Origin of the sequence: Vibrio sp. MMG023 (genome assembly GCF_021654215.1) — a bacterium.
GTDB lineage: Bacteria > Pseudomonadota > Gammaproteobacteria > Enterobacterales > Vibrionaceae > Vibrio > Vibrio jasicida.
Genome location: NZ_JAKFZP010000001.1, coordinates 230,685 through 346,027 on the forward strand (window position 1 = coordinate 230,685; position 115,343 = coordinate 346,027).

General features: G+C 44.0%; 101 protein-coding genes (1 of these 101 only partly in view). 48 read left to right on the top strand and 53 right to left on the bottom strand.

All coding sequences use genetic code 11. The features are described from left to right. The first annotated feature begins 363 nt into the window (after window positions 1-363). Window positions 364-1,083 (top strand): hypothetical protein, encoded by a 720-nt coding sequence (locus L1076_RS01000; RefSeq protein WP_237302946.1) that lies wholly within the window; start codon window positions 364-366, stop codon window positions 1,081-1,083. 742 nt (window positions 1,084-1,825) lie between these two features. Here L1076_RS01000 and yciH read toward each other — a convergent pair. The 4 genes from yciH to L1076_RS01020 all read right to left on the bottom strand — a co-directional run bounded on the left by yciH (window position 1,826) and on the right by L1076_RS01020 (window position 4,364). Continuing rightward, the gene (yciH, locus tag L1076_RS01005) at window positions 1,826-2,137 is read right to left on the bottom strand and encodes a stress response translation initiation inhibitor YciH (RefSeq protein ID WP_104036506.1); all 312 of its coding nucleotides are present in this window, start codon (window positions 2,135-2,137) and stop codon (window positions 1,826-1,828) included. A gap of 4 nt (window positions 2,138-2,141) precedes the next feature. Continuing rightward, complete coding sequence (locus L1076_RS01010; RefSeq protein WP_038870724.1) at window positions 2,142-2,525, bottom strand: DUF3319 domain-containing protein; 384 nt, start codon at window positions 2,523-2,525, stop codon at window positions 2,142-2,144. Window positions 2,526-2,653: 128 nt separating this feature from the next. Continuing rightward, entirely contained in the window at window positions 2,654-3,643 is a 990-nt protein-coding gene (locus L1076_RS01015; protein ID WP_237302947.1) for a D-alanine--D-alanine ligase, read from the bottom strand. A 151-nt stretch (window positions 3,644-3,794) separates the two neighbouring features. Further along, window positions 3,795-4,364, bottom strand: coding sequence for an SPOR domain-containing protein (locus tag L1076_RS01020; RefSeq protein WP_038870728.1), 570 nt, complete (start codon window positions 4,362-4,364; stop codon window positions 3,795-3,797). 236 nt (window positions 4,365-4,600) lie between these two features. Between L1076_RS01020 and L1076_RS01025 the strand changes: the two genes are divergently transcribed. Continuing rightward, a complete protein-coding gene (locus tag L1076_RS01025; RefSeq protein ID WP_237302948.1) occupies window positions 4,601-7,234 on the top strand; it encodes a bifunctional acetate--CoA ligase family protein/GNAT family N-acetyltransferase in 2,634 nt (877 codons plus the stop codon). 161 nt (window positions 7,235-7,395) lie between these two features. Here the strand turns inward: L1076_RS01025 and L1076_RS01030 are convergent, their stop codons facing one another. Next, window positions 7,396-8,283 (bottom strand): LysR substrate-binding domain-containing protein, encoded by an 888-nt coding sequence (locus L1076_RS01030; RefSeq protein WP_045405336.1) that lies wholly within the window; start codon window positions 8,281-8,283, stop codon window positions 7,396-7,398. Window positions 8,284-8,518: 235 nt separating this feature from the next. Between L1076_RS01030 and L1076_RS01035 the strand changes: the two genes are divergently transcribed. Next, the gene (locus L1076_RS01035; RefSeq protein ID WP_237302949.1) at window positions 8,519-10,690 is read left to right on the top strand and encodes a TonB-dependent hemoglobin/transferrin/lactoferrin family receptor; all 2,172 of its coding nucleotides are present in this window, start codon (window positions 8,519-8,521) and stop codon (window positions 10,688-10,690) included. Window positions 10,691-11,166: 476 nt separating this feature from the next. Here L1076_RS01035 and galE read toward each other — a convergent pair whose 3' ends face one another. Beyond that, window positions 11,167-12,183: a UDP-glucose 4-epimerase GalE gene (gene galE, locus L1076_RS01040; protein WP_038870736.1), complete on the bottom strand. Its 1,017-nt coding sequence runs from the start codon at window positions 12,181-12,183 to the stop codon at window positions 11,167-11,169. A 54-nt stretch (window positions 12,184-12,237) separates the two neighbouring features. After that, entirely contained in the window at window positions 12,238-14,196 is a 1,959-nt protein-coding gene (locus tag L1076_RS01045; RefSeq protein ID WP_039977823.1) for a diguanylate cyclase, read from the bottom strand. A 289-nt stretch (window positions 14,197-14,485) separates the two neighbouring features. Here L1076_RS01045 and L1076_RS01050 point away from each other — a divergent pair, with 289 nt between their 5' ends. The 3 genes from L1076_RS01050 to L1076_RS01060 are packed head-to-tail and all read left to right on the top strand — an operon-like array spanning window position 14,486 to window position 16,856. Continuing rightward, a complete protein-coding gene (locus tag L1076_RS01050) occupies window positions 14,486-15,241 on the top strand; it encodes a 5-oxoprolinase subunit PxpA (RefSeq protein ID WP_039977825.1) in 756 nt (251 codons plus the stop codon). Further along, window positions 15,241-15,924: a carboxyltransferase domain-containing protein gene (locus tag L1076_RS01055; RefSeq protein ID WP_038877894.1), complete on the top strand. Its 684-nt coding sequence runs from the start codon at window positions 15,241-15,243 to the stop codon at window positions 15,922-15,924. Before L1076_RS01050 ends, L1076_RS01055 begins: the two co-directional genes overlap by 1 nt. Further along, window positions 15,921-16,856: a biotin-dependent carboxyltransferase family protein gene (locus tag L1076_RS01060; RefSeq protein WP_038870740.1), complete on the top strand. Its 936-nt coding sequence runs from the start codon at window positions 15,921-15,923 to the stop codon at window positions 16,854-16,856. Before L1076_RS01055 ends, L1076_RS01060 begins: the two co-directional genes overlap by 4 nt. A gap of 52 nt (window positions 16,857-16,908) precedes the next feature. Here the strand turns inward: L1076_RS01060 and L1076_RS01065 are convergent, their stop codons facing one another. From L1076_RS01065 to L1076_RS01075, 3 genes are all read right to left on the bottom strand, one after another. Then, window positions 16,909-18,342, bottom strand: coding sequence for an FAD-dependent oxidoreductase (locus L1076_RS01065; protein ID WP_039977828.1), 1,434 nt, complete (start codon window positions 18,340-18,342; stop codon window positions 16,909-16,911). Between the two features lie 354 nt (window positions 18,343-18,696). Then, on the bottom strand, window positions 18,697-21,153 hold the full coding sequence (locus L1076_RS01070) for an FtsX-like permease family protein (RefSeq protein WP_045405333.1): 2,457 nt from the start codon (window positions 21,151-21,153) through the stop codon (window positions 18,697-18,699). Further along, window positions 21,144-21,845, bottom strand: a complete 702-nt coding sequence (locus L1076_RS01075; protein ID WP_045405332.1) for an ABC transporter ATP-binding protein — start codon at window positions 21,843-21,845, stop codon at window positions 21,144-21,146. The genes L1076_RS01070 and L1076_RS01075 overlap by 10 nt, the downstream gene beginning before the upstream one ends. On the opposite strand from L1076_RS01075, the gene tesA reads away from it, so the two are divergent. From tesA to L1076_RS01095, 4 genes are all read left to right on the top strand, one after another. Beyond that, window positions 21,844-22,446: a multifunctional acyl-CoA thioesterase I/protease I/lysophospholipase L1 gene (gene tesA / locus L1076_RS01080; RefSeq protein WP_237302950.1), complete on the top strand. Its 603-nt coding sequence runs from the start codon at window positions 21,844-21,846 to the stop codon at window positions 22,444-22,446. The genes L1076_RS01075 and tesA overlap by 2 nt on opposite strands. A gap of 83 nt (window positions 22,447-22,529) precedes the next feature. Next, a complete protein-coding gene (gene fabV / locus L1076_RS01085) occupies window positions 22,530-23,729 on the top strand; it encodes an enoyl-ACP reductase FabV (RefSeq protein WP_038877904.1) in 1,200 nt (399 codons plus the stop codon). A 190-nt stretch (window positions 23,730-23,919) separates the two neighbouring features. Next, a complete protein-coding gene (locus L1076_RS01090) occupies window positions 23,920-25,830 on the top strand; it encodes an EAL domain-containing protein (RefSeq protein ID WP_039977836.1) in 1,911 nt (636 codons plus the stop codon). A gap of 72 nt (window positions 25,831-25,902) precedes the next feature. Then, a complete protein-coding gene (locus tag L1076_RS01095; protein ID WP_054755304.1) occupies window positions 25,903-27,558 on the top strand; it encodes an ABC-ATPase domain-containing protein in 1,656 nt (551 codons plus the stop codon). A gap of 84 nt (window positions 27,559-27,642) precedes the next feature. Here the strand turns inward: L1076_RS01095 and L1076_RS01100 are convergent, their stop codons facing one another. Beyond that, window positions 27,643-28,263 carry a DNA-J related domain-containing protein gene (locus L1076_RS01100; RefSeq protein ID WP_038877910.1) on the bottom strand — a complete coding sequence of 207 codons (621 nt, stop codon included), beginning with the start codon at window positions 28,261-28,263 and terminating at the stop codon, window positions 27,643-27,645. A 112-nt stretch (window positions 28,264-28,375) separates the two neighbouring features. Beyond that, complete coding sequence (locus tag L1076_RS01105) at window positions 28,376-29,215, bottom strand: 2OG-Fe(II) oxygenase family protein (RefSeq protein ID WP_038870749.1); 840 nt, start codon at window positions 29,213-29,215, stop codon at window positions 28,376-28,378. A gap of 222 nt (window positions 29,216-29,437) precedes the next feature. Between L1076_RS01105 and L1076_RS01110 the strand changes: the two genes are divergently transcribed. Then, entirely contained in the window at window positions 29,438-30,034 is a 597-nt protein-coding gene (locus L1076_RS01110) for a DUF2238 domain-containing protein (RefSeq protein ID WP_038870750.1), read from the top strand. Here the strand turns inward: L1076_RS01110 and cutA are convergent. The 5 genes from cutA to L1076_RS01135 form a co-directional block, all read right to left on the bottom strand. Next, the gene (gene cutA, locus L1076_RS01115) at window positions 29,996-30,328 is read right to left on the bottom strand and encodes a divalent-cation tolerance protein CutA (protein ID WP_038877912.1); all 333 of its coding nucleotides are present in this window, start codon (window positions 30,326-30,328) and stop codon (window positions 29,996-29,998) included. The two genes, L1076_RS01110 and cutA, sit on opposite strands and share 39 nt — an antisense overlap. A gap of 9 nt (window positions 30,329-30,337) precedes the next feature. Further along, window positions 30,338-30,589 (bottom strand): hypothetical protein, encoded by a 252-nt coding sequence (locus L1076_RS01120; RefSeq protein ID WP_038870753.1) that lies wholly within the window; start codon window positions 30,587-30,589, stop codon window positions 30,338-30,340. Next, window positions 30,573-32,279: an SgrR family transcriptional regulator gene (locus L1076_RS01125; RefSeq protein ID WP_038870755.1), complete on the bottom strand. Its 1,707-nt coding sequence runs from the start codon at window positions 32,277-32,279 to the stop codon at window positions 30,573-30,575. The genes L1076_RS01120 and L1076_RS01125 overlap by 17 nt, the downstream gene beginning before the upstream one ends. 79 nt (window positions 32,280-32,358) lie before the next feature. Then, the gene (locus tag L1076_RS01130) at window positions 32,359-32,592 is read right to left on the bottom strand and encodes a DUF3389 domain-containing protein (protein WP_038870757.1); all 234 of its coding nucleotides are present in this window, start codon (window positions 32,590-32,592) and stop codon (window positions 32,359-32,361) included. A 17-nt stretch (window positions 32,593-32,609) separates the two neighbouring features. Then, window positions 32,610-33,044, bottom strand: a complete 435-nt coding sequence (locus tag L1076_RS01135; protein ID WP_038870760.1) for a hotdog fold thioesterase — start codon at window positions 33,042-33,044, stop codon at window positions 32,610-32,612. A 192-nt stretch (window positions 33,045-33,236) separates the two neighbouring features. On the opposite strand from L1076_RS01135, the gene L1076_RS01140 reads away from it, so the two are divergent. Then, window positions 33,237-34,022 (top strand): M48 family metallopeptidase, encoded by a 786-nt coding sequence (locus tag L1076_RS01140; protein WP_045465676.1) that lies wholly within the window; start codon window positions 33,237-33,239, stop codon window positions 34,020-34,022. A 156-nt stretch (window positions 34,023-34,178) separates the two neighbouring features. On the opposite strand, the gene L1076_RS01145 is transcribed toward L1076_RS01140, so the two are convergent. Continuing rightward, a complete protein-coding gene (locus tag L1076_RS01145) occupies window positions 34,179-35,207 on the bottom strand; it encodes a site-2 protease family protein (protein ID WP_050568835.1) in 1,029 nt (342 codons plus the stop codon). 411 nt (window positions 35,208-35,618) lie between these two features. Here L1076_RS01145 and L1076_RS01150 point away from each other — a divergent pair, with 411 nt between their 5' ends. From L1076_RS01150 to L1076_RS01170, 5 genes are all read left to right on the top strand, one after another. Next, window positions 35,619-36,860: an outer membrane protein transport protein gene (locus L1076_RS01150; RefSeq protein WP_038870765.1), complete on the top strand. Its 1,242-nt coding sequence runs from the start codon at window positions 35,619-35,621 to the stop codon at window positions 36,858-36,860. Between the two features lie 22 nt (window positions 36,861-36,882). Further along, window positions 36,883-39,291, top strand: a complete 2,409-nt coding sequence (locus tag L1076_RS01155; protein WP_237302951.1) for a VolA/Pla-1 family phospholipase — start codon at window positions 36,883-36,885, stop codon at window positions 39,289-39,291. A 135-nt stretch (window positions 39,292-39,426) separates the two neighbouring features. Next, window positions 39,427-39,636: a YgdI/YgdR family lipoprotein gene (locus tag L1076_RS01160; RefSeq protein ID WP_005435119.1), complete on the top strand. Its 210-nt coding sequence runs from the start codon at window positions 39,427-39,429 to the stop codon at window positions 39,634-39,636. 280 nt (window positions 39,637-39,916) lie between these two features. Continuing rightward, window positions 39,917-40,474: an alkylphosphonate utilization protein gene (locus L1076_RS01165; RefSeq protein ID WP_038870769.1), complete on the top strand. Its 558-nt coding sequence runs from the start codon at window positions 39,917-39,919 to the stop codon at window positions 40,472-40,474. Between the two features lie 167 nt (window positions 40,475-40,641). Then, entirely contained in the window at window positions 40,642-41,544 is a 903-nt protein-coding gene (locus tag L1076_RS01170) for a homocysteine S-methyltransferase family protein (RefSeq protein WP_237302952.1), read from the top strand. A gap of 5 nt (window positions 41,545-41,549) precedes the next feature. Here the strand turns inward: L1076_RS01170 and L1076_RS01175 are convergent, their stop codons facing one another. The 4 genes from L1076_RS01175 to L1076_RS01190 form a co-directional block, all read right to left on the bottom strand. Then, complete coding sequence (locus L1076_RS01175) at window positions 41,550-42,248, bottom strand: DUF1223 domain-containing protein (protein ID WP_237302953.1); 699 nt, start codon at window positions 42,246-42,248, stop codon at window positions 41,550-41,552. Between the two features lie 138 nt (window positions 42,249-42,386). Beyond that, window positions 42,387-42,578, bottom strand: a complete 192-nt coding sequence (locus L1076_RS01180) for a hypothetical protein (RefSeq protein WP_005424996.1) — start codon at window positions 42,576-42,578, stop codon at window positions 42,387-42,389. 279 nt (window positions 42,579-42,857) lie between these two features. After that, window positions 42,858-43,877, bottom strand: coding sequence for a TerC family protein (locus L1076_RS01185; protein WP_237302954.1), 1,020 nt, complete (start codon window positions 43,875-43,877; stop codon window positions 42,858-42,860). 527 nt (window positions 43,878-44,404) lie between these two features. Next, a complete protein-coding gene (locus L1076_RS01190) occupies window positions 44,405-46,147 on the bottom strand; it encodes a bifunctional UDP-sugar hydrolase/5'-nucleotidase (protein WP_042602284.1) in 1,743 nt (580 codons plus the stop codon). 273 nt (window positions 46,148-46,420) lie between these two features. Between L1076_RS01190 and L1076_RS01195 the strand changes: the two genes are divergently transcribed. Next, a complete protein-coding gene (locus L1076_RS01195; RefSeq protein ID WP_237302955.1) occupies window positions 46,421-48,052 on the top strand; it encodes an ATP-dependent endonuclease in 1,632 nt (543 codons plus the stop codon). A gap of 161 nt (window positions 48,053-48,213) precedes the next feature. Here the strand turns inward: L1076_RS01195 and L1076_RS01200 are convergent, their stop codons facing one another. Together L1076_RS01200 and L1076_RS01205 are read right to left on the bottom strand one after the other, a co-directional pair. Continuing rightward, window positions 48,214-48,693: a DUF1097 domain-containing protein gene (locus L1076_RS01200; RefSeq protein ID WP_038877926.1), complete on the bottom strand. Its 480-nt coding sequence runs from the start codon at window positions 48,691-48,693 to the stop codon at window positions 48,214-48,216. 285 nt (window positions 48,694-48,978) lie between these two features. Beyond that, on the bottom strand, window positions 48,979-49,884 hold the full coding sequence (locus L1076_RS01205) for a LysR substrate-binding domain-containing protein (protein WP_038870783.1): 906 nt from the start codon (window positions 49,882-49,884) through the stop codon (window positions 48,979-48,981). A gap of 287 nt (window positions 49,885-50,171) precedes the next feature. On the opposite strand from L1076_RS01205, the gene focA reads away from it, so the two are divergent. Continuing rightward, on the top strand, window positions 50,172-51,623 hold the full coding sequence (focA, locus tag L1076_RS01210; RefSeq protein ID WP_237302956.1) for a formate transporter FocA: 1,452 nt from the start codon (window positions 50,172-50,174) through the stop codon (window positions 51,621-51,623). Window positions 51,624-51,722: 99 nt separating this feature from the next. Here the strand turns inward: focA and L1076_RS01215 are convergent, their stop codons facing one another. From L1076_RS01215 to L1076_RS01225, 3 genes are all read right to left on the bottom strand, one after another. Continuing rightward, the gene (locus tag L1076_RS01215) at window positions 51,723-52,292 is read right to left on the bottom strand and encodes a YceI family protein (RefSeq protein WP_045405317.1); all 570 of its coding nucleotides are present in this window, start codon (window positions 52,290-52,292) and stop codon (window positions 51,723-51,725) included. Then, a complete protein-coding gene (locus tag L1076_RS01220) occupies window positions 52,289-52,828 on the bottom strand; it encodes a cytochrome b (RefSeq protein WP_038870791.1) in 540 nt (179 codons plus the stop codon). The genes L1076_RS01215 and L1076_RS01220 overlap by 4 nt, the downstream gene beginning before the upstream one ends. 173 nt (window positions 52,829-53,001) lie before the next feature. Beyond that, complete coding sequence (locus L1076_RS01225; RefSeq protein ID WP_104028567.1) at window positions 53,002-53,244, bottom strand: DUF2164 domain-containing protein; 243 nt, start codon at window positions 53,242-53,244, stop codon at window positions 53,002-53,004. A gap of 130 nt (window positions 53,245-53,374) precedes the next feature. Here L1076_RS01225 and L1076_RS01230 point away from each other — a divergent pair, with 130 nt between their 5' ends. Both L1076_RS01230 and L1076_RS01235 read left to right on the top strand, forming a co-directional pair. Further along, window positions 53,375-54,007 carry a hypothetical protein gene (locus L1076_RS01230; RefSeq protein ID WP_038870794.1) on the top strand — a complete coding sequence of 211 codons (633 nt, stop codon included), beginning with the start codon at window positions 53,375-53,377 and terminating at the stop codon, window positions 54,005-54,007. A 194-nt stretch (window positions 54,008-54,201) separates the two neighbouring features. Then, complete coding sequence (locus tag L1076_RS01235) at window positions 54,202-54,990, top strand: EAL domain-containing protein (RefSeq protein WP_039976770.1); 789 nt, start codon at window positions 54,202-54,204, stop codon at window positions 54,988-54,990. 31 nt (window positions 54,991-55,021) lie between these two features. Here L1076_RS01235 and L1076_RS01240 read toward each other — a convergent pair whose 3' ends face one another. Together L1076_RS01240 and L1076_RS01245 are read right to left on the bottom strand one after the other, a co-directional pair. Then, window positions 55,022-56,278 (bottom strand): DEAD/DEAH box helicase, encoded by a 1,257-nt coding sequence (locus L1076_RS01240; RefSeq protein ID WP_038870796.1) that lies wholly within the window; start codon window positions 56,276-56,278, stop codon window positions 55,022-55,024. Between the two features lie 75 nt (window positions 56,279-56,353). After that, on the bottom strand, window positions 56,354-56,950 hold the full coding sequence (locus L1076_RS01245; protein WP_237302957.1) for an ACP phosphodiesterase: 597 nt from the start codon (window positions 56,948-56,950) through the stop codon (window positions 56,354-56,356). 605 nt (window positions 56,951-57,555) lie between these two features. On the opposite strand from L1076_RS01245, the gene L1076_RS01250 reads away from it, so the two are divergent. Beyond that, window positions 57,556-58,986, top strand: a complete 1,431-nt coding sequence (locus tag L1076_RS01250) for a methyl-accepting chemotaxis protein (RefSeq protein WP_237302958.1) — start codon at window positions 57,556-57,558, stop codon at window positions 58,984-58,986. Between the two features lie 270 nt (window positions 58,987-59,256). Then, window positions 59,257-59,472 carry a hypothetical protein gene (locus tag L1076_RS27040; protein WP_095760689.1) on the top strand — a complete coding sequence of 72 codons (216 nt, stop codon included), beginning with the start codon at window positions 59,257-59,259 and terminating at the stop codon, window positions 59,470-59,472. Here the strand turns inward: L1076_RS27040 and L1076_RS01255 are convergent. The 3 genes from L1076_RS01255 to L1076_RS01265 form a co-directional block, all read right to left on the bottom strand. Further along, on the bottom strand, window positions 59,469-60,137 hold the full coding sequence (locus L1076_RS01255) for an HAD-IA family hydrolase (protein ID WP_039976773.1): 669 nt from the start codon (window positions 60,135-60,137) through the stop codon (window positions 59,469-59,471). The two genes, L1076_RS27040 and L1076_RS01255, sit on opposite strands and share 4 nt — an antisense overlap. A 238-nt stretch (window positions 60,138-60,375) precedes the next feature. Further along, complete coding sequence (locus tag L1076_RS01260; protein ID WP_237302959.1) at window positions 60,376-62,130, bottom strand: HD domain-containing phosphohydrolase; 1,755 nt, start codon at window positions 62,128-62,130, stop codon at window positions 60,376-60,378. Window positions 62,131-62,201: 71 nt separating this feature from the next. Further along, entirely contained in the window at window positions 62,202-62,711 is a 510-nt protein-coding gene (locus tag L1076_RS01265) for a hypothetical protein (protein WP_054755298.1), read from the bottom strand. A gap of 212 nt (window positions 62,712-62,923) precedes the next feature. Here L1076_RS01265 and L1076_RS01270 point away from each other — a divergent pair, with 212 nt between their 5' ends. From L1076_RS01270 to glgC, 4 genes are all read left to right on the top strand, one after another. Continuing rightward, window positions 62,924-63,397 carry a CreA family protein gene (locus L1076_RS01270; protein WP_038870808.1) on the top strand — a complete coding sequence of 158 codons (474 nt, stop codon included), beginning with the start codon at window positions 62,924-62,926 and terminating at the stop codon, window positions 63,395-63,397. 130 nt (window positions 63,398-63,527) lie between these two features. Continuing rightward, window positions 63,528-64,832: an inosine/guanosine kinase gene (locus L1076_RS01275; protein WP_038870810.1), complete on the top strand. Its 1,305-nt coding sequence runs from the start codon at window positions 63,528-63,530 to the stop codon at window positions 64,830-64,832. Between the two features lie 237 nt (window positions 64,833-65,069). Beyond that, window positions 65,070-66,818: a formate--tetrahydrofolate ligase gene (locus L1076_RS01280; RefSeq protein WP_038877944.1), complete on the top strand. Its 1,749-nt coding sequence runs from the start codon at window positions 65,070-65,072 to the stop codon at window positions 66,816-66,818. Window positions 66,819-67,140: 322 nt separating this feature from the next. Further along, window positions 67,141-68,397: a glucose-1-phosphate adenylyltransferase gene (gene glgC / locus L1076_RS01285; protein ID WP_343231839.1), complete on the top strand. Its 1,257-nt coding sequence runs from the start codon at window positions 67,141-67,143 to the stop codon at window positions 68,395-68,397. Between the two features lie 89 nt (window positions 68,398-68,486). Here the strand turns inward: glgC and L1076_RS01290 are convergent, their stop codons facing one another. After that, a complete protein-coding gene (locus L1076_RS01290; RefSeq protein WP_237302961.1) occupies window positions 68,487-71,645 on the bottom strand; it encodes a glycosyl hydrolase family 18 protein in 3,159 nt (1,052 codons plus the stop codon). A 278-nt stretch (window positions 71,646-71,923) separates the two neighbouring features. After that, window positions 71,924-72,805, bottom strand: coding sequence for an AraC family transcriptional regulator (locus L1076_RS01295; RefSeq protein WP_038877948.1), 882 nt, complete (start codon window positions 72,803-72,805; stop codon window positions 71,924-71,926). Window positions 72,806-72,986: 181 nt separating this feature from the next. Here L1076_RS01295 and L1076_RS01300 point away from each other — a divergent pair, with 181 nt between their 5' ends. The 7 genes from L1076_RS01300 (at window position 72,987) to L1076_RS01330 (ending at window position 79,448) form a co-directional block, all read left to right on the top strand. Continuing rightward, entirely contained in the window at window positions 72,987-74,135 is a 1,149-nt protein-coding gene (locus L1076_RS01300; protein WP_038870824.1) for an iron-containing alcohol dehydrogenase, read from the top strand. Between the two features lie 265 nt (window positions 74,136-74,400). Next, window positions 74,401-75,039 carry a lysoplasmalogenase gene (locus L1076_RS01305; RefSeq protein ID WP_038877952.1) on the top strand — a complete coding sequence of 213 codons (639 nt, stop codon included), beginning with the start codon at window positions 74,401-74,403 and terminating at the stop codon, window positions 75,037-75,039. A 135-nt stretch (window positions 75,040-75,174) separates the two neighbouring features. After that, entirely contained in the window at window positions 75,175-75,909 is a 735-nt protein-coding gene (locus L1076_RS01310) for an amino acid ABC transporter ATP-binding protein (protein ID WP_038870914.1), read from the top strand. 4 nt (window positions 75,910-75,913) lie between these two features. Next, window positions 75,914-76,711 (top strand): amino acid ABC transporter permease, encoded by a 798-nt coding sequence (locus L1076_RS01315; RefSeq protein WP_038877954.1) that lies wholly within the window; start codon window positions 75,914-75,916, stop codon window positions 76,709-76,711. A 9-nt stretch (window positions 76,712-76,720) separates the two neighbouring features. Next, window positions 76,721-77,539, top strand: coding sequence for a transporter substrate-binding domain-containing protein (locus L1076_RS01320; RefSeq protein ID WP_237302962.1), 819 nt, complete (start codon window positions 76,721-76,723; stop codon window positions 77,537-77,539). Between the two features lie 76 nt (window positions 77,540-77,615). Beyond that, window positions 77,616-78,536 carry an amino acid ABC transporter permease gene (locus L1076_RS01325; RefSeq protein ID WP_039976780.1) on the top strand — a complete coding sequence of 307 codons (921 nt, stop codon included), beginning with the start codon at window positions 77,616-77,618 and terminating at the stop codon, window positions 78,534-78,536. Window positions 78,537-78,629: 93 nt separating this feature from the next. Beyond that, window positions 78,630-79,448 carry an EAL domain-containing protein gene (locus tag L1076_RS01330; RefSeq protein ID WP_237302963.1) on the top strand — a complete coding sequence of 273 codons (819 nt, stop codon included), beginning with the start codon at window positions 78,630-78,632 and terminating at the stop codon, window positions 79,446-79,448. Window positions 79,449-79,555: 107 nt separating this feature from the next. Here the strand turns inward: L1076_RS01330 and L1076_RS01335 are convergent, their stop codons facing one another. Continuing rightward, window positions 79,556-80,095, bottom strand: a complete 540-nt coding sequence (locus L1076_RS01335) for an RNA-binding S4 domain-containing protein (RefSeq protein ID WP_038870841.1) — start codon at window positions 80,093-80,095, stop codon at window positions 79,556-79,558. Window positions 80,096-80,221: 126 nt separating this feature from the next. On the opposite strand from L1076_RS01335, the gene L1076_RS01340 reads away from it, so the two are divergent. Further along, window positions 80,222-81,175, top strand: coding sequence for an endonuclease/exonuclease/phosphatase family protein (locus L1076_RS01340; protein WP_237302964.1), 954 nt, complete (start codon window positions 80,222-80,224; stop codon window positions 81,173-81,175). Here L1076_RS01340 and cra read toward each other — a convergent pair. Next, window positions 81,165-82,160, bottom strand: coding sequence for a catabolite repressor/activator (gene cra / locus L1076_RS01345; protein ID WP_237302965.1), 996 nt, complete (start codon window positions 82,158-82,160; stop codon window positions 81,165-81,167). The two genes, L1076_RS01340 and cra, sit on opposite strands and share 11 nt — an antisense overlap. A 364-nt stretch (window positions 82,161-82,524) precedes the next feature. Here cra and fruB point away from each other — a divergent pair, with 364 nt between their 5' ends. The 3 genes from fruB to fruA are packed head-to-tail and all read left to right on the top strand — an operon-like array spanning window position 82,525 to window position 86,409. After that, window positions 82,525-83,658 (top strand): fused PTS fructose transporter subunit IIA/HPr protein, encoded by a 1,134-nt coding sequence (fruB, locus tag L1076_RS01350; RefSeq protein WP_237302966.1) that lies wholly within the window; start codon window positions 82,525-82,527, stop codon window positions 83,656-83,658. Between the two features lie 11 nt (window positions 83,659-83,669). Next, window positions 83,670-84,644, top strand: a complete 975-nt coding sequence (pfkB, locus tag L1076_RS01355) for a 1-phosphofructokinase (protein WP_237302967.1) — start codon at window positions 83,670-83,672, stop codon at window positions 84,642-84,644. Window positions 84,645-84,663: 19 nt separating this feature from the next. After that, entirely contained in the window at window positions 84,664-86,409 is a 1,746-nt protein-coding gene (fruA, locus tag L1076_RS01360) for a PTS fructose transporter subunit IIBC (protein ID WP_237302968.1), read from the top strand. A gap of 125 nt (window positions 86,410-86,534) precedes the next feature. Here fruA and L1076_RS01365 read toward each other — a convergent pair whose 3' ends face one another. Further along, window positions 86,535-87,029: a hypothetical protein gene (locus L1076_RS01365; RefSeq protein WP_104040498.1), complete on the bottom strand. Its 495-nt coding sequence runs from the start codon at window positions 87,027-87,029 to the stop codon at window positions 86,535-86,537. Next, complete coding sequence (locus L1076_RS01370) at window positions 87,020-87,853, bottom strand: winged helix-turn-helix domain-containing protein (RefSeq protein ID WP_237302969.1); 834 nt, start codon at window positions 87,851-87,853, stop codon at window positions 87,020-87,022. The genes L1076_RS01365 and L1076_RS01370 overlap by 10 nt, the downstream gene beginning before the upstream one ends. Before the next feature lie 306 nt (window positions 87,854-88,159). Between L1076_RS01370 and L1076_RS01375 the strand changes: the two genes are divergently transcribed. After that, complete coding sequence (locus L1076_RS01375; RefSeq protein WP_039976789.1) at window positions 88,160-88,723, top strand: porin family protein; 564 nt, start codon at window positions 88,160-88,162, stop codon at window positions 88,721-88,723. An 85-nt stretch (window positions 88,724-88,808) separates the two neighbouring features. Here the strand turns inward: L1076_RS01375 and L1076_RS01380 are convergent, their stop codons facing one another. The 4 genes from L1076_RS01380 to L1076_RS01395 all read right to left on the bottom strand — a co-directional run bounded on the left by L1076_RS01380 (window position 88,809) and on the right by L1076_RS01395 (window position 94,991). Continuing rightward, complete coding sequence (locus L1076_RS01380) at window positions 88,809-89,522, bottom strand: hypothetical protein (protein ID WP_038870862.1); 714 nt, start codon at window positions 89,520-89,522, stop codon at window positions 88,809-88,811. Between the two features lie 275 nt (window positions 89,523-89,797). Continuing rightward, window positions 89,798-92,857 carry an efflux RND transporter permease subunit gene (locus L1076_RS01385; RefSeq protein ID WP_237302970.1) on the bottom strand — a complete coding sequence of 1,020 codons (3,060 nt, stop codon included), beginning with the start codon at window positions 92,855-92,857 and terminating at the stop codon, window positions 89,798-89,800. Beyond that, window positions 92,857-93,918, bottom strand: a complete 1,062-nt coding sequence (locus L1076_RS01390) for an efflux RND transporter periplasmic adaptor subunit (protein ID WP_104028585.1) — start codon at window positions 93,916-93,918, stop codon at window positions 92,857-92,859. The genes L1076_RS01385 and L1076_RS01390 overlap by 1 nt, the downstream gene beginning before the upstream one ends. Then, window positions 93,918-94,991 carry an efflux RND transporter periplasmic adaptor subunit gene (locus L1076_RS01395; RefSeq protein ID WP_237302971.1) on the bottom strand — a complete coding sequence of 358 codons (1,074 nt, stop codon included), beginning with the start codon at window positions 94,989-94,991 and terminating at the stop codon, window positions 93,918-93,920. Before L1076_RS01395 ends, L1076_RS01390 begins: the two co-directional genes overlap by 1 nt. A 163-nt stretch (window positions 94,992-95,154) precedes the next feature. On the opposite strand from L1076_RS01395, the gene L1076_RS01400 reads away from it, so the two are divergent. Beyond that, window positions 95,155-95,880, top strand: a complete 726-nt coding sequence (locus tag L1076_RS01400; protein WP_104040503.1) for a TetR/AcrR family transcriptional regulator — start codon at window positions 95,155-95,157, stop codon at window positions 95,878-95,880. 245 nt (window positions 95,881-96,125) lie between these two features. Here the strand turns inward: L1076_RS01400 and gcvT are convergent, their stop codons facing one another. Further along, complete coding sequence (gene gcvT / locus L1076_RS01405) at window positions 96,126-97,244, bottom strand: glycine cleavage system aminomethyltransferase GcvT (RefSeq protein ID WP_038870869.1); 1,119 nt, start codon at window positions 97,242-97,244, stop codon at window positions 96,126-96,128. Window positions 97,245-97,511: 267 nt separating this feature from the next. Beyond that, entirely contained in the window at window positions 97,512-98,135 is a 624-nt protein-coding gene (locus L1076_RS01410) for an XRE family transcriptional regulator (RefSeq protein WP_005431308.1), read from the bottom strand. A 379-nt stretch (window positions 98,136-98,514) separates the two neighbouring features. Between L1076_RS01410 and L1076_RS01415 the strand changes: the two genes are divergently transcribed. The 3 genes from L1076_RS01415 (at window position 98,515) to gcvP (ending at window position 103,232) form a co-directional block, all read left to right on the top strand. Then, window positions 98,515-99,810, top strand: coding sequence for a serine hydroxymethyltransferase (locus L1076_RS01415; protein ID WP_237302972.1), 1,296 nt, complete (start codon window positions 98,515-98,517; stop codon window positions 99,808-99,810). Between the two features lie 51 nt (window positions 99,811-99,861). Further along, window positions 99,862-100,242, top strand: a complete 381-nt coding sequence (gene gcvH / locus L1076_RS01420; RefSeq protein WP_038870875.1) for a glycine cleavage system protein GcvH — start codon at window positions 99,862-99,864, stop codon at window positions 100,240-100,242. 125 nt (window positions 100,243-100,367) lie between these two features. Continuing rightward, complete coding sequence (gene gcvP / locus L1076_RS01425; RefSeq protein ID WP_237302973.1) at window positions 100,368-103,232, top strand: aminomethyl-transferring glycine dehydrogenase; 2,865 nt, start codon at window positions 100,368-100,370, stop codon at window positions 103,230-103,232. Window positions 103,233-103,442: 210 nt separating this feature from the next. Here gcvP and L1076_RS01430 read toward each other — a convergent pair whose 3' ends face one another. Together L1076_RS01430 and L1076_RS01435 are read right to left on the bottom strand one after the other, a co-directional pair. After that, a complete protein-coding gene (locus L1076_RS01430) occupies window positions 103,443-106,082 on the bottom strand; it encodes an SIR2 family protein (protein ID WP_199455416.1) in 2,640 nt (879 codons plus the stop codon). Window positions 106,083-106,497: 415 nt separating this feature from the next. Continuing rightward, a complete protein-coding gene (locus tag L1076_RS01435; protein ID WP_237302974.1) occupies window positions 106,498-106,755 on the bottom strand; it encodes a hypothetical protein in 258 nt (85 codons plus the stop codon). Window positions 106,756-107,066: 311 nt separating this feature from the next. Between L1076_RS01435 and ampC the strand changes: the two genes are divergently transcribed. Beyond that, window positions 107,067-108,206: a class C beta-lactamase gene (gene ampC, locus L1076_RS01440; RefSeq protein ID WP_237302975.1), complete on the top strand. Its 1,140-nt coding sequence runs from the start codon at window positions 107,067-107,069 to the stop codon at window positions 108,204-108,206. A gap of 82 nt (window positions 108,207-108,288) precedes the next feature. On the opposite strand, the gene L1076_RS01445 is transcribed toward ampC, so the two are convergent. Together L1076_RS01445 and L1076_RS01450 are read right to left on the bottom strand one after the other, a co-directional pair. Further along, window positions 108,289-108,783 carry a YcxB family protein gene (locus tag L1076_RS01445; protein ID WP_237302976.1) on the bottom strand — a complete coding sequence of 165 codons (495 nt, stop codon included), beginning with the start codon at window positions 108,781-108,783 and terminating at the stop codon, window positions 108,289-108,291. Window positions 108,784-108,936: 153 nt separating this feature from the next. Next, complete coding sequence (locus tag L1076_RS01450) at window positions 108,937-109,275, bottom strand: helix-turn-helix domain-containing protein (protein WP_237302977.1); 339 nt, start codon at window positions 109,273-109,275, stop codon at window positions 108,937-108,939. A 189-nt stretch (window positions 109,276-109,464) separates the two neighbouring features. On the opposite strand from L1076_RS01450, the gene L1076_RS01455 reads away from it, so the two are divergent. Further along, on the top strand, window positions 109,465-109,890 hold the full coding sequence (locus L1076_RS01455; protein WP_237302978.1) for a nuclear transport factor 2 family protein: 426 nt from the start codon (window positions 109,465-109,467) through the stop codon (window positions 109,888-109,890). A gap of 73 nt (window positions 109,891-109,963) precedes the next feature. On the opposite strand, the gene L1076_RS01460 is transcribed toward L1076_RS01455, so the two are convergent. The 3 genes from L1076_RS01460 to accD form a co-directional block, all read right to left on the bottom strand. Then, window positions 109,964-110,224 carry a DUF5062 family protein gene (locus L1076_RS01460; protein ID WP_038870892.1) on the bottom strand — a complete coding sequence of 87 codons (261 nt, stop codon included), beginning with the start codon at window positions 110,222-110,224 and terminating at the stop codon, window positions 109,964-109,966. A gap of 83 nt (window positions 110,225-110,307) precedes the next feature. Next, a complete protein-coding gene (locus tag L1076_RS01465; RefSeq protein ID WP_237302979.1) occupies window positions 110,308-111,384 on the bottom strand; it encodes a beta-eliminating lyase-related protein in 1,077 nt (358 codons plus the stop codon). A gap of 246 nt (window positions 111,385-111,630) precedes the next feature. Next, window positions 111,631-112,500, bottom strand: coding sequence for an acetyl-CoA carboxylase, carboxyltransferase subunit beta (accD, locus tag L1076_RS01470; RefSeq protein WP_237302980.1), 870 nt, complete (start codon window positions 112,498-112,500; stop codon window positions 111,631-111,633). Window positions 112,501-112,610: 110 nt separating this feature from the next. On the opposite strand from accD, the gene L1076_RS01475 reads away from it, so the two are divergent. Continuing rightward, window positions 112,611-113,507, top strand: a complete 897-nt coding sequence (locus L1076_RS01475; protein WP_237302981.1) for a LysR family transcriptional regulator — start codon at window positions 112,611-112,613, stop codon at window positions 113,505-113,507. 66 nt (window positions 113,508-113,573) lie between these two features. On the opposite strand, the gene L1076_RS26955 is transcribed toward L1076_RS01475, so the two are convergent. Beyond that, a complete protein-coding gene (locus L1076_RS26955) occupies window positions 113,574-113,702 on the bottom strand; it encodes a hypothetical protein (protein ID WP_275424150.1) in 129 nt (42 codons plus the stop codon). 181 nt (window positions 113,703-113,883) lie between these two features. Here L1076_RS26955 and L1076_RS01480 point away from each other — a divergent pair, with 181 nt between their 5' ends. After that, window positions 113,884-114,060 (top strand): DUF6435 family protein, encoded by a 177-nt coding sequence (locus tag L1076_RS01480; RefSeq protein WP_237302982.1) that lies wholly within the window; start codon window positions 113,884-113,886, stop codon window positions 114,058-114,060. Window positions 114,061-114,350: 290 nt separating this feature from the next. Further along, on the top strand, window positions 114,351-114,989 hold the full coding sequence (locus L1076_RS01485; RefSeq protein WP_042602829.1) for a hypothetical protein: 639 nt from the start codon (window positions 114,351-114,353) through the stop codon (window positions 114,987-114,989). Between the two features lie 152 nt (window positions 114,990-115,141). Here L1076_RS01485 and L1076_RS01490 read toward each other — a convergent pair whose 3' ends face one another. After that, window positions 115,142-115,343 carry the 3' end of a PaaI family thioesterase gene (locus L1076_RS01490; RefSeq protein WP_186174801.1) on the bottom strand. It continues 212 nt past the right edge of the window, so the window shows 202 of its 414 coding nt (coding positions 213-414); its start codon lies beyond the right edge, outside the window — the gene reads right to left on this strand; it ends in the stop codon at window positions 115,142-115,144.

The following is a 115,343-nucleotide window of genomic DNA, read 5'->3' on the forward strand; positions in this document are numbered from 1 at the left end:
GATACTTAGTTCGTTAGTGTTGAGGGCCAGATAAAAGCGGCAGGAGAGACGAGTTATGTATAGTGTGTCTAAACAATATGTAAGTAGAATCTAATAAGCGCTTAAACCTTTCGACCTAGTTCAGACCTGCACTAATGATGATTTACACAACGTGCGCTGAACCGATACCTTAGGCACGTCTATTGACCTAGACGGCTTCGAAAATGTTACTACATACGTTTCCATGATCAGTGAGAAGCCAACTAAAAAGCCGAACCCTTGGCGATGGGGTTCGGCTTTTTTAACTCTATGGTATCGAGAACCGAGTAAAACTAGTTACTACGGGCGCAGACACAACCAGTAACCCAAAAAAGGAAAGTGACAGTGAAGTTTCCCGAAATCGATTATCAATTCTGGTACACGACCTGGTATGAGACCGTAGGAAAAAAGACAACTTATTCCAACGTTAACTCTAGAAAATACATGCATTTCAATGGTGACTTAAATGCCTGTATGGACGAAATTTTTTCCATGATCAGTAAAAAGCAATTCGACAAATCAACGATACTTAGAATCGTTGATCTCATTTATTGCTGGGGTGGTCCATCTGGAAGGTTGTTTTATGTACCAATGAAAGGGAAAGATGCCCCGCGACAAGTGCTAGAAGATGATGTAAGAGCATTTGAACAGTACATGCTTGGGGTCCAACTCGCAGTCGATGGCAATATCAAGTGCATAGATGAGTTCTGTAAGCTCGACGGAATTGGCAAATCGTTCGCAACTAAGCATGCCTATTTTTGGAGCCACGACAGTGCGTTCCCTTTAATGATCGTAGATTCCAAGATTTCCGGTGCCCTTGGATTTACAACAACGCAGCAACTCGAAAAAGCATACACCAATCCGCAGTTAGTGACCGCATTTAGAAAGAAGGCAATGGAAGAGTTCGGAGAGAATACTCCTTCAATGGTAGAACGTGCTCTATTCGCGTTCCATAACAACTATTTCTTGAATGACAATTCGAACTGGAAAAACAAAACCTCGCATCGTGATAGTCATGTCGCCACCAGTTTGGCAAAAACATTGTTTGATACTGAAAACAGCTAAACCTTTTAGTTTTTAAGGCAAGTCACTCTAGGATGAATAGCTTATATTGGTAATTCACTATCCGTAGTAAATCGCCAAAACCATATGTTACGTGAAAGTAATCAGCGCCTTGCTTAATAGATTTAAACTCACGCCAAAAGAGTGTGCGGAATGATTCGTGAAACATGACAACGCTCACATATTGGATAACTGACTAAAAATTTTTTTCTTGTTGTTTTCGCCGTAACCGAACGCATCATAATGTGGCGGTCGGGAATTTAGGCGTTTTTAATGGACTGTGCAAAACAATCGTCAGCAATAGTACAAATGACTTAAACGTTTAAAACTAGCAAAATTAAAAATTACGGCTTGGTTATCAGACACTTATGAAAGGCTTAATCAAAGAATTAGCAATTGTTAAAACCCAACCCCTTGGTGCGCATTATATGTGTTATGTTAAATGCAGTATAGGCGTACGCCAAATCTTCTCTACATTGGTCTCCTATCCCTCTCAGATTTCAAATTCAGACATCGTTTGTTAGGTTCATTAAACATAATGGTGATTTACCATAAAATAGCTAATATGGATCTATCAATCTACGATTGCTCGCTCTGCTATTAGCTCGTTTTTCTTTTAGCTCACTCATCGTTGGTTGTTCTTTGGTATGTTTCTATACGCATTACAACTCTTACGAACTGAAACCACAGATACAAAAAGAGCGTCTGTTTGAGACGCTCTTTAAAATCTTTTTCTTAGTTTAAATTAACCGCCGGCCAACTTAACTGTCATGCCTTTCTTTTCAAGATGAGCTTTGATTTTATCACGAGCATCACCTTGAATTTCAATGGTTCCATCTTTTACTGAACCACCGCAACCACACACTTTTTTCAGTTCTGCGGCTAACAACTTTAGCGGAGCGTCATCTAAATCCAAACCTGTGATGATACAAACGCCTTTTCCTTTACGACCTTTAGTTTGTCGTTGAATACGAACAACACCGTCGCCTTTAGGACGTTCGACTTTTTCTTCTTCAGGTTTGATTCGACCAGTTTCTGTTGAATATACGAGAGACATACTCTTATTTCTTTTGCTGTTGTGCTTGCATCGCTTTTTGCTTTGCAACTAAATACGCTTCGATATGACGTTGAATTGCGGCTTTCGCACCTTTTATCAACTTGCCATTGAACATACAGTACCAAGCATTTGGCTCTCCTGTATCGTTCTTTATCGTGTAGCCATTAAATACTTCAGATTGAGGGTTGCCGGTGCTTTGCGTTCGTTGACCTAAAGAAGAAAACTCTTTGGGATCGATAATAGACGCGGTATCACACCACCAATCAATGCTCTTTTTTACCGCCGTTAAACTGCCTTGTAAAACGTGGTTTTTGATTTTAACCTTCCAAACGCTACCATCGGATCCGCCTGATTGCAGGTTAAAACCTCTATAATTTGAAATTGCCATACCACTGAGCCATTTATCTAATGCTTTGATACAATCATAATTATAACCGAACAATATTCAAACACTAATGCCTTACAAAAGTTCGGTTATTCTTATTTCTACCACAAAACGAATGACGGTAACGTTAGTTAGCTTGCAGTATTAATACAATCAGCTAAAAAGTCGTGGAACTGATGACCATTATTTTGCAGCATTTTAGGGAACATCGAGATCGGCGTCATACCTGGGAAAGTATTTACCTCATTCAAATAGATTTCGTTGTCTTCCGTTAAGAAGAAATCGATACGCGATAAATGACGAAGATTCATTTGCTTAAAGACTGTCTGTGAAGCTTCAAGAATCGCATCCACCTGCTCTTCTGTTAAGTTCTTTGCTTCAACTTCTGTCAGCGAATGACTCGCACTGCTGTACTTCTCATCGTAAGAATAGAAGGCACCATCAGGCGCGATTACCTCACCGGGTTTGGTAATGTACAGTTGACCACCCATCTCATAAGCTGCGACTTCAAGCTCACGTGGTTTCACTGACTTTTCAATCAACACCTGCTCAGAAAAACCGAAGGCATCATTGACTGCTTGTCGCAATTCTGACTTTTCGGTGACACTGTAACACCCAACAGAAGAACCTTGACGAGCGGCTTTGACAAACACTTTTTCCCATTTATCAAATGCTTGTTGCGCTTGCTCGTGGGCGTATTCATCATTACGAGTCAGAAATAAGTATGGAGTGTTTGGGATACCAATTGCATCGTACCAAAGCTTAGATGTGATCTTATTGAAGCTGTTGCTGCTCGCCTCAGGACCGCAACCAAGGTATGGAATGCCTGCGATTTCAAACATGGACTGAATATCGCCAGTTTCACCAGGGAAACCATGAATACAAGGAACGATAAAATCGACGGCTAAACTCGAAGTATCTGAACAAAGTTGTTTTGTGTTCAAGTCTAGGTAAACCAACTCATTTTGGTTTGTTACCCAACCTTCATTTTTGATTTCTACGCGCGTTACTTTAACGTTTTCAATCAAATTTAATTGCTGCTCGACGAAGTTTGCAGACAATAATGAGATCTCGTGTTCCGATGAACAACCACCGCATAGAAGAAGAATATTTTTAATCATGAATCAATCTTTCCGTGATTTTAAAAAGATACTATTCAGTATGATAAACTTTTGGTTAGCAACGTACAGTAATTTTACTGTGAAGAATGCTGTTCGAATAGGATTTAACCAAAGAAAGAAGGGAGCAATTTGCTCCCTTCTTTTTGTGTTATTAGTTGAGTTTATTAAGTGTTGGGTATGCCGAGTTTTTAATGGCATCGATACTCTTAACAAACGGCTTCAACTGCTGAAAATGCCCAGGAAGCGTCGATATTGCTTGTTGTGCTTCAGCGCTAGTTGCGTAATCGCCGTAAAGCACTGAGAACCACTTAGTGCCATTGACTACTTTGTAGTTTTCCCAAATAGGTTGGCTGTTTTGTGGAAGCTTACTCGCGAATTGGTCTACTTTCGCTTGGCTGCCGACGGCAACAACTTGGATGGTGTAACCAAAACGTTGAATGCTCGCTTGCTTTTTACTTGGTGGAATGATCTTAACTGGCTTCGCTTGATCTTTAGGGGTTAATTTAACCACCTTCTTCTCTTCTGGCTTCGCAGTCATTTTGACAACGGTAGGCTCTACGTCTTTTTCTACCACTGCGTTTTCAGAAGACATAATTGGCTTAGAGACAGCCTGAGATTGGTAGTCTTCTTGGTAACTTTCTGATGTCACGTCAGTGATGTAAGTTTCCGAGGCACAAGCAGAAAGTAGTACTGACAAGCCGATGATTGCGATTTTTTTCATGAAGTAACAAACGCTCTGAACAAATATTACGATAAATCATGCCGATAGCAGGCTATTTTATCAAGCACCAAACACAATAATCTTTGAATTTGATGTGATGAGTGACACAAACTCTACAAGCATGGTTTAGATTTCCACCAATGTCTGGCTTATTCATATTTAAACAGAAAGTTATTCGTTTATGATTGTATAAGGACTAACCACTCGCTTTCGACGTCTATGGCCAAGGAGTAACAATGAACAAATTACAAAAACTCTTCAAACCGAATTCTGTTGCAGTGGTCGGCGCATCACAAAAAGAGCTGCGAGCTGGGCAAATTGTGATGCGTAATTTACTCCAAAGTGGTTTTGGCGGTGCAATAATGCCAGTCACACCAAAATACAAGTCGGTATCTGGTGTCATTGCTTATCCGAACGTAGCTTCCCTACCCTATACACCTGATATCGCGATCCTCTGTACAAACGTTTCTCGTAATAAACAGCTTTTAAAAGATCTTGATGCTCGTGGTACTGCATTCGCTATTGTTATTTCTGACGACGCTGAAAGCATCGATATTTCAGAGCTGAATATTCGTGTTTTAGGTCCAAATAGTCTTGGCATTATTCTGCCTTGGCATAACTTCAATTGCTCTTTTTCTCCCGTTGCTGCACGACTAGGAAAGATAGCTTTTATTTCACAGTCGGCAGCAGTATGTACAACCGTTCTTGATTGGGCCAACGACAAGAACATCGGTTTTTCTTCCTTCATTTCTATTGGACAAGGTCAAGACATCGATTTTGCGGAACTTCTCGACTATTTAAGTATGGATGGAAAAACCGAGGCAATCTTGCTCTACGTTGATTCAATTAAAGATGCTCGACGTTTCATGTCCGCTGCTCGAGCTGCCTCACGTAACCGAAGAATTTTGGTCTTAAAAGCTGGCCGCTCTAAACAAGCTCGCTCTTTAGATGAAGAAAGCATCGATGCGTTAGATATCATTTATGATTCTGCGATACGTAGAACTGGTATGTTGCGCGTTGGCAATACACATGAATTGTTTGCAGCTGTAGAGACGCTCACTCATTCGGTGCCACTTCGCGGAGAGCGCCTCGCCATTGTGACGAATGGTGGCGGGCCCGCAGTGATGGCCGTTGACACGTTACTAGAACTTGGGGGAAAACTCGCCTCTCTTGATGAAGAGTCAATCAACCAATTACAAGCCGCTTTGCCCAGTAATTGGCGAGGAATCAACCCTATCGACTTAGCTGGAGACGCGACGAAAAAGCGTTATGTCGATACGATCAATGCCATCATGAATAATGATTGTACTGATGCAATCTTGATCATGCACAGCCCTTCAGCGGTATCAGATTCATTGGATACCGCGAATGCCGTTATTGAAGCGATTCAAGCACACCCAAGGCACAAGCATTTCAATATCCTGACAAATTGGTCTGGCGAACAAACCTCTAGAGAAGCACGTTTGGCGTTTACTGAGGCCGGTATTCCCACCTACCGTACACCTGAGAGTGCGGTCGTCGCATACATGCACTTAGTCGAGTACAGACGCAACCAAAAACAGCTGATGGAAACTCCAACGACGGCAGAACCACTGCACTCAGGCAGCGTCAACCTTGCCCGTGATTGGGTTAATGACCAACTACTGTATAAAACATCAGTGGTTCTCGATACGCACCAGACAAGTCCATTATTCGAACAGTTTGGCTTTAAGATGCTACCGACTTGGATTGCCTCTGATGTAACAGAAGCGCTTCATATGGCAGAAAATATTGGGTATCCAGTAGCAGTAAAACTGCGTTCTCCCGACATTCCTCATAAATCTGATGTTCATGGCGTTGCGTTGAACCTAAGGAACAGCCAAGAAGTATCAAGTGCAGCACAAGCAATCCTTGATACAGCGAAACTGAGTTATCCATCTGCAAACCTTCAGGGTCTTCTCGTACAAGGCATGGCTAAGCTTGGTAGTGCGGAAGAACTACGGGTAAGTATTGTAGTAGACAGCGTATTTGGGCCCGTAATTCTGCTTGGTCAAGGCGGTTCAGATTGGAATATCACCCAAGATGCTGTTGCCGCTTTGCCTCCTCTAAATATGAATTTGGCGCGTTACTTAATCGTGATAGCACTCAAATCTGGCAAAATACGATTACAAAAACACAAAGATGCCATCGACATTACCGAGTTGTCTAAATTCCTAGTTCGAATCTCACAAATGGCGGTTGAGCTACCTGAAATAGAAAGACTGGATATTCATCCAGTACTTGCATCAGGTAGTGATTTTACCATCATTGATGCCGACTTAACGCTCAGGAAGTACCAAGGGGATGCTCAAGAACGTTTGGCTATCCGCCCTTTCCCTGCTGAGTTTGTGGAAACCGTCACGTTAAGAGATGGGCAACCAATCTTACTTCGCCCAATCTTGCCAGAAGATGAACCCATCCATGCACAGTTTATTAATAGTGTGTCAAAGGAAGACTTGTACAATCGCTTCTTCTCGGACGTTGGCGAGTTTAATCATGAAGCGCTTGCGAATCTAACTCAGATTGATTACGACCGTGAAATGGCGTTTGTTGCTGTTGCTTTTGATGAGAATGGACCTTCTATCATCGGTGTAGCAAGAGCGTTGATTACACCTGACAATAGCGATGCTGAGTTTGCAATATTGGTTCGGTCTGACTTGAAAGGTAAAGGGCTCGGTAAAGTTCTGATGCAGAAAATCATTAGTTATTGTCAAGTCAAAGGGACCAAACAGATGTCCGGAATGACAATGCCGACTAACCGAGGCATGCTTTCTCTAGCACAAAGTTTAGGCTTCGAACTTGATGTTCAGTTTGCTGATGGCACCGCAGATATGGTTTTGCCGTTAAATTAGCCTTGCTATGCCAATGTGGTTTAAGAGCTCAAAGTTGTCACAGCGGATAGAGTATAGTATATGCACAGCAACCCTCGAACCCGACAGAAAAAACAAGGGACGTTGTGCGCGTCCCTATTGATTTCTAAGCGTCTGCGTTATTAGCCACAAGCGTGACAAGGTCACTTTAATTTCCAGTTTTTCTTCAAATACTGAACGCACCATGACTTCGCTTCTCCCATGGCGTTTCTGCGCCAAGCAAGGATTATCTCGATGGGTTGCTCTTCAGTACCTTCGATACGTTTTAGTTGCCCACTCTCAATCATACTCTGTGCGACTTGACTGGGAAGCGTCCCTATACCCAGTCCAGAAGCCAATGCTTCTACTTTTGCAGGAAAGTTTGTCACTGTCAGTCTGGGCTGCTTTTGCATAACATTGATAGACAGCGCTGGTTGCTCTCTTGCCGTATCGGCGATTGCTATCACTCGGTACTTTTCTCTCGCCGCATCATCGAAATCGCCATTGCGCTTATGTACGTAATGATCAGCCGCGGCAACCCAAACCATGCTCATTTTGCCGATCTTTTCCGCTTTCACATCATGAGGAAGTGTATCAAGTGCTGGGCACACTAATAGATCAGCTCTGCCTGTATTTAATGATTCCCAACTACCCGCAAGTATCTCTTCTTGCAAGCGCACTCTCGTACTACTCACATTGGCCAAAGCATCCACCATCGGGAAAAAATTGGAAATGGGAATGATGCCATCAAAAGCGACAGTAATGTCCAACTCCCACCCGTTAGCCAGCAAGGTCGCATCATTTACTAACTTTTCACTTGCTTGAAGAATTGCTCTACCACTTTCAAGGATCAGTTTCCCGGCTTCTGTAAAATGTGCTTTGTGCCCTGAACGATCGAAGATGATGATATCAAGGTCTTGTTCAAGCTTTTGGATCTGGTAACTGAGAGAAGAAGGAGCTCGTTCCAGCTCGTTCGCAGCGGCAGCAAAACTCCCCCTTCTATCAATCGCATCGAGGATATGAAGTGCTTCTAAAGTGATTGGGCTTTGCACATGAACTTCCTTTTATGTGATTTTAATCACAGTAGTGGCATTTGAAATACCATGTTAAAAAATGACTTTAAACAATATAACAGATTGATAATTAAAGACTACCTTTGGCGTAGCACAAATTACTTTTGACAAAAATAACATTAAATAGCAATGGTAATGATAGTAATTACCATTTAGATAAACTAAGATACCGCACGTTGTTATTGCCTATTATGGATTTAAGGTATTGAAGCCAATGTATAAAAAATCAATTTTGTCAGCCTCTATTCTAGTTGCCCTTTCTCAAGGTGCTTACGCAGATGATACTTCAACATTTAATGAAGTGGTTGTATCCGCTACCCGTACAGAGCAAAACATCAATGATGTTTCAGCTTCTGTTGAATCGGTATCTTCTCAAGATATCGAGCGCTCTGTTTCTAAAGATCTGTATGATGCAGTTCAATACACTCCGGGCGTTGAAGCTACCACTTCAGGTCGCTTTGGCATCTCTGGCTTTAACATTCGAGGCATGGAAGGCGATCGAGTTAAAATCGTTGTTGATGGTGTTCAGCAAGCCACTCCATTCAACCCAGGTGGTGGCGCTGTACAAGCTATTTATCCAAACGCGATTGAGCTTGATACACTCACAAGTATCGAGATCAACAAAGGCCCATCTTCAACCCTTTACGGTTCAGATGCAATGGGTGGCGTGGTTGTTCTAAAGACGAAAGATCCATCAGACGTTTTGAAAACAGACGGTGATGAAAACCGTTTTGGTATTAAATCAAGCTACTACTCTGTTGATGAGCAATTCAAGAACACATTAACTTGGGCAATGCGCCAAGGTAACCTTGAAACGCTATTAATGGGTACATACGCTACCGGTAGCGAGCGACAAACTTACGGTGACGGTTCTGATATTGATGGTAGTGATCGCGGATTAGAAAACCCTGCAGACAAAGACCTAAACAACATTCTTGCTAAAGCCTACTACACACTAAATGATACGAACAAAATTGGTGTCGTCTTTGAGCGTTACAATTATCAGTACGATGAAAACAATCGCAGTGGTAACTACACACTAAACTTTGGCCCTATGCCTGGTGTCACTTATGCTGATGCAAAAAGCAGTGATGAGACGACACGTACGCGCTACGGCATTAACTACGAGTTAACGAAAGCTAACCCAGCCTTCGACGGAATGAAGCTAGACTTGAACTATCAGGTTACAGAAAGCGAAAACTCTAACTTCTCTAACGTGACTGATCATTTAGGCTACATTGGTTACGAAGGTGACCGAACTCGCCTGCGCCAAGCTGAAGATAAATCGCTCCAGTTTGATGCACAGTTCGATAAAGTGATTACCACGGACAATGCTATTCATGAGCTAACCTACGGTTTGAACTCTGTACACACTGATTTTCAGCTGACTAACGTTGATATCTTCCATGACAATGGCACAACAAAACCTGGTTCAACCACTATCCCAGACGCAACAGTAACTGAATGGGGCGTTTTCCTTCAAAACAACGCATTCTTACTAGAAGATACGCTTGTTCTTAACGCTGGTATTCGTTATGACTCATTTGAAGCTGACCCTTCTTCAGATGAAGGCTTCACAACTGAACGTAAGAAAAACAGCAACGATGCTTGGACGGGTAAACTTGGTGCGGTATATCACATTAACGATAAGCTAAGTACATTTGCTCAAATCAGCCAAGGCTTTAAAGCGCCAACGGTCGAGCAGCTTTACTACGAATACGACACGGGTGCTGAATTCGTTCCAAACCCAGATCTAGAAGCGGAAAAGAGCCTTTCATACGAGATCGGTTTCCGAGGTCAAAACGACTTTGCTCAGTTTGAATTGACCGGCTTTATCACGCAATACAAAGACTTTATTGACGCTGAAGACCTGCCAAGCATCGATCCAAACAAAGATCGTATCACTATCGTAAACCGTGACGAGGTGGATATTTCTGGTGTGGAATTTAGTTCAACTCTACTGCTAGATGAAAGCTTCTCAGCACCTAAAGGTATGTACACTAAACTGTCTGTGACTTACCTAGACAGCGAAGACAAGTCGACAGGTAAACCTCTTGATTCTGTAGCACCGCTTTCATCAGTCATTGGCTTAGGCTACGACAATGTTGAGCACAACTTTGGTGCACTAGCCTCACTAAAACTTGCGGCGAAGAAAGACGACTGGTCTGATGAAGACCAAATCGATTCATCAGGTTACGGTGTAATGGACATTACCGCTTACTACATGCCAGTGAAAGACCTGACAGTATCGGCTGGTTTGTTCAATGCGTTCGACAAGAAATATTGGACATACCAAGACGTTCGCGGCCTTGATAACACCGACAACACCGATTTTTACAGCCAACCTGGCCGTAACTGGGGTGTATCTGTAGACTACCAATTCTAATTTACTTTTTAGCGATATAATGAAAAGCGCCTGACAGTGTCAGGCGCTTTTTTATTCTATGTAAACTCTAAAAAGCTGTAGGTTTAACGCATTTTTGATGCTTTACAGACTTTTCTAAGTAAAACATTTCTTCCGCACTACAAAAACAAAAAAGCCAGCATTATGCTGACTTTTTACCAGTACTTTCATTTCTAAAATGTTAAGAAAAGAATGAAAAATGAAAGATTATTGTTTTGCCATCTCTTTCTTCACCATAACTGCTGCTGCAACGATGAATGCGATGATTAAACCAAGTTCCATGAACTACCCCGAATAGTTTAAAGAAAATTTACGACCTAAATTAAGAGTCGGGCATAGTTTAGCACTTCTATAATTACGTGCTACCTTTTAACCACAAATTTACGATTTTTTCCGATTTAGATCAAAAAAGGTGCGATAACGCACCTTTTTGTTACTATTTTGTAAAACGGTCACTTTTAGGCGTCTGGGTAACCTTGTGGGTTATTTGACTGCCAACGCCACGTATCACCTGTCATTTCTTCAAGTGTTCGCCCTGCCTTCCAACCCAGCTCATTCGCTGCTTTTGAAGGGTCAGCCCAACACTCAGCAATATCACCAGGACGACGATCCACCAGCTTAAATGGAACCGGTTTACCAGAAGCAGCTTCAAACGCTTTCACCATTTCCAGTACGCTATAACCATTACCTGTACCTAGGTTGTAGATATGAAGGCCTGCTTTGTTACCTACTTTGTCTAATGCCGCAACGTGACCGTCAGACAAGTCCATAACATGGATGTAGTCACGAACACCCGTACCATCTTTTGTTGGGTAATCGCTACCAAATACCGACAAAAATTCACGACGACCTACAGCAACTTGAGAGACGAAAGGCATCAAGTTATTTGGAATGCCTTGTGGGTCTTCACCAAGCTCACCTGTTGGGTGCGAACCTACTGGGTTGAAGTAACGCAGCAACGTGATACTCCAGTCAGGGTTCGCTTTTTGGAAGTCAGTTAAACATTCCTCGACCATCAGCTTACTGCGACCATAAGGATTAGTTGCACTTGTTGGGAAATCTTCTGTAATTGGCACTGTTGCAGGATCGCCATATACCGTTGCAGATGAACTAAACACGATAGATTTCACACCAGCGTCACGCATGGCATCGACCAATACGAGCGTACCGTTAACATTGTTATCGTAGTATTCTAATGGTTTCTCTACAGATTCACCCACCGCTTTGAGACCGGCAAAGTGAATCACTGCTTCAATGTTATGCGTCTTCATCGCATCGACTAATGAGGCTTTGTCGCGAATATCCGCTTCAATAAATACAGGTGTCACACCGCAAACTTTCTTTATACGTTCTAGTACTGTCGGTTTGCTGTTGTAAAGGTTATCGAGAATCACTGGCGTCATACCAGCTTCGATCATTTGAATACAAGTGTGGCTGCCAATGTAGCCCATTCCACCCGTAACAAGTACTTTCATTTTATCATTCCTTCTGACGCGAATCGGGCTAGTTTAAAGGTTTCTAGCCCGTTTTTAAACAGTCTCTGGGGATTCGCAACCCATTAAAATCGCTTGGCCTTTACCCGCTTTCTTTGCTTGGTACATGGCCGTATCGGCGCTTTTCAATATTCTTGTGGCATCGCGTTCATTCACACCGACCAACTTAACACCGATACTGACACCGACTTTCAGTAAGGAGCCTCTGTATTCAATCGGCGCACAAATACTCTCGAGTAAGTGTTCAGCGATGCGTGTCACTGCTTTTTGATTTGCAGGATTCACTAACATCACAAATTCATCACCAGACAATCGCGCAATGAGATCGCTGTGTCGCGTGGTGGACGTCATACGCTCAGCAACTTGCTTAAGCACTTCATCCCCGGCATCATGCCCGTAAGTATCGTTGATGGCTTTAAAACCGTCCAAGTCGAGATAAAGTACCGCAAATTCATCTCGTAAGTAGCCTGATCTTTGTACCAATTCTTCCAGCTCCAAATGAAATTTGGAACGATTAGCAAGGCCGGTAAGTGCGTCATGATGAGCAAGGTATTCAAGCCTTTCCATTTCCTTTGCGCTCGAAAGATCAGTCAAGATGATCACCATATCATACGCATTATTATCTTCACTTTTCACAATGCGATTTACTTTTGCAAACAGAGGAATGAGTTGCCCGTTGTGATTTTTTTCAATGACTTCCCCCTGCCACATGCCGTAGTTTTCGATCGACTCTAAAATGCTTGGCATCATCGCTTGTAACTTGCGCCAACGAATCGATTTGATAAACGGCTTTCCAATCAACTGTTCCATCTCAAGGCCGGTCAGTTTCGTAACGGCGGGGTTTACCATCGTAATAATGCCTAAGTGATTAAGAACCACCAAACCATCCTGACTGCTCTCAAACACACGTCCTGCAACTTTTTGACGATTCATCGCCTCTTCGATGGCGGTTATATCTTGAATCGCAAACAACAAATATCCGTGTTTAGATAGGCGTCGACTCGTAAGGCTCAATTGTTGCTCGTTCAAATCACTTTGTAGATGTATATCATCACACTCTAATCCGCGGCTCAGAATCTGACTAAGTTCGTTGGGGGTTTTGGTTTTAATCAAGTCGCAGATGTTCGCCGTTTCCAAATTATGGAACGTTTCTTTAAATATATGGTGAGTCATCTTGTTGCAATGAATGACCCTTCCTAAGTTATCCGTCACAATGAGCGCGTATTGAATCGAGTCAATCACTTCTTCTGAAAACGACTTACGGCGCTCAAGTATATCTAATGTGTGTTTACGCTGTTTCTCACGTTTTTGTAGCTTATCGACCATGAGGTTGAATGAAGCAACGAGATCCCCCACTTCATCTTTTGCTCGATGATTAATACGTCCGCTCAAATGGTGACCGTTAGCAAAATCCTGTAATGCTCTGTTCACTTCAATCAGTGGACGAAGAACTCGTCGTTCGACACCAAAGTAAAAAGTCACACCACCAGCGAAGAGAATAACCAAGAACAATAAGCCATCTTGTAACAGCGCGTCTCTTACTTGCATCATCGGCAATTGAGATAACGTTACACGAATACTACCGATAACTTGCCCTTCATGAATAATTGGCTCTAATACATAAAGGAAATGAGCCGATAACGCATACCCTAAGGAATGCAAGCGGCTGCGCTCTTTAACTGAGGGGCTCGGTGCAGAAAAGCCATCAAGCGCAAAAACGGCAAACGGCTGATTGTTTTTGTCATACAACTTGACGAGTGATACGTTTGGCTCCATCAAAAAATCAGCCAAAATGGTTTGTGCTTTTTGCTTGTTCTTTGTAGCGAGCGCATCTTTAATGGAATGAGAGACATCATTAATAAGAACTTTCGTCTGCTCAACGAGCTCATGTTTGGCGGACTGGTACGTGATGTATGACGTGTAACTCTGAGATGTAACAAAGATGACCGTGATGAAAGCGAGTATCGGCCATATTAGCTTTGCTCGTATTGACATATATATTCCTGTCGCAAAAGACAACCCAAAAGACACAATGGTTGCTATGCAAGCTATCACACAAAAAGAAGAGTCAAGACTAACACGACAATCGATGAAATGAACCTGTAATTCTCAGATATTAGACTGATAAAACATGATTTTCTTGAAACTTCGGATCATTTCAAATTACTAAACGATCTTTATCGATTATCATCTGCTAGTCTTCTACCTGAAAAATGAAGTTAGTCACTGAACTTAAACGTATTTTCCTGCATTTTACATGCATAGTTCGGATTTATAGAAACGTATGACATTGAATAAACAGCAACTGACACTTAACTGCGACATGGGCGAAAGCTTTGGATCGTGGAAAATGGGCGCCGATGAAACGGTTATGCCACATATTGATATGGCGAACATCGCGTGCGGATTCCACGCCTCCGACCCAAATGTCATGCATGATACGATTACCCTAGCCAACCAGCACGACGTAGAAATTGGAGCTCACCCTGGCTATCCCGACATTCAGGGCTTTGGTCGTCGTAGTTTGGCTATGAACAACGATGACATTACCAACATGGTGATTTATCAAGTTGGCGCGCTGCAGGCACTGTGCAAAGCGCAATACACCGACATTGGTTACATCAAACCTCATGGTGCGTTATACAACGATATGATGGCAAATGACGGTGTTTTCTTGGCCTTAGTCAAAGCAGCCGCATTGTTCAAAGTCCCTTTAATGATCCTTGCTTCACAAGAGAATGAAAAATACCTTGAGATTGCTGATGATTTCGATGTTCCTTTGCTCTTTGAAGCGTTTGCAGATCGACGTTATCAAGACGACGGTTTACTCACTCCTAGAACCCACCCTAACGCAGTATTAAACACAGAACACGCCATTCTTGAGCAAGTTAAAATGCTGGCAGAATCAGGCAGAGTAAAAACGGCTTCAGGCCAATACATTCTCTTAGAGGCCGATACCATTTGCGTACATGGAGACAATGAAGAATCGATCACGTTGATACAAAAAATACGTCAGAGTCTCTACACTGGAGGAAATTAATGAATCAAGGGCAGTTTTCTATCTCACCGATATCAGAGTGCAGTATTCTTATTCGCTTCGAAGAACCTATTACCGTTGAGCACATTGGCGAACTCGCACATCAGATTGTTGACAAGTTAAATATGATCGTCATGAACGTGGTCCCATCTTACCGCACCATCTTGATAGATTATTTGCCCTTTCGAATTCAAGAAGCGTCGATTTTAAATGAGCTTCAACATCTCATCTCTCGTTTCGACGTTCAGTCCATGGACAACAAACAGCCAAATTACATTTCTATCCCAGTCTACTATTCTGAAGAAACCGCTCTTGATCTTAAGCGGTTTGAACTCAAAGGTTTAACGCTGACAGAGCTTATCGAACAGCACACGCAAGTGGTTTATACTGTCTCTGCAATTGGGTTTGCCCCTGGCTTTGCATTCCTTTCTGACGTAGCAGAACGCATTCAAATACCAAGGCATCAAACCCCAAGAACGCACGTTCCTGCCGGAAGTGTCGCAATCGCTGACTCTAAAACAGCGGTGTATCCTTCTGATAGCCCTGGAGGTTGGAACGTCATCGGCAGAACCCCTATTTCCCTCTTTGTCGATACCCCTCCCTTTATCCCTTTCGAAGTAGGAGACAAGGTCACATTTGGTGCAATATCAAAACAAGAATTCCTCAACTTAGGAGGTATTCTATGAGTCGAATAGGATTATATGTAGAAAAACCAGGGGCGCTCTCTCTGATTCAAGATTTTGGACGCTTTGGCTTAGCTCATATCGGAATCACTCAAGGTGGGCCAGTGGATGATTACGCATACAGTTGGTCTAATCATTTACTCAATAACCCTGTCAATTGCTCAGTCATCGAAGTTACTCTCGGTAACGCGAGCTTTAAAGCATTATCCGATTGTCACCTAGCAATTTGTGGTGGGGATTTAAATGCTTCTGTTGAAGGTTCACCTATAGCCAATTGGTCTGATTTCACCTTAAAAAAAGGTCAAACACTTCGATTTGGTATGGCAAAAAATGGACTGCGCGCTTATCTAGCAGTCAAAGGTGGTTTTAGCGTCAGTACGCATCTTGGTAGCAGTTCAACGGTCGTTCGTGAGGCGCTCGGAGGTTTGCAAGGTAACGGTGAAGCGCTTCAAGTTGGTGATATCGTTGAATGTCACCCTCATTCACTGCCAAATACTAAACCTAAGCAGATGACGTTCCGATTCAAACCTGATTACAACCTACCGATTAAACTAAGAGTGATCGAAGGCTATCAACACGAAGATTTCTCCCAACAATCTGTCAACGATTTCTATTCCAGTCGTTTTTCGATTTCAACGAATTCAAACCGTATGGGCTATAGATTGGAAGGCAAAACGATCATGCCGCCATATGACGGTATTTTATCTGAGGGCATTGCACTAGGCTCAATTCAAATCCCAAATGATGGTAATCCCATCGTGTTGCTGAATGATCACCAAACAATTGGGGGGTATCCAAAATTTGGCTGCGTTGCGAGAATTGATTTACCTCGCTTAGCACAAGCAAAGCCAGGTCAAGCAGTGAGTTTTGTTAAGGGAGATAGAAAAGGCTTGCAGGATGTTTGGTGTCAGTGGGCTCAGTTTTTCGGGTACTGAGCCCTAACTTCGTTAAACATTATCCATGAGGATATTTGCAGTAAAGTCAAATTTACATGCCGTAGCGCTCAGCTAATGCTTGTGGGTAACCACGTTGTTGAGTGAGCTTGATAGCAAACTGTTCGACTTCTTCTGCGGTCCACTTGACCGCATCAGGATGTTGACTCTCAACATGGCTACTTGGCTCGATATCAAACCAGTATTGCGCCATTTTTTGCGCTGCTAGTAAGGTCGATGAGGCTTTAACCACCTCAACACGTGCATAATGGTTATCTTCAAACGTAACATCAGCAGCACGAAGCACAGGATCAGTGCCCGGTATCTGCTGAGCACCAAATAAAGCTTTACCACCTTTTATCGCGGTATTGTAATCTGGAATAAATTGCGCCATATGCTGAATCGCATTGTCAGTGCGCTCTTCAAGAACCTCTTGCCTCCAACCGTTGCGTATCTTAGAAAGTAAGCGTGTTGGTAACACCGGTTGCGCAGACTCAGCACTACTCTCGACCAAACCATCATCAAACAATGTGATGCCTTTCGTCATACCATGCAATTGAAAGTAGCCGTTACCGTAAGGCGTCAGTTGCGCCATACCCTTGTCTGTTCCCCGAGGGCCATGGAAGATAACTTCAGGCCACTGCTGATGACACGCTTCCCAACGAGTCACATAAGCCGCTTTAAATTCAACAAGTCGATCTCGTTTTACGCCGATGGAGTCATCAACTTCACCGGTTTCGAAGCCGCAAGCATTGATGAGATAGTCGCAATACAATTGCTTATCTATTCCGTCTTGTTGGAAGCATAACGACCATGTATCACCATTCCATGACGCATCTTTCAGCTCAGCTTGTGTATATACCTGAACATTCGGAAGCTGTGCCAGCGTCATGTTGGCAACAGCTGCTAATCGGAAAACACTCCAACCATACTCTTGTACTGCGACTACTGGGTACTTCAACGTGTCTAGATCGGCATGTTGTGCAAATGGAATACACCACTCATCGATCGTTTGAGGGTTCTCTGGTTGAATACCTTCAGCTAAAGCTAATAACGCTTCTTTTGAATAGAGCTTGTAATACGCTTCTGGATCTCCCAAAACTTGATTTCGGGCGTCTTGCTTAACAAGAGATTGATAGGCGCTTTTGATAGTCTCTAAACGAGGGATGAGCGTAGTAGGGTCTCCACCATCGGAGTGAGGTACTGCAATGACGGTTGGTCGAATATTCAATGAGTGAGGATACAAACGAATTGTATCAATAGACTGCGTTAAAAGATCTAGGCACTGTTGCTCAGAAATTTCCCGATATAGGTTACCACCAGCATGTAAATGACAGATGGGTGGGCCATTAACGAGCGAAACACCCTTCTCGATCACTGATACCTGAAAACCTAGCTCTGCAAAATGGATAGCAGCGGTTGCCCCTGCAACGCCACCACCGATTACTGCGATATGTTTATCTTTACGATTTGGAAACTCAGACTTCATTGCTTCACTGAAATTTTTATAAGGAGAAATCTTTACTTAATGTTGATTCTACTCGCCTTTGAGCATGATTAAAATCACAAAAAGTTCATGGGTTTGCATTTGTTATCGGTATACGTCAAAAGTTACTTTTAAGAGCAAAAAATTTCGAAAAAAAATGCTTGACGAGGTTGTTGAGAAAGCGAATTTTTAGGGGCATGTGCATAATAATTTTGCTCCAACACCCATGGTGTAAAGCCTGCGGAAACACCCTACTTTTCGACCACTTCAGTTATCCAAAAAGTTATCCACTGTTTTTGTGGATAACTAAAATAAAACTGTCATAGAGCGCTTCCGCTGTGACTAACTCACGTTGCATTAAGTGTTTACAGGGGTTAACAATCTTTTCAATAAACTCATCACCACTAAGGCTAGAACAGCAAACGTACCCAGAGGCAAAGCTATCCACAATTCTGGGTGGATCTGCGGGTTCAGATCAAAGCCATATTTCATCACAGCAGCGACGCAAAGCTCTGCAGCTATGACAGCTACACCACTCGCAACAACGGCCATGATCCCATACTCCGCCCACAACGTGGTATTGATCCGTTTTTTACTTGTTCCTAAGGTACGATACAAGCGAATTTCTTGCTGTCGTTGAGAGAGGCTCAGCCTTAACAGCGTAAAGATCAGTAATAAACCAGCAACAACACCCAACAGAGCAAGAATAGTAATAGCAGAGACGATTTGTTGTACGAGTTCTTGTATCTTGTCTCCCATCGTACGAATATCAAGAACCGAAACCGTTGGATGAGCGCGAGACATTGAAGTTAGTAACGAATCATCATCTTCACTAATACGATAACTGATCAAATAGGAGCCAGGTAAGCTAGCCATGACATCCGAAGAAAAAATGAAGTAGAAATTGGGCTTCATATCTCGCCATTCTACATGTCGGATACTATCAACCGTTGCATCGAAATTCTGGCTGTTAATCACAAAGCGAAGTGTATCACCCAGCCCTATCCCTAAGTCCTCTGCAACTTTAGCTTCGACTGAGACGCTGTCCTTATTCGTCCACTCACCAGAAAGCACTTCGTTGTATTCAGGTAACACATCGCCCCATGTCAGGTTTAGTTCACGACGAATCGCATCAGACCCTTCGCCTTGATACTCGATTTCCTTAACGTTCTCACCATTAATTTCGGTCAATCTACCACGAATAATTGGGAACGCTTGTGACCGTGTCACTTGGTTTTTATCTAACGTTTCCAGATAGCTATCTAACTCATAGTCCGCAATATTTAAAGCAAATACATTCGGGGCATCAGCTGGAAGAGTCCTCGCCCAGTCAGCCAGAATATCGCTACGCACCAACCAGATAATAGAAAGCAACATTAGAGATAACGATAACGCACCAAACTGAAGTCCACTCGTAAGAGGCGTTCTGTTGATACGACTTAAAGCCAGTTTCATTGCAGGGCGTGTTGATAGACGTGCAAATAATTTGGTGAGTCCAACGCTCACCGCCGCCAACACAATAAATAATGTCGCAATACCAGCTAAGACTATCCACACCAACGTGTTATTGGCATAAATAACCAATAGAGGAACCACTGGGACCAAAACTAACAACATACGCTTCCATGAACGTTTTGCAGTCCCTTGCTGGAGCACTTCTAAGGCGGGAGTTTTGATAAGGCCAAGTAGTGGAATCCCAAGTGCAGGCACCGTGATCAATATGGCAGAGGCGACAGACACAAGTATTGGTGTGACGCCGTAACTAGGTAATGGATTTGGCAGCAAGTCTTTCAGTGGGATTCGTAATAGGTACTCTAACCCACTGCCAAGCAAGATGCCGACGACACTTGCACTCACCAACAGAATCGTAACTTGTATTAAAAGCCATTTTTCAATCCAGCGACGACTTGCCCCTAAGCTCTTTAACATCGCTATGGTTTGCGTGCGGCTGTTCACGTAACTTTGACACGTTAATACTAATGTAGTTGCCGCCATTATGATGACAATAGCAACGGTAAGAGATAAGTATTGAGTCGTGCGGTCGAATACTTCATTACTGCGACTTGCGGTTTCTTGTGTTCGCCAACGGTCACTGGGTGAAAGCTGGGTGCTGTCTTGCAATTTAGTAAGAGTCGCGTCGTCACCTTTCAGAAACAATCGGTATTGTACTCGACTACCAACTTGTATTGCGCCCGTTTTGACCACGTCTGACGAACTTATGTAGGCGGAAGGCATTTGTTGGAAAGGATTAAAACTCAGCCCCGGTTCCATTAATACAGCGCCTGAAACCGTAAAATCAGCATCGCCTATCGTGACAATGTCACCTTTACTCACTTCTAGCTGGGCCATAATACGTTCATCAAGCCACAGTTGGTTCTGCGTTACATGACCTGACTCATTACTATCCAGTACTAGGTCCCCCATAAGTGGGTAGTTTTCATCAACCGCCCTTACGGTAATCAACTGCATCCCATTCTCACTAAAAGCCATGGTCGCAAACCGCGTCATAGTTGAACGTTCTAGCGCTTGTGTGCTCGCTAGAAGCGGTTCTGGGATCGGATTAGCAGAGACAAAAACAGCGTCAGCAGTTAACGCATCCTTACCTTGTTTAATGATCACCTGCTCCATTCGCTCCGCCAGTGCTGATAATGCGAAAATGCTAGCGATCACCAATACCAATGCCACACTGATGGGCCATAAGTTACCTTGACGTATTTCACCTAAACTCCAGCGGATAAGACTCTTATTTGGTGATTGTTTAGGGTTAACGTGCCCTTGGTCGGAACCTTGTTCGCTTGAAGAAATTACGGACATGTCACCTCCTCTATCATTTCACCCGCTTCCATTCGATAAACACGGTCACAACGGCTTGCTAAATGACTGTCGTGGGTGACAAGAATCAGGGTCGTTCCATGTTGCTCGTTGAGGTCGAATAACAGCTCGATGACTTTCTCTGCGGTTTGATGGTCTAGGTTACCAGTTGGTTCGTCAGCAAATAACAACTCCGGCTGGGTCATAAACGCTCTTGCAAGGGCGACGCGTTGTTGCTCACCCCCTGATAGTTGGCTCGGTAAGTGGTCAAGTCGCTTTTCCAAACCAACCGCGGTTAACAATTCAGTCGCTCTTGCATCATTCTCAGCCTCACCACGTAAGAGACAAGGAAGAGTGACATTACGTAACGCACTGAGACTTGGGATAAGAAGAAAGCTTTGAAATACGAACCCCAACGAATCTGCTCGGATTTTAGCGCGAGCTTCATCGTCCAATTTGGAAAGCTCATGCCCTAATAATGTAATTTCACCCGATGTTGGAGTATCTAGGCCAGCAAGCAGTGTCATCAGCGTCGATTTACCCGCTCCCGACGTACCCACGATGGCGATTTTTTCTCCCTTTCTAATGTCGACGTTTACATTTTTAAGGATTGTTAATTGTTCTTGATTAGTAGAAACTTGTTTAGAAACCAAATTCGCTTGAACAATAGGTGCTTTAAGTACAGGTGTTTGCATGATTCGTATACTTTCCTTAGTTCTCTTTCTTAGTCTTTCCGCGACCGCTATGGCGAGCGAAAAGCTTCTTGTATTGGGCGACAGTCTGAGCGCTGGCTATCAAATGCCGATCGAGGAGAGTTGGCCTAGCTTACTCCCAGACGCGTTATTAGAACATGGCCAAGATGTAAAAGTTGTTAACGGCAGTATCTCTGGTGACACCACGGGAAACGGCTTGGCCCGCTTACCCCAGTTATTGAAGCAACACTCTCCTGACGTTGTACTCATCGAGCTAGGCGCTAATGACGGACTTCGAGGGTTCCCACCTAAGCTTATTACGTCGAACCTATCGAAAATGATTACCATGATCAAAGATTCTGGTGCGAATGTGATCATGATGCAAATCCGTGTACCGCCTAATTACGGTAAACGCTACAGTGACATGTTCTACGATATCTACCCTAAGCTCGCAGAACATCAACAAGTTGAGTTGATGCCTTTCTTCCTAGAGCACGTAATCATCAAACCAGGATGGATGATGTCCGACGGCCTACACCCCAAACCAGAGGCTCAGCCTTTTATTGCCGACTTTGTCGCGGAAGAATTGGTTAAACATCTCTAATTTTACTGGTCTAGCTCAATAAGTTTTACCTAACTTTACGTTAGTCTTATCTGAATCTTATTCACCAAGGTCACATAATAAAAATGCAAATAGAACCGTTAATTCAAGGTGTTGTAGCTCGTTCGTCGCATCCATATGGTTGCCGTGCTTCCATCAAAGAGCAAATTGATTTCGTAAAACAAGCGCCACAAATCAAAAAAGGCCCAAAGCGGGTTTTGATCATTGGTGCTTCCTCCGGCTTTGGATTGGCCGCTCGTATCGCCCTAACCTTTGGTGGCGCAGAAGCTGACACAATTGGCGTATCTTTTGAACGCGGCCCGTCAGACAAAGGGGTTGGTAGCGCAGGTTGGTACAACAATATCTTTTTTAAAGAAGAAGCAATACATCATGGCCGTACAGCCATCAACATCGTTGGCGATGCCTTTTCGGATACAGTCCGTAATCAAGTGATTGAAGCGATTGAAACCTACTTTGAAGGTGAAGTTGACTTAGTTATTTACAGCTTGGCTACGGGTGTTCGCCCTATGCCGAATTCAGAAGAGTTTTGGCGCAGTGTCATCAAACCTATCGGCGAGTCAGTCACTGGCGCTTCAATTATGCTAGAGAACGATCAATGGGTTGAATCGTCGCTTGAACCAGCAACCGAAGAAGAAGCGGCAGCGACCATCAAAGTCATGGGCGGTGATGACTGGGAAAGTTGGATTGATGCTTTAATCAACTCAGAATCGGTTGCTGACGGCTGTAAAACCATTGCTTTCTCTTACATGGGCCCAGAAGTAACTCACCCTATCTACCTTGACGGTACGTTGGGCCGAGCAAAGGTAGACTTACACCAAACCAGCCATTCGTTGAATTTGAAAATGGCTAACTTCGGCGGTAGCGCTCACGCGACGGTGTGTAAAGCTTTAGTCACCAAAGCGAGTGTATTCATACCGGCGTTGAGCCCTTATCTACTAGCGCTTTATCGCGTGATGAAAGAGAAAGGCACACACGAACGATGTATTGAGCAAATGCAACGTTTATTCACAACTAAGCTGTATGACCAAGAAAAAGTACCCGTCGATGGTGAACGCTTGATCCGTATTGATGATCTTGAGTTAGATCCACAAGTTCAACAAGAGGTCTCTGCCATCCTTGAACAAATGAACGCAGACAATTTTAAAGAGCTTGGCGATTATGAAGGCTTCAAAGATGAGTTCATGAAGCTGAACGGGTTTAACTTTGAAGGCGTGGATTACTCACAAGACATCTCTTTAAAAACATTAAAAGCACTCAAGCCGTAGCCAACAGCTTGTCTCATAGGTGAGATAGTGCCAAGTAATTCAAAGTCCTGAACGGTTTTCAGGACTTTTTTTTGTTTCGAAATCTCCCACCCCTATACTTAATCTTAACGAGTGGTTAAATAGCAGCCTCAACACAAGAATAAAAACAAACCTCCATTCACAGGAAGTGAACGTTCGGGAAGGATACCTTATGGGAACATTGCAAACTTTAGATTATAAGATCCCGGAATCCATGCAGAAAAGTTGGCAAAACATCGTCAACCTTCTCGCACAAATTGCTAATGTTCCGACCACGCTCATCATGCGCATCCACCCTAACCATATCGAAGTCAACACCACCAGCGAGACACAAAATAACCCTTACAAAGTCGGTGATAAAGAAGGACTTGGACACGGCCTCTATTGCGAACATGTCATTGAACACAAAAGGGAGCTCATGGTACCCAACGCTTTGCTCGATGACGAATGGAAAAATAATCCTGATATTAAGCTTGGTATGATTTCTTACTGCGGCTTGCCCCTTTACTGGCCAAATGGGGAAACATTTGGAACGATCTGCATGCTCGACTCCAAAGAAAATCAATACAACGCAACTTATCGGCAGCTTTTAAATACTTTCAAAGAGTCCATCGAAGCGCAGCTTGCGGTGGTTTTTCAACAACACAAGCTGATGAGACTAAACAGTGAACTTAAAAACCGAGTCGAAACTCGGACCACTGACCTAGCACAACTCAGCTATTCCTTAACCAAAGAAATCGACCGCCGTAAAGCCGCAGAAAAGCAAGTTAGTTACCAAAAAACACACGACCAAGGTACAGGCTTTTTAAACCGTTCCGCATTAGAGAAAGTCCTCGATAGCACGTTAGAAACATTGAATCATGAACACGAAGCGCTTGCCGTGATTAACGTAGGATTCAGCAACGCACGAAGCATACAGACAAAATTTGGCTTTGAAGGTTTTGATGAGGTACTCAAAGAATTTCGCTTTCGCTTGGGCCATAACGAAACCAGTTATTTTGTCACGGGTCGACCAAGCTCCAATGACCTTGTGATTGTCGTATCGGGAGAAGATGTCGAAAACAAAGTCCAGAAACTGCTAGAAGATATCACACATGTAAGTGTTGGTAATTTCTACATCGAAGATACCGAGGTCCATTTACACTCTTACATTGGGGTTGTTCAAGCGCACAGAAACAGCCATTCCAAACAACTGCTACAAAACGCTTGCTACGCGATGCTGCTCTGTAAAGAATCAGGTGAACCCTACAGTTACTTCTGCGAAAGCCATACACAAGAACTCAATAACCATAACCAACTAGAAAGCTACCTACTCCAAGCAGTTAGAAACGACGACTTAATGCTTTATTTTCAACCCAAAGTACTGCCCCATACTCACAAGTGGATCGGTGCAGAAGCCCTACTGCGCTGGCGTCATCCAGTATTAGGCGATGTTTCGAATGAGGCTCTCATTCATATGGCAGAACAAAATGGTTTGATATTTGAAGTCGGTTCGTTTGTACTACGCACCGCCATCGATAAAGCTAAGCAATGGTCTGAGTTAGTGGATAACTTTAAGATTGCCGTTAACGTATCACCCATCCAATTGCAGAACGTCAACTTTGCGGAACAAATTGAACACCTACTTGAAACTTTCCATCTGCCCGCTCACTTTCTAGAACTTGAAGTCACCGAAAGCGCTCTCATTGCTGATGAGGTTGTTGCTCGTAATACATTGAATAAACTCCACAACCTAGGCGTGACACTGTCACTTGATGATTTTGGAACAGGATACGCGTCGTTCAGTTACCTAAAGAAATACCCGTTTGATGCGATTAAAATCGATAAAAGCTTTGTTCAGCAAATGGATAAGTCCGATGATGACCGTGCCATTATTTGTTCTATCATACACATCGCTAAAAAGTTGGAGTTACAAGTCGTCATAGAAGGCATTGAGTCCGCCCAGCAAGAACAATTTTTAATTGGCGAGGGCTGCGACATTGGGCAAGGGTTTCTTTATGGCAAGCCTATGCCTTGTAACGAATTTGAGCAAAGTTTGTTTAATCAAAACCTCTTGGGCGGTCAATACACCTATTCTTCCTAAGCATTTGCTTTACTCTGCTTGCGGTGGTTTCTATAATCGCCGCCCGCTTCCAATAAAAAGGCCAATATCTTCATGGATCAGTTGACTGCCACGCTAAAAAAAATCGAAAAGCAGAACTACCGCGCTTACCAGCAAATCAAGGGTCAATACGACTTCGATGATTTCAATCTGTACATTGATCATGTACAAGGCGACCCATACGCTTCTGCTTCTCGCTTGCGTGCAACTCGTGCTTGGTCACTCACTGGCCTTGAATGGCTAAAAGATGAATCTCCAGCTTTCCAACGTGCAGCGCGTGATTTCATTGCACGCAGCTTTGAGCAATTTGCGAAACAAGAGAATACGGTAACTATCTCGCTAAGCGGCCAGACCGTGCTAGACAACACGGCAGTCCTTTTTACTGAAGATGGTATTGAATTACGTTTCCGCGTGAACCTTCCTGCGGAAGGACGTCAAGTGCTTGGTAAAAAAGCCAATAACATTCTGACTTTCCATCTACCAAAATTCATCCGCCGTGCAACGCTGGAACGTGAGCTAGACAAAGAAGCCTTGTTAGAGCACTGCCAAGTGGTGGAAGATCAAGCGGCGCTGCGTGAACAGTTGGAAGTGAACAATCTCGTAGCTTTCGTTGCTAATGGAAGCATTCTTCCTCGTATCGCAGGTAACTGCGATCTACCAATGAAAGAAGCGGTCGAATTCAAAGCCCCTGAAGACCTTCAAGTTACACTCCACGCCCCTAACAAAGGCTACGTAACAGGCCTAGGTATTCCAAAAGGAATTACATTGATCGTTGGTGGTGGCTTCCATGGTAAATCAACGTTATTGAATGCAATTGAGCGTTCTATTTACGACCACATTCCAGGTGATGGCCGTGAGTACATTGTTACCGATGCAAACGCGATGAAGATTCGTGCAGAAGACGGCCGTTGTGTTCATCACTTGAACTTGTCGAACTACATCAACCACTTACCAATGAGCAAAGATACCGCCGACTTTTCTACTCAAGATGCATCTGGCTCAACCTCTCAAGCCGCTTGGTTACAAGAGTCAATTGAAGCCGGTGCAAGCTCACTGCTTATTGATGAAGATACGTCAGCGACTAACTTTATGATCCGTGATGAGCGTATGCAGGCATTGGTTGCAAAAGGTGATGAGCCAATTACTCCCCTTGTGGATCGCATTGGCCAATTACGTAATGAGCTGCAGATATCAACCATTATTGTTATGGGGGGGTCTGGTGATTACTTAGACGTTGCAGACACCGTCATTCAAATGCACGATTACCAAGCGGTTAACGTGACAGAAAAAGCCAAACAAGTGATAGCTCAGCACCCTACTCAGCGTCATAACGAATCTGAAGAGCCTCTGCAAACGTTCCGTCCGCGTGCACTTAATCGTGTCGCGTTAATGAACATTTTGATGGATGGCAAATTCCGCGTAAATGCAAAAGGCAAAGATTCACTTCGCTTCGGTAAAGAGTTCGCTGATTTAAGTGCTTTGGAGCAACTAGAATCCGCGGATGAAGTGAACACCATTGGCTGGCTGTGGTTCCAGTTAGCGCAACTTCCAGGTTGGTGTAACAACCCTGCGAAAGAGATTGATGACATGCTAGTTGGCGAATGGCACGCAAACTTACCTAAGCAAGGCGATCTAGCTAAGCCACGTACGCTTGACGTAATGGCAGCGTTAAACCGTATGCGTAAATCTCAGTTTAAGCCAACCAACTGATTCTATCGTTCAAGAACCTAAAGAAGAATTAAATAAGGCAGCGTTTCACCGCTGCCTTTTTATGTTCAACTGTTTTCTAGTTAACTATCCGTTTCTTAATACGTTCCACGCATCACACAGCACACGAAAGCGTTCTGCGCTGCCGTTTTCTCTATCTGGATGCCAACGCAACGCTAATTTTCGCCATTGCTTACGGATCTCCACTCTTGTCGCGTCGCGCCCTAACTCAAACAGACTCAACGCTTTGGACCTATCAATACAAGAACTGGATGAGCCACCAATGAAGTGTTGATAGCGATTCCAAAAGTCATTCAGCAATCGGCGTACCTCTCCTTCGTTGGCTTCATAATTACTCCAGTCGAGGTAGTATTCTCGTAACGGATTCGTCGTATCGACAGTATGGCGCGTAGCTTCTAATGAGGACATTAACACGATGTCCATGGCTTCAACTTGCAGCCAACCTTCTGGATATAACGTTTCTTGTAATTGATAGAGCGCATTCATCAACAAGAAGTTACGTTTAAAGAGATCTTTATCTGGAGATGAGTCTAATTGGGCAATGTAACCATGCTCACTCAATTCATGAGCTAGAGTATGCACTTTCCAGCCTGAAGGTTTCTTTTTGAGGATTTCGAGGATCGGCCATAACAATGGGTTTTCCATATCATGATGACCACGTTGGCAAACGTCATGTTGTTCGTCCATGTATCCTCTTTGTTTTCACGGTGTATTCTCTAAAGCTAGTCAATTTGTACCATAAACACAAAAAGGCAGACAGTAAGAAACGGTCGGCCTTTTGAACGAAGATCTCATTGATTTAAATAACGCCGAGTTCTCGTAGTCGTTCCATCAGGTAACTATGTGCTGTGTAACGTTCCGAAAGCACTGTATCAGGCTTTGGATGGAGGAATAACGGCAAAGAAATGCGGGAGTTCTCTTGACGACCACCCGTTGGGTTGATGACTCGGTGTGTCGTTGATGGGAAGTAACCCCCTGATGCTTCTTGTAGCATGTCACCAATGTTGATGATCATATTACCAAAGTCACAAGGCACATCTAACCAATCACCTTCTTTGCTCTTAACTTGCAAGCCCGGCTCATTTGCCGCAGGCAGCACCGTGAGTAAGTTGATGTCTTCATGAGCCGCAGCGCGAATTGCTCCCGGTTCTTCTTCACCCGTCATTGGTGGGTAATGCAAAACGCGTAGCAATGTTTTGTCGCTATTGTTGATCATTTCAGACAGCGCAATAGAAAACTTCTCTTGAACCTCTTTCGGTGCGTACTCTTCTACCCAGCCAAGTAATTCTTGAGCAAATGCGTTCGCACGTTCGTAATACTCTAAGATTTCTTTTTCTAGCTGCACAGGGATCTGACCCCACGGGTATACATGGAAGTACTCTTTGATGTCTTTTACGCTGTGGCCTTTCGCAACTTCAGAAACGGAAGGTGGAAAATAACCGTCTTGTGTTTCAACATTAAATTGGAAATCGTTTTTTTGCGCTGAGCTGAAAAACTCGTACCAGTTTTTGTAAATTGACTCGACCAGCTCTTGTGGGATTGGGTGGTTTTTTAATACACCGAACCCAGTTTCACGTAGTGAGGTGACGAACTGTTGAGCAGCATCGTCAGCAAGATAATCGACAGTTTCCAGTTTCATGACTTTACTTCTTTTTTATTAGACTGAGTCGTGAATTCTATGGATGGGCATGTTGTAAATCAAACTTTAATGAAATGTTTCCGCGCAAACGTTTTATTGTTGAGCAGTTTGCCAATATATCAACAAAAACAGTAATCATTATTTTGATAAAACAAACAATTGCACAGCGTTCAATTAAGTGTAATCATAACGTCAGTATTTAATTGAAGGATCAATTTCTCTATGAAGAATACTTCTACCTTATTGGGTTTAACCATTTTCTATGCCGTCGTATTTCTGTTTTCAGCGTTAGAGCCGAGCTCTCGAGCGGTGTGGTTTGCCGAAATCGTACCAGCCATTGGTATTCTCATCGCGATTTGGGCACTGTCTATTCGTTACCAATTCAGTAACACCGCTTACGTATTGATGTTCATTTGGCTTTGCTTACATACCATTGGCGCAAAATACACGTTCGCAGAAGTCCCCTTTGACTGGTTTAACAATTTGATTGGATCTGAGCGCAACAACTTCGACCGAGTCGCGCACTTTTCTATTGGCTTATACGCATACCCAATCGCTGAATATCTGATTAATAAAAAGAAAATCAGCGCAAGCTTCGCTTCTTGGTTTGCTTTGTTTGCAATCATGTCGTTAGCGGCTGGCTACGAGATCATTGAATGGTGGTACGCCGCGATTGCAGGTGGAGATGAAGGCATTGCCTTTCTGGGATCACAGGGCGATATTTGGGATGCCCAGAAAGACATGTTGTGCGACACCATGGGTGCGATAGTTTCTTTGTTATTACTGACAACTCAACGTCGATTGGCGAAGCCATTCTAAATACGGATTAAACCCTTCGACAATTGGGACCTGTACGATTTGAGCAACTTCATATTCGTGCAGGTCTTTTATTTTGTCTTCCACTAATGCATACAAATCACGCCGCGTCTTAATCACCATGAGCCATTCGTTATCGCTGCAAATTTCCCCTTTCCACACATAATGACTTTCTATTGGCATAGTTTGAATGCACGCAGCGAGTTTAGCCTCTAGTAGACCTTTGATAATTTCATCTCGGTTTTGTTGTGTACCCGCTGTACTCAATACCATGCAGTAATCGTGTTGTTCGCTCATAACTGACTCTTATTTCATCGTGACCTTACCGCCAATCATCTTGAAGGCGGGCGTTCCTCTTACCAACGTATCTCGTGCAAACTCTTGCTCGCAACCCGGACAAACACAAGGCACTTTAGTGAAGTCTTCGACAATACGTTCTTTAAAACATTTGACCAAAGCACCCTTTCCTCCTTTACGGTATTTAAACAGCTGAGCTTTGCATTTTGCGCAGTATATTTCGACGGTTTTTGTCGGTTGTTTTTTATTCGGTTTCGCCATTTTTCTCTATTTCTGGTTTTACCCATACATTGCTAAAGTCGAACCAACCTAGTGCGTTGCATTTGGCGTTTTGTAATGCGCCACTGTGGTCTTTGTTTACGCCAAGCCAGCAGTGGAACATCGGGATGACTTGGCAACTTTTCACTAATTGTCGACCAAGCTCTCGTGCAGGAAAATCATTGTGTTGCCCTGCTCGCCACTGATCCACCAGCGTTGCCCACCCAGAAAAGTCGTACCCTGCGCTAAATTTATCGATATCACTGTAGTCTAGTAGCCAACCTGCTAGTGCGTCATTGCGATTTGTGGCAATGCCCATGGCTTTAATCCAAATATCCACTTCTTCTGGGGAAGGCGGCTGAGTATCATAGCGAATGAAATCTACATCGATACCATGCGGCTTTAACAGTGTTTTAATGGCCTTCCCGATGACCGGAAACATTGGGTGTTTTTTCTGATAAGCAACACAAATCGTTTTCTCTTTTTGAGGCGCATCACCTCCCATTGTCGGCTTAAGATCTATCCAACCAGGTTTCAATCCAAATGCTTGTAGCACTCCGAGTTCGATGACCTTATCTTGTGGCACAAGAGAGTAAATTTGATAGCTGTTCAATACCTGACTTAGGAACTCTGCCCAACGTGGATCTTTCGCTATCCCTTTGTTTTTATTGAGTAGTAAAAAGGTACAGCCTGGGTCCAGTTCGACTTCGTCGGTGGAGGCTTGTTTGTCCATTTGTGGTTTTGACAAGCTTGGGTAAACCATCGAAGAGTACGCTTCATCAATCACCCAGACTTCGACTTGGTCAAGTAGCGGACGTAGTCCAAAATAACCGTCAAACGCGGTTAATATTAGTCGTTTGTCATCGTTTACTTTGACTTGAAATGGCCCTGTACCGACGGGTTTTCGATCAAACTCTTCTGAGCGAAGCGTCTTGGGAAGCAGGACTTTCGCCTGAGACTCACTCAACGCGAGGGGCAAATACTTATCAGGACGTACAAGATGGATGTCCACCGTCCACGGTTCTGGTGAAATCACTTTTTCTATATGAGAAAACAGATTCAAGCCACTCAATGCAGAAATGCTTTCAATAACACAGTCCGTCGTGAGCAACTCTCCATTATGAAAACGAACACCTCGGCGCAAATAAAAGCGCCAATGGGTATCGGATAGCGCTTCCCAATAGTGCGCCAAATCCGGCTGCAGTTGTTCGTTGTCGTCGAGCTTAGTCAAACCGCTGAATACTTGTCGGGCAATATGTTGCTCAGACCGACGCATCGGTTTCTGAGGATTCAACATGGCTAATGGCCGATAGTAAGGCAAACGGACGACTTGCTCACCCTGACGGTGCTGCAAACCAAGGTAGCCTTGGATTACCTGAGTCAGTTTGGCGGCATCATTGTCTAACGCTTCTAAAGCTTGCCCAATTTTTCCTTCATCAAGATAACGACGAGCCAAGTTTTCACTCACGTCACTGCGATTACGTTTAAAGACAAGTTTAGAGAGTTTTCCTCGACCAGCGGCAGGATGCCACTCAATCCACCCTTCTTCCTCTAATTTATTGAGAACGATTCGGGCATTACGTCGAGTACAAAAGAGCGCTTCGGTAATGTCTTCGAGTTGAACTTCCGTGTCATTACCAGAAAATTTTTCAAACAGTGTTTCGAATTGAACACGTAAACGAGGACTGCTCATAAAGAGGAAATTTTAGTTTTCATTGCGATAAACTAAGTTTCCTCATTTTTTGCAAAAAGTGCAAACCTCGGAAGTGAAATTATTGAATGTCGATACCAATTTCTTGCGCTACTTGGCGTAATTGATCTTCATCGTCGAGTTTGATCGACCATTTTGTTTCTGCGCCATGTGCTAACACCACATTCGCACCACGACCAAGCAATTGAATTGCATCAGTTTGGGCTTGCATCGTAACCATACCCGAACCGGTTAACTTGATGACAATTTCACGTTGGGTTGCGATGATCTTACCCAGAGAAAATTCGATAACCATGCCTTACCTTCGTTGAATTACGCTGTCTTTTCTTTTTGATGTTTGACTGCAATGGTCAAACGACTGGTGCAAACCAAACGTTCTCGTTCGTCGGTAATATTGATCTGCCAAACTTGTGTAGATACACCTAAATGCACTGGTGTAGCCGTCCCAATAACGTAACCGCTTCTCATCGCACGCACATGGTTGGCATTAATGTCTAAGCCAACGCAGTAACTGCCTTCGCCCACACAGAAATTAGCGGCAAGTGAGCCTAACGTTTCTGCTAACACAACCGATGCACCACCATGAAGCATCCCTAATGGCTGATGAGTAAAGCTGCACACAGGCATGGTCGCGGTAAGCGAGTCGTCAGTGAAGTCGGTATAGACGATTTGCAGATGTTCCATCATGGTGTTCTTAGACGTAGCGTTAAGAACCTCCAAGCTCATTGGCTTTTTCCAAATACTCATGTTTTCGCTCTTATTCTAACCAGTTACAACCACTGGCAATCTCGATTTGAAGTGCCTCTAGGATAGTCCCGATCGTAACATCACTTCAAGACGAAACACATCGTTCAACGTGATCAACATTATGGCTTAAAGTTTCTTTACTAAGCGTTATACTATTGGTACAAAACAGAAAATATTTATATGGACCCCACTATGAGAACATGGATTAAAGCATCAGTGCTTTTCACTATAGCTGGCTTAACAGCGTGCAGTTCTTCCCCTACTGGCCGCAATCAGATTTTAATGTTTTCTGATCAAGAAATGTCTTCACTTGGTGCAAAATCGTTTGATCAAATGAAGAAAGAGATCCCGATCAGCAAAGACAAGAAAACCAATGCATACGTTCAATGTGTTGCAAAACAAATCACTGATACCATTCCACCACAAGCTGGGTTTAAAGATTGGGAAGTGGTTGTCTTTGATAGTGACCAAGTGAACGCCTTTGCGTTACCCGGTGGCAAAATTGGCGTATACACTGGACTGTTGAAAGTCGCTAAAAACCAAGACCAACTAGCAACCGTTATTGGCCACGAGGTTGCTCACGTCCTAGCGGATCACAGTAACGAACGCCTCTCTCAAAGCCAACTCGCCAACGCAGGGTTGTCCCTTGCTAATGTTGCAATCGGCGCCTCTGAATACAAGCAATACCAGCAAATGACCATGGCGGCATTAGGTGTTGGTGTTCAGTATGGTGTGATTCTTCCTTATGGTAGAACTCAAGAGTCGGAAGCGGATATTGTTGGCCTTGGCTTTATGGCAAAGGCGGGATTCGACCCGAATCAGAGCGTCGATCTTTGGCAAAATATGGGCAAAGCCGGTGGTGCGCAACCACCTGAATTCTTCTCAACTCACCCATCGCATAACACTCGTATCAGAGATTTGCAGGCCACCATTAAAACCTTGCCAGCTTCTACCGTGAAAGCTCCGAAGTGCGGGTAATTTAATATTTTAGGTTGTATTACGTAAAAATACATAATTAATCTAACACCAAAAACACGAAAGCTCCGTTAGGCTAAAACCTACCGGAGCTTTCTTTTTAGTTCTTGTCTTTATGGTCCCTGCATCAGATGAGATTGGTCAGCTCGAGAGCAAAAATTAGGTGCCCAGAATTTGCAATGGCAAACTGAGTAAGCTATCTCCTAACCCAGCAAAGTACCAAATGATCGCCACAAAGCCACCGACGGATACTAAGTACCATGCAAACGAGAACAGTTGGCCATAACGAGTTAACGGCAATAAGTGGCTATGATGTCGCGTTCGCCATTCCATTACCACTTCTAGCATGCCCATCATTAATAGAAACCCTAATAACGTTAAACCAAACGTGTAACTGATATAGATTCCAAACAATGCTGCGAGAATACTACCGACAAGCCCGACCCAAGTATTCATTGAAAAGGTAATGCTTTTTAAGACGTGACCACCATCTAAAGGTAGAATCGGCAATAGGTTGAAAAGGTTTAACAGTGCATTAAACACTGCCAACCCTGCGAAGATCATTTCTCCAGTCATCCAGTAAAGAACGGTGAAAATGATACTAAGCACCAAGCCAAAGAACGGCCCCATTATAGAAATAACCACGTCTTGCCATCGAGTATTTATCTTTTCATCACTCAGCGCTAAACCACCAAGAAACGGGATGAGATAAATTCCTTTGGTCTTCATGCCGAAGTACTTCATCGCCTTAATGTGCCCGTATTCGTGAAAAACAAGACACGCCAACAATGCCAAAGCAAACTCAATGGAAAATAACCAGGAGTACGCTGCTAAACTTGCCGACGCAAGCGCAACCTTGATGACTTTCGCACTCTTCAGCGCTTTCATCCCCAGTGACACCATACCGATTAAACTAAAACGCTTTTCGGTTGGCGGCGCTTCAACCGGTATCTGACGCTCAATGTCTTTTTCGTTTCTTGTCCCTTCGGTAACCAAAACATCGTCGATAAACGCTTGATATTTGAAATCAAACGGTTGCCAATTTAGCTCACAGTCGAGTTGGCAAGATAAGATCTCTTCCGCTGAAGAAAGCTTAAATTGATGTGAGGTTTTGCCTGAATCATCCTCACTGGCATCAATTTGCGATACCAAAGTGTTATCCCAAAACAACTGCTGCCATCCAGCCATTGACCCTTCTAATCTCAATGGTCTCCCAAGAAATTCAATGTGTAGTAATTCCACGCTATTCCCAATGCGATAAACACGAAGTGCGGATTATGCCTGTAAAGGAATCGAACGAAAAGCATGTTAACAACTAGTGTTTGACTATCATTTAACCATCAGATTTACAAAAAAACTCTGGTCGTACCATTTGTTATAAAAATATCACCATAATACATGGCCTTACTAAATGCCATTTGACCTATGCATCAAATTTAAAACGTAATATAGGTATGATCTTTGACAAGTTAATAAACATACAATTAACATTATCGTTACATCGCAGTTGTAATTCGAACCGACAACAGCTGGTGTAATCGCTACACAACAATTACAAAGACTTCGGTCTAACATAATGACACCCTAGGAGGGTCAAGGATGAACAAGAAGCACTGCTCTCTGCTTACAATTTCAATATTGTTTGCGTGTAATGCCCAATCGGCGGGCTTTCAGGTTGCTGAGCACTCGGCATCTGGTCTTGGTAGAGCATTTTCAGGTGAAGGCGCGGTTGCGGATAATGCAAGCGTATTAGCGCGTAACCCAGCTGCGATGACACTTTTTAAAGAAGCTCAATTTTCAGGTGCACTGTCTATTGTCGACCCTGAAGTTAACGTCTACGACACTTACCATAAAGAGCACGCTGACGACGTGGCACCGCTACAAATCGTTCCAGCGGGTTACTACATCAGCCCAATCAATGATCAATGGGCTTGGGGTATTGGTATGTTCACTACCTATGGTGTTGCGACTGATTACCCAGATGATATCTCTGCCGGTGATATGGCGGGTGATACCTCCCTACTTTCCGTCAACCTAAACCCTAATATCGCTTATCGCATTAACGAGCAATTCAGCGTCGGTGGTGGTATTAACTTGGTATACGCACACGCAGAGTTGACTCGCCACAAAGGTGCACTTGCTCCGCTATTTGGTCCTGACAGCAAAAAATCCGACAACCTCATTGGTATGGAAGGCGACACGTTTGCTTGGGGTTGGAACATTGGCGCTTTATACGAGCTGAATGAAAACAACCGCTTTGGCTTTGGTTACCGCTCTAAAGTGGACCTTGACTTTGATGAAGGTGAATTCAGCAGCTATGACTCTGGTGTCGCCAACGCTGCAAAAGTAGATGGCCGTCTGCAAATTTCTCTTCCGTCTATTATCGAACTTTCTGCATTCCATCAGTTAAACGAAACGTGGGCGATCCACTACGGATGGCAACAAACGGACTGGAGCACATTTAAAGAATTAAAAGCAACCAGTAAAGATTGTGCTGGTGGTGTGTGCTTCTTCAAACCTGAAAAATACGAAGACAACAACCGTTACTCCTTCGGTGGTACATACACTCTGAACAACCAATGGACACTTCGCGCGGGTATCGCCTATGACGAGCAAGCCGGTGAAGCCACATTGAGTATCCCTGATAGCGACCGTTTTTGGTACAGCGCAGGCGTGACTTATGCAATGAAAGAAAACCTAACCTTCGATGCAGGTTTTGCTTTCGTCAAGAGTAAGTCTGGCTCGTTTACTGAAACCAACGCCGCGGATCAAGAGATCACATTTGATTCAGAAGGTACGGCCTACATCAGTGCTGTACAAATGAACTACACGTTCAAGTAATTAGGATTAACGGAGTAAACCAATGAAACATACGTTTAAACTATCACTGCTTTGTTCTGCAATCCTACTTGCAGGTTGTGGTGACAATACATCGAGCTCTGGTACATCAGATACACCGACGTTTGAGCCCGAAGTACAAGCGCTACTTGACCGCAACACATCGATTAGCTTTACATTGCAAGGTGCAGATGCAGACGTTCCTGCGCCATCTTACTTATTGATGGATAGCACAGACGGAACGCTTGGCCTTCCAACAGGCGGGGACGATGCATTAACTAATCCCCTAGCTGCCATGAACACAATGGATGGTTGGTCAACGTCTATGCCAATCGTTCTTAACTTCAATGGCGATGGTTTTGCTGACGGCCTTGTTACTTCTGGTATCAGCGTTATTAAAATAAACCAACGTCTTACCGATTGGGATGGCGCTTCAAACCCAATCGAAAAAGTACTTACGCTGGGTACTGACTACGTTGTACAAGCGAGCGGCAATTCTCTGTACATTCAGTTTATGAACTCTTTGGACGAATCTGGCGAATACATCTTCGCGGTAACTCAAGCGATTCAAGACGTAAACGGAAATCCAATTGGTACGTCAGGAAGCTATGCGACAGGTAAAACGAAAGAGATCGTTTATGAAACTGGTGACTTAGCTTCAGTACAGGCAGCCACGACAGCAGTAGAGGGTATTTTCGGACTCGCAAGTGTCAACCCTGCTGATATTGTTTACTCATCATGGTTTAGCACACAATCTGTAGGCGATACGCTTGCTGCTGTGAAAGGCGTCACGGCAACCGGTTTTGCTACTGGTGCTAATACGTTAAATACTGTGTACAAAAACGACGCAAATGAAGGTGCCATTGACCTTTCTACCGCATACACTCTGACAATGGGGACGACACAAGACTTTATTACAGCACTTGACGCTGATGAAGACTTTAACAAGTACGTTAGTGACCTGGATGCAGCTAAAACAGCAATCAAAGGTTTATATGCTGGCGCTAACGTGGCGGTCAATGTGACACAAGGTGTTGCAAAACTGCCTCATTATCTAGAGAAAGGCGCTGACTGGAACATGCAACCAATGGTTTCTGCAATGCCTAGCCTTGCTAAAGTCAGTGCTGCACTAGCGGATGAAAGCGAACAAGCGAATATGGTTCAACAGCTTTCTACAGGTGTATTTGCCGATGATCCTGTAGATGTCACTAAGTTAGCTACGGACCCGACAGAGCAGCTAAAGCTTGTTGGTTCGACTCTGTATCTAACGGACGGAACACAATTGGATAGCGACCGTATTATCACTCGTTATTCACCTGTACCAGTGGTTAAATCACTCGAAGACGTCGAATTCTTGTTGTTTACACCGCAAACTGGCACACCTACAGATGTCGTAATTTACCAACACGGTATTACATCAGCTAAAGAAAATGCGTACTCTTTTGCGTTTAATATGGTAAAAGCAGGTGTTGCTGTTATTGCAATCGATCTACCAATCCATGGTACTCGTAGTTTAGATGACCAACGCTCTGCCAACGCGGATGTACTGGCTTACCTGAACCTTTCTAACCTAGCAGTGGCGCGTGATAACCTTCGCCAAAGCGTGCTCGATGTGCTGGGTTTACGTGCAAGCTTAGTTGTTTCAGCGCAAGCTGGCCTTCTGGCAAGCAGCCCGCTTCAAGGCTTTAACCCGATGACGGGTTCAAAAGTGAAGATGCTTGGTCACTCATTGGGTGGTATCGTCGGTACTTCTGCAGTAGCAGCGGCGAACAACACATTGGGTAGCCCAACGGCAGACGCGTTGTACACATTCAGCGGCGCATCAATTCAAAACGCAGGTGGCCAAATTGGTAACCTACTGCTTGGTTCGTCTAACTTTGGTCCACAGATCAAGCATAACCTAGCGTACGCAGCTTCAACAGATTACGCGAGCTATGCAGATGCATCATGTGCAGACTTGTCTGACAAAGCGTGTTACGAGGCATTTGAACAAGTAGCAAGCGACGCACAACTAGCGGCACTTAATGCTGGTTTCTCTAGCTTTATCTATGCGGCACAAACTACGCTGGATACAGTTGATCCATTTACCAATGCAAGTGATCTTGTCTCAAGTGGCTCACTATCAACACCATTCTTCATGACAGAGGTAGATGGTGACGATACCGTACCAAACAATGTTGCAAACGCACCATTCGCGGGTACTGAACCTCTTGCGGCTAAACTTGGGCTAACAACTGTGAACAGTGCAAATACTGCGGTATCTCCTTCTGCTAGCTTTGTTCAATTTAATGCGACAGCAACACACAGTACGTTTGCATCCCCAGGCGGAACACTGGCTGACTTAGACCATCATGTAGAAATGCAGATGGAAAATGCTGACTTCCTAATGGATGATATGTTAACTGGTGTCACCAACACCTCTGTACTTAAGTAAGTATCTTTAGCAATACCAAAGCCCAGTTTCGACTGGGCTTTTTCGTTTCAGTGCTATTCAAACCCACTCATATTTCCTCTGCTATAGTTAAGTCGATGTCTTTGTCTAACTCACTTGTTTAAAAAGGAAAACTCTATGCGCGTATTGACCGTGATTGCCACTGCACTACTTCTTGCCGCTTGCGGTAGCAGCCAATATCTTATGTCAACGAATGAAGGGAAAATCATTACCTCTTACGGCAAGCCTGATCTCAATGAAGATACTGGTATGTACGAATATGAGGACGTAGATGGAAAAGAAATGAGCATTTCTAAAGACCAAGTTGTACAGATCATTGAACGATAAAACACCGTGCCTTCTGGAAAACAGAGGGCACTTCTCATTCACTCTGAATAACTCAACTTGAAACTAATAGCCTTTATCAATGCAACTAATTCATCATTCAAAACAATCAACACCCTTATTTATATTCTCACTATTATTTGGTTAGCGAATATTTTACATCTTCACTCCTTTCAGGTTGGAATATTGTAAAATCTCGCCTTTAATTCTCTAACACCCTTTTATTTCTCAGGATAAAGTGGATAATACCGCCACCAAAAAAACATTACTAAGGTGAGTCCTTATGTCTATCGAAGCTACTTTGCTTGCTCGCTGCGAGTCAAAATGTGAACTGTGTTCTTCTGAATCTCAACTAACAGCATTTGCTGTTCCACCACACGGTAACGTGACTGTTGATACTGCTATCATGGTTTGTGATAAGTGTCATGGTGAGATCGAAGATCCTAAAGACATTAACCACTGGCGCTGCCTAAACGACAGCATGTGGAGCCAAGTACCTGCGGTACAAGTCACTGCATGGCGCCAACTTACTCGCCTAAACTCTGAAAGCTGGGCTCAAGATGCTCTTGACATGATGTACATGGAAGAAGAGCAAATGAACTGGGCAATGAAAGGCATGTCTGCTGACGACAAAACGGTTGACTGCAACGGCACTGAACTTAAAAAAGGTGACGACGTAACCGTAATCAAAGACCTACCAGTTAAAGGTACAAACCAAGTAATCAAACAAGGTACTGTTATTCGTGGTATCAGCCTTGGTGATGATCCTAAACTTGTTTCAGGTAAGGCAAATGGCGGTCAGTCAATGTACGTGATCGCTGAGTACTGCCGTAAGAAGTAATCTCGATATTACTTTCGAAGTTTAACGGGGTTCCAATTGGGACCCCGTTTTCGTTTCTAACTTCCGCTTTCTTCTACTTATCTATTTTATCGCTGTCATTCCTCGCTTTCGCTCTCAAGCATTTTCGATTATGGTTCGAGAAGGAACAAATTAAGATGGATTGTTGTATGAAGAAGTTAACCATTCTTGATGGTGGTATGGGCCGTGAACTCAAACGCATTGGGGCACCTTTCTCGCAGCCACAATGGAGCGCTCAAGCTCTGATTGAATCTCCCGAGTACGTCTATCAGGCGCATCAAAGCTTTATCAATGCTGGGGCGGAGATCATTATCGCCAATAGTTATGCTTGTGTACCGTTTCATCTTGGTGAAACACTCTACGAACAACGTGGTAGTGAACTTGCTCGTCAAGCGGCTCAGATTGCACAAGAATGCGCAAATCAATCACCAAACGACATTATCGTCGCAGGCTGTATTCCCCCCGCATTTGGTAGCTATCGCCCTGACCTATTTGAAAAAGAGCAAGGCGAACAGATCTTCGAAACGTTACTGAAAGCACAAGATGACTATGTCGCGATCTGGATTGCGGAAACGATCTGCAGCCTAGAGGAGCTCACTTGTTTGCAAAACGTCTTTAATAGCTGCAATAAACCGGTCGTTTATGCCTTTTCTCTCAACGACAACGTGTCAAGCACCGCACTCCTTCGTTCCGGGGAAACCGTAACGCAAGCCATTGAACAAGTGGTGGCCAATGCTTCGGTTAATACACGTGGTATATACTTCAACTGTTCGGTACCAGAGGTAATGGCAAAAGCGGTCAGCGACACCAACGCTATCTTAAACAAACACAAGAGCAATATTGATATTGGCGTTTATGCAAATAACTTTACTGCAATTAAATCTGATCATGAAGCAAATAGCGCACTTCAATCCATGCGCGAACTTACTCCAAAAGAATACGTCGAATTTGCGAAAGAATGGTATGCAAAAGGAGCAACCGTCATTGGTGGATGCTGCGGCATCGGCCCAGAACACATCAAAGCGTTGGTCGATTGGAAAAACGCAGTGTAAACTTTCTAATCAATGTCTCCTGCAACCGTCTGTACACGGTTAAAGGTACCAGGCTCAGTCACCCACGCCGCAACAGCATCAATATTATCTAATGGTTGACTGAGCTTAAACGTCCACTGTCCATTCTCTGAACGACTTTGTTGTTTCTCTAATAACACAAAATTATGCTCAAGGACTTTACCTTTATTCTCACCCCTTTTAACTGGTGTGGTTTCATTATTTGAGAGAAACACAATCGTCGCATCATACATACCCAACTCTTCAAATCGCAGGGTGAATTGGTTGCCAGATCGCTCTAGAACCAAAGATTGGGCTCTATCATTGTGGTTGCTTGGTAACACACGCTCACGCCAGTTGAAGAAGCCACGCCATTCTTTACCATCAACGACAAATGTCGGAGTATAAACACTCCCTACCGCGCCATAAGCACGATACAAACGTTGCAGCTGAGAGAATTCAGGCTTTGCAAATTTGTCTTTCCAGCCAAGATAGTCCCAATAGTCAACGTGGTAGGCAACGGGAATGTACTTTCCCCACAAATCAGGGTTGGATTCGAACGTGGAAAGGTATTTGTCTGCAGGTGGACAACTAGAGCAACCTTCTGAAGTAAACAGTTCGATGACTTGGGCAGGCCGCCCCTCATGAGACCATATTTGAGAAGCAGAAAGGCTCGCTAGAATAGACAAAGTTGATATAGCAATCATAGACAGTTCCTTCTTGTAACTACTGACTATGACCGTGCTACCTAAAGATAGCTTTCAATACTGTTTTAGAAGTGTAGATTTCAGATACAAAAATGCCGGCAAATTAAGCCGGCATTTCGAATTCGCTTTCCATTCAGATTAACGATACATACCGATATCTTTCTGAATATGTGCTGACAAATCTTCTGCGTAGTAGCTGCGAGGTGCAGAATTGTCTACAAAAAGAATGTCTAGTAGGTGAGCAATCAATCCTTTGAAGTTAACCGAGTAGGTTTTCTTATCCATAGAGGTTGGTAAAGCTACATTTGTCATTTGCATTGCTTGTGCCATGATTGCCTCTCTTTAAAAGCAGTAATTTGTTTCGTTGGTTGTATATTAGTCATTTTTTCATTGAGCAAAAAATGACAAAATTTGCTCATTCAAATTAGTTTTTCTAATGAAACAAGGTGTTTACAAACACCCAGAATACAAAAGCCACCAAAATGAATAGTTATTCGCAAATTAAAATCTTTAGTTGAATAACTTGGATTTACGTAGGTAAATCCAAGTTTAAATGCAACATTTTTTTAACTGAAATCGTTTTCCAGTGTTTTTGAATTTACAAAATCATCAAGAGTTCTGATTAGTAATATTAACGCTAGAATTATCGTTAGATTTGTTCTTATAAATAGACGCAATAACCGCCGCCGTCATGACCGTAACCAAGAACGTTAATGACCAAACCGTCGGGATTTCATATTGAGTTCCAACTAGCAGCATCTTGATACCGATAAAGATCATGATGACTGACAACGCTGGTTTTAGGTAAACAAACTTATCCAACATCGCTTGAAGTACAAAGTACAATGAACGTAAGCCAAGTAGAGCAAATACGTTTGCCGCTAAAACTAGGAACGGTTCGCGTGTGACAGCGAAGATCGCAGGGATAGAATCCAGAGCGAACATAACGTCCATCACCGCAATCACACCAACAACGATCAACATTGGCGTTGCAACCCACTTACCTGCTTGTTTTAAGATCAAGTGGTTGCCTTGATACTCGTCTGTCACTGGCAAGAACTTGCGAATGAATTGCTCAGGATAAGGGTTCACCTCTTCTTCTTCGCCTTTATCTCGCGCTAACTTGATACCAGTCCAAATTAGGAATGCCGCGAATAGGTAAAGCACCCAGTGGTATTGAGCCAACAACTGCGCACCAACAGCAATCATGATTGCACGTAGCACTAACGCACCAATGACACCCCACAGTAAAGCACGAGGACGTAAATGTTCTGGCACCTTGTATTGCGCAAAGATAATCGCAAAAACAAACAAGTTGTCGACACTTAACGATTTCTCAAGCAAATAACCCGTTAAGAATGATATGGTCGCCTTTTCGTGAGTATAAACGCTATGAGGCGCGTAATAATCCCAAAAGAAATAGATAGAACCTGCAAAGACAAACGCTAATAAGAACCAGAATACGCTCCAACCAATCGCTTTTTTCATGGTAATCACGCCGCCACGAGTCTGATAGATATCGAGAGCGACTAGAACCAAAGTAAATAGGCCGAATACACCGTACATTGTCAGTGATTCTTGCAGTGGAACAGACTGGTATAATTGGGTGGTATTTTCGATAAGAGACATGCTTCCTCCCGTGCGGAAGGACATTATTCGGGCTGACCTTCCGCAAACAATACAAACCAGCAGTCACATTACCCATGTGTCTGCTAATCAATGAATGCGTTGGTCTCGTTGAAGTGACGACTTGATGAATCAAGTATCACCTTTATTTACCGGATAAGCTGATGCTTAACGAGATGACGATAAATAAACTTGCGCTAACTACTCCCCAAACGCCGCCATCATACCCCTGCCTGCAGCGATCTCCAACAAAAATTACTTATCGATAAAAACAAAGTATTTTGTGAAGAACAGTTATCAGCAGCACCTATCAACTGGATGATAAATACAAAAAAGGAGCACGGCTGTGCTCCTTTTTGATGACTTATCGGGTTTACAAACCAGTTAATGGTACAAAATAAACCAGTGTTGACCAAACCGCGACCCACGCAACGACGACCGCTGCATCAGCCCAATCTTTTTTCCACATACTCTCTTCCCTCTTAATCGCATGTGCAACAGAAAGAGAGCAAAAAGGATACCAATAAGCTTTACTGGTTCTTTTGGGAATAAACTTTGTGATTTTCGTTCAAACAGTTTGGTTCATCGGTCAGTAATTCAATGAAACAATCGGCCATAGAAAGGTTACTCACAAACCCTTCACCTTTCATGTTTAACAAGGCTTCATAGCCTTCTTTACCTTTCATTGTGTAGGCCGAGGATGCCCCGCGATACCACTCTTCTTCTTGAATCAGTGACCAACGATCCCCATCAAAAATTTCTAACTTTTTAATGCGTTGTCCTTTGGCCGCACCCGCATCGTATTCAAAGCTCAAGTTATGCGTATATGGGTAGCTACCAGAACCAGTGCCTTCAACGCCATTGTTGAGTGCATTATTGATTGCGCCTTCCAATGCTAGACGAATCGCTTTACCTTGCACATCATAACAGCCGATTGGCACGGCAAATGGCAACAATCGTCCGGCAACATCTGCCACGGTGATCTTTCCCGGATTGAGAGAAGTGCGCACCCCACCCGCATTATGAATTGCAAATTGAACCTGATGACCACGTTTGTTCAAACTATAAAGAAAGGAGTGTGCAACGGATGGCGCAAGCTCGCTACCACCGAATTCATCGGGCACTCGAACATGACGCTTTTTCTGCACTACGTTTGCAATGACTTGTGCTTGCAACTTGCGCACTCGCGGAATGTATTTATCACTCAAAATTGCCTGTGTTTCAGGGTGCTTCTTACACACCACCACATTTGGCTGACCATGAATAAAGTCACACGCTTCCTCAAACACACCTTGATCGAGCTGCTCGTTTAACGTTGAGTCCCAAAAGATTCGACGTCCAAGCAACAACTCATTTTGGCCATTTAGCATGGTCGGTTTGCCGCTTTCATCAAACTCAAGCACACAATGCCCCATCGTCAGCGCATGATAACCTGCTTGCACAACGTAAGTGTCATTAACTTTAATGCCATAAGGGTCGTCTTGACCTAGACCAATAGCGGTAAAGTCACCCTGTAACCTATGGCTGTGACCGCCGACAATAATGCCAATACCTTCTACTTTGGATGCTAATTCAAGATCGCCTTCGTAACCTAAGTGGCTTAAAAGAATGATATTTTTGATACCCGCTTGGTTAATCTGTTCAACCGTATGCTTTGCGGTTTCAATTGCAGATATGAATGGTGTATCCGCATCTGGGTTTGCGATGTCGCTCATCTTATCAATAGACAAACCGAAAATGGCCACTCTCTCGCCATCAAATTCCTTGATCAAATATTGCGCACTTTGAGTTGCAGTATCGAAGCTCAGTACATTGTCACAATCACTCATACGGTGATCTTTGCTCGATAACTCATTCGACAAATCCCAATTGCCCGCAAGCAGTGGAAAGTGAGTACGTTGACAAAACAACGCGACTGGCTCATTCCCCATATCTAATTCATGATTGCCTAAAGCCATGGCATCGATGTTTAGAGCATTTAACAGATCAGCGTTTGCTTTGCCTTTAAATAGGGAAAAATACAACGTGCCTTGAAAACAGTCACCAGCATGAAGGAACAACATGCCCTGACCTTGGCGTTGAGCATCATCGCGAAGCTGTTCTACGCGCGTTGCAATACGCGAAAAACCACCAGCGCTCACGTAAGGCTCCAGTGTACGTTCGTTATCGATATTGAGTTTTAGCTGTAATGACGTTGGTTCAAAGTAGGAATGTGTGTCATTGATGTGCGCCAGTTTGATTCTGACTGGCTTATGATTTTTATTCATTGTCATCTTCTCTCTTTTCATTCCTTTTAATTATTAGAATTGAATCATGACAGAATCATGAATTTTATGAAACAGAGAAATTGTCATTTCATTTTAACGTGATCAAGATTCATCTTGCGTACAATTATGAAAGCGACTTTACGCCTAAACGGTCTGCATTCCTAGGGTGAATGCTCTTAATTTTGTGAACTGAGCTTAACTCGATTAGACCAATTTCATATATGCTTAGGAGAAGCAAAAGAACTCTCTATAATTCAAATAATTGCAAGGAGGAGTGAGATGAGACTAGAACGCATCGAAATCTCTGGGTTTAGAGGCATCAAACGCCTTTCACTCTCTTTTGACGAACTCACCACCTTGATTGGTGAAAATACTTGGGGCAAATCATCATTACTTGATGCGCTTTCGCTTGCCCTTCCTGCTGACGGTTCTCTTTATCAGTTTGAGATGACTGATTTCCACGTTGACTACGCCATCGCCCATCCGCAATCGCAGCATTTACAAATTATCCTGTGTTTTAAGGCGCAAGATAAACAAGAAGTGAATGCTGGTCGTTACCGTCGTATAAAGCCGACATGGTGTATCAATGCAGACAATGAGCACGTCATTTATTACCGTATAAGTGCCACGCGAGACGGCCATAACACGACGACAAAGTACGCCTTTCTAGATTGCGACGGCGAACCAAAACAACTGCACCATTCAGAAAAGCTCGCGGTTGAACTCATGACGCTGCATCCAGTGATTCGTTTACGCGACTCACGTCGTTTCCCTGCTCCTCCCACCAATGGAGACAGCAAAAATGCACGTATTGAAAAGCGGATTAACAACACTTGTCGTCGTTTAGTTGCCATGCCCGGCCACGTCAACAAAGGTGAGGTACGAAGTAGTCTAGGCTCCATGCAAACTTTGGTTGAACACTACTTTGCTTTCCGAAGTGTTAAAAAAGGCAACCCAAGAAAGCCACGCGACGGATTGTTCTATGCGAGCCCCTCCTCTGAAAAAGGCCTTGCGCAGTTTCTTAAAGAAACCAACAACAAACAAAGTCGATTGCTTTTAATGGGCTTACTAAACGCGTATTTGCAAGCAAAAGGTCCAACCGACTTGAGGCGCTGCGCTCGCCCTATTTTGATCATTGAAGATCCAGAAGGTCGTTTACACCCTACCCACTTATCGCGTGCTTGGAGTTTGTTGCAGCTATTACCAATGCAGAAGATTCTTACCACCAACAGTGCCCGTTTGCTCGGTTCTGTTCCATTGGCCTCTATCCGACGTTTAGTTCGTTTATCAGACAAGACCGTTGCAAAGTCACTCAATACTAACCGATTTAGTGTCGATCAATTGAGACGGATTGGCTTCCACATTCGCTTCCACCGGGCAGGTGCACTCTTTGCTCGCTGTTGGTTATTGGTTGAGGGAGAAACTGAAGTATGGCTATTTAACGAACTCGCCCGCCAATGCGGATATGATTTAGCGGCGGAGGGTGTTCAAATTGTTGAGTTTGCACAGTCTGGTTTGAAGTCACTCATCAAAGTGGCCAAAGAGTTTGGGATTGATTGGCACGTTGTTACCGATGGAGACCCTGCGGGGAAAAAATACGCACATACGGTTCGAGCGCACTTAGATAATGATCAGGAACGCCATCGCTTAACCGAATTGCCAGATCGAGACATTGAACACTTCTTGTATAACAACGGGTTCGAATTGTTCTTTAAAGACATTGTTAAGATCCCTCATGACCACCCGATCCCTGCGAAAAAAGTGGTTAATCGTGTTTTGAAGAAACAAGCGAAGCCAGATTTAGCCCTTGCTATCGTTGCCCATTGCGAAGAACGAGGTGTCGAATACATCCCTGTCTTGCTTCGTTGGACCCTAAAACGAGTAGTAACGATGGCGAACGGCAACACCTGATCGTGCCCATGACTTGTGCTGCAGATAAGCGGACGGAAATACAAACATAAAAAAAGCACACCAATTTGGTGTGCTCGTATCAAGAATCAATAATTTTGATTAACTGTATTGAGCGGGATAAGTCTCAATACACAGCGGATACAAATAAGATCGGGGGTTCACTACTGTACTTGCTCAGCAAGCGAAGAAGTAGCGGCTGATTTCGCATGTAACCAAAGTCCCGTCGCTTTCATCAGGTAACCAAACACACCACCTAAGATCAGTGATGGAACGACAAGTTGCCAGTTGCCATCAGCAGCGAAAGTCGCGCATGATCCAATGAAAGTACCAGGAATGTACGCTAGCCAAGCTTGCTTGGCTTGAATACACATGAAAAACGCAACAACAGCAGTAATTACGTAGCCAAGAATCTCTAGCCCAGCGTAAGTAGAACCATAGATGATCACCATTGCCCAAAAAACACCACTCAAGTTGGTAATTAAGCTAATTCCTAAGCCTTTTAAGCCACTTGTCGGGGATGCAAAGTAACTTGTACAGCCAAGAAAGCCAGCCCAAGATAACAGGCCTAGGGAGATCGCGATCCAGCCCCACACGCCAGAGAGAATGCCAGTAGTAATAGAGATTGCTAAAAGTGTTGTCATGGTATTCTTACCCGCTTGCTAGTTCGTACCGAATTGGTTTGAGAACTGCCTTCATACATTGAAATCAGGCAGTCAATACTAGGCATATAGCCCTATCACTTCGGTGATTAAGATCACATTAAACTTCATATCGTTTCATTTTTTACACGTTAAATTTGACGCAACCGATAAATCAACAGATTTCGAAAATAACAAAATCATAATGAATTGATCAAAAATCACAAAAAAGGCCCTGCCTAATGCAGAGCCTTTTGAAAAATTCGGTCAATTTATATCAGATATCGTTTAAAGCACCGAAGGTTTACCTTTCATCATTCGTAGACCTTCACGCTTGATGCAATCAACCAATGGGTTTTCCGCCATATCCGCACGCCAGATAAACGACAACGTTCGATCCATTTTTAGTTCAGGTACGTTTAGTGCCACCAGTTCACCCGCTTCAATGTATCGCTCTACATCAAGGTAAGGTAAACAAGTAAGATATTGACCGTTCGCTACTAAGCTGCGTAGCACTGGGACGTGTTCATATTCACGCCAAACATCGAGATCTTCAATGAGATGGTGAATAGAGCTATCAAAAATCTTGCGAGTACCAGAACCATGCTCACGTAAAACCCATTTTGCATGTTCTAACTGAGCAAGACTAACCGAATCGTTACGAGCAAACGGATGGTGAGACGCTGCGACTACAGTAAGATGATCACGACACCAGATTTCTTGGTGCAAACGGTTATCGTCACAACGCCCTTCAATCACGCCCAAATCGTATTTGTAATCCAACACTCCATCAATAACGGCTTGCGTACTTTGTACTCCAAGTGAGATTCGCATCTCTGGAAAGTCGTTATCAATGATACTGATAAGGTCAGGAACCAAGTGTTCTGCCGGAGTTTGACTGGCACCTAATCGAATGTGCCCACTCAGCAAATGCTGCTCATAAAATCCCATTTCTATTTGCAGCGCGTCTTGTAATAAACGCTTAGCTTTTGGCCTTAACCACATCCCCCAATGCGTTAGGGCCATTTGCTTGCCTTGCCTTTCAAACAAAGGCCTGCCAAGCATTTTTTCTAATTGCGCAAGCGACATGCTTGTCGCTGATTGTGTTAAAGCCAGTTTATCTGCGGCCTGGCTTACACTGCCGGTGTCTGCAACTGCGTCAAAAACCGCTAATTGCTTAAGTGAGTAGCGCAAAGTTGTCTCCCTAATTGGCGAGTATTCCTCATACCCTCGCGACCCCAAAATCCATGCGTAAATACGCAATGAGGTTCATTTTACCTACCCTACAGAACTTATCAAATAATTTGATGAGGATTCTAAATATTATCAATTTTACCTGTACGTCCTGAGTGCTTAATCTGGATATGCGGTTCGGGAACACCGCAACAAAACACAATTAACACCTTCATTTTCGAGCGCATTAAATACCTCGATTTCATTAACTAAGGAGTTTCTATGGAACCACAAACTAAGGAGTCAACATGGCGGTGAGCAGCTCTGAAAATCATCAATACTTTTCTCCAAAAGAAATGATGGCTGAAGCTGAGAAGTTTGCGCTAAGTAAGGCAAATAAAACCAGCGGCATGACACTGGGTTTGGCCATCATGGCAGGCGCATTTATCGGATTGGCTTTCCTGTTCTACATCACAGTAACAACAGGCAGTGCTGACGCTGGTTGGGGTCTTAGTCGTCTTGCTGGTGGTTTAGCGTTCAGTATGGGCTTAATTCTCATCGTGATTTGCGGCGGTGAGTTGTTTACCAGTTCTGTGCTTTCGAGCATCTCTTGGGCAAACAGACAAATTTCATTCGGCAAAATGCTTTCGATTTGGGGCAAAGTTTACGTTGGTAACTTTATTGGTGCCATGTTCTTACTGGCTCTCGTTAGTGCGGCAGGCTTGTACACAATGGACGCGGGTCAGTGGGGCTTAAATGCACTGAACATCGCACAACATAAATTGCACCACACCTTAGTACAAGCATTCGCACTGGGCATTCTTTGTAACTTACTTGTTTGTTTAGCTATTTGGCTGACATTCAGCTCTGCAAATGCAATGACTAAAGCCGCAATGACCATCATGCCAGTTGCCATGTTCGTCAGCAGTGGTTTTGAGCACTGTGTTGCAAACATGTTCATGGTACCGCTGGGTATCGTTATCGCAAACTTCGCACCGGAATCGTTCTGGACTGCAGTTGGCGTACCAGCTTCTCAATACGCAGATTTAAATGTCGGTCACTTTATTACTGCAAACTTAATTCCAGTGACACTTGGCAACATCGTCGGTGGTGCCGTCTTAGTTGGCTTGGCTAACTGGTGTATTTACCGTCGCCCAGAATTAAAAGCAGCAAAAGTTGCATCAATTACAAACACTACAACACTCACGTCAGTTAAGGAAAGCACTATGAAAAATGCATCTATCGTTAAAGAAATCATGAACCCAACGCCAGTTACGCTAAGCGTAGAAATGCCAGTAGCAACTGCACTTGATACCCTATTGGATAACAATCTAATCAGTGCACCTGTTGTTGATGTTCAAAACCGTCTAGTTGGCTTCCTTTCTGCTCATGATGTGATGGTTGAATTGTGGTGCCAAGACTACATTCCTGCTAACGAACAGAAAGTCGTAGATTTGATGAGTCGTAATGTCGTGGCAATTGATGCCAATGACCGCCTAGTTGATGTCGTTGAATTCCTTTGCATTGACAAAGAACAACTATACCCGACAACAAGTATGGGGATGGCTACACGCTTAACGTCTCTTTCTCTAGAAGAGCGAGCAAAAAGCATTAAAGTAAGCAAACCTCAGGTACTCCCTGTTCTAGAAAATGGGTTGATGGCTGGCGTTGTAACACGTAATGAAGTGCTTAAAGCTCTGCGCCCAGTTTACGGCGAACGCTTAAACCTTGTTGAAGATAACGTTCTAGAAACCGCATAAACAATATAAATACTGACAATATACGGTTGGCACCAATAAAAAAGCGCTCTAATTAAGAGCGCTTTCATCATTTGGAAACTCTGTTGTACTGCAAGAAGGTTACTTTTTGATACCTTCTACGTGCAGTTCCATATCCACGTAGCTAGAAGACCCCATTACTGGGATTTCGAAGTCAGCAAGTTCCAGACGAGTTTGACCAATAAAGCCCGCACGCTCACCACCCCATGGGTCGTTACCTGCACCAACAAATTCAGCAGTAATCGAAATTGGTTTAGTAACACCATGTAGCGTTAGGTCACCTATTACATCTAACTTACCGTCGCCTTTGTCGACAACTTTGGTGCTCTTAAATGTGGCTTCGCCAAACTTACCGGCATCAATAAAATCACCGCTACGGATGTGTTTGTCGCGCTCTGCATGGTTTGAATCAAGGCTTGTCGTATCAACCACTACATTTACTTTCGAATCTGCGATGTTGTTTTCATCAAAAGAAAAGTCACCAGAAAATGTATTAAAACGACCTTTGATGAAACTGTAACCTAAGTGGCTAACTTTAAAGTTAACTGATGCGTGAGCACCTTTCGTATCGATAACGTAATCTGCAGCGTTAGCACCAAAAGGTAGTGCCATAGCGATTGCTAATCCTGTAGCGAAAAGTGACTTTTTCATTTTGAAGCTCCTAACATTTTTCTTAATGTGTTGTCTTTATCGATAAAGTGATGTTTGAGTGCAGCAGCTGCGTGTAAACCTGCCATTAGGATTACTGCCCAAGCTGCATAGAAGTGAATTTCACCTGCAATATCCGACTGACCGGGAAACAATTCCCCCGCCCCTGGCACCGTAAACCAATTAAATACTTCGATACCGCGACCATCAGATGTTGAGATGAGGTAACCTGAAATAAAGATGGTGATGAGCAATAGATACATCACACCGTGTGCGGCTTTCGCTGCAACTACTTCATAAGGTTTCCCTTCCACTTTTGGTGACGCCGTCACATGCTTCCATACGATGCGTACCAAAGTGAGGGTTGCTAATAAAATGCCCACAGAGCGGTGATAATGTGGTGCAGTGCGATACCATTCGCTGTAGTAGCTAAGGTCGACCATCCACAAACCCACAGCAAATAAACCGATTATGCAAAGCGCAGATAGCCAATGCATAAATCGTGCAGTTAGGTTGTAATTCTTTACCAGTGTATCCATCTCACGTCCTAGATATATTCCTAAGTTGATGTTGAGCAAGAAACACAACATTAACTTATTTACCTTGTATGCAACAGATTATTTACCATCCTTTACATCTAACCAATAACACCTTTTTAAACAAGTTGTTCGAAAAATTAGAAGGAACTTCAAATCATTTAAAAAACTGACACTTAGATATCAACTTCTTGCTCAATTTCATACAACTCATCGGTCATTTCTAGCATGCGTCTTTCAATCACTAACTTCGCATCCTCAATTCCTTTGTTGTAATAAATCGGAGCAAGCTTTTCTGTTACGAAGTCGATTAAAAACTCACTGTCGAATTGGCCGATTTCCACATTCAATTCATCCTGCATATAATCTTGAATTGCGCGAGCTAACGCTTCTTTTTGTGCTCTTTCTAGTTTGATCATGTTCTACCTATACTGTTCCATTCTCAAAATTGATGTTTAGATCAAGAAGTTGCCTCTCCAAATTAGTCTATCCTAAAAGGACTATGCTAACCTTTCGCCGTTCATTTTGTTAACCGTTAAGGGATATTCTTTGCTACTCGACTTAGTCATCCAAAGTGTCAATGATTTTCAGGACGATTGTCTCAAACTCTGTGAGAAGCATTATCCTGCGGTGCATAACCAAGGCATGAGTGAACATCACCTTGGACTCGCGTTTGCAAGGCGTATGGAACACACCTTCCGCCATTTTGGCTACAGCAGTGTCATTAAACCAATCGAAGTGCTCGATGCACCAGATTTACCTCATCATTATCGTATTTCTTCTGAAATGGGTACGGTTTGGGTACTAAGCCACCATATGGTGAGCGCAGGAAATTCTTGCCGAGAGAACCTGCTCTCCTCTATTACCGAATGGCAAAGTGAATATGGGTATGCGCTACAACCCAATGATTTGTTGTTTTTGGTCAGTGACCATTGGATTAGCCGCAGTAAAACCAGTCGAGAACTTTTACACTGGTGGATGGGTGAACTTCCTGAGCCTATTAATGAATATACCGAGCAAGGAATCACGCTCTTTACGAGTGAATCGCAGTTGAGCAATTCTTTGGATGGTAGGTTTGGGATTAGCCCTTGCTACATTAAATTTGGCCACCCTTTGCGTCGTTCAAACAAACAACAATTGGTCAGAAAATACCTCCAACTTTATGCGGTATTACAGTGGTAGTATCAAATTGCAACGGGTAGATTATCAGCCTGTTCATCCATTTGTTTGATGCTGGTCGATATTTCTGTTTATCGAGTGCTAACTCTCTTGCCTTGGAGCAAGCCCCCGCTTAGATTCAAACTACTGAAGTAAAACTAGATGCACAACAATCAGTTAAGCATCAGTAAAGAGCATTGGTCTAGGTTACAACAATAATGATGAGTATTTCGCAGCTGCTTGGCTGCATATCGAAGCAACCCGATGGGCAGTACATAGCACAATACAATCAACTCACGTTGCGTAGTGTGTTTCAGCCTATCTATAAACAAGATCTTTCCATCATCGGTCTCGAAGCATTGGTTAGAATTAGTAACCAAGAAGGCTTAATGATCAGACCTGATCAGTTCTTCCATTCAAACACTATCCCCGTCCATGACCAAATCAATGTTGAACGTCTCAGCCGTCTCATTCACATCAGTAACTTTGGTCAATCAAAGTTTAGTAATAAGAAGCTGTTTTTGAATGTCCTGCCTAAAGCCGCGGAAATGTTGGCAAAAGATGTTTCGTACAGCAATCTACTCAAACAAGCGATTATTGAAGCTGATTTAAGGCGGGAGCAGATCGTCATGGAATTGGTGGAATTAGACGCCAGTGATGAAGCTTTCTTATATAAAGCCACGAAGGAGTTGAGCAACAATGGTTATCTTCTGGCGATTGATGATTACGGAATTGACGCTTCTACCATTGAGCGAGTTCGATGCGTAAAACCGAATATTATTAAAATTGACCGGTCACTTTTACTCAGATATGAAAATGGGGATTTTTCTTGCTTGATGGAAGCACTCAATCTCGCAAAAGATATTCGTTCAAAAACCGTTATTGAAGGAATTGAAACCGAGCATCAACTTAACTTAATGAAAAAACTCGGTTTCGATATGTATCAAGGTTACTTATTGGCGATGCCTCAACCCCTCGAAGCCTACCAAGAAGCTAAGACGGCGTAATCAGAGTTACTGATAGACGCCATCACCTTTTCTATCGGCGGTTTTTACCACGATTTTTATGAATCGCTAATTTCGCTTTTAGTTTACGTTTTTCTGATGAACGGCTCTTACGTCGGCCACCACCATTATTGTTTTCAGGTTCCACTTCTTCAACTAGACTCGGCTCGAAACCTTCTAACCATTCTTGTGGTAAACGTTGATCGAGCAAATTCTCAATAGCGTGTAACAAATACTCTTCATCTCGGCTCATCAAAGACACAGCTAAACCAGATTTACCAGCTCGGCCAGTACGGCCAATTCGGTGAACATAATCTTCAGCTTTGAAAGGCATATCAAAGTTCACTACTTGTTCTAGTTGCTGGATATCCAAGCCACGCGCGGCGACGTCAGTTGCAATCAAAGCGCGAACTTTACCCGATTTAAACTCATCAAGTGCACGCTGACGAGCACCTTGCGACTTGTCACCATTAATCGACACAGCTTTGATACCATCCAACTTAAGCTCTTTCGCCAGTTCGTCACTACCTTGTTTGGTTTTAGTGAATACCAACACTTGTTGCCAGTTACGAGATCCAATCAAATACGCCAATAGTTCACGCTTGCGCTTCTTATCAACTGGGTACACCATTTGCTTTACCGTTTCGGCTGTCGTATTTGGTGGAGACACTTCGACTTCAACGGGTTCATCCATCAATTTATAAGCAATGGTTTTAATGCGTTTTTCAAATGTCGCAGAGAATAGCATGAACTGTTTGCTCTCAGGTAAGCGACGAAGAATACGTTGAAGATCTGGCCAGAAGCCCATGTCTAGCATACGGTCGGCTTCATCAAGGACAAGTATTCCCGTTTTTGAAATGTTTACATTGCCGTTAAACAAGTGGTCAAGTAAGCGTCCAGGAGTCGCGATAAGAATATCAGCTCCTTCTTCAAGCTTATTCTTTTGTACGCCAATGCTTGTGCCACCATAGACACAAACGATACGAAGCTCAGTGTTGGTAGCGTATTGCGTTAGATTATCGAAAACCTGTTGAGCAAGTTCACGCGTCGGCACCAAAATCAGAGCTTGAGGTGTTCCGTTCAGTTTCTTTTGCTGCACGGCTTGGATAATTGGCAAACCAAATGCGGCGGTTTTACCTGTGCCTGTTTGAGCTGCAGCAAGTAGATCTTTTCCGGCCAAGACATGCGGGATAGATTTTTCCTGCACAGGTGTTGGAGTAACGATATTTAAACCAGTTAACGTCTCCACCAAATGTTGTTCAATGCCAAGATCAGCGAAATTAACGGACATGATAAACCTCATAATTTTTGGAGCGCAGAGTTTACCAGAGCCTTGATAGTCCGACTACCTTTAGACTCTGCCAATCTATGAATTGATCAGTTGTTGGTAGAATTCTCGTGATTCACCCAGAACATCTTGATAAAGCGCAGGAAACTTTGCTTCTAACGTTGAATACTCTTTATCCAATACTTCAAACGTTGTGGTGAGATCCGCCATACGAGGCGTACGTTGAGACATTCGATGTAACGCAAACTCTATGTTTTCCAATTGGCGATAAGATTGTAACCACCCACCACTCCACATTCGGTTATGTATCAGTAAAAACCTTGATGGCAATGAATCTGTGATTTGGTCATCGACTTGTTTGAAAGCTTTGTGGACAAACGAATCTAACGATTCAGAAGAAAAACTGTCCCAATGTTTGGCCAAACAATGATCCCAAAACATATCAAGCGCAATAGGCGCAAAACGACGGGCGACACCAGTAAAGTGCGGCTTACATTCTTCTACTATGGGGTGATGATCTGTGATGCGGTCAACAAAGCGATGGAGTTTAATGCCATTGGAAATGTCAGTTTGATACTGCTTGCTTGGATCTCCCTTTACGAAATCTCCAAGCAAGTTTCCCATTAAATGGCTATTACAATGTTGTGCAATATGCAGGTGGGCTAGAAAGTTCATTAGACGCTGTGAGTGGCCTTTTGGCTCGTCTTACATGAACTTATTATAACGTCTGTTGTGACGCGGTGAGAGTACTAATTGTACTTATTCGGCTTCGTCTTCTGAGCCTACGTATTCCGACAAGTTAATACCGATTTCAAGTGCATCTAGCAACTCTAGGCATTCGTCGTTTTGGTATTGGTCGCTCATTGTGACCTCCTTTGTTTTACATCTCCTGAAGCAACCCGCTTCAATCTTCACTGTCATTTCTTTTCTTCATCGATGACAGCAACTCCTTTTTATACACTTTATATGACACATTCATGACAGCGAGAAGTAAAGATTTAGAAAGCTATGACAGGAATCATAAGTAAACGTTTGCATCGATTCTTCTCTTCTATAACCCCCTCCGCCCAACTAACACCACAAACACAAAGGCCCATTGTCATGGTTAATCAATATTTCTGTCATTAAAAGATACGACAAACCGTTTATTGTGAATTTAGATCTCATATTTTGAAATACATCAACTGACTGTTACATATTTTGCTGATTCCTATCGCATATTTTGTTTCGATAGTCGCATAACTTGTACACCATCCTTTTCATCTCAAATGGAGTAACAAATGAGAGAAGTAGAGTTTAGAACGATAGATAAGCTATTCATTAAAATGTCTATCAACGACAAAATGTGGGCCATTTTCCTCCTATTTCTGGGAGCTCTAACTTCAGTGGCAGGAAGCCGATATTTCAATGACATACAGGCATTTGAGCAACGCTCGATTGCTTCTGCACAAGCGACAATTTCTGGTGTGGTGCAAGCCCAACCCGAAAATTTGCGTAATATAGACGGGTTGGTAAACGTCAGCGCTCAAAACAACCCAAAATTCAATAATGGTACGGTAACGGTATACTCTCAACTCGAATCCGGACAAGCGATTCAGTTAACGCAAAACTTATCTAACCAATATAAACAAGCTAAAACAGACGCTTTAACAACTTTCCTTCTTAGCATGTTATGGATTGTCCCATTTGGTTTGTTTTCGTATTGGGTCGCAACCTTTATCGGCGGCGCACTGTGGGTACTGTATACGACGACTGAGAAAATCGGCGATGGCGACCTAACTTCACGTCTTGGTTTTCATCCTGGCCGAGACGAGTTTGGCACAATCGGCTGCGCACTCGATAAATCGATGGATACGTTGACTGACCTAGTCAACAACGTAAAAAACAACGCACACACATTGAGCGAGACTTCAACGGCCTTCGAAAAAGACATGCGTCGGAGTGAGACACAGATTACGCACCAATATCAAACGCTTGATTCTGTTGCGACGGCAATGGAAGAAATGACAGCATCCGCAAAAGAAGTATCGAATATCTCTCAACAAGCGATGATGCAGTCCGATCAAGATACACAACAAATTGAGACGAGCCGTATCCGTGTTCAGAGTGTCATATCTGAAATTGACACATTATCGAACTATATTGAGCAGGCGTCTGCTTCAGTTGGAAGCCTCAATGAAAACACCACTCAAATTAACGAAGTGATTACCACAATCAATGCCATTTCTGAACAAACCAACCTACTCGCTTTAAACGCTGCAATTGAAGCTGCTCGTGCTGGCGAACAAGGCCGTGGTTTTGCAGTGGTAGCCGATGAAGTACGTACGCTTGCAAGTCGAACACAACAAGCCACCGTTGAGATTCAATCGATGATTGAAAAACTACAAACGGAAAGCCAAAACATTGCCTCGATCACCAACCGTACCGTTCAACAAGCACAAACAAGCAGTCATTTGATTGATGAGATAGGTGGCGATGTAGCTTCGATTGCGAGTTCGGCCCGCTCATTAATGGACATGAGTATTCAAATATCGACTTCAGCGGAAGAGCAAAGTGCTGTCGCAAATGACATTGCCTCCGAGCTGGCCGATATCCGCTCCCAATCAAACACCATCAGAGAAGTCGCCGAGCAATCAACATCGGGAGTCACCAATCTGACCAAAGCATCAAACTCTTTAGGTGAAATACTAAAGCGTTATCGTACCGCTTAGAGCAAACCGCTTCCTACGACAAGGGCTTCCAATTGGAAGCCCTTTTTCTTGTTTATTACGTTATCTATTCATTATTACCACTAAGTTTCGTCATTTCTTTTTCGTATCAAAAGTGGGAGAACTTAATTAAATTGAGTTTAAAGAAAGCACCGATATAATTTAGTTTGAAGTGAATCGAAATAATCTTCTGTATTTGATGAAAGAATGTTCAAAGGATAGGCGTTCAGCTATTCTAGATCTTGCCAATCAATTTTGCTGCTGGTGAATAATATGAATAATTACAACAAAGCTCACAACGCTGAAGATCTTCAGTGTCCGCTCTGCCAATGCGATGAATATATGATTTCATCAGATGGTGAGAAATTCACATGTGCTTCTTGCGGGTTTCACACTAAAAACTTCTCTTCCATCCAATGCTTACATCAAACACCACTATTACAAACTAAATTCAAGCATATCCACAGTTTGAGTAACGTATGTCACTAAACGGAGCAGCCTAAGAGCTGCTCTTTTAGTTCATCAAGGTGCTGAATACGAATGACTCGCTCATCGTCGACGAGATTTACAGCAGCACCGTTATACAGCTGAACGGTCTTGATACCCGCATTCAATCCGGCTTCAACGCCTTTTGGTGTGTCGTCGATGTACAGGCAATCACTTGGTAAAAATCCCATGCTCATTGCGCTGTACATGATCAAATCAGGTTCAGGCTTCCAACTGTTTGCATCAAAAGCGGAAAAGACTTTCCCCTTAAATGCCCCCAACAACCCTGTGAGCTCTAAGGCGTACTCAATCTTATCTTTCGGGCCATTTGAAGCAACGCAATACTCAATATTGTGCTCATCGAGAAACTGAATCAGTTTTTTAGCGCCATCCATTGGTTGTAGGTGACGAACAAACAGTTTCTGCAACTCAGCGCGATATTGTGGCTCTAACACATCAATCGATACGTTAATATTCATCAGAACCTTAGCATCGCGTAGAATATCGGCCAGTTTACCGCCCTTAAAATGTTCAACACACTCATCAAAAGTCATCTCTGCCCCATACTGGCTAAAAACATTAACCAAGGCTTGGCAACACAGACGCTCACTGTCCACGAGCGTGCCATCGCAATCAAAAATGACACACTTAATATTGTTAATAGCCATGACTTCCCCCGACGCTAAATAATAAAAAAACACTAATAACCAATTTATTTGATCTTATTGACTTATTTATTGGTACTAAATATGTTTCTTCATGATAGATAAGTTTAAAAATGTTTAAACGACTGAGTTGGCATTTCGTGGAAATGAGAAAGAGGAATTAACGATTTTCTAAGCAAGATCACCGAATGAAGCGCCAAATTGAAGAAATATGAAACTTCACTCGGTAGGTATGGCTTGCTTACACCTCGTTATCTGGGAATAAGTAACGAACCTCTATAAAGTCGTCAAGATTATCGAGAACTAACTGACACAACGCGGGGTCAAAATGCTTACCTTGCTCACGTTTAAATAACTCTACCACCTCATCGATTGTCCAAGCGCGCTTGTAACAACGTTCACTCAGCAATGCATCGAACACATCTGCGATAGCAACGATACGTGCAAATAGATGGATGTCCTCACCTTTCAATCCATTTGGGTAGCCAGTACCATCCCACCGTTCATGGTGCTCATAGGCGATGATAGCGGCAAGTTTAGTCAGTTCACCTTCGCGGTTATTTAGCAGCTCATAACCTTTCACAGTATGTCGCTTCATCACCTCCCATTCTTGGGGGGATAATTTGCCCTGTTTATCTAAAATAGATTCAGGCACCGCAATCTTACCCACATCGTGCATTGGGCTTATAATTTCAATCATCTCGACTTCACGATGACTCAAACCGCAGAATTCAGCCAATGTCGCGGATAACCTCGCGACACGTTTAACATGCTGCCCCGTCTCACCCGAGCGGGATTCAATCGCTTCACCAAGCACGTGGATCATTTCTTTTTGAACGCTTAAGGTACGTTTTTGCAACGTCACTATCTTACGATTTTTGCGATCAATTTCTTTACGTTGGCGTATCGTCATAAACTGACTGACAATCACCATAAACAACAAAATAATGAGGGCGCAGGCGAACAGCAATAGCTTTACGTTGACTTGAATTGCTGGTGGTGGCACGTTAATGATGTGGGCCGTTCTCGGTATATCGAAGCGGCTGATGCCGTATTTTTGAATAGCAACGAAATCGAGCACTGCTTCAGAGATAAGCTCATCATCCACCTTTGTTATCGACAAACCAAGTTTACCTGACATCAATTCTGCGGCTTCATATCCATATTGCTTAGAGCGATTGACAAAGCCACCTAATATTCCGGGTTCTTCCAAGTACATTTCCCACAACACAAATACTGGCGCTCCACTTTTTGAGCCAATAACATGCGCGACTTCTTGATATGAGTGGTAATGTCCGTGTTCTGCTTCGGTATTATAGTGCGTCAATAAAACTGCATCATTTGGGCTTACCTTTGCCAACATGTTTGAAGCTTCAGCGAGTGTTTCATCACGCAGCTCAATCAGATTTATCTGTGGGTACTTCTGCATTTCTTCAACAACACGTTGGTGAATTAATTCAGAGGTCATGCTTCGATCAGCTAAGTAATACAAGTTTTTGATTTGTGGGCGTACTTGATTGATTAACTTAATGTTCTCGACAACACGGTCTTGCTCATAGAGCACACTTCCGGCAGAACTCAAGGTATCTAAGTTTGCCGAAGTATCGTTGATACCGACCGCCACTAAAGGCGTCGAACGTTCAGCGTTAGGTAAATATTTCTTGGCGAATTGCAAGGCAGCGTCATCAGAGATAATGACACCATCAAATTCGTACTCTTGATATTTCAGCTGTAGGTAGTTGGCCATCCTTTGAAAATAGCCATCGGAGTGAATACGCTTAGCATCAAGATATTCAATAGACAGTTTAACTTCGCTGTTGGTCTGTTCGAAACCTTCTTCGATACCATTTTGAATATCACTCGTCCATTGATAGGACGGTTCATAAGAATGTAAAACCAGTACTCGTTTGATTTCCCAATCAGTTTCGTCAGCATTGACTGCAGCCGTCCCTAGGCACAATAAAAGAGCCAATAAACGCGTCAAACGCTTAACCATGTGATACCCAGCCGAGAAGAAATGATGTTGCACATACTAAATGTCGAACTCTTAACTGAGCACGACATTGATCAATTTTCTACTATTATTGTTTCATACAGCTTTTGATCGTCGTTCAATTTTTTTGCTAAATCCGCGATAAAGTCTGATTTATCTAACTTTTGAGAAACAGCGATGTCAGAGATGAGGGTATTTTCCTCATGTTGGCTAACAATCGCCGCTCCCACAGCTTCACCCTCTTTGAAGCCAACATACAGTTCAAAATCCGGGGTCAGAATGATTTGAGTCAGGTACTCAATGATCATTTCTTGGTCGTGCTTATCCGCCCAACGTTGTGACTGAAGAATAGAAAACATCACAGTAAGTCGATGAAAATCAACAAGGAAAATATCGTCTTTGACTAACGCGTTATCACTATCGAGTAACTCTGATTTACCCATGACTCGGTATTCTTGCGTCTCAAGAGCACGAAAGTAAGTCGCTCGTCCTTCTAAGCTTTCCTTAGTTGGAAACTCGACCTCGACCAAGTCATGTAGCCATGCATTTTTACGTTGAATACTTTCTAACTGTTGTTCGTTCATTTTATTACCTTCAGAGCTACACGCTATTCATTGGCAGCGAGTAAAGACGGGACTTTGATTAGAAATATAGGCGTCACCCGTTATGGAGCGGTACATTAGCATGAAGCCTCTTACAAACCTAGCTAAACTCCTGAGGTAACGCCAAATTTTGTTTTAACTGCGTACGTCTGATAAATTGATTCGATAAATTTGCCTATTTAAGGGATGAAAAAATGAAAAAGAGCTTGCTTGCTTTGGGTTTGGTGACGGTATTAGCTGGATGTAGCGATAACGAAGTTGGGGATGTTTCACTGGGCATGTTCACAATGAAAGACATCAAGATTGGTCATCTTCAAGATGAGGTCGTTACCGGTGTGACTTGTCATATTGCCTCTATTGAAGCAAACCTAAGCTTGTCTGATCCAAGTGACAGCTCCATCTCATGTCGTCAAACAGGCGATATCACACCAGAGATGATTGCAAAAATTGACAAGAGCAAATCGGGTGAGGTGGTCTTTAAAAAGTCAAAGAGTATCTTCTTCAAAACCATGAAAGTACGTCGTATCTACGATCCAGAAAACCAAACATTGCTTTACTTGTCTTACACGACCAAAGAAACAGAAGGCAGCTTCAAACACAGCCTGTCTACTGTCCCTCTTTATGGAACAAAAGCGTATGTAGAACCGACGGTAAATCCGACAAATTAAGTCTAAATTGTTTGTAAAAACAGCAGCCCGTTGAATTTTTCAGCGGGCAAATTTCTTTGCAATAAAACGGAACGATTTTCAAAATTTTGTGATACAATCCCGCCTCTTTTTTTCTCACTCAAGAACAAGCATGAAGTTTCCTGGTCAGCGAAAATCTAAACACTACTTCCCAACTCACGCTCGAGATCCATTAGTAAACCAAATTCGACAAGCACCTAAATTGTACCGTCCAACGGTTGTCGGTGTTGGTCAAACCATCGTAGATATCGAAGCGCGTGTAGATGATGCGTTTTTAGAAAAATATAACCTAAGTAAAGGTCACTCTCTCGTTCTTGAAGAGAGTAAAGCTGATGCACTGTACGAAGAGCTCGTTGAACAAGGCCTGATTACGCACCAATACCCTGGTGACACAATCGGCAACACGCTTCACAACTACTCGGTACTTGCAGACAGTAAATCCGTACTTCTTGGTGTGATGTCTAAAAACATCCAAGTAGGTTCATTCGCATACCGCTACTTATGCCGTACCTCTTCTCGTATGAACTTGAACCACCTACAAACCGTAGATGGTCCGATTGGTCGCTGTTACACACTGATCACTCAAGATGGTGAACGTACGTTCGCAATCAATGAAGGTCATATGAACAAGCTCTCTCCAGAGAGCATCCCGGAAGAAGTATTTACCAAAGCTTCTGCTCTTGTGGTTTCTTCTTACCTAATGCGTGGTAAAGAAGAAGACCAGATGCCGCAAGCCGTTCAACGCGCTATCGAGTTTGCAAAGAAACACGAAGTCCCTGTGGTACTGACTTTAGGCACTAAATACGTTATCGAAGGTAACGCTAAATGGTGGCAAGAGTACATTCGCGAGAACGTATCAGTTGTCGCAATGAATGAAGAAGAAGGAGCAGCGTTAACAGGTGAGAATGATCCGCTTGCTGCTGCAAACAAAGCTCTGGAATGGGTGGACCTTGTTCTTTGCACTGCTGGTCCTGATGGCCTTTACATGGCTGGCTACACGGATGAAAAAGTGAAGCGTGAAACCACTCACGATATTCTTGAAGGCTCAATTGAAGACTTCAACAAGTTTGAGTTTAGCCGTGCAATGCGTAAAGACGACTGCCAGAATCCAATGAAAGTGTACTCTCACATTGGTCCATACCTTGGCGGCCCGCTTGAGATTAAAAACACGAATGGAGCTGGCGACGCTGCGCTCTCTGCACTGCTGCACGACATGGCAGCTAACTCATTCCACAATAAAGAAGTGCCAAACTCAGAGAAACACGAAGTACGTTGCCTAACCTACTCTTCTCTATCGCAAATTTGTAAATACGCAAACCGCGTAAGCTACGAAGTACTGACACAACACTCACCTCGTCTATCACGTGCGCTACCAGAACGCGAAGATAGTCTAGAAGAGACCTACTGGGATCGATAAGAACCAAGTACTTAGAGCAATAAATATGCGAAGGTCACCATTTGGTGGCCTTTTTGTTTTGATCTAGCGCAGTAATTAGTGTTTTTTGTTATGATGTAGCACGCTAAGGCGCGCGAACTGCTTTACACCTTATTTTTTACCAGTATTATTCTCGCGCAAACGTTTGCGCAATAACAAAGCCGCAGCTCAGATGGCTAATGTTGCTCGCTACGTGTTAGCCATTTTTTTGGAGTATCCATGCAGTCTGATATTGAAATTTGCCGAAACACACCGTTATCTTCCATCGCTACCGTTGCCGCAAACGCAGGCCTTTTACCGCACGAATTTGATACACACGGAAAATATAAAGCCAAAGTTTACCCCCAGTGCCTTCAACGCCTTCATACAAATCAAGACGGTAAATTGGTATTGGTTACTGCAATCACGCCCACCCCTCTTGGTGAAGGTAAAACCGTCACCACTATTGGTTTATCACAAGGCCTTTCCAAGATTAACCAATCGGTCATGGCATGCATTCGCCAACCTTCAATGGGGCCAGTCTTTGGAGTCAAAGGTGGTGCAGCTGGCGGTGGTTACTCTCAAGTCGCCCCTATGGACGAACTAAATCTTCATCTCACAGGCGATATTCATGCTGTTACCGCAGCACACAACCTTGCTTCTGCAGCATTGGATGCACGTCTTTACCATGAACAACGAGAAGGCTATGAGGCATTTGAAGCACGAACGGGGTTAACTGCGCTTAAAATCGACGTTGAGCGTATCACGTGGAAACGTGTTATGGACCATAACGATCGCGCACTGCGTATGGTGAAAATTGGTCTGAACGAAGAAGGTAAAACCATTAACGGCTTTGAGCGTGATGAAGGGTTTGATATCTCTGCCGCTTCCGAGCTGATGGCGATACTCGCGCTTGCAAAAGATTTAAACGACTTACGCCAGCGTATAGGTCGGATTGTTGTCGCTTACAACTTAGAAGGCAAACCGATTACGACGGAAGATCTACAAGTCGCAGGAGCTATGGCTGTCACACTAAAAGACACCATTGCCCCAACACTCATGCAAACGTTGGAAGGTGTACCTACGTTGATTCACGCAGGCCCTTTTGCCAACATAGCCCATGGCAACTCCTCTATCATTGCCGATCAAATTGCATTAAAACTTTCTAGTTACGTTGTCACTGAGGCGGGTTTTGGTTCTGATATGGGTTTCGAGAAAGCGTGCAATATTAAAGCTTCAGCAGCGAATCGAGCCCCGGACTGTGTGGTAATCGTAGCAACACTCCGGGGCCTAAAAGCCAATTCGGGTCATTATGATCTTCGCCCAGGTATGGCGATTCCGGATTCAATCTTTAACCCTGACCAAGCCGCATTAGAAGCAGGATTTGAAAACCTAAAATGGCATATTAACAATGTCCATAAATATGGTATTCCTGCGGTCGTCGCTATTAACCAATTCCCTCAAGATTCGTTAGAAGAACTTAATGAGTTGAAATCATTGGTTAAACGCTTCAATCCGGATGTAAAAGTGGCCGTGAGCACGGCATTTGGCCAAGGGGGTGAAGGCACGATTGAGTTGGCACAACATGTTGTTGAAGCCTGTGAGCAGCCCTCATCATTCCGTCCCCTTTACACGCCAGAGCAGCCTCTAAAAGAAAAATTGATGGCAGTGTGTGAAGCGGGTTATGGGGCGTCAACTATCGACATGAGCGAGCAAGCGAAAAAACAATTAGCACACTTTGAAGCGCTCGGCTTTGATAACCTAGCGGTCTGTATTGCTAAGACACCATTGTCGATCACAACCGACTCTGCCATTAAAGGGGCACCAAATGGCTTTAGCGTACCAATTCGAGAACTGCGTTTGTGCGCAGGCGCTGGCTTTGTTTACGCGCTTTCAGGTAATGTTATGACCATGCCAGGCTTACCAGATAAACCAGCATTTATGAATTTGGACCTTGATGATCAAGGCAATATTATCGGCCTGTCTTAAGGTATGCGAATTTAAAAATAGAATGGGAGTGTTCAACACTCCTATTTTTCCATTTATTCCTCTTAACCCTCTTAATTATCTGTTTTTAAATAGCTTTACAGTGTAAACCAACACCAAGGTCCTACTTCCACACCTCCCTTTCACCAATATAGTGCACGGTATATTCCTTAACTCCCTAATATAGTGCAACCAACCTTCCATTTTGTTCAAAGCGCATTGATTCTATTAGAAAAATTCTGTGGCTCGAATCTTGTAATGCGTTATGTAGCATTACATAACGTCAAATATAAGCACGCGAGCAGTTGGCTAACTCCTCAGGCTTATCGCTGCTTCAGGACACGAAGAACAAGGGAAAGGAAATATTATGCAAGATGCACTCGCCGTAATTTTAGCTGGAGGAATGGGTTCTCGACTCAGTCCATTGACCGATGATAGAGCAAAGCCTGCGGTCCCCTTTGGAGGAAAATACCGAATCATCGACTTTACGCTAACTAATTGTCTTCATTCAGGTTTAAGAAAGATATTAGTTCTCACTCAATACAAATCCCATTCATTACAAAAACACTTAAGAGATGGATGGTCCGTTTTTAATCCCGAACTTGGTGAGTACATTACCGCTGTCCCACCCCAAATGCGCAAAGGTGGTGCATGGTACGAAGGCACTGCGGACGCTATTTACCACAACATGTGGCTTCTCGACCGAAATGATGCCAAGTACGTTGTCGTTCTATCCGGTGACCATATCTATCGAATGGACTACGCGGCAATGCTCGAAGAGCATAAATCGAACGGAGCAAAACTAACTGTAGCTTGTATGGATGTTCCTGTAGAAGAAGCAACCGCTTTTGGTGTGATGGGAACAAATGAAAGTGGTTTGGTGCAGTCTTTCATCGAGAAACCAGAAAGCCCACCTACTCTGCTTGATGATCCGACACAGAGTCTCGCATCGATGGGAATTTACATCTTCAATATGGATGTATTGCAAGACGCTCTCGAACAAGACTCGCAACTCGAAGCGTCGAGCCACGATTTTGGTAAAGATATCATTCCTAAGCTCATTGATACCGAGTCGGTTTACGCGTACAAATTTTGTGGCAGCAAAGGCCGGGTTGACAAAGACTGCTATTGGCGCGACGTGGGTACGATTGACTCTTTCTATGAAGCAAATATGGATTTGTTAGAACCCGTTCCACCGATGAACTTGTACCAACCCAATTGGGCCATTCGAACCTATGAAGCTCAATTTCCACCAGCACGAACCGTTTCTTCTGCTACTGGCAATGAGGGTATTTTCATTAACTCCATCATTGCAAACGGCGTAATCAACTCAGGCGGTTCAGTTCAGCACTCGGTTATTGCATCGAATGTTCGTATTCAAGACAGCGCAACTGTCGTGGACAGCATTGTTTTTGATGATGTTGAAGTAGGCGAAGGCTGCCAACTCGTGAACTGTATTATCGATAAACATGTTTGCATCCCACCACACACTCAAATCGGTATGAACAAGATCGAGGATGCAAAGCGATTCCACGTATCGGAAAAAGGCATCGTGGTTATCCCTGAGGGGTATGAATTCTAACTGACTCGCCATTGGTAACACTATTAATCTCCCATAATAAAAAGCGCGCGATTTACATCGCGCGCTTTTCCATAACCGATTAAAACGGATTAGATGTTACATACTGTCGCCCAGCTACCATCGCTACCCGGCTCAGATGCTGTCCACCAATTTGCTTGGTACACCACACCATTGTGAATCACTTTATCACCTTGGTTAGCGTGGCTTGGGTTACCTTGCCAATCTGTTTGTGGAAGATCAGGGTAAGTAACTAGACCCGCAGTGTCACAAGTACCCGGCTCAGTACCACCGCCGCCAGTACCAGAGTTTAGGTCACCAATTGGTAGGTCTGGTTGCTCAAACTTAAACGCAAACTCTTTACCGCCAGAAATCACCGTATAGTTAGCTGGGCCAGAGATTGGTAAGTAGTAAACCATATCAAGCTCGTAAGTGCCGCCCGCAGGTAGGTCTTTCCATGCTGGTAGCGAGAAAGATACGCGGTGCATTACACCATCCAAACCACCAATGTTGTTCGCACGAGTATGGCCAGAAGCAATCACACTTAGACCGCCACCAGACTGATCTTTCGCGTTATCCGGAGCAGATACAGGAATATCGAATTGGAATTCCGTACCACCAGGGATAGCTTGACCCGTGTTGTTGGTGAACGTGATCTTAGGGTTGATTGGGTAGTTTTGGTCACCAACTTTGAAACCACCAACACTAACTGCAATGTCTACTGCTTCGGTTGGGATTGCACCAGTTGCGATCTTGTTACCGTAAGGCGTTGCAGACTTAAACTTGTCGTAAATCGCTTTAGTCATAGTGTTACCCATGTGGTACTCACCGTTGCCCGCCGCACAAGCCTGTTCTGTAGCGTCGATTGCAGTACGGTTGCCATTTGCGTCTAGTACATAACAGTTGTAGTCACCTGCCAGTTCCCAGAACATAATGCCACCGATTTCTTTGTCGATAACGTAGTCCGCTTTCACTTGTACAGACGCTTTATCTTCTGTCGATAGGAAAACGCTCTTCTCAGCATTCCATAGCCATGGTGCAACCGCAACATCATCATAGTGACGAGTGTAAGAACCAACAAACTTGTCCGTTGGATCGTTCACAGGGTCTAGGCCGTAAGCTTGAGCGTAAGAACCCCAAATACCTTTCTCTAGGTTCTTCGCATGCCACATTGGGTTAGAACCTGCACCCATTTCGTTGCCTTTAGGGTCAGTGTCATGCCACATGTTATCGATACCGATAGCGCCGTGACCACAATTGTTCTTCTCACCTTCACCAGTGCCAGGAGCACATTCAGATTGGTTAGGAAGTGCTGCTCGGCCCCATAGGCCATTATCACCACCTGTTACACCTTGCCAACCACGAGTGTAGTAAGGAACACCGATGTTAATTCGACCTGCTGGCATAGAACCACGGAAGTAGTGATACGCCCAGTCAGTATTCAAGTAGCCGATACCACCGTATGCCGCCGTGCCGTATACGTTCCACTGTGCCAACTCAGAATCTTTACCAGTGTCGTACAAGGCAGCGTTGTGACCAACGTGATCATTCCAAGCACCGTGCAAGTCGTAGGTCATGATGTTTACGTAATCGAGGTACTTAGTAACGTCGAACGTTTCCATACCACGCAGTAAGTAACCAGAAGAAGGCGCCGCGATTGTTAGCATGTAGTGGATGCCGTCTTGCGAAGAAGCCGCATCTAGTTTCTCACGTAGAACTTTCATCAGCTCTTGGTAAGATGCCCATAAGTAAGCACGACGTGGTTCCATGAAGTCTTTATCGTAAGGGTTACCAGCACCCGCCATTGACGTTGGGTACTCGTAGTCGATATCTAGACCGTCAAACTTGTAGGTACGCATCATTTCAACGGCAGACGTTGCAAACTTCTCGATACCAGCATGGTTGATAGAGCCATCAGCATTGGTCGTCATGGTGTAGAAACCACCGTCAGCAACACGATTACCATCAGCACCGAAGTGACCGCCGGTTTCAGCCCAACCACCAATTGAAATTAGCGTCTTAACATCGTGTTTTTGCTTATAAGTTGCAAGTGCACCGAAGTGACCTTTAAAGCCCAGTGCTGGGTCAACTTCAACACCTGGCCATGTTTTACCTGTTGCTGGGTTAGTTGGATCTGTTACATCGCCCACATTCACTTTACCGTCTGAGCCAATGCTCACGAACGCGTAATTAATGTGTGTTAGCTGATCCCAAGGAATGTCTTTCACTAAGTATGCAGCTTGCGGGTCATCCCCACTACGCCAGCTTGTGAAGTAACCGATAACACGACGCGGGTGATCTGTACCCATTAGTTCACGACCATCTTCATCGTAAATAGTACAGTAAGGAACGTCGACACCTGCCGTTTGATACAGACCATCTGGACGACAGTTTGAAGTAACCGCACCGCCATTAACCACTAACGATACAAGAGAAGAGTCTGTTGTCGCACCAGCATCGTCTGTCGCTTTCGCGTAAATTGAGACGTTGCCTGCCGTTGCTGCAGTAAAGTCAACCGAATAAGGAGCAGCAGTTGCTGTACCAATCAGCGTACCTGCTGCGAAGAATTCCACTTTCGCAACCGCACCGTCAGCATCAGCTGCGTTTGCAGTCACCGTTACCGTACCACCAAGATCCACAGTCGTTGCAGAGAGCGCTACGTCAACGGTTGGTGCTTCATTACCAGGCTGACCGGCGTTAACAGTAAGGGTTACAGCACTTGCCGCACTCACTGCGTTTTTATCATCGTAAGCTTTCGTTGAGAATTCATGCGCGCCTTCAGTCGCCGTCCATGATGCTGTGAAAGGTGCTGCAGTTGACGTACCCACTAGAGCGCCATCAACAAAGAATTCAACTTTACTGATGGTTCCATCCGTATCTGCCGCATCCGCAGCAAGAGTAACAACATCACCTGCTGTAATTGAAGCCGACGCAGAAGGTGAAGTTAATGAAACTGTCGGAACTTCATTCACTGGTGGGTCAATTGGGCCACCATCACAAGCGCCAAGGTTTTCCCACTCCCCCCATTGACCGGACTGTGCAGGGTTGTTGTTTTGCGTCCAGTAGCGCGCTTTGTATGCGCTGTTTTCGTGTTGAACTTGGTCACCGCCGTTGTAAACCTTTGACGAATCCCAAGCCGCTAACGGCGTACAATCAACGGCTGCATAGCTGTTGAAGGCCATTAGACAAGATGCAGTTAACGTACTGAGTGTAAATACACTCTTTACTGCTTTCCCGTTTCTAAGGTGCATATTGCTCTTCCTTAAGTTATTGTTAGTACAATACAAAATACGCTTTAAATACTGCGCATCATTACTTTTGTTTCGACGTAAAATAACTTAAGTACAAGTACAGAGTTTCACACTAAGAATTTATAGATTTTCAGCAACACCTCTCAAGAATCCACTAAAACCTTGCAACGAATGACATCTTATTTTGCACCGATAACTAATTTTATTACTCAAATAAATATATCGATCGCAAATAATTAAAAAACACAAAAAAAGTCCTAATTTTGAAATAAAGATCACTAAGCCTTTGTTGATCTTGGCGTTTCGTTAAAGTGCCGCTTGTACTCACGACTAAACTGAGAAGGACTGCTATAGCCCACTTGTCTCGCGGCGTCATTCACTCTTCTTCCTTCAAGCTGAATCAATTCACGAGCTTTATTCAAACGCACCTTTTTGATGTATTGCAACGGTGACTCCAAAGTCACACTCCTGAACGCTTGGTGAAACGCGGATACACTCATGTTCGCCTCTTCAGCCAACGTTTGTACATTGAGTTGTTCATGGTATTCCTGATGAACGCGGTTTAATGCTTTTGCAACCCTCGCATACGACCCCTCTTGATGTGCGAGCTCAAAAAGAACATGGCCGGATTCACTCACCAAAGTACGGTAGACGATCTCTTCTAGAAGCATGTCGCCAAGCATTGCGACTTCAAGATCGTTACACAATGCCGTCATTAGACGTTTGCACGCATCCAGCATTAGATCGTTCATACGAACCGATTTCAACCCACAACGAGCAGCGTCCTCACAAGTATTACTGAAGTGTTGCGACTCCAGTTTTTTGACCAACTTTTGAAGCATGGCGGGAGAAATATCAATGGAAATACCCAACAAAGGCTCGTCGTTAACAGAAATTGCTTCGCACTCAAGTGGCATAGGCACCCCTACAACCAAATAATCGTCAGGGCCATAACGTACCGGCGTTTGGCCAATATGAATATTCTTGTAACCTTGCCCTAAAACAATAATCCCTGATTGATAAACAAAAGGTTGACGATTATTGCCTTTGCTACTGCGATAAAACCACACACCATCAATGGCGGTTTCTTTAATGCCTTCTAAATCATCTAAACCATATTTAGTGGCGTACTGCTGCATGATCTCAGCAAGTGTCTTCATCTTGTCACTCCAATAGTTATGCACGCACTATACTTGGAGTTCCGATTACAGTTCCAGCACAAGAACGGTATATTTGTAGAAATAGGCAATAAATTTGCAGAAATCGGTCTACTCAGGGCCATTAACGCATACTAATATGCATGTATTAACCATCCTCACATTGGAAGCAAGAGGTCTAATAATGAACTTTTCATACGTCAACCCTACTCAAATCTTCTTTGGCCAAGGCCAAATTGCCGCAATCAAAGATGCAATCCCTGCAGACCAAAAAGTACTGGTTATCTACGGTGGCGGTTCTATTAAAAAGAACGGCGTGTACGACCAGGTTGCACAAGCACTTGAAGGTCGTGAGTGGCTTGAATTCTCTGGCGTAGAGCCAAACCCAACGAAAGAAACCTTGGATAAAGCGGTAGCGACCGTTAAAGAGCAGAATGTTGATTTTATTCTTGCTGTTGGTGGTGGCTCTGTAATTGATGGTTCTAAATATGTTGCAGCAGCGGCTAAGTACGATGGTGATGGCTGGGACATCATGGTAGGTAAACACCAAGTAACAGAAGCAACACCACTCGCAGCCATTTTGACACTGCCTGCAACAGGTTCCGAGTCAAACATGGGCGCGGTAATCACGAAGAAAGAAACGCAAGATAAATTGGCGTTCTTAGCACCTGCAGTTCAACCGAAGTTTGCAGTTCTTGACCCAGACGTAATGAAGACCCTACCAGAGCGTCAGCTTATCAACGGTCTTGTGGATGCATGGGTTCACGTTTGTGAGCAATACCTAACATTACCGACAGGCGCAATGGTTCAAGACGGCTATGCAGAAGCGCTACTTAAAAACCTAAAAGTACTCGGCGATCAGTTCGCAGAACGTGATAACGACCAATGGCGTGCGAACCTAATGTGGACAGCAAACCAAGCATTGAACGGCCTTATTGGTAGTGGCGTTCCACAAGACTGGGCGACTCATATGATTGGTCACGAACTAACTGCGCTTTGGCACGTAGACCACGCACGCTCACTAGCGATCATCCAACCATCGCTACTTCGTAACCAAATGCAGTTCAAACGCCCTAAGCTTGAGCAAATGGGTCGTAACGTATTTGGCTTATCAGAAAGTGAAGATTTGGCAGAACGCACGATTCAAGCCATCGAAGCTTTCTATCATCAGCTAGACGTAGCAACTCAACTTGAAGGTTACGGTGATGATCGTGAAGCCGCTATTGACTCAGTAATTGCACAGCTATCAAAGCACGGCATGACCGTTCTTGGCGAGAACCAAGCGATTGACCTAGAAAACAGCCGTAAGATCCTAGATCTCGCCGTAGCATAACGACCTGATCTATCAAATTTCTGCCTTTTTTAACGGTATTGTGTCCGCGCAGACACAATACCGTTTTTTTATGGTAATTTAGCCGCACACTGACAAATCGATATAAATTGAACTTTTCTGCTAAAAAAATAACAAATAGGCGATAGTTCGATGTTGTTATGTAAGCCGATGACCAAAAACAAACCAAGTGCTTACTAGTCGATGTGTCCATTTTTTGCTTGCTCATAAAAATGAGCGTTTAGTCGTCTATTCAAGAGTTAATCGTATGTGGCTGATTGTCGTAGCTTGCGCGCTCATACATATCATCAGTATCAAGACTGGCCCTAAGTGGTTATTCTTTTTGACCAAACCGCTCCCCATCACAGCAATGATTGGGATGCTAATGCTGTCTCCGGCAAGCCACCTCCCCTACACCCAGTGGATCATTGGCGGTCTCTCATTGTCACTCATGGGTGACCTTATCTTAATGCACCCAAAAGACAAATTTGTTGCGGGCATTAAACTGTTTTGTCTTGCCCAAATTAGTTACGCTTTGGGCTTCATCAATATGGCAGCATGGCACTTCACACCTTGGTTGCCATTTGCCGTATTTGGCGTAGGCGTCTGTGCCTATTTCTTCTTTAAACCCGATTTGGGGAAAGAAAAGTGGTCGGTAGCTAGCTATATCTTTGTTTTGATGACAATGCTATGGATGGCGATGGAGTACTACGCCAGTGGAAAGACCCAATCATCGGCCTTCGCGGTTCTCGGCAGTTTCATCTTCACTATGTCCGGAGTTGTCCTTGCCTTCGAACGATTTGGCAGTACATCGGTATTTTCGCGCCAAGTGGTGATGACAACCTACTACTCTGCACAGTTTCTTATCACGATGTCTGTCTTCGCAATTGTGATCCGTTTTCTCTAAAACTGACTACATTATTGATTAGTTTTATCACGAGTTATTTGCTCACCAGTTGGACAGTTTATGCTTGATTAACAGGTGCAATACGGTTAATAACTTGTTATTGTAGAAAGAAATTTATTCTAAAAGTTGGCAGCCTTGAAAGAGAAAAATATCGTTGTTGAGTTCAGCGGCGTAAACAAGTGGTATGGTGAATATCACGCCCTCAAAGACATTAATTTTTCAGTACATACCGGTGAAATCGTTGTTGTTTGCGGCCCTTCTGGCTCAGGAAAATCCACGCTAATCCGTTGCATCAACCACTTAGAATCCATCCAAGAAGGTGAGCTCAGCGTCTTCGAACACCCTGCCAATTCTAAAGCACAAAAACCGGGTAAAGTCGGCATGGTATTTCAGCACTTTCACCTGTTTCCACATCTCACGGTGTTAGAAAACCTCACTCTTGCCCCTATCCGCACGCTAAAGCTTTCTAAGCAAGAAGCGGAAAAACGTGCAATTCATTATCTCAAGCGCGTTAACATCGAAGAACAAGCCAACAAATACCCGATCCAACTGTCCGGTGGTCAACAGCAGCGTGTGGCTATCGCACGCTCGCTCTGTATGGAACCAGATTTACTGCTGTTTGACGAGCCGACTTCGGCGCTCGATCCTGAAATGATCAACGAAGTGTTGGACGTGATGGTGGAGTTAGCACAAAGTGGCATGACCATGATTTGTGTAACGCACGAAATGGGATTCGCCAAAAAGGTCGCCAATCGAGTGGTCTTTATGGATGAAGGTGAAATCATCGAGATGAACTCCCCTGTGGCACTTTTTGAAACACCGCAGCACCCTCGGACGCAGGCATTCTTAAATCAGATTCTGAGTTACTAAATACATGGTCTATAGAATCTTCAAACCTGTCCTTCAAGCGTTACTACAAATCACTGTCCTTCTCATCGCTATCGCATGGGTATTAGATTCTGGTGCTCAAGCAATGGGGTATCAATGGCAGTGGGAACGTGTACCTGACTATATCGCCTTCTACGAAGATGGTGAGTGGTGGCCGGCAGAATTAATCGAAGGACTTATCGTCACGCTAAAGATTTCTGCGATTAGTCTATTCTTCACTTTAGTGATTGGATTGGTGACTGCGCTTTTAAGGCTTAGCGATTCCAAAGTTGGTAATGCGATTGGAACGACGTATGTCGAACTTATTCGTAATACGCCGCTACTGGTACAGATTTATCTACTCTACTTCGTCTTTGGTCCTGTCATTGGCTTGGATAGATTCAGCACCGCAGTCCTCGCATTGTCTTTATTCCAAGGAGCCTATACCGCCGAGATCTTCCGTGCTGGCTTAAACAGCATTCCAAAAGGTCAGTTTGAAGCGGCGAAGACATTAGGTTTATCGCCTTTCTTCGCCTACAAAGACGTCATACTTCCGCAAGTGTTGCAACGCACCTTGCCACCTTTGACGAATGAAGTGGTTTCTCTTATTAAAAACTCTTCAATTGTCAGCGTCATGGCAATCTTTGACTTAACGACCGAAGCGAGAAACATCGTATCGGAAACGGCCATGCCGTTTGAAATCTGGTTTAGCGTAGCAGCAATCTACCTTGCTCTTACACTATCACTTTCTGGCCTATCCGCTTGGCTAGAACACAAACTAGGAGCCAGTTGGCGCAAATTATAAGGAGATAACATGAAGTTATTCAAAGCGACCATTACTGCACTATTGGGGCTTGCGATTGCTTTGCCTTCGCTTGCAAAAGAAGAAGCCGCGACCCCAAATGTTGATCAAATCAAAGACCGCAGCACGCTTCGCGTTGGTATGTCAACATTTGTGCCTTGGGCAATGCGTAACAAACAAGGTGAGTTAATTGGTTTTGAAATCGATGTAGCGAAACGCCTAGCCGCAGATTCAGGCTTACAAGTTGAATTCGTACCGACAGCGTGGGACGGCATCATCCCAGCTCTTCTTGCTAAGAAGTTTGATGTAATCATTGGTGGCATGTCGATTACGCCAGAACGTTCAAAGAGCGTATTGTTCACAGAACCGTATTCACACTCAGGCGTTCAAGTAGCAGCAAACAAAGAGCTAGCTGCTGGCTTTAGTGAGTTTTCAGACTTTGACTCTCGCCGTATAAAAATTGCCGCTCGCCGAGGAGCATTCACAGTGCAAGTGGCACGTGAAACCTTCCCTAAAGCGAAGATCCTGCAATTCGATGACGATGCACAAGCATTCCAAGAAGTACTAAACGGCAACGCACACGCAGTAATTGCATCAAGCCCGAAACCGGAGCATGAAGCGATCAAACACGCAGATAAGCTGTTTATCCCATTTACTGAGCGCTTATCAAAAGGTAACGAAGCCTTTGCGGTTCGCTTAGGAGAAGAAGACAAAAAAGCCTTCTTTAACAAGTGGATTGAAGCTCGCACACAAGATGGTTGGTTAGATGAGCGCTACGAATACTGGTTCTCAACGCTAGATTGGCAGGACCAGGTGGCACAAGGTCAATAACCTTAATCATCGCACGAATTAACAACACCGACTCGTACTGCGGGTCGGTTTTCTTCTCTACTATCGGAGTCAAACTTTGAGCGGACAAACCACCACTCGCGTTGCACCAACCAAAGCAAAATCAGGCTTTTTCTTAAGTCGTTTTAACCTACTCGATTGGGTACTGCTTGCCATCTGCGCGTTGGCTGGGGTTTGGCTCTATCATCGTTCTACCGTTGGCGTAAACTACATCTGGCATTGGAAAGAAGCCATTGACCTCTTATTCACCCCAAGAGCTGACGGCGGCTTGCCGTATTTCTTCCAAGGCCTAATCTCAACGCTGCGCTTAAGCCTTTGGGGCATCACCTTTGCTCTCGTATTGGGCACGCTACTTGGTTTAGCTCGTTTCTCAGGCTCAGCTTGGTTGCGCACACCTGCCAACGCTTTTATTCAATTGGTACGAAACATTCCACCTTTGGTATTCGTATTCATCTTTTATTTTTTCATCTCGAACCAGTTAATCCCACTACTTGGGTTAGAAGATCTTCTCCGCAACTATCGCGGAGATACAAATGCACTACAGAACTTCTTATTTGGTCCACCAAACCTATGGGAAAACTTGGCCTCTGGTGTGCTTTGTGTCGGCTTACTGTCTTCGGCTTATATTGCTGAAGTGGTTCGCGCTGGTTTGCAAAGCGTGGATAAAGGCCAGTGGGAAGCTGCAGACTCACTCGGCTTATCTCGCTGGGTCAAATACCGTTTTGTAATTGCCCCACAAGTACTCAAAGCAATTACACCTGCCCTCGCAGGACAAACCATTTCATTAGTTAAAGACACCTCTATCGTTTCGCTGATCTCGATTCAAGAAATGACCTTTGTCGGCACAGAGATGGCCAATTCATCAGGCTACATTTTCGAAATTTGGTTAATCGTCGGCTTCGTTTACTTTCTGATTTGTTTCGGTCTATCAATGATTTTTAGATACATAGAGAAAAAATCGGAATCTATTTCAAATTAACTTAAAAGCCCTCATATTTAAGACTTTGTAAGCCTTCAAATCGGAACTCCATCCTGTTACAGTCATTGCCATGCTAGTTTTTTGGCGTTTTTCATGGAGTTAAAGCAGCAGTCCGACTACGAGCAGTACATAAGACAGGACAGTCTTGGTGAATACTATGTCGTGCTCAATCAATATACGTTTTACAGTGTTTATCAACCTATCTTCGATAAGCATAGAAACATAATCGGTATGGAAGCCCTACTCCGCATTCGTGGTGTAGACGGCGCTAACATTCGGCCAGACCTGTTCTTTGCTGATGCAAGTATTGATACCTACTTTCGTCTATGTATCGAGTTTTTATCTCGTGCTATTCATATTCGTAACTTTGCCAAGCACTTCGCAGGTTCAACAATTAAGTTATTTCTTAATGTCATGCCTCAAACGCTGCTTACCCTAACTAAAGATATGGGTTTCAAAGATAACGGCCTTCTGTACAAACGCTTAGAGGAGCTTGGAATGCACCCCTCTGACGTCGTATTTGAAGTAGTTGAAGAATCTTGTGGTGACACTGAGCTTTTGATACAAGCCGTCCAATTGATGAGGGCGAATGGCTTCTTGTTCGCTATTGACGACTTTGGCTCTCACCATTCAAACATGTCTCGCGTTAAACATCTTTGCCCCGACATCATCAAGATAGACCGTTCTTACCTTCTCGATTATTGTTCAGGTGATACGCTGGCGATTGCAAACGCAGTAGAACTGGCTGAAGAGATGAATGCGAAAGTCGTAATAGAAGGTGTAGAGGAAAACATTCAGCTTTCCGCCATGCAACGATTAGACTTAGATTATTACCAAGGTTTTTACCTCGGCAAGCCTAACGCAATCCACCATTGGACGAATCAGGTTAATAGTAATAAGCTTCTGCATTGAGCTCATACGAGCATCCTCGCCCACTCTACAAATAAAAAGCGCCGACTTAGTCACACTAAGTCGGCGCTTTTTAGTTATTCGAATCTATCGAATCAAACCAACATCAATTAAAAGAAGTCGATTGAGTTACGGCCGCTGTTCGGATCGCGAGTCGCTTTAGGCTTATCTTCTTTTTTGCCTTTCTTAGCCGATTGAGATAAGGCTTCTTTCTGTGCTTTACGCTCTTTGTGCGCGGCTTTACGGCCTGTTGATTTAGGCCCTTTAACGTTCGCTTTGTCGTTCTTTTTCGAACGAGACTTTTCTTTGCGAGCCGCTTGTGCTTCTTTCTTCGCCTTTTTCTCTGCTTTTTCTTCAGCAGATTCAGGTTCAGTTACTGGCGCGTCACAGACAACAACATAATATTCTTGGTTGAACTCGAAAAAATCACCATCGTACATTTTGCGACGCTTGCGCGTTTCTAATTCACCATTTACCGCAACGTAACCTTCTTCGATGATGTGTTTTGCTTCACCACCGCCACTCACCAAGTTTGCGATTTTAAAAAGCTTATACAGTTCAATTGGGTGCGCGTCGACGTCGATGCCAATCGCTTCGATTTCAATTTCTTCGCCTTCTAAATACTCTTCGTTTTCGTAATCTTGGGTCATGTTCGGTACTCATTAATCTTGATGAACGGAGTTTAAACGGAATGCGTACAAATAGAAACGTGATCTTCACTCATCTCTGCTATTTGGGTATATACTCACCCAATAACTCCTTGAACGAGCGTCATTTTGTCTAAAACGAGCCAAATCACCTTCGCCACGGCGAATCTATTTAACTTTATAGCCCCACCCAATGCCTATTATGATTTCGAGAACATCTACTCGACAGAACAATGGCAAGACAAACTCGCTTGGACAAAATCACAAATCGAAAAGCTCAATCCTGACATCATCGGCTTGCAAGAAGTGTTCAGCATTGAAGAAACCAAAAACTTCTTTGCTGAGATCGGTTACGAACACTTTGCCTGTGTCGATACGCCACATGTCGAAGGCAATTATATCTACTCGCGTCCTGTTGTCGCCGTCGCTTCGCGTTTTCCGATTGAACATTATGAAGCAGTTACGTTCGACAAAAAAACACTCGCGGCCTTTGGCGACCTCACCGCGCCCCCTTTCAGTCGAAAACCGGTTAGAGCGAGCATTGTGCATCCCGTTATCGGCCATATTACGGTTTATGTGACGCATTTAAAATCTCAACGCCCTGCGGACACAGATGCCCCCGAACAGGCAAGCAGACCGATTGCCCGATGGCTCTCAACTCAACAACGTGGCTGGGAAGCGGCAATGTTGCGTGATGCCATGCAAAAGCACTATGCGAGTAGCCCGATGCCAACGGTATTAATGGGTGACATGAACCAACCCATCACTGATGCCAGTGTGAACAAGGCGTTGGTTGAACAATATGGTGACAGCGTCACTGATTTGCGACTTAATGATGGTTGGGATTTACAAGTAACACCACTGCTGGACTCAAGGCCTGCAACCCATTATCACTTCGCAAAAGGTAATGTTTTGGATTACATACTGTTGTCGCAAGAGTTCGATTCTCATGAAGATGTATCAATAGCAGAAGTCACGAATTACCAAGTGCTGGATGCGCACCTAATCAATCCGTCTTTTGAGAGGGATAAAAACGCCAGCGACCACGCATTTGTGGCGCTGACGGTAGAAATTAAGCTTTAGTTTCGGTGTGGCGCTTTACAATCTTACGCGGAATCAACTCCACTCCTGCTTTATAGCGCTTAGCTGAAGCATTAAGCGCCAACTCCATTGCGCTGTCGGCGATCAGCTCAAACTGCTGTGGGAGCGAGTTGATTTTGATTGGAAGAAAATCGAGCAAGCGGTTATCACCAAAGGTGGCCAAACGTACTTTGCCCATCAACTCTGGCTTTTCTAACATCACATCCAATACGCCTTCTAATAAGGTGTAAGACATGGTCACCACAGCATCTGGCAGCTTGCCCTTTTCGATCCACCCTTCTAACACCTTCTTGCCTTCTTCACGAGAGAAGTGCTGACCATAACCTACTAATGCCTGGTTACCTTTTTGCTGGCAAGCCGAACGGAAACCGAGTTCACGCTCTTTAGAGACTTGCAGTTCTTCTAACGCACCAATCAAACCAATCGAATCGATCTCTGCAGACAATACCGATTCGGTTAGCTCAAACGCCGCATCAAAATCTTCACTGATCACACAACAGAAGTGCTCATCATCCATAGGGCGGTCAAGCGCAATAACTGGCGTACCGGAGTTTTGTAGTTTGAGATAATACTCGCTCGCTGCTGGCATACTGCTCGCGACGAATAGCGCATCAATACGACGACTCACGAGCGCCTCTGCAACCTTTTGCTCCGTCTGCGGATCATCATCAGAACAACCAATCAAAATTTGATAGCCCGCTTTACGCGAGTTCTGCTCAATCAGTTTTGCTAAACGTGCGTAACTGGTGTTCTCTAAATCTGGAATGATCAAACCAAACGAACGTGAGTTGCCCGCTCTTAAAGAAGATGCTGCGTGATCCGGTTTGTAATTGTACTGCTCAACCACCGCCATGACTTTCTTTTGAGTCTTTTCGCTGATGCGGTATTTCTGCGCTTTTCCGTTAATCACATAGCTTGCTGTGGTCTTCGAAACCCCAGCTAATTTTGCTATTTCATCCAGTGTCATATTCTAAGCCCTGTTCTGTGCGCGGGATCATATTAATACATCAACGATCCTTCGATAAGTTGAATTATATGCTGAACCGATTCAGTATAAAAGCTGAAAGGATTCAGCAAAACTTAAAAATTGACGAGAGTCACCAAAATCACGCAATACAGGCTCCCTTTGCTAGGCTTTAAAAGCATAAAGCCATGAGTGGTTAAGTTTCGATTTTAGAAACAGTTTCGCTGAGTGTTTTAAAAAATTTGACCAAAAGCTGAATCGATTCAGTTTCTTTTGTTAAGCAAAACAGATAAACGACGTTACGCAAACCAATCTCTGCGTAGCCAAGATGAATTAGAAATAGATACCTTAAGGCTGGAGAAGCACCATGCTTAAGCTAAGTAAGAGCGACATTACCCTATCTCAATCCGCTACAGATAAGTTTGAAGCGATCAAAAGCATCGCGAAAAGCCTGACAGACAAAGGTCTGGTTGAACAAGGCTATGTAGAAGGCATGCTAAACCGTGAAAACCAGAACTCTACGTTTCTAGGTAACGGTATCGCGATTCCACATGGCACGACTGACACGCGCTCAATGGTGAAAACCACGGGTGTTGCTGTTCACCACTTCCCAGAAGGCGTTGAATGGGGCGACGGCAACACAGTTTACGTTGCGATCGGTATTGCAGCGAAATCAGACGAGCACTTGGGCATTCTTAAGCAGCTAACAAAAGTACTGGGTGCGGATGGCGTTGAAGAGCGTCTACGTGATGCGAAAAACGAAGACGACATCATTGCCCTACTTCATGGCGACGTTCAGCTAGAAGCGGATTTCGATGCTTCTCTCATTCAACTGCTATTCCCAGCAAGCGACATGATTCAAATGAGCGCGGTTGCTGGCGGCCTACTTAAAAACACAGGTTGTGCAGGTACAGAGTTCGTTGCAGATCTAGTAACAAAAACGCCAACGCACCTTGGTCAAGGTCTATGGCTAGTAGGTAGTGATAAGCAAGTAACGCGCACCGGTGTTTCTTTTGTATCAACAGCAAATGATTGTGAATTCGAAGGCGAGAAAGTGCGTGCTCTAGTTGCATTTGCAGCTTGCAACAATGCTCACCAATCTATCCTAAGCACGATTTCAAAGCTTGTGTTTAACAACGAACACAGCAAATTACTTGATGCTTCTGCTGAACAGATCCTTGCGCTGTTCAAAGGCGAAGAAATGGCAACAGAAGCGGCTGAAGATGGCAACACAGCAATCTTCAAAATCAAAAACGCTCACGGCCTACACGCTCGTCCAGGCGCAATGCTAGTAGCAGAAGCGAAGAAATTCGAATCTACCATTCGTGTGGCAAACCTAGATGGCGACGGCAAAGCAGTGAACGCGAAGAGCCTAATGAAAGTTATCGCGCTAGGCGTGAAACACGGTCACCAGCTTCAATTCTCTGCTGAAGGTCCAGATGCTGCACAAGCACTTGAGTCAATCGGCAAAGCAATCGCATCTGGTCTTGGCGAAGGTTAAGGGGCGAGAGAATGACAGCATTGAAAACAAACAAAGTCGTTACCATCACGCTTAACCCTGCCCTTGACCTAACAGGTTCGCTGGACTCAATTAAAGTGGGTTCTGTCAGCCTAGTTGAAAAGAGCAACCTACACGCGGCAGGTAAAGGCGTAAACGTAGCGAAAGTGCTTAGTGACCTTGGTGCAGACGTAACAGTGACGGGCTTTCTTGGCAAAGACAACCCAGAGCTGTTCCACCAGCTATTTAGCGATATCAAGGTTAAAAACGAATTCGTCGAAGTAGAAGGCGCAACTCGCATCAACGTGAAATTGGTTGAAGCAGATGGCCAAGTGAGCGACATCAACTTCCCTGGCGTTCAAGTTACGGCAGAAGAAATCGCGCGCTTTGAAGAAACCCTATTCCGCCTTGCAGAAACACACGATTACTTTGTATTGGCAGGCAGCCTACCGGGCGGTGTTACTGCAGAGCAATGCGCGGCATGGATTGAGAAGCTGCATCAGAAAGGCAAGAAAGTCTTGTTCGATAGCAGCAAGGCGGCACTACGCGCAGGCATCGACGCCCATCCTTGGTTGATCAAACCAAACGACGAAGAGCTAAGTGACTTTGTCGGTGAGCACCTTTCAACGCCAGAACAATGCCAAGAAGCTGCGCAAACGCTAAGCGATAAAGGCATTGAGAACATCGTAGTTTCTATGGGAGCAGACGGCGTGATGTGGCTTAACCAAGGTGAATGGCTACGTGCTCAACCACCACGAATGAATGTAGTAAGCACTGTTGGCGCTGGCGATACGCTTGTTGCTGGCTTGTGCTGGGGTCACATGCAAGTGATGCCGAAAAACGATTTACTGCGCTTCGCTACCGCGCTTTCTGCCCTAGCAGTAAGCCAAGTTGGCGTTGGCCTAACCAGTCAGGAAGAACTGGAGAACATCAAGCTCCAAACGCAAGTAACCGAGCTTTACCCTAATACGAACTTAGACAAAAACTAAGGAACAGAAGGTTATCAGTATGAATATTGCCATTATTACAGCTTGTCCAAGTGGTGTTGCGAACAGCATCATTGCGGCAGGTCTACTAGAACAAGCAGCGGCGAAGCTGGGTTGGAACGCAAAGATTGAATGCCAATCAAGCGTGGTTGAACCAACACTGCTGACAGACGCTGACATTGAACAAGCAGAAGCGATCGTAATTGCGGCTAACACTCCAGTTGATACTTCTCGTTTCGTAGGTAAAAAAGTCTACCAAGCAGATATCAGCACCGTAGCGAAAGATGCATCCGCTTTCTTACAAACTGCGGTTGAAAGTGCAGCAACGCTAGAGCAAGCAACCACAGTTACAGCACAAGTAGCAGCACCAGCAGAAAGCGCCTCTGCAACGAAGAAGATTGTTGCTATCACAGCATGTCCAACCGGTGTTGCACACACCTTCATGGCAGCAGAAGCGCTAGAGGAAGAAGGCAAACGTCGTGGTCACCAAATCAAAGTGGAAACACGTGGCTCAGTAGGTGCGAAAAACCAACTGACTGACCAAGAAATCGCAGACGCAGATTTGGTCATCATCGCAGCAGACATCGAAGTACCTCTTGACCGCTTCAACGGCAAGAAGATGTACCGCACCAAAACAGGTCCAGCACTGAAGAAAACAGCGGAAGAAATGGACAAAGCGTTTGAACAAGCAAGCGTATACCAACACTCTGGTTCTTCTAGCGCATCATCAGCAACAGAAGAGAAGAAAGGCGCGTACAAACACCTAATGACAGGTGTATCTCACATGCTGCCAGTTGTGGTAGCTGGTGGTTTGATCATCGCCCTATCCTTCGTATTTGGTATCGAAGCGTTTAAAGAAGAAGGTACGCTAGCAGCAGCACTAATGAACATTGGTGGTGGCTCTGCATTCGCCTTGATGATCCCAGTTCTTGCTGGTTACATCGCCTTCTCTATTGCTGACCGTCCGGGTCTGGCTCCAGGTCTAGTTGGCGGTATGCTTGCTAGTTCAACAGGTGCAGGTTTCCTTGGTGGTATCGCAGCAGGTTTCATCGCAGGTTACGCTGCTAAGTTCCTTGCCGACAAAGTAAGACTGCCACAATCAATGGAAGCGCTTAAGCCGATCCTTATCATCCCGTTCGTGGCGACACTGTTCACGGGTCTAGTGATGATTTACATCGTGGGTGGTCCAGTATCTGGCATCATGAACGGCCTAACTGATTTCCTAAACAACATGGGTTCAGACAGTGCAGTTCTACTAGGTATTATCCTTGGCGCGATGATGTGTTTCGACTTAGGTGGTCCAGTAAACAAAGCTGCTTACGCATTCGGTGTAGGTCTATTGGCTTCGCAAACTTACGCACCAATGGCTGCAATCATGGCCGCGGGTATGGTTCCTGCACTAGGTATGGGTCTTGCGACGTTCATTGCTAAGAACAAGTTCGAGCAAAGCGAGCGTGAAGCAGGTAAAGCCTCATTCGTGCTTGGTCTGTGCTTTATCTCTGAAGGTGCAATCCCATTCGCAGCGAAAGATCCAATGCGTGTTATCCCATCATGTATGGCGGGTGGCGCACTAACTGGTGCTCTATCGATGCTGTTCGGTGCAAAACTGATGGCACCACACGGTGGTTTGTTCGTACTGCTTATCCCTAACGCAATCTCACCAGTGCTAATGTACTTGGTAGCAATCGCAGCAGGTACAGCGGTAACAGGTTTCACTTACGCGTTCCTAAAGAACAAAGCAGAAGCGAAACAACAAGCAGCCGCTTAATCATGGCTGAAACGCGTATGCGTATCTAATTACAATGCCTCCCTCGATTTGGCATTCGACACCTCCTTCTCGCTTCGGCATTGGGAGGTGTTTTTTATTGAGCGATAATCGGAGTCTAATGGGCGCTAAATCCGATAGCAGATAAAGTTACTCTCTTCCGTTTCGCTCTGATTGAAAAAGAACAAGCGTTCGTCTTCCACTTTGTAAATGAAGTCCGTTTTGGTACCTACGTAAGAGTTCATGTCTCTGACGAAAACCTCACTCTCCGTTGGCTGTTCATTCCAACTGACTTTCTGATAATCCACCGTCAGCGCATGTCCCTCCACTTGATACTTACCGTTGTAAACCAGTTCATATTCTTTTCTTTCGCCCTTTTTCGTCAGCAACGTTCCTTTCTGGAAAATGTACATGTCCCTATCCGAGCTAAACACCACGACAGAACGGTCACTGATGTTTTCATAACGTCGGTAACCTCTGGTAATAAAGTCTTCTTCAAACATTGCACACGCCCAGCGCGAACCTGTTATTTCGTCGGATTGGAAATACTTTTGGTGAACAATCACGCCCACTAGGCCCGTTGCCAATGCAATATTGAGTACGAGGAGTTTGTTTATCTGCATATTGCGTCCGCCCTGCTCATGCTCTCTAAGACCGTTTCTTTCAAGGTGTCGATATCGAGAGAAAACTTAATGTAGTTGACGTTCTTATTACTGTTTTTGGCGAAAGCAAACGCACGTAAAGTATGCGCCCCTTCTTGATAAGCCGATTCAGACACACGCAAATATACGATGGCCGGACACACCGGAAATACCTCATCGTTGAGGCTCTTTGCCAAAGCCGAAAGATCTAACTCGTCATGATTTTGATCGTAAAAGTAGAAGTCCGTTTCTGACACAGAAAAGTGTTGGTAATCCGAATCATCAAGAAAATCAGGATGTGGCACAAACGGACGAAAATAAAGCACAGAGACAATCGCAAAAAGCAAGAAAGCCGTCATCAGTATTGGGGTTAAGCTAAATGCCTTGTCTCGCGATTCAGCTTCTTGCTTGGGCGCTGCTTTGACTTGATGCTCAACATCATCAATTTCGAGCGTTTGGAGTTCCGGTATCTCAACTTTCTGTTTGATGGGTTTCACATCCGCATCAACTTCCAGTAAATAGCCAATTTTACTTACCGTTTTTATCTGTACACCTTGCGCCTTCAACTGAACAAGTTTCTTTCTTAAACCGGAAATGACATTGGTCAATGCTTGATCGGTAACAACTGAACCATCCCAACAGGTTTCGAACAACTCTTCGCGAGTTACATGTACGCCCTGCTTTTCAAGCATCAAGTTCAGCACTTGGTATGGAAGTGGCCTTAGAGGAACATCATTACCGTGTGAATTGGACAATGTCCTTGTCGTCGGATCGAGGACCAAATTGGCGAAATAGATTCTATGCATACAGGCTCACTGCTTTCTCAACTCCTTGAATTATAGGTCAGGTTTGCCGAACCATTCTAAAAACCAAGTCATCTTCATCACACCACAATGCAGCACTCAGTTTTTAGTAATGAAGGATTCAAACATCAATTTTTAACTCTGCATACCTTCCGAGCACACAAAAAACACACAATTGCCTAAGTCACTAAATCAATAGGAATTATTTGGTTTTTGTTTACTTTTTGTTTAGTTTTTCAGCGCCTCATTTAGATAATGAACACTGTTTTAAACACAACAATACAGACAGTAATACAGAGGTAAATAACAATGAAAAAAGCAGCCACCCTTATCGCCGTACTTGTTAGCATTCAGGCTCATGCAAATAGCTCACAGGATGTATCAGGGTTTTATCTGGGCGGGGGTATGGGTAACACCACATACAGTGATGATAGTCCGTTTACACATTTGGATGCTGATGGCACAACTTTTAAAATTATTGGCGGTTATCAATTCAATCGTATCGTCGGTATAGAAGCTCAATACACTGACTACGGTGATATCAAAGTAAAGAACACGCCTTTTGATCTCAACGTAAATAGTGCGTCTGTTGCTGCAAACATTGGCTACACATTCGACAATGGGTTACGACCATTCGCGACGCTAGGTTTGGGCTACATTTCGGTGGATGTTCCTGAATTTCTCGGAGAAGACGAAAACGAGCTGCTACTTCGCGTAGGGGCCGGTCTTGAATACACGCCGCATCAGTTTAACAACATCACTTTCCGAGCAGCGTATGAGATGGACCACTTCAATGTCGGCTCGAAAGGCTCGAACTGGGACACCAACATTCAGGTCGGCTCTTTCTATGCGGGTGCAACTTATAAGTTTTAATAAAAAAACCAACGCGGACACATAGAAAGTACAAAGGGCGAACGCTTACGATAAGCGTTCGCCCTTTTTTGTATAACGTGCCGATTTATTGCATCGGTTCAGATTCGATATCCACGTCACCACTATTCAAGTTCACCATCGCGTTGTAAACATTTTGCGGATCACCATGGTGTTTAAAGGTGAAGTGATACACGTTGGCCGGCGTCCAAATCTCTTTGTCATCGACGGGCATAATATCGTAACCATCTTGCTGGTATAACTCTGTCGCCATCACATACGCTGTCGCTGTCTGAACTTGAGTGTTGTGGTCGATTTTAGGTTCTACTGACGGGTTACTTGGGTAAGATTCACCGTTGTAACTCATCTGACGATAAGCACCATTACTCCACACAACAAAGTCTTGCCAACCGTTGCTGTAGCTGTCTATTAGTGCAATCGGTGTTCTTGTTACCGACATGCGGTTCAGCACTTTACCGTTATTATCGAACATATATGCCGTGCAGCCACCACTTCCGCAGAAGAAACGGTCTTGGAACAACACCAAATGTTCTGCTGTACCATCACTGTTCAAATCAGCAGATCCCGTAACATAACGAATTTTGTCCGTTTCTAAAGAAAGACCCTGTGGCATCAGAATACTTTGGTCAATCCACGTTGCGATGGTCGCTGCATCTGCACTTTTTAGCTCTACAGGGACTTGAGAATCTGTATTATCAGTAGAAATGCCGTCTGTGGAAGAACAGCCAATTAGCGTTAGTGAACCTAAAAGGAAGAGTCCATGTAATCCGCGATTGTTCATTTGCGTTCGCTCTTTTATTGATGATGTTTCCTTAGTATACGCAAGATTTATCAATCGCTTGTAAGAAAATCATAAAAATCAGTAAGGTGTACACCAAACCACCAGCCTTCCTTTTCGCCCTTATCTTTTTCTCCAGCCTCTCTTCTTCTCTCTTTTGCTTCTCACTTCTATTCTCTTTTCCCTCTCGTATCTTGACTCTCCCCGATCAAAAAAGCCCTGGGGAAAGTCCCCAGGGCTAGGCAGGAATCTGACAATAAATAAAGCCAGGAAGTCCCTTATGCAGTGGTTGGTTTGATCTTAAACAGAATTGCAAACATGACTGGTACAACAATCAGAGTCAAAACTGTAGCAAAACCAAGGCCTGCCATAATCGTAATCGCCATTGAGCCGAAGAACGCATCTGATACCAGAGGAATCATTCCCAGAATCGTCGTCAATGCCGCCATACTCACTGGACGAACACGGCTGATCGCACTGTCGACAATCGCTAAGTAAGGATCCTTACCTGATGCTAGCTCTAGGTTAATCTGGTCAAGAAGTACGATACCGTTTTTCAGAATCATACCGCTCAAGCTCAATAAGCCTAGGAACGCAGTAAAGCTAAAAGGCATGTTTGTCGTCAGAAGACCAAATGCCACACCAATGATAGACAGCGGTACAGTGAACCAAATAACCAATGGCTTCTTCAGTGAGTTAAACAGAAGCATCGTAATGATGAACATCAACAAATAACCCATTGGCAATGAGCCAAACAGACCTTCTTGTGCATCTTTCGATGATTCGTATTCGCCGCCCCACGTGATTTCATAGCCTTCAGGAAGGTGCAAAGCCATCACTTTAGGCTCAATGCGAGAGAATAAACTTGCGGGTGTATCGTCACTAAGCACATCATGGTCAGCCAATACCGTTAGAGTACGCTTACGGTCACGACGCTGAATTAACGGCTCATCCCAAGCCAGCTTCACACCATCGATCACTTGATCAACTGGGATATAAGATTGTAACGATGGACTCCAAATATTCACGTTTTGCAGTGATTCGAAATCTACACGCTCTTCTTCTGGTAAACGCGTCATGATAGGTAGTGTATCTGTGCCATCACGGAGGAAACCAAGCGTGCTGCCCCCAAACGCCATTTGTAACGTGCTTGAAAGATCTTCTTTCGAGATACCCAAACGACGCGCTTTTGATTCGTTAAATACCGGTACGAGCTCTTTAGTTCGCTCACGCCAGTCGTGACGAATGTTACGAGCACCCGGGTCAGTATGAAGAATGTCTTCTACTTGCACCGCGAGATCACGAAGCACTTGTGGATCTGGGCCAGTAATACGCGCTTCAATCTTAGACGCTGGCGACGGGCCGAATTCCATCAACTTGAACTGGAACGTGGGTTTATCAAACGTCTTCGCTAGGTTGTCATCCAACTTATGCAGCAGTTCAAACATGTTCTCACGATCTGTCGTACGAACTTGGAACTGCGCGTAAGCTTCGTAACTTTTCTCTGGTTGGTAAGTCAGAGCGAAACGTTGCAAGCCTTGACCAATCGAAGCTGAAACAAAATCGACATCATCTTGTGAACGAATGTAGCTTTCTACTTCTTCCGCTTTCTTGATGGTCTCGCGAATGTCTGTGCCTTCTGGCATCCACATATCAACGTAGAACATTGGTGTGTTGGATGGTGGGAAAAACTGTTGCTTCACACTACCAAACGCAATCACAGCACCAACTAACAACGCCACCATGCCTGCTACCGTTAACCAACGGAAACGAAGCGCAAATTTAAGAGACGCACCAAACGCGACGAACAACCAACCTTTGTACGGATCTTCGTCTTCTGCTTGTGTATTTTTGTCTTCTTCTTTTAGTAGAAGGTCTGCAAGGAATGGCGTTAACGTAATCGCCGTAATCCAGCTTAAGAATAGCGAGAAACACAATACCCAGAACAGAGAGCCCATGAACTCACCAGTCGCATCTTGTGACAGACCGATAGGCGCAAACGCGGTAATAGCAATGACTGTCGCACCAAGCAGCGGCCACTGAGTTTGTTTTACGATATCTGTTGCAGCTTGAACCTTGGTTCGCCCTTTCTTAAGGCCAACCAATATCCCCTCGACCACCACGATGGCGTTATCCACAAGCATACCGAGTGCAATGATCAGTGCACCAAGTGAGATACGGTGTAGCTCAATGTTGTTGTAGTTCATCAAAATGAAGGTACCGAATACCGTCAACAACAGCACCAAACCGATGATCACGCCGCTGCGTAAGCCCATAGTGAACAGCAGTACGATGATTACGATAGCCACGGCTTCTGCCAAGCTAATAACAAACGCTTTAACTGAATCGTCTACTTCTTGCGATTGGTTGTAGAAGTAGTTCATATCCAAACCAGCGGGCTTGATGGTCTCAAGGCTTGCTAGTTCTGCTTCAATACGTTGACCGACTTCTACTACGTTTACGCCAGACGCAAACGAAATACCGATGTTGATTGCTTTTTTGCCGTTGTACAGCAGCACATTGCCCGGCTTTTCTTGAATGCCACGGCTGATGGTTGCAACGTCTTTCAAGCGAATCAGGTTACCAGTGTCACGACCATGAATAATCAGGTTTTCTAGTGCTTCTACGGTGTTTAACGTACCGCTTGGGCGAATAATAAGGCTCTCGCCATTTACCATTACCTCACCTGCAGAAACCACATTGTTCTGTTGGTTTAGCAAGCCAGAAATCACGTTCATGTCGAGGTTCAAAGCCGCTAAGCGATCCAATGAAATCTCAACAAACAGCATTTCTTGTTGGTCGCCAGCGATGTCAACTTTACCCACGCCATCGATCAGTTCGAGTTCACGCGTGAGCTGGTCTGCGTAACGTTTCAGTTCTACATAATCGTAGTCGTCACCCGTTAGCATCAGCATTACGCCGTACACGTCACCAAAGTCATCAATGATTTGCAGAGATTGAACGCCTTGCGGCAAAGTTGGTTGCAGATCGTTGATTTTACGGCGCATTTCATCCCAGATTTGCGGCAATTCATCCGGACCGTAGTCCATCTTCATGCTCACCATAATCTGTGACATACCACTTGAGGACGTCGACGTAATCTTATCGATATAAGGCAGCTTACGAATCTCTTTCTCAAGCGGATACGTCAGCTCTTCTTCTACTTCTTTAGAAGTCGCGCCGGGATAAGTCGCCACCACCATCGCATCTTTGATAGTAAATGCCGGATCTTCCAATCGGCCCAACTCTAGGAATGACATTACCCCGCCAACTGCGAGAATAACGATGAACAGCCAGCTGATGACTTTGTTCTTAATTGAGTATTCAGCAATGCTCATTATTGTTGTTTCTCCACCACATCCACTGACTTACCTTCGCGTAACTTACGTAAGCTGGAATTCACTAATACATCGCCTTGTGCAACGCCTGATGACACAATCGCGCCTTCACCGTTAATTTGATCAATCGTCACCGCCACTTTTGTGACCGCGTCACTGTTTAATTTCCACACAAAGAACTCACCATCCTTGTTACCCGCTTGAAGCGCAGTCATTGGAATGTTGTAGCCATCAATCGACGTTATACCCGCTGCTACCATGTCTACTGCAACGCTTACGCTGGTACCCGGCAGAATCTCTTCCTCAGGTTGTGGCATGGTTAAATACATTTGGTAGGTTTGCGTTTGAGCATTTGGCTCACTGGTGTGTTCCAAGTAATCCAACGCATAAGATTTCGCGTCACCCGAGAACGTTGCTTGAGGTTGGTAGCTCATGCTTTGTGTATTTGGGTTTACCATCGCAAGCACGTTGTCTGACAGCTCGATACGAACGTACACTTTATCGCTTTGGTAAAGATTTAGAACCGGCTCACCAATCGCAACACGCTCAAAACGCTCTTTGAATACATCCGAAACCTTGCCCGCAAACGGGGCAAATAAACGTGTGTAGTTCAGTTGGTTTGTCGCGTTGTAGAAGTTTGCTTCCGCCAGCTCTTTATTTGCCGTTAGCTCATCCAACTCCGCTTTAGAAATCATTTGGCGGTGATGCAGTTCTTCACCACGTTTCAGCTGACGAATCGCGAGTGTGTATTGTGCTTCTGCATCGTTTACCGCTTGCTTTTCTTTGCTGTCGTCTAACTTGGCGATCATCTGGCCTTCTTTAACCGTGTCACCCGCTTTAACTAGCACATGCTGAACTTCACCTGCGCGACGGAATGCAATTGGCGTTTGTTCCGCAGGCACGACTTGGCCTTTGAATGTGCGGTATTGGCTTTTTACTGGAACATCGACAGCAACCGTAGAAACATACAAAGGCTGCTCTGCGGTGACTTCGTCTGTGCTGTTACAACCGGTTAGTACGGCCAATGCGATAGCCGATACTGTGAATAATGAACGTTTCATTAGATACCTTCCTCACGAACCCAAGCTTTCACCACTTGGCCTTCTACTAGGCGTTCAACACCTGCAATAACAACGTAATCATTCTTGTCCAGACCCGACTCCACAGCACCATTCGCACTTAGTGACAAGGTCACTTTACTGACTTGCTGTGTATCGCTGTCCATTACCCAAACTTCACCATGAGCGGCGTCTTTCGACACCCAAGCCGCATTTGGCAACATCATCGCGTTCGATACGTTTTGCTTCGCAATGTGTACTTGGCCTGTCATGCCCGTTAGCAAGTTACGATCAGAAGGACGAGTAATCGTCACGATCGCTTCGTAGCTGTTGGTGTCGGCATTGGGTTGAGTAGAGATTTCTTTGAATTTGCCTTGGATGCGGTTGTTTGGTTCGCTGTCCATCGTCACCCACATCTCTGCATCTTTAAGTGAGTTCAATGACACCGCTTCGGCGTAAGTCACAGGTAAAGTAAACGACACATCCAAAGTGGTGTTGTCGATTAGGTTTAGGATTTCTTGCTTAGCAGCAACCACTTGGTATGGCTTCACGTAGGTATAAGACACCACACCATCAAACGGCGCATGAATCTCTGTGTAGCTCAAATCGGTTTTCGCTTGCTCTAAGTTTGCCAGTGCCGCTTTGTATTGCGTTTCTTGTTGGTCGTAACTGTCTGTACTGATCAGCTTCTTGTTGTACAAACTTTTCGAGCGTTCCCATTGGGTTTTCGCTAATGCGTACTGCGCTTGTGATGCATCAAGAGCTAACTGCAAGTCTTTTGGGTCTAGCGTTGCAAGTACATCGCCCTGCTTCACCTCTTCGCCCATTCTCACGATCAACTTCTCAATTTCGCCACCTACCTGAAATGAAAGTTGGGCTCTGTACGTTGCATCTATTCGTGCAAGGAATGCATCGGAATCGGCAACAGTCAGATCATTAACAGCAAGTAATTTTACAGGTTTGATTAATGGCTCAGACGGTTCTGATACGGCTTTGTTACACCCTGTCAGCATCGTGGCGAGGCTCAATGCCACCGCTGCTCCGACAAATGTGCGCTTTAAGTATTGTTTTCGCACTGGCTTTCTCCATCGACTTTATATTTACTACACAGGTGTGCAGTATATGTATAACGAAAAAATGATCAACATATTTTCCACGTGGATAATAAAATAATTAGGCAAACTGTCCGGTTTCTGGTAAAAATAGGCGCGTTGATTAATATTCGGGAAAATTCGAACTATGACAGAAAGAAAGCAAGGCCGTAGAAGTGCTGAAGCCGCTGAGCAAACTAAGTGCCTGATTCTAAGAGTCGCGGCAGATATGTTCTGTGAGTTAGGGTACGAACGTGTCTCGCTTCGAAACATCAGTGAGAAAGCTGGTGTGTCTCATAGTTTGATTCGCCACCACTTCGGCAGCAAAGAGAAGATCTGGCAAGCCGTTAGTGATGGCATGGACGAATTCATGCAAAGCTACATGGCGCAGTTGGTAAGCGAAATGCCAGCAAACACCCCATCTAATCAAAAAATCTACCTGTTCATGGTAAGAATGTTGGCATTTGCCCTAATGAATCCGCATCCAATCCAAATGATTGCGGATGCAATTCGCCAAGGTGATGATGCACTACTGCAGTACTTCCTGAGATCCAAAGACGAGTTCGCGGCGATCTTTACTGAGCTGTTTGCAGACTACAACGTGGAATACCCGGAGCACCAGATTGACCAGTGGGAATCAAAATGGCAGATGCTGGTGTTTGCACATGGTGCAATTAGCTTAGCGCCTATGATGCAAGAAACGTGGCCAGAAGATGCAGGCAACCGCGATAAGATGCTGATTAACCATTGGGAATTGTTCAACACCATCATGGCAAACCAGTTCAGCGTTAAGAAAGAAGACATGATTCATCCAAGCAAACTGAGTGAAGTTGTGATTGAAATGTGTTGCCCTATCGAAGAACTCACTGCATAAGTTGGGCTTTCAAAAGAACATAAAAAATGCCGAGCAATTTGCTCGGCATTTTTGTTTGTGCTTATCATTTCAGAGAGGAAACGGAATGGAACCTACTTCATAGTTGCTTATTCTTAACCGCGACACTGTAGCTATACAGCGCGTGGGAGGTAGATTCCTAGTCTCGCCTAATTTCGCCTAATTTCGCCTAGTCTCGCTGGAATGGTGAGCTTCATTTAACGCTATAAATCAATAACTTAGCTTAATTAACCACGGTAGTAGCGTTGTGGTACGAACGGCATTTTTTCTACCGTCATTGGTAGCATCTTGCCGCGTACTTCTGCAAACAGCTCTGTACCGATAGCCGCTAGATCGGCACGTACGTAACCCATTGATACTGGCTTACCTGCATTAGGGCCTGCTGTACCACTGGTTACCACGCCAATCTTGTTGCCATCTGCATCGTACAGCTCAGCACCTTCACGAACTGGTGCTTTAGTTTGACCAACCAAGCCAATACGCTTACGTGCAACATCTTTCGTTTCGATTTGCTTAAGAATGATGTCAGCACCAGGGAAGCCACCTGCACGCTCGCCATCTGCGCGACGTACTTTTTGGATGCCCCATAGTAGGCTTGCTTCAACAGGCGTTGTTGTTGTGTCTAGGTCATGACCGTACAGACACAGACCACATTCAAGACGAAGAGAGTCACGAGCACCAAGGCCAATCCACTCTACTTCTTCTTCACCTGTGAGTTTACGAGCCAGTTCTTCTGCTTTGTCCGCAGGAACAGAGATTTCGTAACCGTCTTCACCTGTGTAACCACTACGAGAAACAATGCACTCAACGCCTAGTAGCTCAACTTTGCGAACATCCATAAACAGCATCTCTGCTACTTCTGGTGCGAAACGCGCTAGCACTTCTGCCGCTTTAGGACCTTGAATCGCAAGTAGTGCGCGATCATCAATAATCTCTAGCTCAATGCCAGAAGGAAGATGCGCCTGAAGGTGTGCAATGTCTTGCTCTTTACATGCTGCGTTCACAACAACAAACAGGTGATCGCCAAGGTTAGCCACCATCAAGTCGTCCATAATGCCGCCCTGCTCATTAGTAAAGAAAGCATAACGCTGCTTGCCCGCACCTAGGTCAACAATATCAACCGGAACCAGTGTCTCTAAGAACGCTGCTGCGCCATCACCAATCAAACGAAGTTGACCCATGTGAGAAACATCGAACAGACCTGCTGCATCACGAGTGTGTAAGTGTTCTTTCTTTACGCCTAGTGGGTATTGAACTGGCATGTCGTAACCCGCGAACGGGACCATCTTTGCGCCTACTTCTACGTGAAGTGCATGCAGTGGTGTTTTCAGAAGTTCTTGAGTCATTTTCGTCTCCATTTAGATAGACCCGAGAATGCTGTCGGCATTCGCATCGAATAATGTTTCCAATAATAAACACGCTTGATTCAATTTTGCACGAACAAGACATCGCTCGACTTTCAAAAGTGTGACTTTTAACATTTTAATCACAACAAAACGCACAAAAAAGGCGCTCTGTTGAGTGAGATATCATCAACAGAGCGCCATCATAACGCATTCAAAACCGACAGCAAACGTTTGCTTTCACTATAGGAAATTTACAACTATTTATCACTATTTGGCAGTCACCCACAAAATGTGCGCATCTTCCTCGCTCACACTGGTCAACATATGACCCATGTTCGCATCGTAATACACACTGTCGCCTTCGCTTAATACAACAGGCTCATAGAACTCAGAATAAAACATCACCTCACCTGATAAGATGAGTAAAAACTCTTCCCCATCATGGCGAACCCAGTCTTTGTATTCGTCAAAACTACGGGCACGAATTTGGCTCTTAAAAGGCATCATTTTCTTATTGGAAAGTTGAGTCGCCAACAGCTCGTGTTCGTAGGTTTGGGTTGGGTGTGGTTTACCCTCTTTTTTCTTGGTCACATCCCTGCGCCCTGTCGCTACCTTTTTTCTAGGTGGTTCAAACAGTTGCGGCATGTCAATTTGTAAGCCATGCGCTAATTTTTGCATCGCTTGGAACGTTGGAGAAATCTGTTCATTCTCGATCTTACTTAGCGTAGAACGCGCAAGGCCAGTTCGTTGGCTCGCCTCTTCTAACGTAATACCAAGTTTAGAGCGGATATCTTTAATGCGCTGACCGAGCTTAAGTGGTTCAATATTTTGGTCTTGCTGCTCTTTCGCCAACGTCATTGACGGGTATTCATCGTAAATACTTTCTGCCATAAATCCCTCTGTAAATATCCTTTATTCCTTCCTATTAGCATTGTGCATGAAGCCTATAGTGGATAAAAGTCCACCGAGTTAATTAAAGCGTGCTCTTGTTAACAAAACCAGAAATCTCGTTTCCTATAGGAAATTTTTGGTTGATTGTTCGTGCCGCAAGCGCTATGTTACCAACTTGTTAGATGTAGAGATGCACATTTCCGTAAGAGATTGGACAAGAGAAACCACAATCCAACGGAGTTTTGCCCACTTATTCGGGCCGAAAGTTCACTCTGTTCTGCTATGCAGTTCAGCTGTTTTGAGGACAAATGAGCCACCATCGCAATCAAACAACTATTTCTAGTGCGGGTTCATTTTAAGATTTGGAAGGTCAACTACCATGAACAAGAGTTACCCTAACCACAGCTTGGAAAACTTTTTCTCTACCAACCTCTCTGCGACAGATGACGCTGTCTTTGCTGGAATTCAGGCAGAATTCGCTCGCCAAAACGAACAAATCGAACTTATCGCTTCTGAGAACATCGTGTCTAAAGCGGTAATGCAAGCTCAAGGCACCTGCCTAACAAACAAATACGCTGAAGGTTACCCAGGTCGCCGTTACTATGGTGGTTGTGAGCACGTAGATACAGTGGAAGCCATTGCTATCGAACGCGCGAAAATACTTTTCAATTGTGAATACGCAAACGTTCAACCACACTCAGGCGCCCAAGCAAACGGCGCAGTAAAATTGGCACTACTTCAACCTGGCGACACCATTCTTGGGATGTCTCTAGACGCAGGTGGCCACCTAACACACGGTGCGCGCCCTGCACTTTCTGGTAAGTGGTTTAATGCAGTTCAATATGGCGTTGACCGCGAAACACTAGAAATCAACTACGAAGACGTTCGCCAACTGGCACTTGAGCACCAACCTAAAATGATCATCGCAGGTGGTAGTGCTATTCCACGTACTATCGACTTCGCAAAATTCCGTGAAATCGCAGACGAAGTAAACGCGATTCTTATGGTCGACATGGCGCACATCGCCGGTCTTATCGCAACAGGCGCGCACCCTAGCCCGCTTCCTTACGCACACGTTGTTACGACTACAACGCACAAAACATTGCGTGGCCCACGTGGCGGTATGATTTTGACCAACCACGAAGACATCATTAAGAAAATCAACTCAGCGGTATTCCCAGGTCTACAAGGCGGCCCACTGATGCACGTGATTGCGTCTAAAGCAGTGGCGTTCGGTGAGGCACTCGGTCCTGAATTCAAAACTTATATTGATTCAGTGATCAACAACGCAAAAGTCATGGCAGAAGTATTGCAAACTCGCGGTTGCGATATCGTAACTGGTGGTACAGACACGCACTTGATGCTGGTTGACCTTCGCCCTAAAGGCTTGAAAGGTAACAAAGCAGAAGAAGCACTAGAGCGTGCAGGCATCACATGTAACAAAAATGGCATCCCATTCGACACAGAGAAGCCTATGATTACATCGGGCATCCGTTTAGGAACGCCTGCGGGTACAAGCCGCGGCTTTGGCGCTGAAGAATTCAAACTCATCGGTAATTGGATTGGTGACGTACTGGACGGTTTGGTGAACAACCCTGAAGGTGACGCAGAAGTAGAAAAACGCGTACGCAAGCAAGTAAAAGAGCTTTGCAGTCGCTACCCTCTTTACCAATAAAAGATTTATTAAATCAGAAACTATCCTGACAAGTTATTTGGAGATTAAGCAATGGACAAAACACTGAAGTTTACAGATAGCCACGAGTGGGTACGTGACAACGGTGACGGCACAGTAACTATCGGTATTTCAGAGCACGCTCAAGAGATGCTAGGTGACGTAGTTTTCGTTGACCTACCAGACGTGGAAGATGAAGTCGAAGCGGGCGAAAGCTTTTCTTTGGTTGAGTCAGTAAAAGCAGCTTCAGACATCTACTCACCAATCACTGGCGAAGTAGTTGAAATCAACGAAGAGCTAGAAGACAGCCCAGAGCTAATCAACGAAGAACCATACGAAGGTGGTTGGATTGTGAAAGTGAAGCTTTCAAACCCATCTGAGTTGGAAGACTTAAAAGATGCGGAAGAATACCTAAGCTCTATCGAAGAAGAGTAATTAGGATGAGACGAAAGCTGTCCCCTTAACACCAAGTGGACAGCTTTTTTTCTAGGTTCGGACGTATAATTTAATTTATCAGTAACGCAAATCCGTTACCCGAGCCAAGGAGTAGGTAAAGGACAATGACTGAATTACTTCAAAGCCTCAGCACACAAAACGAGTTCGTTGCTCGCCACAATGGACCAAACAAATCTGACCAACAGAAAATGTTGGAAGCGATCAACGCAGTTAGCCTAGATTCGCTTATCGACGAAACCGTACCAGCACAAATTCGCCTAGAGCAGCCAATGAGCTTGGCAGAAGCGAAAAGCGAAGCAGACATGCTGGCAGCGATGCGTGAGTTCGCCGATCAGAACCAAGTTAAACGTACATTCATTGGTCAGGGTTACTACAACACCTTCACGCCAAACGTAATCCTACGTAACGTGATGGAAAACCCGGGCTGGTACACCGCTTACACCCCTTACCAACCAGAGATCTCACAAGGTCGTCTAGAAGCGCTTCTAAACTACCAACAAATGGTGATGGATCTTACTGGTATGGAAATCGCGAACGCGTCATTGCTTGATGAAGCAACGGCGGCCGGTGAAGCGATGACACTTTGTAAGCGTGCGGGTAAGAGCAAGAGCAACGTATTCTTCGTTGCTGACGACGTTCACCCACAAACCATCGAAGTAGTAAAAACTCGTGCGAAATTCATCGGCTTTGAAGTCCTAGTTGGTTCTCTAGAATCACTGCCAGAGCAAGACGTATTCGGCGCGCTAGTTCAATACCCAGGTACAACGGGTGAAGTTCGTGATCTAACGGACATCATCGCAAAAGCGCAAGCAAACAAAACACTAGTAACCGTAGCGACTGACCTACTAGCTTCTGCCCTACTGAAACCTGCGGGTGAAATGGGCGCAGACGTAGCAATCGGCTCAGCACAACGTTTCGGCGTACCTATGGGTTATGGCGGTCCACACGCAGCCTTCATGGCAACACGTGACAAGCACAAGCGTACAATGCCAGGTCGTGTTATCGGTGTCTCTATCGATACTAACGGCAACCAAGCACTGCGCATGGCAATGCAAACCCGTGAGCAGCACATCCGTCGTGAAAAAGCGACATCAAACATCTGTACCGCTCAAGCTCTACTAGCGAACATGGCGTCTTTCTACGCGGTTTACCACGGCGCAGAAGGTCTACGCACAATTGCTCGTCGTACGCACCACATGACAGCCATCCTAGCTGCTGGCCTAACTAAAGGCGGCTTCGAGCTTGCTCACAACAGCTTCTTCGACACCATCACCATCAATACTGGTGCTCAAACTGAAGACCTATACGCGAAAGCACTAGCAGCAGACATCAACCTACGCAAGTTGGGTACTCAGCTAGGTGTAAGCTTCGACGAAACCACAACAGTGGCAGACGTAGAAACCCTATTCGCAGTATTCGGTGTGAAAGAAGAAGTCGCAGCACTATCAGCGGAAATCACAGGCAACGAGTTTGCAGCGATTCCAGAAACACTGCGCCGCACAACAGAATACCTAACGCACCCTGTGTTTAACACGCACCACAGCGAAACACAGATGATGCGTTACCTAAAACAGCTAGAGAACAAAGACTTCTCGCTAACGCACGGCATGATCCCACTGGGCAGCTGTACGATGAAGCTGAACGCAGCAGCAGAGATGATTCCAGTAACATGGCCTGAGTTTGGTTCGATCCACCCGTTCGCACCAGCAGAACAAGCAGCCGGTTACGCAGCACTAGCAAAAGATCTGAAAGAGAAGCTATGTGAAATCACAGGCTACGATGCATTCTCACTGCAACCTAACTCTGGTGCATCGGGTGAGTACGCAGGTCTTATCGCGATTCAACGCTACCACGAAAGCCGTGGCGAAGGTCACCGCAACGTGTGTTTGATCCCAAGCTCTGCGCACGGTACTAACCCTGCGACAGCGTCTATGGTGTCAATGAAAGTAGTTGTGGTTAAGTGTGATGAAGAAGGCAACATCGACGTCACTGACCTAGCAGCGAAAATCGAGAAGCACAAAGACAACCTATCAAGCATTATGATCACTTACCCTTCTACGCACGGCGTATACGAAGAACAAGTGAAAGAAGTGTGTGAAATGGTTCATGCAGCGGGCGGTCAGGTTTACCTAGACGGCGCAAACATGAACGCACAGGTTGGTTTAACAACGCCGGGCTTCATTGGCTCTGACGTTTCTCACCTAAACCTACACAAAACCTTCTGTATCCCACACGGTGGTGGCGGTCCGGGTATGGGTCCTATCGGGGTGAAATCGCACCTAGCACCTTTCCTACCGGGTCACATTGAAAACGGTGCAGACGGCGAAAACTTCGCAGTATCCGCAGCGGATATGGGTAGCGCTTCTATCCTGCCTATTTCTTGGGCTTACATCGCAATGATGGGCGAAGCTGGCCTAACAGACGCAACGAAAGTAGCGATTCTGAACGCGAACTACGTGATGGAGCAATTACGCCCTCACTACCCTGTTCTTTACCGTGGCTCAAACGGCCGTGTAGCGCACGAATGTATTATCGACATTCGTCCACTAAAAGAAGAAACAGGCATCAGCGAAGAAGACATCGCGAAGCGTCTAATGGACTACGGTTTCCACGCACCAACTATGTCGTTCCCTGTAGCAGGCACGCTAATGGTTGAGCCAACAGAATCGGAAGACCTCGAAGAGCTAGACCGCTTCTGTGATGCGATGATCGCAATCCGTGAAGAGATGACGAAGGTTAAGAACGGTGAATGGCCGCTAGATAACAACCCACTTGTTAACGCGCCACACACTCAAGTTGACCTAGCGAAAGAAGGATGGGATCGCCCTTACTCTCGTGAACTTGGCTGCTTCCCTTCTAAAGCAACCAAATCTTGGAAGTACTGGCCAACAGTAAACCGCGTAGATAACGTATACGGTGACCGTAACCTAATCTGCTCGTGCCCAAGCATCGATAACTACGAAGATTAATTTTTGTAGAATCTAAATAGAAAAAGGCGAACCGATTGGTTCGCCTTTTTGTTGGATGAGGATTATTTATAGAAATAATGAAAACTGAGGAGTTTTATTAATCAGATAAATTATATTCAACGACTTATATTACATTGCAAAAAACCTTACCTCAGAACAGGTGCGCCTATGAGAATCGTTACCTACCTCAAGAAGCGCAGAGCATAAATGCTATGCTGCTGAGGTGAAAACAGATTTTTCTTTACAAATATCTTCGTATGATTCTAAGTAACTAGGATCGATTATTGGCCATGACCTAAACATTTGAAGCTTCGTTAAATCTTGTTCAATATTTAATTTAATAAGCCTTTTAGCATCATTTACTTGACCTAAAAGAATGTAAGCACAGATCTTTACATGATCTGAAGACTCATTTGCTACGACTGTTCTTAGTTTTATCTTATCTACATCCTTACCTGAAAACTTAGACGCGGCTTGGGAGTTCAAAATCAAAACATGTTTTTCATTAGACTCTTGAATTCTATCTAGATTATTTTCCACGAGAGCTAGTAACTTTGAATATTCTTTTTTCTTTAACAAAATAAAAGATTTATTTGTTAGATATGAGTCTGTACTCATGCCAGATTTATAGCTCCTTTCACACATTTCTAATGCTTCATCTACTTTTTCCTCATATAAAAGTATTTCTCTCATTAAGCTTTGATATTCGAAGGGTGCGATGGCATCTTTTATGCCTTCAACATACTCACGGCAAAATTCAGAGTCACGGAGATTGTGAAGGCCTAAGTTAACAATTTTTTGCCCTAACTCATAAGAGTCTTTACACTTGCTTGCAGATATCAAATGTTCTCTAAATGAATCGAAATCCTTATCTACATTAAAACTTAAAATTGCTTGAATAACTCTGTAGCTAGCTAATCTATCTTTTTCCTCTAGGTCAACAACTGAAGGAGAGCTCAGATAATTCTGCAAACTTTTCTTATGGTCGACTTCCTTATCGGCGGTTGATAATAGGTCTATATATATTCCACATATATAATCTAATAGGTTTCTTTTTCTACTCAAACGAGAAGATTTATAGCTTTCCATTATGTCATCTAATGTGTCTTTGAGAGCATTTGGAATAAAGCGTTTAACCAAAGTGTTATTACGTATTCTATAACAGTTTATGTGATTACGATTAATCAACTTTGATTTTCTATCAATATCTTCTACTTCAGCCTTTAACTCTTTAACCGACTTTTGGTCCTTTGGATTACTGTGCTTTATAGCAAGTGCATCAAGTTTTAATAACCATGCGCTATTGTCTAGTGAAGGATCGAGAGTCAGGCTTCGTTCTATTATTTTTAAAACCTCATCTATATTAAAAGCTGGCGCATCAGAACTTCTAATATCTTTTATTGCCCTTCTAACCACGTGATTATTAAAAGAGTACACATTTTCAAACCTTTCAACAAATGGTTTAAGAAACTGACACGACTCGTTTAGAGCATCATAGAGACTAGCTTTTAATATGTAATATTCATTGTTAAACTCATCAAGAGAAATTAGAGTATCACAATATTTAAAAGCATCTTTTTTATGCCCCATCACATCAGAAATATATACAAGCTTTCGCAGGTATCTAATTTTCAAATGCGAACTTTCAGCATTTGAAAGGTGACTCTCTGCTAATGATTTTGCATACTCATACTTTTCAGATTTAACTAAAGTATCTATCTTTAAAAGAAAGTTAAACTCAGATTCCGATATATGACCAACATCATTCTCATCGGTGTTGTTTAACTCTCTAATTGAGTTTGAGATATCTAATTCATTCTTGTGTTTTTTCAGGTTTTCTATGTCTTCATAAATATATTGAGAAGACAAAGCTAATCCACACTTATCTCTAGTAAAGCTTTCTACAATTCTTTCTTGTTTTGATTCTGACAAATTGTCTTTAATTGGTAACGTGCCTTTAACTTTGTGATGAATCTCAGCGAGGACATGGTCAAAGCCCTCAATTTCAACCCAATACACACGCTCTCGCCAGAGTAATTTACGTAATTCTGGGCTTATTTCATCACCAGCTCTCACACACCAATAGATGCCATTTTTGAAGTATTCTTCAGTTTTCAATAAGTGATTAATCACATCCATTATTGAACGATCGTGACCCGCGTACCCTATCACTATTAACCCATACTCTTTAGAAAACTCAATAAACTTGTTCTTTATGTTTGATTCTAATGACTCAGTTTCGCGTAATGTAGATTTTATATCATCAAATAAGTAATCACCGTGTAGCTTAATAATTTTTGGCCTTGTAGAGCTAATACTAAGCGACTGCACGCTAGAATCATGCGCACAAACTAACGGGCGATGATGTGAGAATTGGTAAAACGCCTCATTGATTAGATCATCGAAGTTTGTAGTGAAAATTGTATCAAAGTAACGATCATTAGCGTTTGCGAGAGAAGCAAGGTAGGCATATCCTATGGATGGAATTGCTCTATCAACCTGCATTTCTACAAATCTTCTTCGCTGGGAAGGTAGGTCAAACTTTTTCTCAAAGAGAGCTGAGTACTCATTAGCCTCTGTATACCATGCCCCCTCCTTCGAAATTAAGTACTCTTTAGCTTTTTCATCACTCTCAAATGGCTCGCGACTAAACATCTCATATAAATCTTTTCTCCATTCTTTAACTAGATCTTGTCCACTCCTTATCCCAGAGGTGACAGATGCTCCAGCTCCAAGTAAAAGGCTGTAGTTTGGACAAGTTTCACTAACTCGAGTCTTAAGGTATGAAGTTAAATCTTTAACGCTGCGCTCTTTATGGGACAGTTCTTTTCTTAAATCGTTATATTCCATTGTGCATCTCGATGATATTACATTTGGGCATATTAAATAGGCAAGAAGTCTATTTAAAGAACTAGGAAGAAAAAATGATATATGTCATAGTTCATTGATTATTATGTGGAATTTACCAAAAAATATAGTACGAGGATTGCCACGAACAGTTCAGCCTAAATACTAACTCCCTAGCACACTTCCTGAGATTCCTAGTCTCGCCTAGGCTCGCTGGAATGACCCACCTAAAGCGCCGCGTGTAGTGGTTCAGCTTGTACGTCTGAAATAGATTAAACTATGAACATCAAACCCCAAGACCGAAAAAGGCGAACCACATGGTTCGCCTTCTTAGTAGTCCATGAGATAACTGATTTAGGATTTAGAGGTTTAACGAGTATAACTGAAGCCAATCACGGGTGGCTTGCTTCTACCTCCCTTAGCCATCAGCCAGGTTATTGCTCTTTACCACCGCAAGGTAGCTCTCAATCACTGGGTGATCAAACTGTTCTGATTCGCACATCACCCAGCGTTGGGCTACGGTGACGTCAGTAAACGAACCATCCTTAAAATCACCACGCAAACGGACATCAAATTCAGCGGCATACTTATCTTCGCCTAGATAAGAGAGTTCAATACTCTCGATATCGTGGTCGTCAGACAACAATAAGTCATGTATCCAATGGTGCCATTTCATAACTTCATTTTAAGTGAGGCTTAGTTTGAAGACGAACTTTGCAGCGCGATTTATGAGATTCCTAAGATCGCTGGAATGACCCAGAAGAAACACCGAGTGTAGTGGTTCAGTTTTTGAGTACACATTTGAGTTAACCAAAAGTTGAGATTCAGTGTTTAATCAAAATACAACATAAAAACCAATTGCTACCGCTAAGAAACATCGCTGGAAACACTGCCGACTCTTTATAAACATAACTCTGACGAGAAACAAACACCCTACTCATTCCGCAACTCTAGACTTACCGCTCAACAATAAATAAGAAACTTTATATGAAATACTCTCTCAAACTAGTCACCCTTCTTTCCGCTGCCACTTTGTCTGTTAACGCCTTCTCAGGAGAAACGTTAAAAAGCAAAGTGGATGAACAAGCACATACGCTCATGGAAAGGTACAACATTCCCGGAATGTCGTTTGCCGTGGTCATTGATGGTAAAGCTCATATCTATAACTATGGCTATGCTGATTTAGAGAAGAAACTGCCCGTCACTGACAGTACTATTTTTGAACTCGGTTCAATCAGTAAGACTATCTCATCAACGATGATCAGTTACGCAGTACAAACTCATACCTTATTTTTCAGTGACAAAGTTGAGAAATACGTCCCAGAGTTGCAAGGTACGACAATCGGCCAGACTGATATTGCAACAATGGCGACCTACACTGCTGGTGGGCTACCGCTTCAGTTCCCAAATGGTGTTACCAACTATGAAGAAATGATCAGTTACTACAAGGAGTGGAAGCCTGAATTCTCCCCTAAAACCAGTCGACTCTATTCAAACGTCAGTATTGGGTTATCAGGATATATAGCGGCGATTAGCTTAAAAGGTGATTACTCGAAATTGGTAGAAGAAAAAATCTTCCCATCACTCAATATGACCGATTCTTATATTGATGTACCGAAAGATAAGAAACCTAATTACGCTTGGGGTTATAACGCAAAAGGTGAAGCTGTTCACGTGAGCCCTGGAATGCTTGACGCTGAAGCTTATGGCGTAAAATCTACCACAACTGATCTTGCTAAATTTCTTCAAGCCAATATGGGCTTAAAGAATATAGACCCGACAATGCAAAAAGCGCTTAATGGCACTCGAAAAGGTCACTATGACGCAAGCTCATTCACTCAAGGTATTGGGTGGGAAATGTACAACTATCCGTTCACACTAGATACGTTACTTGAAGGCAACTCGACGGATACGATCGTTGACCCGAAACCTATCTCAAAGAGCGAGTTTGAAGGCAAAGTGATGAACGACGCATGGGTCAACAAAACGGGCTCAACGAATGGGTTTGGTGGATACATCGCTTTCGTGCCATCAAAGAAAGCTGGAATCGTTATTCTTGCCAACAAATACTATCCGAATGACGAAAGAATTGAGGCGGCTTACAAGATACTCAAATCGGCTATCTAATACTTACCGCAGTATAAACATCCATCATCACGATCGAAAGAGGCGAACCCATTGGCTCGCCTTTTTTGAAAGTAAGAATTTGTTAGCTCGCTTTCGATGCTGCGTGTTGCTCTACCATAAACGCGATCACTTCTTCATTTAAGCAAGATTTGCTGATGTATTGGCGTTGTTTACCAAGATGAAGAATGAAGCCCAAATCGGTTTGTTCGAGTTGATCGATTTCATTCCAAGCGAGACTGCGGTCAACTTTACCGCTTTTGTAGCGTACTCCGTCTGCATTCACTTCAAACACCACTTTACTGCCACGGCTTGAGCTGATGGTTTGGCGCCATAGCCACCACGTTCGCTTGCAGTACACACTGAATGCTTCAATCACACTCAATACGATAAAGAACCAACCCACATAACCGTTAGGTAACAGTTCAAACTCCAATAAGACCACACCAAAGATAAGAAACAATATCCCTTTCAAATACGCATGTGGGAACTTAACTGGCTGACTAGTTTGATCATAACACTCGGCAAAGAAAGGTTTGTCGAGTGTGTATTCTGTAGTGAATTCGAAATCTTTAGACATGTATGGTTACTTCAATGCTTCTGTAAATGAGTAATCTTGGTTGCACTCTCGCAACGGATGCATTGTAGCGCTTCTCTGGATTTATCTTTAGTCCTTTTGATTCTGTTTTGTAAATCAATGATACCGAAAAACGACGACGGTTCGATATGCCGCCTACTTGGAGTCCCAGTCATCGGTTTTTTGGACAATGAGTTCAACGACACCAGCAAGCTCTTTACCTTTTTGGGTTAACCCATAATTCACGGTAACAGGAATGGTGTCTTGTTGTTTTCGCCACACAAATCCATGCTCAGATAACAGCTTCAAACGCTCAGTAAGCACTTTGCTTGAGACCAGCGCTAACTGTTTGCGAATTTGACCGAATCGCATCTCTTCTTGTTGTCCTAGCAACCATACGATGTGCGCTGTCCACTTTGTCGATATCAACGTTAAATATTTATCGACACTGCAATAGCCATCTGGCTGTACTCGATGATTTACTTTCGTCGGCATCGTCCTTTCCCAATTCATTCTTTGCTAAGTAAGTGTAATCAAACGCGACCTAGCAGACCAATAGTTACCTAGGCGTAACTAGTTACCTTTAGGAAGCTAATTTTAAATTGTAACCGACTTATCTATTGTGAAAACACAACAAGGCGGAGGCACAACTGCGGCCTAAGCCAATATCAAAAGGATGAAGTTATGCGTTACGTTTTACTGTTTATCTCTTTTCTCTCCCTTGGCTTACACGCTGAGGCTCTTTATTCAAAACCACAAACACCTTCTGAGTTACATGCGTTATTTGGGCAGTATTTTGCAAAGAAAGATTTGGATGGATTAGGTACGCTTTTTCACCCAGACGCCGTATTTGTTTTAGATAAAAAAGGCAATCAAGCCAAAGGCAGAGAAGAAATTAAGCAGGTATTGAAAGGCTACATGAATGGCGATGTAGACATGCTCACCAAAAATGTTTCTATTCACATTAATGACGACATTGCCATGGTGCGATCTGATTGGGAAATATTGAACGCTTCGCAAGGTAACAACATTCAAGGAACAGCATTAGAGGTGATGCATTATGTGGATGGAGGCTGGGTCTATGTGATTGACAATCCCAACGGCTATTGACGCCTAGATCAAACAAGGCGAACCATTTGGCTCGCCTTGTTAATGAATAATCGTTGTTATTTCTTCAGGTTTTCTACTTTAGAGGGTCGTTGTCTGGCAACGCACTGTGAATCCAAAGTGCCAGTCTGTGTTTAATGTTTGCGCCATCTAATTTGCTATCCGGTAGTGGCGTGATCTGTTTAGCATCAACCAAGAACAGGTAAATCGCTTTTACTCTTACTGGTTGTGGTGACTGAGGAAGGTCAAAGCCCTGCATCTTTGCCATCTTTCCGGCAATCTCTAGTGCCTTTTTAACCAGTTTATCTTCATTGTGAAGCTTGGAGCTTTTTGACATTGATAAAATCCTCTTGTTCGCTTGACCTCAGAATACATGAAGTAACGCCAGTGACGTGTTAATAAGCTCGCATATTGATAAGTTTATGCCTTATTACCGAGTAACTGATTGAAAAATGACCTTAATTCGTCATCATCAAGGTTGAGCAGGTAGTCGCCAACATACCATTCAACAATGGATTGATTTGGATGTGCCGTGACTTGCGGGTTACCAAACCAAATGCCCTTTTCCGTGGCAAACGTGTGCTGGAGTTCTTTCAACTCTTCGCAGCTAAATGGCAGGATAAGGTGCAACATGTTTGCTTGAGGCTGAGTCGGTCTTACCGCCAAAGACGGGAACTCTTCAATGATTTTGTAGAGCTGTTTTGTTCGCTCAAACAGAGCCGGCATTTGTGACAACCTTTCATCAAACTGCATTGCCGCAGATACCACATAAGGTGTTCTGTGATACAAGTTGCCACCTTGTCGCTTCATCCACATTGAAGCCAGTTCAATAAACGCCTTTGAGCCAAGCAGCATAGATCCGCCCATGCCGTTGATGCCTTTGTAGAGTGAAACATAGGTCGTATCAAAACCAGCGGCGATCTCACGGTATTCTTTCTGATAGTACGCTGCGGTTTCCCATAGTCTTGCTCCATCCATGTGGAGATGAATGTCATTTTCGGCGCAGTACGCTTTGATTTCTTCCAGTTCATGCCATGAAGGTAGCTGACCACCAATTTCACGCATCGGGAGTTCATAAAGAACGGCTGCGATTTCATCCGGCCACGCAGTGAGATCTTCAAGCTTCCATGTTTGGTAAGGGTTCCCTACTGGCAGAATATTAAAGCGATGTTGAAGCTGATAACCTTGTTTTTCATGCACTGGAATATGGCTAGATGCGTGCATGGCGACAATAGGATTACGCTTTTGTCTTGTGACAATTTCGAGCACTGTTGGCTGTGTCATCGTCCCTGTTACAACAAAAAGCCCTGCCTCGTAACCCAGCAGATCGGCAACCTTTTGCTCGAACGCTTGAATCGTCTCTCCCTCGCCGTAGACATCGTGATTGACGTTGTTTTCCTCGCACCACTTTGCCATTTTCGCAAAGTGTTCGGCTGGAGAGTCTTCTTTATTACCAGGGAGATGGGTATGACAAAGCTGTTTTAGGTGGGCACTCATTGTTCTGTCCTTTGAATCAAAGCTTCAACAATGTAACTTGTTAATACGGAGGCGTAAACTGCATTTTCGCGATGTCTTTTCTGCGTATGCCTCCATGCGGAACCTCCGACTGGGCATAGATTCAGCTCAAGAATGATTTATGCAGAACAAAGATCATGCTCACCGTAAACACGAAAAGAAACCCAGTTATAGATTGGCGAAAAGTCTTTGTCTTGGCCTTTTGCTGACGGAATACGCTACAGAAACTTACTCCTCTTCAAGTTGAATATTTTTATTGGTCAGTTTTGCGATTAACCCACCTATCCTCCTTCGCATATCACTTCTCTCGACAATCATGTCTAAAGCGCCATGCTCCAGAAGGAACTCACTTTGTTGAAAGCCATCCGGTAGATTTTCTCGTACGGTTTGTTCAATCACACGGCGTCCAGCAAACCCGATCCTTGCTTCTGGCTCACCGATATTGATGTCCCCCAGCATAGCTAAACTTGCAGAGACACCACCGAACGTTTGATCGGTCAATACCGAAATATAAGGTAAGCGTGCATGGGATAGACGCGCCAATGCTGCGCTGGTTTTTGCCATCTGCATTAACGCCATTAAGGACTCTTGCATACGAGCGCCACCACAAGCTGAAAAACAAACTAATGCACAATTATTTTCTATTGCCGTATCGACGGCATCAACAAAACGAGCACCTACGACCGATCCCATCGACCCTGCCATAAAAGAAAACTCGAATGCACAGGCGACAATGGGTAAACCGAGTAGCTCACCTTTCATCGCGACTAATGCATCTTTCTCTCCGGTATTCTTTTGAGCAAGGGCAATACGTTCTTTGTAGCGCTTTTTATCTTTAAAATTGAGCAGATCTTTTGGCTCATATTCACTGCCGATCTCTATCCGCTTTCCTTTATCCAAGAAGCTATCCAAACGATGCCGCACAGACATCCGCATATGATGTTGGCATTTCGGGCAAACTTCTAAGTTCTCCTTGAGGGCAAGCCGATATAATACTTGATCGCAAGACGGACACTTGGTCCATACCCCTTCTGGAATTGACGCTTTCTGCGTACTGATGATGCTCTTGTTATCTAATAGCTTTTCTAACCAACTCATAGGGGAAACCTTTATCCAAAAATCAAGTTAGCAAGCATTGTATAAACCTATTTTCAGTAATAAAGTGTGATTTATAGGCTTTATAATCCAACAAAATGGGATTAAATAAGATGCTCGATAAAATTGATCCACAATGGCTAAAGAGTTTCCACTGCGTCTATGAGAACAATAGCTTTAAGAGAGCTGCTGAGTTTTTGTCACTACCCACATCAAATGTCAGTCGGCATATTGCTTTACTGGAAGAACAACTTGATGTGCGATTGTTTGATAGAACAACCCGAAGAATTTGCGCGACAGACGCTGGTGAACACCTTTATTTACGTACACAGCCGCTACTGGACACACTGAATGATGCGCTTCAAGACGTAACTCAACATTCTAGAACGGTCATGGGCCAGCTCAACGTTCTGATGCCAGATTCTCCAGAGCTAGCAAAGGCAGTCGTCTCTTTTTGTGTTCAACACCCTTCAATTTCATTGAACTGCGAAACAAACTTGAGCCCAAAAGAAGACTTACTAGATGGGTTTGACGTCATCTTAAGCTTTCATCGCGGGAAGTTGGAAGACAGCAACTGGTTCGCCAAAGAGATTAAGCGCTGGCCGAGTGTTGTCGTCGCCTCACCTAACCTGTTGCAAGCTTGCCAGAAACCATACCAAATCACAGATTTGAGGCACGTTCCGTGCGTGAGCAGCTTTACCGCCTTAAAAGGAACACCCTGGGTTTTCAAAAGTTCGGGGGGAGAGCTGATAACTCAAAGAGTGAAGTCTTCATTTAAGGTAAACAGCGGACAACTTGCCAAGTCCGGTGCATTGGCTGGGTTGGGCTTTGCGATTCTGCCTGCTGAGTTTTGCCGAGAGGAATTAAATTCAGGCTGTTTGGAAATGATTGAGTTGGAATACACACCGGAAGATTTGGTGTTGTATGCGTTTTATGCGTCTCGGAAGCATTTAGCGAAAAAGATACCAGTATTTATCGAACACCTGCAGCGCCAAGCACATGAAGCTTAAAAGGCGAATACAAAAAGTCCGGCATGGTTGCTTCTATGCCGGACTTGTCTTTAGGTATCGTTACATTTAATCGCGAGGTTGAATTATTGCCCCGCAGCCAACTGCATCCAGCAATACGATTAGCCAGAACAAGCCCGAAGTCAGGCTGTATTTCACCAGTTCAGGGACGTTAGTCGAGATCCACAGTACAATCATATCGGTAAAGTAAGTCGAAATTTTCCCAATAGCCCTCTCATAGAACAGTCAAAAACTGTCATTTTTGGCGGCAGATTGAACAAAAGAAAGACGTAACAAAACAATAGTACGGTGTTTATAGTTTGAACCAAACGCAGACAAACCGCGTAATAAAGGAAGGTTCTAAGTAAAGGATTTATTTATGTTTTCTTTCTTCAAAAACAATTCTGTCAAGAAACTCAAAAAGCGCCACTCAATGCTGCTTGAACAAGCGATGCAAGCGCAAAGACGAGGCGACATACGTACCTACTCATTGTTGACGGCGGAGGCCGAAGAGCTTTTCGAGCAAATAAAAACCGCTAACAAGCCCCAGAGTTGAGTACTACGTTAAGCTCGATGATCGATTAAGGTTGGGTCAGCAACCAATAAAACTAAGAAGGTGAACGGTTTGGTTCACCTTTCTGTTTTTAAATAGCGAAACGACATTGTCTTTTTGCTAACGGACGACTTCATCAACATAACCAGTGCCTGCTTACGAGCAATATCATGTTCTACCGATGAAAGAAGAAGAAATTTCATTGGATTCGATATGTTCATATATGCTTATGCCTGTGAACTATAATCAATAAGATTTCACGCAATCTATAAATAACAACAAAGGACTGTGTTATGCCACAAACGTTAGATCAGGCTGTTCAGGTTTTAGACCGAGATTTAGAGGAGTTTTTACTTCGCTTCCCACTATCCATTACTAGCGCGGGCCAATCGAAAGGTGCTATGAGGTTTTACTTGTATAGCCATGGAGATACCGCTTTCGGGATAAATCAGGGGGTTAAGATGAAGGAGATGCGTTTTCGCCTTGGCCCAAAATCGTTAGTTAAAAACGCGAAAGCACTTCAATGTATTCATATCCCCGTTTCTCCGTTTGAACAACTTAAACCCGACTCCATTTCTAAAGTCACCCACTATGATGCTGCTGACTATTTGGTAACCACTCAATTGACCGGCTGTACCTTTGCAATCCGTAAAGCAAAAGGAGGCGGGCTTGAGTTTTTGCATGTTCAACCAAAGGGGGACTTTAACGGCATGGAAGTACAACGTGCTGTCCAGAAGGAGTTCCAAGTCTCTTTTGGTAGAGGGTCTGGCACGGACAATTCAACTTATGGTGAAAATACTCGGGTTACGGTTATGGGCGCGCGAACCAATGGCCTATGGGTCGTCTATGCTCAATATCAAGACTCGAGTGGCAGTGTGACAAAAGTAGACTGCATTTATAAAGAACCAAGCTCTGTGGCGTATGTGGATTAACTTCATCGCTGTTTAGGTTCTTCACTCACTGCCACACAAGTAAAGAATGTGAGTTGACCAAATAGGTTGACTCACTTCCCTATCCCTTCGTTACTGCCGCACCTTTTAAACTCTTCTCATGACTTACTGCTGTACTCAAAAAGTTATCAATATTAGACGCCAACACTCTGCTGCATAAACTTGGCTTCTGCCTTTGAGTAACACTGCTCACCAACGTAGATTTCGCTTTCTAGCAAATACATACCTCGCTTACTCTTGATGCAATGCGCCTCCACTCGGATAGGACTATTGAGAGGGATCGGTTTGATAAAGCGCACCTCCAGCTTAGCCGTCATTGCGCAGATATCTTGTGCG

Coding starts and splice junctions, on each gene's coding strand:
- yciH (WP_104036506.1), bottom strand. CDS start 2,137: ATGTCTCTCGTATATTCAACAGAAACTGGTCGAATCAAACCTGAAGAA.
- L1076_RS01010 (WP_038870724.1), bottom strand. CDS start 2,525: ATGGCAATTTCAAATTATAGAGGTTTTAACCTGCAATCAGGCGGATCC.
- L1076_RS01015 (WP_237302947.1), bottom strand. CDS start 3,643: ATGATTAAAAATATTCTTCTTCTATGCGGTGGTTGTTCATCGGAACAC.
- L1076_RS01020 (WP_038870728.1), bottom strand. CDS start 4,364: ATGAAAAAAATCGCAATCATCGGCTTGTCAGTACTACTTTCTGCTTGT.
- L1076_RS01025 (WP_237302948.1), top strand. CDS start 4,601: ATGAACAAATTACAAAAACTCTTCAAACCGAATTCTGTTGCAGTGGTC.
- L1076_RS01035 (WP_237302949.1), top strand. CDS start 8,519: ATGTATAAAAAATCAATTTTGTCAGCCTCTATTCTAGTTGCCCTTTCT.
- galE (WP_038870736.1), bottom strand. CDS start 12,183: ATGAAAGTACTTGTTACGGGTGGAATGGGCTACATTGGCAGCCACACT.
- L1076_RS01045 (WP_039977823.1), bottom strand. CDS start 14,196: ATGTCAATACGAGCAAAGCTAATATGGCCGATACTCGCTTTCATCACG.
- L1076_RS01050 (WP_039977825.1), top strand. CDS start 14,486: ATGACATTGAATAAACAGCAACTGACACTTAACTGCGACATGGGCGAA.
- L1076_RS01055 (WP_038877894.1), top strand. CDS start 15,241: ATGAATCAAGGGCAGTTTTCTATCTCACCGATATCAGAGTGCAGTATT.
- L1076_RS01060 (WP_038870740.1), top strand. CDS start 15,921: ATGAGTCGAATAGGATTATATGTAGAAAAACCAGGGGCGCTCTCTCTG.
- L1076_RS01065 (WP_039977828.1), bottom strand. CDS start 18,342: ATGAAGTCTGAGTTTCCAAATCGTAAAGATAAACATATCGCAGTAATC.
- L1076_RS01070 (WP_045405333.1), bottom strand. CDS start 21,153: ATGTCCGTAATTTCTTCAAGCGAACAAGGTTCCGACCAAGGGCACGTT.
- tesA (WP_237302950.1), top strand. CDS start 21,844: ATGATTCGTATACTTTCCTTAGTTCTCTTTCTTAGTCTTTCCGCGACC.
- L1076_RS01075 (WP_045405332.1), bottom strand. CDS start 21,845: ATGCAAACACCTGTACTTAAAGCACCTATTGTTCAAGCGAATTTGGTT.
- fabV (WP_038877904.1), top strand. CDS start 22,530: ATGCAAATAGAACCGTTAATTCAAGGTGTTGTAGCTCGTTCGTCGCAT.
- L1076_RS01090 (WP_039977836.1), top strand. CDS start 23,920: ATGGGAACATTGCAAACTTTAGATTATAAGATCCCGGAATCCATGCAG.
- L1076_RS01095 (WP_054755304.1), top strand. CDS start 25,903: ATGGATCAGTTGACTGCCACGCTAAAAAAAATCGAAAAGCAGAACTAC.
- L1076_RS01100 (WP_038877910.1), bottom strand. CDS start 28,263: ATGGACGAACAACATGACGTTTGCCAACGTGGTCATCATGATATGGAA.
- L1076_RS01105 (WP_038870749.1), bottom strand. CDS start 29,215: ATGAAACTGGAAACTGTCGATTATCTTGCTGACGATGCTGCTCAACAG.
- L1076_RS01110 (WP_038870750.1), top strand. CDS start 29,438: ATGAAGAATACTTCTACCTTATTGGGTTTAACCATTTTCTATGCCGTC.
- cutA (WP_038877912.1), bottom strand. CDS start 30,328: ATGAGCGAACAACACGATTACTGCATGGTATTGAGTACAGCGGGTACA.
- L1076_RS01120 (WP_038870753.1), bottom strand. CDS start 30,589: ATGGCGAAACCGAATAAAAAACAACCGACAAAAACCGTCGAAATATAC.
- L1076_RS01125 (WP_038870755.1), bottom strand. CDS start 32,279: ATGAGCAGTCCTCGTTTACGTGTTCAATTCGAAACACTGTTTGAAAAA.
- L1076_RS01130 (WP_038870757.1), bottom strand. CDS start 32,592: ATGGTTATCGAATTTTCTCTGGGTAAGATCATCGCAACCCAACGTGAA.
- L1076_RS01135 (WP_038870760.1), bottom strand. CDS start 33,044: ATGAGTATTTGGAAAAAGCCAATGAGCTTGGAGGTTCTTAACGCTACG.
- L1076_RS01140 (WP_045465676.1), top strand. CDS start 33,237: ATGAGAACATGGATTAAAGCATCAGTGCTTTTCACTATAGCTGGCTTA.
- L1076_RS01145 (WP_050568835.1), bottom strand. CDS start 35,207: ATGGCTGGATGGCAGCAGTTGTTTTGGGATAACACTTTGGTATCGCAA.
- L1076_RS01150 (WP_038870765.1), top strand. CDS start 35,619: ATGAACAAGAAGCACTGCTCTCTGCTTACAATTTCAATATTGTTTGCG.
- L1076_RS01155 (WP_237302951.1), top strand. CDS start 36,883: ATGAAACATACGTTTAAACTATCACTGCTTTGTTCTGCAATCCTACTT.
- L1076_RS01160 (WP_005435119.1), top strand. CDS start 39,427: ATGCGCGTATTGACCGTGATTGCCACTGCACTACTTCTTGCCGCTTGC.
- L1076_RS01165 (WP_038870769.1), top strand. CDS start 39,917: ATGTCTATCGAAGCTACTTTGCTTGCTCGCTGCGAGTCAAAATGTGAA.
- L1076_RS01170 (WP_237302952.1), top strand. CDS start 40,642: ATGAAGAAGTTAACCATTCTTGATGGTGGTATGGGCCGTGAACTCAAA.
- L1076_RS01175 (WP_237302953.1), bottom strand. CDS start 42,248: ATGATTGCTATATCAACTTTGTCTATTCTAGCGAGCCTTTCTGCTTCT.
- L1076_RS01180 (WP_005424996.1), bottom strand. CDS start 42,578: ATGGCACAAGCAATGCAAATGACAAATGTAGCTTTACCAACCTCTATG.
- L1076_RS01185 (WP_237302954.1), bottom strand. CDS start 43,877: ATGTCTCTTATCGAAAATACCACCCAATTATACCAGTCTGTTCCACTG.
- L1076_RS01190 (WP_042602284.1), bottom strand. CDS start 46,147: ATGACAATGAATAAAAATCATAAGCCAGTCAGAATCAAACTGGCGCAC.
- L1076_RS01195 (WP_237302955.1), top strand. CDS start 46,421: ATGAGACTAGAACGCATCGAAATCTCTGGGTTTAGAGGCATCAAACGC.
- L1076_RS01200 (WP_038877926.1), bottom strand. CDS start 48,693: ATGACAACACTTTTAGCAATCTCTATTACTACTGGCATTCTCTCTGGC.
- focA (WP_237302956.1), top strand. CDS start 50,172: ATGGCGGTGAGCAGCTCTGAAAATCATCAATACTTTTCTCCAAAAGAA.
- L1076_RS01215 (WP_045405317.1), bottom strand. CDS start 52,292: ATGAAAAAGTCACTTTTCGCTACAGGATTAGCAATCGCTATGGCACTA.
- L1076_RS01220 (WP_038870791.1), bottom strand. CDS start 52,828: ATGGATACACTGGTAAAGAATTACAACCTAACTGCACGATTTATGCAT.
- L1076_RS01225 (WP_104028567.1), bottom strand. CDS start 53,244: ATGATCAAACTAGAAAGAGCACAAAAAGAAGCGTTAGCTCGCGCAATT.
- L1076_RS01235 (WP_039976770.1), top strand. CDS start 54,202: ATGATGAGTATTTCGCAGCTGCTTGGCTGCATATCGAAGCAACCCGAT.
- L1076_RS01240 (WP_038870796.1), bottom strand. CDS start 56,278: ATGTCCGTTAATTTCGCTGATCTTGGCATTGAACAACATTTGGTGGAG.
- L1076_RS01245 (WP_237302957.1), bottom strand. CDS start 56,950: ATGAACTTTCTAGCCCACCTGCATATTGCACAACATTGTAATAGCCAT.
- L1076_RS01250 (WP_237302958.1), top strand. CDS start 57,556: ATGAGAGAAGTAGAGTTTAGAACGATAGATAAGCTATTCATTAAAATG.
- L1076_RS27040 (WP_095760689.1), top strand. CDS start 59,257: ATGAATAATTACAACAAAGCTCACAACGCTGAAGATCTTCAGTGTCCG.
- L1076_RS01255 (WP_039976773.1), bottom strand. CDS start 60,137: ATGGCTATTAACAATATTAAGTGTGTCATTTTTGATTGCGATGGCACG.
- L1076_RS01260 (WP_237302959.1), bottom strand. CDS start 62,130: ATGGTTAAGCGTTTGACGCGTTTATTGGCTCTTTTATTGTGCCTAGGG.
- L1076_RS01265 (WP_054755298.1), bottom strand. CDS start 62,711: ATGAACGAACAACAGTTAGAAAGTATTCAACGTAAAAATGCATGGCTA.
- L1076_RS01270 (WP_038870808.1), top strand. CDS start 62,924: ATGAAAAAGAGCTTGCTTGCTTTGGGTTTGGTGACGGTATTAGCTGGA.
- L1076_RS01275 (WP_038870810.1), top strand. CDS start 63,528: ATGAAGTTTCCTGGTCAGCGAAAATCTAAACACTACTTCCCAACTCAC.
- L1076_RS01280 (WP_038877944.1), top strand. CDS start 65,070: ATGCAGTCTGATATTGAAATTTGCCGAAACACACCGTTATCTTCCATC.
- L1076_RS01290 (WP_237302961.1), bottom strand. CDS start 71,645: ATGCACCTTAGAAACGGGAAAGCAGTAAAGAGTGTATTTACACTCAGT.
- L1076_RS01295 (WP_038877948.1), bottom strand. CDS start 72,805: ATGAAGACACTTGCTGAGATCATGCAGCAGTACGCCACTAAATATGGT.
- L1076_RS01300 (WP_038870824.1), top strand. CDS start 72,987: ATGAACTTTTCATACGTCAACCCTACTCAAATCTTCTTTGGCCAAGGC.
- L1076_RS01305 (WP_038877952.1), top strand. CDS start 74,401: ATGTGGCTGATTGTCGTAGCTTGCGCGCTCATACATATCATCAGTATC.
- L1076_RS01315 (WP_038877954.1), top strand. CDS start 75,914: ATGGTCTATAGAATCTTCAAACCTGTCCTTCAAGCGTTACTACAAATC.
- L1076_RS01320 (WP_237302962.1), top strand. CDS start 76,721: ATGAAGTTATTCAAAGCGACCATTACTGCACTATTGGGGCTTGCGATT.
- L1076_RS01330 (WP_237302963.1), top strand. CDS start 78,630: ATGGAGTTAAAGCAGCAGTCCGACTACGAGCAGTACATAAGACAGGAC.
- L1076_RS01335 (WP_038870841.1), bottom strand. CDS start 80,095: ATGACCCAAGATTACGAAAACGAAGAGTATTTAGAAGGCGAAGAAATT.
- cra (WP_237302965.1), bottom strand. CDS start 82,160: ATGACACTGGATGAAATAGCAAAATTAGCTGGGGTTTCGAAGACCACA.
- fruB (WP_237302966.1), top strand. CDS start 82,525: ATGCTTAAGCTAAGTAAGAGCGACATTACCCTATCTCAATCCGCTACA.
- pfkB (WP_237302967.1), top strand. CDS start 83,670: ATGACAGCATTGAAAACAAACAAAGTCGTTACCATCACGCTTAACCCT.
- fruA (WP_237302968.1), top strand. CDS start 84,664: ATGAATATTGCCATTATTACAGCTTGTCCAAGTGGTGTTGCGAACAGC.
- L1076_RS01365 (WP_104040498.1), bottom strand. CDS start 87,029: ATGCAGATAAACAAACTCCTCGTACTCAATATTGCATTGGCAACGGGC.
- L1076_RS01370 (WP_237302969.1), bottom strand. CDS start 87,853: ATGCATAGAATCTATTTCGCCAATTTGGTCCTCGATCCGACGACAAGG.
- L1076_RS01375 (WP_039976789.1), top strand. CDS start 88,160: ATGAAAAAAGCAGCCACCCTTATCGCCGTACTTGTTAGCATTCAGGCT.
- L1076_RS01380 (WP_038870862.1), bottom strand. CDS start 89,522: ATGAACAATCGCGGATTACATGGACTCTTCCTTTTAGGTTCACTAACG.
- L1076_RS01385 (WP_237302970.1), bottom strand. CDS start 92,857: ATGAGCATTGCTGAATACTCAATTAAGAACAAAGTCATCAGCTGGCTG.
- L1076_RS01390 (WP_104028585.1), bottom strand. CDS start 93,918: ATGAAACGTTCATTATTCACAGTATCGGCTATCGCATTGGCCGTACTA.
- L1076_RS01400 (WP_104040503.1), top strand. CDS start 95,155: ATGACAGAAAGAAAGCAAGGCCGTAGAAGTGCTGAAGCCGCTGAGCAA.
- gcvT (WP_038870869.1), bottom strand. CDS start 97,244: ATGACTCAAGAACTTCTGAAAACACCACTGCATGCACTTCACGTAGAA.
- L1076_RS01410 (WP_005431308.1), bottom strand. CDS start 98,135: ATGGCAGAAAGTATTTACGATGAATACCCGTCAATGACGTTGGCGAAA.
- L1076_RS01415 (WP_237302972.1), top strand. CDS start 98,515: ATGAACAAGAGTTACCCTAACCACAGCTTGGAAAACTTTTTCTCTACC.
- gcvH (WP_038870875.1), top strand. CDS start 99,862: ATGGACAAAACACTGAAGTTTACAGATAGCCACGAGTGGGTACGTGAC.
- gcvP (WP_237302973.1), top strand. CDS start 100,368: ATGACTGAATTACTTCAAAGCCTCAGCACACAAAACGAGTTCGTTGCT.
- L1076_RS01430 (WP_199455416.1), bottom strand. CDS start 106,082: ATGGAATATAACGATTTAAGAAAAGAACTGTCCCATAAAGAGCGCAGC.
- L1076_RS01435 (WP_237302974.1), bottom strand. CDS start 106,755: ATGAAATGGCACCATTGGATACATGACTTATTGTTGTCTGACGACCAC.
- ampC (WP_237302975.1), top strand. CDS start 107,067: ATGAAATACTCTCTCAAACTAGTCACCCTTCTTTCCGCTGCCACTTTG.
- L1076_RS01445 (WP_237302976.1), bottom strand. CDS start 108,783: ATGTCTAAAGATTTCGAATTCACTACAGAATACACACTCGACAAACCT.
- L1076_RS01450 (WP_237302977.1), bottom strand. CDS start 109,275: ATGCCGACGAAAGTAAATCATCGAGTACAGCCAGATGGCTATTGCAGT.
- L1076_RS01455 (WP_237302978.1), top strand. CDS start 109,465: ATGCGTTACGTTTTACTGTTTATCTCTTTTCTCTCCCTTGGCTTACAC.
- L1076_RS01460 (WP_038870892.1), bottom strand. CDS start 110,224: ATGTCAAAAAGCTCCAAGCTTCACAATGAAGATAAACTGGTTAAAAAG.
- L1076_RS01465 (WP_237302979.1), bottom strand. CDS start 111,384: ATGAGTGCCCACCTAAAACAGCTTTGTCATACCCATCTCCCTGGTAAT.
- accD (WP_237302980.1), bottom strand. CDS start 112,500: ATGAGTTGGTTAGAAAAGCTATTAGATAACAAGAGCATCATCAGTACG.
- L1076_RS01475 (WP_237302981.1), top strand. CDS start 112,611: ATGCTCGATAAAATTGATCCACAATGGCTAAAGAGTTTCCACTGCGTC.
- L1076_RS26955 (WP_275424150.1), bottom strand. CDS start 113,702: ATGATTGTACTGTGGATCTCGACTAACGTCCCTGAACTGGTGAAATAC.
- L1076_RS01480 (WP_237302982.1), top strand. CDS start 113,884: ATGTTTTCTTTCTTCAAAAACAATTCTGTCAAGAAACTCAAAAAGCGC.
- L1076_RS01485 (WP_042602829.1), top strand. CDS start 114,351: ATGCCACAAACGTTAGATCAGGCTGTTCAGGTTTTAGACCGAGATTTA.